The sequence below is a fragment of the Acinetobacter haemolyticus genome, assembly GCF_900406815.1.
In the GTDB taxonomy this organism is placed as follows: domain Bacteria; phylum Pseudomonadota; class Gammaproteobacteria; order Pseudomonadales; family Moraxellaceae; genus Acinetobacter; species Acinetobacter haemolyticus_A.
In genome coordinates this window covers 1-115343 of record NZ_OVCN01000002.1, presented here as the reverse complement: position 1 = coordinate 115343, position 115343 = coordinate 1, and the positions used below count along the sequence as shown (strand labels likewise).

Annotated in this window: 101 protein-coding genes, 6 tRNA genes and 2 pseudogenes; 62 read left to right on the top strand and 47 right to left on the bottom strand. The window is 40.0% G+C overall.

Annotated elements, in window-relative coordinates:
• The first annotated feature begins 143 nt into the window (after window positions 1-143).
• The 4 genes from trpA to DK207_RS01945 are packed head-to-tail and all read left to right on the top strand — an operon-like array spanning window position 144 to window position 4154.
• Window positions 144-947, top strand: a complete 804-nt coding sequence (gene trpA / locus DK207_RS01960; RefSeq protein WP_109439750.1) for a tryptophan synthase subunit alpha — start codon at window positions 144-146, stop codon at window positions 945-947.
• Window positions 944-1840, top strand: a complete 897-nt coding sequence (gene accD / locus DK207_RS01955) for an acetyl-CoA carboxylase, carboxyltransferase subunit beta (protein ID WP_109439749.1) — start codon at window positions 944-946, stop codon at window positions 1838-1840. The genes trpA and accD overlap by 4 nt, the downstream gene beginning before the upstream one ends.
• Window positions 1837-3123, top strand: coding sequence for a bifunctional tetrahydrofolate synthase/dihydrofolate synthase (folC, locus tag DK207_RS01950; protein WP_109439748.1), 1287 nt, complete (start codon window positions 1837-1839; stop codon window positions 3121-3123). Before accD ends, folC begins: the two co-directional genes overlap by 4 nt.
• On the top strand, window positions 3114-4154 hold the full coding sequence (locus DK207_RS01945) for an SPOR domain-containing protein (protein WP_109439747.1): 1041 nt from the start codon (window positions 3114-3116) through the stop codon (window positions 4152-4154). The genes folC and DK207_RS01945 overlap by 10 nt, the downstream gene beginning before the upstream one ends.
• Before the next feature lie 43 nt (window positions 4155-4197).
• Here the strand turns inward: DK207_RS01945 and DK207_RS01940 are convergent, their stop codons facing one another.
• Window positions 4198-4779, bottom strand: coding sequence for a dual specificity protein phosphatase family protein (locus DK207_RS01940; RefSeq protein WP_109439746.1), 582 nt, complete (start codon window positions 4777-4779; stop codon window positions 4198-4200).
• Window positions 4780-4989: 210 nt separating this feature from the next.
• On the bottom strand, window positions 4990-5625 hold the full coding sequence (locus tag DK207_RS01935) for a peroxiredoxin (RefSeq protein ID WP_109439745.1): 636 nt from the start codon (window positions 5623-5625) through the stop codon (window positions 4990-4992).
• 364 nt (window positions 5626-5989) lie between these two features.
• On the opposite strand from DK207_RS01935, the gene secA reads away from it, so the two are divergent.
• Together secA and DK207_RS01925 are read left to right on the top strand one after the other, a co-directional pair.
• Window positions 5990-8722, top strand: coding sequence for a preprotein translocase subunit SecA (gene secA / locus DK207_RS01930; RefSeq protein ID WP_109439744.1), 2733 nt, complete (start codon window positions 5990-5992; stop codon window positions 8720-8722).
• A 137-nt stretch (window positions 8723-8859) separates the two neighbouring features.
• Window positions 8860-9288 carry a hypothetical protein gene (locus DK207_RS01925; RefSeq protein WP_109439743.1) on the top strand — a complete coding sequence of 143 codons (429 nt, stop codon included), beginning with the start codon at window positions 8860-8862 and terminating at the stop codon, window positions 9286-9288.
• A 60-nt stretch (window positions 9289-9348) separates the two neighbouring features.
• Here the strand turns inward: DK207_RS01925 and lpxO are convergent, their stop codons facing one another.
• The 3 genes from lpxO to trhA all read right to left on the bottom strand — a co-directional run bounded on the left by lpxO (window position 9349) and on the right by trhA (window position 12482).
• Window positions 9349-10254 (bottom strand): lipid A hydroxylase LpxO, encoded by a 906-nt coding sequence (gene lpxO, locus DK207_RS01920; protein WP_109439742.1) that lies wholly within the window; start codon window positions 10252-10254, stop codon window positions 9349-9351.
• A 157-nt stretch (window positions 10255-10411) separates the two neighbouring features.
• On the bottom strand, window positions 10412-11722 hold the full coding sequence (locus tag DK207_RS01915; RefSeq protein WP_109439741.1) for an MFS transporter: 1311 nt from the start codon (window positions 11720-11722) through the stop codon (window positions 10412-10414).
• Window positions 11723-11840: 118 nt separating this feature from the next.
• Entirely contained in the window at window positions 11841-12482 is a 642-nt protein-coding gene (trhA, locus tag DK207_RS01910; RefSeq protein ID WP_109439821.1) for a PAQR family membrane homeostasis protein TrhA, read from the bottom strand.
• Between the two features lie 100 nt (window positions 12483-12582).
• Here trhA and DK207_RS01905 point away from each other — a divergent pair, with 100 nt between their 5' ends.
• Both DK207_RS01905 and DK207_RS01900 read left to right on the top strand, forming a co-directional pair.
• Complete coding sequence (locus DK207_RS01905) at window positions 12583-13800, top strand: class I SAM-dependent methyltransferase (RefSeq protein WP_109439740.1); 1218 nt, start codon at window positions 12583-12585, stop codon at window positions 13798-13800.
• A gap of 11 nt (window positions 13801-13811) precedes the next feature.
• On the top strand, window positions 13812-14258 hold the full coding sequence (locus DK207_RS01900; protein ID WP_109439820.1) for a GNAT family N-acetyltransferase: 447 nt from the start codon (window positions 13812-13814) through the stop codon (window positions 14256-14258).
• A 20-nt stretch (window positions 14259-14278) separates the two neighbouring features.
• Here the strand turns inward: DK207_RS01900 and DK207_RS01895 are convergent, their stop codons facing one another.
• The 5 genes from DK207_RS01895 to DK207_RS01875 all read right to left on the bottom strand — a co-directional run bounded on the left by DK207_RS01895 (window position 14279) and on the right by DK207_RS01875 (window position 19417).
• Complete coding sequence (locus DK207_RS01895) at window positions 14279-14521, bottom strand: hypothetical protein (RefSeq protein ID WP_008942340.1); 243 nt, start codon at window positions 14519-14521, stop codon at window positions 14279-14281.
• 195 nt (window positions 14522-14716) lie between these two features.
• Window positions 14717-15571: a patatin-like phospholipase family protein gene (locus DK207_RS01890; protein WP_109439739.1), complete on the bottom strand. Its 855-nt coding sequence runs from the start codon at window positions 15569-15571 to the stop codon at window positions 14717-14719.
• Window positions 15572-15637: 66 nt separating this feature from the next.
• Entirely contained in the window at window positions 15638-15901 is a 264-nt protein-coding gene (locus DK207_RS01885; RefSeq protein WP_109439738.1) for a hypothetical protein, read from the bottom strand.
• 164 nt (window positions 15902-16065) lie between these two features.
• Window positions 16066-18201, bottom strand: a complete 2136-nt coding sequence (locus tag DK207_RS01880; RefSeq protein WP_109439737.1) for a 3-hydroxyacyl-CoA dehydrogenase NAD-binding domain-containing protein — start codon at window positions 18199-18201, stop codon at window positions 16066-16068.
• Between the two features lie 10 nt (window positions 18202-18211).
• Window positions 18212-19417 (bottom strand): acetyl-CoA C-acetyltransferase, encoded by a 1206-nt coding sequence (locus DK207_RS01875; protein WP_109439736.1) that lies wholly within the window; start codon window positions 19415-19417, stop codon window positions 18212-18214.
• Window positions 19418-19595: 178 nt separating this feature from the next.
• Between DK207_RS01875 and DK207_RS01870 the strand changes: the two genes are divergently transcribed.
• A complete protein-coding gene (locus DK207_RS01870; protein WP_109439735.1) occupies window positions 19596-20147 on the top strand; it encodes an AAA family ATPase in 552 nt (183 codons plus the stop codon).
• A gap of 19 nt (window positions 20148-20166) precedes the next feature.
• Here the strand turns inward: DK207_RS01870 and DK207_RS01865 are convergent, their stop codons facing one another.
• Window positions 20167-21180, bottom strand: a complete 1014-nt coding sequence (locus tag DK207_RS01865; protein WP_109439734.1) for an AraC family transcriptional regulator — start codon at window positions 21178-21180, stop codon at window positions 20167-20169.
• Between the two features lie 214 nt (window positions 21181-21394).
• On the opposite strand from DK207_RS01865, the gene DK207_RS01860 reads away from it, so the two are divergent.
• From DK207_RS01860 to DK207_RS01820, 9 genes are all read left to right on the top strand, one after another.
• A complete protein-coding gene (locus DK207_RS01860) occupies window positions 21395-22513 on the top strand; it encodes a CaiB/BaiF CoA transferase family protein (protein ID WP_109439733.1) in 1119 nt (372 codons plus the stop codon).
• A 144-nt stretch (window positions 22514-22657) separates the two neighbouring features.
• Window positions 22658-23881 carry a carbohydrate porin gene (locus DK207_RS01855; RefSeq protein ID WP_171293615.1) on the top strand — a complete coding sequence of 408 codons (1224 nt, stop codon included), beginning with the start codon at window positions 22658-22660 and terminating at the stop codon, window positions 23879-23881.
• 142 nt (window positions 23882-24023) lie between these two features.
• Window positions 24024-26423 (top strand): glucose/quinate/shikimate family membrane-bound PQQ-dependent dehydrogenase, encoded by a 2400-nt coding sequence (locus tag DK207_RS01850; protein ID WP_109439731.1) that lies wholly within the window; start codon window positions 24024-24026, stop codon window positions 26421-26423.
• 149 nt (window positions 26424-26572) lie between these two features.
• Window positions 26573-29884, top strand: coding sequence for a type VI secretion system Vgr family protein (locus tag DK207_RS01845; protein WP_109439730.1), 3312 nt, complete (start codon window positions 26573-26575; stop codon window positions 29882-29884).
• A complete protein-coding gene (locus tag DK207_RS01840; protein ID WP_109439729.1) occupies window positions 29877-30461 on the top strand; it encodes a hypothetical protein in 585 nt (194 codons plus the stop codon). Before DK207_RS01845 ends, DK207_RS01840 begins: the two co-directional genes overlap by 8 nt.
• A gap of 1 nt (window position 30462) precedes the next feature.
• A complete protein-coding gene (locus DK207_RS01835; protein WP_109439728.1) occupies window positions 30463-32736 on the top strand; it encodes a M23 family metallopeptidase in 2274 nt (757 codons plus the stop codon).
• Window positions 32737-32744: 8 nt separating this feature from the next.
• Entirely contained in the window at window positions 32745-33221 is a 477-nt protein-coding gene (locus DK207_RS01830) for a hypothetical protein (RefSeq protein WP_109439727.1), read from the top strand.
• Between the two features lie 617 nt (window positions 33222-33838).
• Window positions 33839-35482, top strand: coding sequence for a nitrite/sulfite reductase (locus DK207_RS01825; protein WP_005089243.1), 1644 nt, complete (start codon window positions 33839-33841; stop codon window positions 35480-35482).
• The gene (locus tag DK207_RS01820; protein WP_109439726.1) at window positions 35475-35960 is read left to right on the top strand and encodes a DUF934 domain-containing protein; all 486 of its coding nucleotides are present in this window, start codon (window positions 35475-35477) and stop codon (window positions 35958-35960) included. The genes DK207_RS01825 and DK207_RS01820 overlap by 8 nt, the downstream gene beginning before the upstream one ends.
• Window positions 35961-36004: 44 nt before the next feature.
• Here the strand turns inward: DK207_RS01820 and DK207_RS01815 are convergent.
• From DK207_RS01815 to DK207_RS01805, 3 genes and pseudogenes are all read right to left on the bottom strand, one after another.
• Window positions 36005-36458, bottom strand: a pseudogene (locus DK207_RS01815) (VOC family protein).
• A gap of 127 nt (window positions 36459-36585) precedes the next feature.
• Window positions 36586-37761, bottom strand: a complete 1176-nt coding sequence (locus tag DK207_RS01810; protein WP_109439725.1) for a thiolase family protein — start codon at window positions 37759-37761, stop codon at window positions 36586-36588.
• A 113-nt stretch (window positions 37762-37874) separates the two neighbouring features.
• Window positions 37875-38387 (bottom strand): GspH/FimT family pseudopilin, encoded by a 513-nt coding sequence (locus DK207_RS01805; RefSeq protein ID WP_109439724.1) that lies wholly within the window; start codon window positions 38385-38387, stop codon window positions 37875-37877.
• A 390-nt stretch (window positions 38388-38777) separates the two neighbouring features.
• Between DK207_RS01805 and omp38 (DK207_RS01800) the strand changes: the two genes are divergently transcribed.
• Together omp38 (DK207_RS01800) and omp38 (DK207_RS01795) are read left to right on the top strand one after the other, a co-directional pair.
• Complete coding sequence (omp38, locus tag DK207_RS01800) at window positions 38778-39827, top strand: outer membrane protein Omp38 (RefSeq protein WP_109439723.1); 1050 nt, start codon at window positions 38778-38780, stop codon at window positions 39825-39827.
• Between the two features lie 432 nt (window positions 39828-40259).
• Complete coding sequence (gene omp38, locus DK207_RS01795) at window positions 40260-41288, top strand: outer membrane protein Omp38 (RefSeq protein ID WP_109439722.1); 1029 nt, start codon at window positions 40260-40262, stop codon at window positions 41286-41288.
• A 125-nt stretch (window positions 41289-41413) separates the two neighbouring features.
• Here omp38 (DK207_RS01795) and DK207_RS15800 read toward each other — a convergent pair whose 3' ends face one another.
• The 5 genes from DK207_RS15800 to DK207_RS01775 form a co-directional block, all read right to left on the bottom strand.
• Entirely contained in the window at window positions 41414-41572 is a 159-nt protein-coding gene (locus DK207_RS15800; protein WP_171293613.1) for a hypothetical protein, read from the bottom strand.
• Window positions 41573-41576: 4 nt separating this feature from the next.
• Window positions 41577-42782: an RtcB family protein gene (locus DK207_RS01790; protein WP_109439721.1), complete on the bottom strand. Its 1206-nt coding sequence runs from the start codon at window positions 42780-42782 to the stop codon at window positions 41577-41579.
• Between the two features lie 246 nt (window positions 42783-43028).
• Entirely contained in the window at window positions 43029-44486 is a 1458-nt protein-coding gene (locus DK207_RS01785; protein WP_109439720.1) for an amino acid permease, read from the bottom strand.
• Between the two features lie 68 nt (window positions 44487-44554).
• Window positions 44555-45580, bottom strand: coding sequence for a methyltransferase (locus DK207_RS01780; RefSeq protein WP_109439719.1), 1026 nt, complete (start codon window positions 45578-45580; stop codon window positions 44555-44557).
• Between the two features lie 61 nt (window positions 45581-45641).
• Window positions 45642-47000, bottom strand: coding sequence for a uracil-xanthine permease family protein (locus tag DK207_RS01775; protein WP_109439718.1), 1359 nt, complete (start codon window positions 46998-47000; stop codon window positions 45642-45644).
• A gap of 175 nt (window positions 47001-47175) precedes the next feature.
• On the opposite strand from DK207_RS01775, the gene typA reads away from it, so the two are divergent.
• The 3 genes from typA (at window position 47176) to DK207_RS01760 (ending at window position 50183) form a co-directional block, all read left to right on the top strand.
• A complete protein-coding gene (gene typA, locus DK207_RS01770; protein WP_109439717.1) occupies window positions 47176-49011 on the top strand; it encodes a translational GTPase TypA in 1836 nt (611 codons plus the stop codon).
• A gap of 246 nt (window positions 49012-49257) precedes the next feature.
• Window positions 49258-49692: a large conductance mechanosensitive channel protein MscL gene (gene mscL / locus DK207_RS01765; protein WP_109439716.1), complete on the top strand. Its 435-nt coding sequence runs from the start codon at window positions 49258-49260 to the stop codon at window positions 49690-49692.
• Between the two features lie 155 nt (window positions 49693-49847).
• Window positions 49848-50183 (top strand): gamma-glutamylcyclotransferase family protein, encoded by a 336-nt coding sequence (locus DK207_RS01760; protein WP_109439715.1) that lies wholly within the window; start codon window positions 49848-49850, stop codon window positions 50181-50183.
• A gap of 23 nt (window positions 50184-50206) precedes the next feature.
• On the opposite strand, the pseudogene DK207_RS15915 reads toward DK207_RS01760, so the two are convergent.
• Window positions 50207-50534: pseudogene (locus tag DK207_RS15915) on the bottom strand (peptidylprolyl isomerase).
• A 319-nt stretch (window positions 50535-50853) separates the two neighbouring features.
• On the opposite strand from DK207_RS15915, the gene DK207_RS01750 reads away from it, so the two are divergent.
• Together DK207_RS01750 and DK207_RS01745 are read left to right on the top strand one after the other, a co-directional pair.
• Window positions 50854-51165, top strand: coding sequence for a hypothetical protein (locus DK207_RS01750; protein ID WP_228247931.1), 312 nt, complete (start codon window positions 50854-50856; stop codon window positions 51163-51165).
• Between the two features lie 43 nt (window positions 51166-51208).
• Window positions 51209-52636, top strand: coding sequence for a S8 family peptidase (locus DK207_RS01745; protein WP_109439713.1), 1428 nt, complete (start codon window positions 51209-51211; stop codon window positions 52634-52636).
• 211 nt (window positions 52637-52847) lie between these two features.
• On the opposite strand, the gene DK207_RS01740 is transcribed toward DK207_RS01745, so the two are convergent.
• Together DK207_RS01740 and mutM are read right to left on the bottom strand one after the other, a co-directional pair.
• Window positions 52848-53126: a peptidylprolyl isomerase gene (locus DK207_RS01740; protein WP_004669452.1), complete on the bottom strand. Its 279-nt coding sequence runs from the start codon at window positions 53124-53126 to the stop codon at window positions 52848-52850.
• Between the two features lie 21 nt (window positions 53127-53147).
• Complete coding sequence (mutM, locus tag DK207_RS01735; protein WP_109439712.1) at window positions 53148-53969, bottom strand: bifunctional DNA-formamidopyrimidine glycosylase/DNA-(apurinic or apyrimidinic site) lyase; 822 nt, start codon at window positions 53967-53969, stop codon at window positions 53148-53150.
• Window positions 53970-54045: 76 nt separating this feature from the next.
• On the opposite strand from mutM, the gene DK207_RS01730 reads away from it, so the two are divergent.
• Together DK207_RS01730 and DK207_RS01725 are read left to right on the top strand one after the other, a co-directional pair.
• Window positions 54046-54612: a DNA-3-methyladenine glycosylase gene (locus DK207_RS01730; RefSeq protein ID WP_109439711.1), complete on the top strand. Its 567-nt coding sequence runs from the start codon at window positions 54046-54048 to the stop codon at window positions 54610-54612.
• A gap of 134 nt (window positions 54613-54746) precedes the next feature.
• On the top strand, window positions 54747-56954 hold the full coding sequence (locus DK207_RS01725) for a TonB-dependent receptor (protein ID WP_109439710.1): 2208 nt from the start codon (window positions 54747-54749) through the stop codon (window positions 56952-56954).
• Between the two features lie 60 nt (window positions 56955-57014).
• Here the strand turns inward: DK207_RS01725 and DK207_RS01720 are convergent, their stop codons facing one another.
• The 4 genes from DK207_RS01720 to DK207_RS01705 all read right to left on the bottom strand — a co-directional run bounded on the left by DK207_RS01720 (window position 57015) and on the right by DK207_RS01705 (window position 59442).
• A complete protein-coding gene (locus DK207_RS01720; protein ID WP_109439709.1) occupies window positions 57015-57821 on the bottom strand; it encodes a tetratricopeptide repeat protein in 807 nt (268 codons plus the stop codon).
• Between the two features lie 250 nt (window positions 57822-58071).
• The gene (locus DK207_RS01715) at window positions 58072-58392 is read right to left on the bottom strand and encodes a low molecular weight protein tyrosine phosphatase family protein (protein WP_109439819.1); all 321 of its coding nucleotides are present in this window, start codon (window positions 58390-58392) and stop codon (window positions 58072-58074) included.
• 2 nt (window positions 58393-58394) lie between these two features.
• Window positions 58395-58628 (bottom strand): hypothetical protein, encoded by a 234-nt coding sequence (locus DK207_RS15910; protein ID WP_075314906.1) that lies wholly within the window; start codon window positions 58626-58628, stop codon window positions 58395-58397.
• A gap of 91 nt (window positions 58629-58719) precedes the next feature.
• A complete protein-coding gene (locus tag DK207_RS01705; protein ID WP_109439708.1) occupies window positions 58720-59442 on the bottom strand; it encodes a YgfZ/GcvT domain-containing protein in 723 nt (240 codons plus the stop codon).
• 187 nt (window positions 59443-59629) lie between these two features.
• On the opposite strand from DK207_RS01705, the gene DK207_RS01700 reads away from it, so the two are divergent.
• From DK207_RS01700 to DK207_RS01690, 3 genes are all read left to right on the top strand, one after another.
• Window positions 59630-60076, top strand: a complete 447-nt coding sequence (locus DK207_RS01700) for an SRPBCC family protein (RefSeq protein ID WP_109439707.1) — start codon at window positions 59630-59632, stop codon at window positions 60074-60076.
• Between the two features lie 161 nt (window positions 60077-60237).
• A complete protein-coding gene (locus DK207_RS01695) occupies window positions 60238-60582 on the top strand; it encodes a zinc ribbon domain-containing protein YjdM (RefSeq protein ID WP_109439706.1) in 345 nt (114 codons plus the stop codon).
• 152 nt (window positions 60583-60734) lie between these two features.
• Window positions 60735-61070, top strand: a complete 336-nt coding sequence (locus DK207_RS01690) for a YegP family protein (protein WP_109439705.1) — start codon at window positions 60735-60737, stop codon at window positions 61068-61070.
• Window positions 61071-61125: 55 nt separating this feature from the next.
• On the opposite strand, the gene DK207_RS01685 is transcribed toward DK207_RS01690, so the two are convergent.
• Complete coding sequence (locus tag DK207_RS01685; RefSeq protein ID WP_109439704.1) at window positions 61126-62841, bottom strand: proline--tRNA ligase; 1716 nt, start codon at window positions 62839-62841, stop codon at window positions 61126-61128.
• A gap of 202 nt (window positions 62842-63043) precedes the next feature.
• Window positions 63044-63700: a hypothetical protein gene (locus DK207_RS01680; RefSeq protein WP_109439703.1), complete on the bottom strand. Its 657-nt coding sequence runs from the start codon at window positions 63698-63700 to the stop codon at window positions 63044-63046.
• Window positions 63701-63977: 277 nt separating this feature from the next.
• Here DK207_RS01680 and pilG point away from each other — a divergent pair, with 277 nt between their 5' ends.
• The 6 genes from pilG (at window position 63978) to DK207_RS01650 (ending at window position 73191) form a co-directional block, all read left to right on the top strand.
• Complete coding sequence (pilG, locus tag DK207_RS01675) at window positions 63978-64361, top strand: twitching motility response regulator PilG (RefSeq protein WP_004640629.1); 384 nt, start codon at window positions 63978-63980, stop codon at window positions 64359-64361.
• A gap of 22 nt (window positions 64362-64383) precedes the next feature.
• A complete protein-coding gene (locus DK207_RS01670) occupies window positions 64384-64746 on the top strand; it encodes a response regulator (RefSeq protein WP_004640626.1) in 363 nt (120 codons plus the stop codon).
• Between the two features lie 48 nt (window positions 64747-64794).
• Entirely contained in the window at window positions 64795-65331 is a 537-nt protein-coding gene (locus DK207_RS01665) for a chemotaxis protein CheW (protein ID WP_004640625.1), read from the top strand.
• A gap of 47 nt (window positions 65332-65378) precedes the next feature.
• Complete coding sequence (locus tag DK207_RS01660) at window positions 65379-67460, top strand: methyl-accepting chemotaxis protein (protein ID WP_109439702.1); 2082 nt, start codon at window positions 65379-65381, stop codon at window positions 67458-67460.
• 157 nt (window positions 67461-67617) lie between these two features.
• Window positions 67618-72720 (top strand): Hpt domain-containing protein, encoded by a 5103-nt coding sequence (locus tag DK207_RS01655; RefSeq protein WP_109439701.1) that lies wholly within the window; start codon window positions 67618-67620, stop codon window positions 72718-72720.
• Window positions 72721-72735: 15 nt separating this feature from the next.
• Window positions 72736-73191, top strand: coding sequence for a hypothetical protein (locus tag DK207_RS01650; protein WP_109439700.1), 456 nt, complete (start codon window positions 72736-72738; stop codon window positions 73189-73191).
• 52 nt (window positions 73192-73243) lie between these two features.
• Here DK207_RS01650 and dapE read toward each other — a convergent pair whose 3' ends face one another.
• From dapE to DK207_RS01635, 3 genes are all read right to left on the bottom strand, one after another.
• Entirely contained in the window at window positions 73244-74377 is a 1134-nt protein-coding gene (dapE, locus tag DK207_RS01645) for a succinyl-diaminopimelate desuccinylase (protein WP_109439699.1), read from the bottom strand.
• Window positions 74378-74502: 125 nt separating this feature from the next.
• Window positions 74503-74646 carry an entericidin A/B family lipoprotein gene (locus DK207_RS01640; protein ID WP_161401361.1) on the bottom strand — a complete coding sequence of 48 codons (144 nt, stop codon included), beginning with the start codon at window positions 74644-74646 and terminating at the stop codon, window positions 74503-74505.
• Window positions 74647-74755: 109 nt separating this feature from the next.
• A complete protein-coding gene (locus tag DK207_RS01635; RefSeq protein WP_100833960.1) occupies window positions 74756-75619 on the bottom strand; it encodes a DUF1853 family protein in 864 nt (287 codons plus the stop codon).
• 100 nt (window positions 75620-75719) lie between these two features.
• Here DK207_RS01635 and DK207_RS01630 point away from each other — a divergent pair, with 100 nt between their 5' ends.
• From DK207_RS01630 to DK207_RS01590, 9 genes are all read left to right on the top strand, one after another.
• Window positions 75720-76085 (top strand): YbaN family protein, encoded by a 366-nt coding sequence (locus DK207_RS01630; RefSeq protein ID WP_109439698.1) that lies wholly within the window; start codon window positions 75720-75722, stop codon window positions 76083-76085.
• 286 nt (window positions 76086-76371) lie between these two features.
• On the top strand, window positions 76372-76902 hold the full coding sequence (gene elsL, locus DK207_RS01625; protein ID WP_100833958.1) for a cell wall-recycling L,D-carboxypeptidase ElsL: 531 nt from the start codon (window positions 76372-76374) through the stop codon (window positions 76900-76902).
• A gap of 143 nt (window positions 76903-77045) precedes the next feature.
• Window positions 77046-77121 (top strand) — tRNA-Val (locus tag DK207_RS01620).
• Between the two features lie 23 nt (window positions 77122-77144).
• A tRNA-Asp gene (locus DK207_RS01615) sits at window positions 77145-77221 on the top strand.
• A 43-nt stretch (window positions 77222-77264) separates the two neighbouring features.
• Window positions 77265-77341: transfer RNA gene (locus tag DK207_RS01610), tRNA-Asp, on the top strand.
• Between the two features lie 100 nt (window positions 77342-77441).
• Window positions 77442-77517: transfer RNA gene (locus tag DK207_RS01605), tRNA-Val, on the top strand.
• 39 nt (window positions 77518-77556) lie between these two features.
• Window positions 77557-77633, top strand: a tRNA-Asp gene (locus tag DK207_RS01600).
• Between the two features lie 140 nt (window positions 77634-77773).
• Window positions 77774-77849, top strand: a tRNA-Val gene (locus DK207_RS01595).
• A 95-nt stretch (window positions 77850-77944) separates the two neighbouring features.
• Window positions 77945-78415, top strand: a complete 471-nt coding sequence (locus DK207_RS01590; RefSeq protein WP_109439697.1) for a DUF2750 domain-containing protein — start codon at window positions 77945-77947, stop codon at window positions 78413-78415.
• A 51-nt stretch (window positions 78416-78466) separates the two neighbouring features.
• Here the strand turns inward: DK207_RS01590 and DK207_RS01585 are convergent, their stop codons facing one another.
• From DK207_RS01585 to yccS, 4 genes are all read right to left on the bottom strand, one after another.
• Window positions 78467-79252 carry a YdcF family protein gene (locus DK207_RS01585; protein ID WP_109439696.1) on the bottom strand — a complete coding sequence of 262 codons (786 nt, stop codon included), beginning with the start codon at window positions 79250-79252 and terminating at the stop codon, window positions 78467-78469.
• 124 nt (window positions 79253-79376) lie between these two features.
• The gene (locus DK207_RS01580) at window positions 79377-81914 is read right to left on the bottom strand and encodes a PepSY domain-containing protein (RefSeq protein WP_109439695.1); all 2538 of its coding nucleotides are present in this window, start codon (window positions 81912-81914) and stop codon (window positions 79377-79379) included.
• A 171-nt stretch (window positions 81915-82085) separates the two neighbouring features.
• Window positions 82086-82670, bottom strand: coding sequence for a YcxB family protein (locus DK207_RS01575; protein WP_100833956.1), 585 nt, complete (start codon window positions 82668-82670; stop codon window positions 82086-82088).
• A 132-nt stretch (window positions 82671-82802) separates the two neighbouring features.
• Window positions 82803-84983 carry a YccS family putative transporter gene (yccS, locus tag DK207_RS01570; protein ID WP_109439694.1) on the bottom strand — a complete coding sequence of 727 codons (2181 nt, stop codon included), beginning with the start codon at window positions 84981-84983 and terminating at the stop codon, window positions 82803-82805.
• A 142-nt stretch (window positions 84984-85125) separates the two neighbouring features.
• On the opposite strand from yccS, the gene DK207_RS01565 reads away from it, so the two are divergent.
• Window positions 85126-86337, top strand: coding sequence for a multidrug effflux MFS transporter (locus tag DK207_RS01565; RefSeq protein WP_109439693.1), 1212 nt, complete (start codon window positions 85126-85128; stop codon window positions 86335-86337).
• Between the two features lie 49 nt (window positions 86338-86386).
• Here DK207_RS01565 and DK207_RS01560 read toward each other — a convergent pair whose 3' ends face one another.
• Complete coding sequence (locus tag DK207_RS01560; protein ID WP_109439692.1) at window positions 86387-87094, bottom strand: nitroreductase; 708 nt, start codon at window positions 87092-87094, stop codon at window positions 86387-86389.
• A gap of 423 nt (window positions 87095-87517) precedes the next feature.
• Between DK207_RS01560 and DK207_RS01555 the strand changes: the two genes are divergently transcribed.
• From DK207_RS01555 to sbmA, 5 genes are all read left to right on the top strand, one after another.
• Entirely contained in the window at window positions 87518-88858 is a 1341-nt protein-coding gene (locus DK207_RS01555; RefSeq protein ID WP_109439691.1) for a DcaP family trimeric outer membrane transporter, read from the top strand.
• 180 nt (window positions 88859-89038) lie between these two features.
• Window positions 89039-90274 carry a sodium/glutamate symporter gene (gene gltS / locus DK207_RS01550; RefSeq protein ID WP_005083164.1) on the top strand — a complete coding sequence of 412 codons (1236 nt, stop codon included), beginning with the start codon at window positions 89039-89041 and terminating at the stop codon, window positions 90272-90274.
• 95 nt (window positions 90275-90369) lie between these two features.
• Window positions 90370-91845: an alanine/glycine:cation symporter family protein gene (locus tag DK207_RS01545; RefSeq protein ID WP_109439690.1), complete on the top strand. Its 1476-nt coding sequence runs from the start codon at window positions 90370-90372 to the stop codon at window positions 91843-91845.
• 139 nt (window positions 91846-91984) lie between these two features.
• Entirely contained in the window at window positions 91985-92935 is a 951-nt protein-coding gene (locus DK207_RS01540) for a patatin-like phospholipase family protein (RefSeq protein WP_205680115.1), read from the top strand.
• A 202-nt stretch (window positions 92936-93137) separates the two neighbouring features.
• On the top strand, window positions 93138-94334 hold the full coding sequence (gene sbmA / locus DK207_RS01535; RefSeq protein ID WP_109439689.1) for a peptide antibiotic transporter SbmA: 1197 nt from the start codon (window positions 93138-93140) through the stop codon (window positions 94332-94334).
• Window positions 94335-94394: 60 nt separating this feature from the next.
• On the opposite strand, the gene DK207_RS01530 is transcribed toward sbmA, so the two are convergent.
• Together DK207_RS01530 and DK207_RS01525 are read right to left on the bottom strand one after the other, a co-directional pair.
• Window positions 94395-94910, bottom strand: a complete 516-nt coding sequence (locus DK207_RS01530) for a chromate transporter (RefSeq protein WP_100833952.1) — start codon at window positions 94908-94910, stop codon at window positions 94395-94397.
• Window positions 94907-95479 (bottom strand): chromate transporter, encoded by a 573-nt coding sequence (locus DK207_RS01525; RefSeq protein WP_109439688.1) that lies wholly within the window; start codon window positions 95477-95479, stop codon window positions 94907-94909. Before DK207_RS01525 ends, DK207_RS01530 begins: the two co-directional genes overlap by 4 nt.
• Window positions 95480-95578: 99 nt before the next feature.
• On the opposite strand from DK207_RS01525, the gene DK207_RS01520 reads away from it, so the two are divergent.
• From DK207_RS01520 to DK207_RS01510, 3 genes are all read left to right on the top strand, one after another.
• The gene (locus DK207_RS01520; RefSeq protein ID WP_075314937.1) at window positions 95579-96469 is read left to right on the top strand and encodes a LysR family transcriptional regulator; all 891 of its coding nucleotides are present in this window, start codon (window positions 95579-95581) and stop codon (window positions 96467-96469) included.
• Between the two features lie 93 nt (window positions 96470-96562).
• On the top strand, window positions 96563-97633 hold the full coding sequence (locus DK207_RS01515; RefSeq protein ID WP_109439687.1) for a DUF1176 domain-containing protein: 1071 nt from the start codon (window positions 96563-96565) through the stop codon (window positions 97631-97633).
• Window positions 97634-97714: 81 nt separating this feature from the next.
• The gene (locus DK207_RS01510; protein WP_109439686.1) at window positions 97715-98230 is read left to right on the top strand and encodes a hypothetical protein; all 516 of its coding nucleotides are present in this window, start codon (window positions 97715-97717) and stop codon (window positions 98228-98230) included.
• A gap of 53 nt (window positions 98231-98283) precedes the next feature.
• Here the strand turns inward: DK207_RS01510 and DK207_RS01505 are convergent, their stop codons facing one another.
• Together DK207_RS01505 and DK207_RS01495 are read right to left on the bottom strand one after the other, a co-directional pair.
• A complete protein-coding gene (locus DK207_RS01505; protein WP_109439685.1) occupies window positions 98284-98751 on the bottom strand; it encodes a hypothetical protein in 468 nt (155 codons plus the stop codon).
• A 231-nt stretch (window positions 98752-98982) separates the two neighbouring features.
• Window positions 98983-99849 (bottom strand): metal-dependent hydrolase, encoded by an 867-nt coding sequence (locus DK207_RS01495; RefSeq protein ID WP_109439684.1) that lies wholly within the window; start codon window positions 99847-99849, stop codon window positions 98983-98985.
• A gap of 112 nt (window positions 99850-99961) precedes the next feature.
• Between DK207_RS01495 and DK207_RS01490 the strand changes: the two genes are divergently transcribed.
• Entirely contained in the window at window positions 99962-100582 is a 621-nt protein-coding gene (locus DK207_RS01490) for a TetR/AcrR family transcriptional regulator (protein ID WP_005061682.1), read from the top strand.
• Between the two features lie 42 nt (window positions 100583-100624).
• On the opposite strand, the gene gatB is transcribed toward DK207_RS01490, so the two are convergent.
• Genes gatB through gatC form a run of 3 tightly spaced genes read right to left on the bottom strand, consistent with a single transcriptional unit; the run spans window position 100625 to window position 103943 of the window.
• A complete protein-coding gene (gene gatB / locus DK207_RS01485; RefSeq protein WP_109439683.1) occupies window positions 100625-102094 on the bottom strand; it encodes an Asp-tRNA(Asn)/Glu-tRNA(Gln) amidotransferase subunit GatB in 1470 nt (489 codons plus the stop codon).
• Complete coding sequence (gene gatA, locus DK207_RS01480; protein WP_008941641.1) at window positions 102094-103572, bottom strand: Asp-tRNA(Asn)/Glu-tRNA(Gln) amidotransferase subunit GatA; 1479 nt, start codon at window positions 103570-103572, stop codon at window positions 102094-102096. The genes gatB and gatA overlap by 1 nt, the downstream gene beginning before the upstream one ends.
• Window positions 103573-103625: 53 nt before the next feature.
• Window positions 103626-103943 carry an Asp-tRNA(Asn)/Glu-tRNA(Gln) amidotransferase subunit GatC gene (gene gatC, locus DK207_RS01475; RefSeq protein ID WP_005083137.1) on the bottom strand — a complete coding sequence of 106 codons (318 nt, stop codon included), beginning with the start codon at window positions 103941-103943 and terminating at the stop codon, window positions 103626-103628.
• 133 nt (window positions 103944-104076) lie between these two features.
• On the opposite strand from gatC, the gene DK207_RS01470 reads away from it, so the two are divergent.
• The 6 genes from DK207_RS01470 (at window position 104077) to DK207_RS01445 (ending at window position 108839) form a co-directional block, all read left to right on the top strand.
• Window positions 104077-105117 carry a rod shape-determining protein gene (locus tag DK207_RS01470; RefSeq protein WP_004640560.1) on the top strand — a complete coding sequence of 347 codons (1041 nt, stop codon included), beginning with the start codon at window positions 104077-104079 and terminating at the stop codon, window positions 105115-105117.
• 17 nt (window positions 105118-105134) lie between these two features.
• On the top strand, window positions 105135-105992 hold the full coding sequence (mreC, locus tag DK207_RS01465) for a rod shape-determining protein MreC (RefSeq protein WP_017396364.1): 858 nt from the start codon (window positions 105135-105137) through the stop codon (window positions 105990-105992).
• Window positions 105979-106473, top strand: a complete 495-nt coding sequence (gene mreD / locus DK207_RS01460) for a rod shape-determining protein MreD (protein ID WP_004640557.1) — start codon at window positions 105979-105981, stop codon at window positions 106471-106473. The genes mreC and mreD overlap by 14 nt, the downstream gene beginning before the upstream one ends.
• Window positions 106461-107021 carry a Maf-like protein gene (locus DK207_RS01455; RefSeq protein ID WP_109439682.1) on the top strand — a complete coding sequence of 187 codons (561 nt, stop codon included), beginning with the start codon at window positions 106461-106463 and terminating at the stop codon, window positions 107019-107021. Before mreD ends, DK207_RS01455 begins: the two co-directional genes overlap by 13 nt.
• 54 nt (window positions 107022-107075) lie before the next feature.
• Window positions 107076-108530 (top strand): ribonuclease G, encoded by a 1455-nt coding sequence (gene rng, locus DK207_RS01450; RefSeq protein WP_004640553.1) that lies wholly within the window; start codon window positions 107076-107078, stop codon window positions 108528-108530.
• Window positions 108531-108665: 135 nt separating this feature from the next.
• Window positions 108666-108839: a PA1571 family protein gene (locus tag DK207_RS01445; RefSeq protein ID WP_004640552.1), complete on the top strand. Its 174-nt coding sequence runs from the start codon at window positions 108666-108668 to the stop codon at window positions 108837-108839.
• 29 nt (window positions 108840-108868) lie between these two features.
• On the opposite strand, the gene DK207_RS01440 is transcribed toward DK207_RS01445, so the two are convergent.
• Both DK207_RS01440 and DK207_RS01435 read right to left on the bottom strand, forming a co-directional pair.
• Window positions 108869-110257, bottom strand: a complete 1389-nt coding sequence (locus DK207_RS01440; protein WP_109439681.1) for a WS/DGAT/MGAT family O-acyltransferase — start codon at window positions 110255-110257, stop codon at window positions 108869-108871.
• 450 nt (window positions 110258-110707) lie between these two features.
• A complete protein-coding gene (locus tag DK207_RS01435; RefSeq protein WP_109439680.1) occupies window positions 110708-111439 on the bottom strand; it encodes a phosphoadenylyl-sulfate reductase in 732 nt (243 codons plus the stop codon).
• 172 nt (window positions 111440-111611) lie between these two features.
• Here DK207_RS01435 and thrH point away from each other — a divergent pair, with 172 nt between their 5' ends.
• Window positions 111612-112229: a bifunctional phosphoserine phosphatase/homoserine phosphotransferase ThrH gene (thrH, locus tag DK207_RS01430; RefSeq protein ID WP_004640546.1), complete on the top strand. Its 618-nt coding sequence runs from the start codon at window positions 111612-111614 to the stop codon at window positions 112227-112229.
• Window positions 112230-112327: 98 nt separating this feature from the next.
• On the opposite strand, the gene DK207_RS01425 is transcribed toward thrH, so the two are convergent.
• Together DK207_RS01425 and DK207_RS01420 are read right to left on the bottom strand one after the other, a co-directional pair.
• Window positions 112328-113560 carry an OmpP1/FadL family transporter gene (locus DK207_RS01425; protein ID WP_109439679.1) on the bottom strand — a complete coding sequence of 411 codons (1233 nt, stop codon included), beginning with the start codon at window positions 113558-113560 and terminating at the stop codon, window positions 112328-112330.
• Between the two features lie 223 nt (window positions 113561-113783).
• A complete protein-coding gene (locus DK207_RS01420) occupies window positions 113784-115115 on the bottom strand; it encodes an outer membrane protein transport protein (protein WP_109439678.1) in 1332 nt (443 codons plus the stop codon).
• Between the last annotated feature and the right edge of the window lie 228 nt (window positions 115116-115343).

Here is a 115343-nt window from a genome sequence, read left to right as displayed (position 1 = left end):
AAACTCTGTTCAATGAGCAAAAAATAGCGTTACAATGCAGTGTTTTTGTCTAACTACAAACAACTCCTCAACTTAGGGGACTGCAATGTGCATCTGTAAAATGTCAAGCAGGCTCCAATATAAATCAAGGAAAGCATAATCCTATGTCACGTCTTGCCACTCGTTTTGAACAGCTTAAATCTCAGCAACGTAAAGCGCTTGTTTCTTATGTTATGGCAGGTGATCCGCATCCACAGGTAACTGTTCCATTGCTTCATCAAATGGTTGAAGCAGGCGTCGATGTGATTGAGCTTGGTTTACCATTCTCCGATCCTATGGCGGATGGTCCAGTGATTGCCTTGGCTGCTGAGCGCGCTTTGGCTGGTGGAACCAATACACTTGATGCATTGGATATGGTGAAAGCCTTTCGTGAGCAAGATCAAACAACGCCAGTGGTTTTGATGGGGTATTTAAATCCTGTTGAAGTCATTGGTTATGAAAAGTTTGTTGCCTATGCGAAAGCGTGCGGTGTAGATGGTGTTCTTTTGGTAGATTTACCGCCAGAAGCTTCAAAGCAGTTTAGTGAAGTCTTAAAACAAAATGAGATGGATCAAATCTTTTTACTTGCGCCAACTTCAACAGATCAGCGTATTCAACATGTGGTTGATCAAGCAAGCGGCTTTGTGTATTACGTGTCACTCAAGGGTGTGACGGGTGCAGCGACATTAGATACTTCTGAGGCAGCAGCACGTATTGCAAAAATTAAAACTAAAACCACTGTTCCAGTGGGAGTTGGTTTTGGTATTAGCGATGCAGCATCTGCAAAAGCCATGGGTCAAGTCGCTGATGCAGTGATTGTAGGAAGTGCTTTCGTTAAATCTTTTGCGACATTGCCAGCAGATGAGGCTGTGCAACAGACGGTGAATAAAGTGAAGGAGCTTCGAGCTGCGCTCGATGAGTTAGTATGAGTCAAGAATTAACAGCAGGGACGGTTCTGAACCCGTCAACGCCTTGGACTGAGCGTCAAGTCCCAGGTATTCAGGTTGCGAATGAACAGCAGATATTCAAGGCGACTTTTACTGAGCCAACGATTGAATGTCCAGAATGTCATGCTTTAGTGACACGTACAGCAATGTCATTCAATGCCTATGTCTGTCCGCAATGTGACGAGCATTTACGTATGCGTGCCCGTGATCGCTTGAATTGGTTTTTTGACCAAGTGGACGCAGAACTCGGTCAAGAATTCAGTGCTAAAGACCCGTTAAAATTTGTGGATAGTAAACCTTATCCTGAACGTATGCGTGAAGCACAAGATAAAACAGGTGAGACTGAAGCGCTTGTAGTGATGCAAGGTTCACTCAAAGGACTAGATTTAATAGCATGTGCTTTTGATTTCGACTTTATGGGCGGCTCAATGGGTACCGTGGTGGGCGATCGTTTTGTTCAGGCGGCTGAACGAGCAATTGAACTTCATCAACCGATGGTTTGTTTTGCAGCATCTGGCGGTGCGCGTATGCAAGAAGGCATGTTGTCTTTAATGCAAATGGCTCGTACTGCAGCTGCGATTCAAAAAATGAAAGATGCGCGCGTTCCTTATGTGGTTGTACTTACTCACCCTGTCTATGGCGGTGTAACGGCATCATTGGCCATGTTAGGTGATGTTCATATTGCTGAACCAAAAGCCATGATTGGCTTCGCGGGTAAGCGTGTTATTGAACAAACGGTGCGGGAAAAGTTAGAAGAACCGTTCCAGCGCGCTGAGTATTTGCTTGATCATGGTGTAGTCGATCAAATTGTTCATCGTCACGCATTACGTGATACTGTATATCGACTTGTTGCAAAGCTGATGAACCTACCTTGAAACCACACGCTCCACATTCAACAGATACATTAACAACATGGCTCGATTATTGGAGCCATGTTCACGTTACAGGCATTGATTTAGGATTAGAGCGCGTTATTCCTGTCGCTGAAAAGTTGGGAGTGATGCGACCTAAAGCAAAGGTCTTTACGGTTGCTGGTACGAATGGCAAAGGTTCAACGACGACCACGTTGGCGGCAATTTTAAATGCGCACGGTTATAAAGTGGGATTGTATCAATCCCCCCATATTTATCGTTTTAATGAGCGCGTGAAATTGGCCGGTATTGAGATCGATGATCAGAGTTTGATCGATGCTTTTGTGGCTGTAGACCAAGCACGCCGTGAGTGTGATCTCAGTCTATCTTTCTTTGAAGCCACGACATTAGCTGCTTTTGTCATTTTTAAGCAACAACAGTGTGATGTTTGGGTACTTGAGGTGGGGCTTGGTGGTCGTCTTGATGTTGTAAATGTCATTGATCCAGATATTGCGGTGATTACTAATATTGGTTTGGATCACACGGATTGGTTAGGCGATACGGTTGAAAAAATCGCTTTCGAGAAAGCAGGTATTATTCGTCCTGATATTCCTGTTATTTTTGCAGGACATCAACAGCTTCCACAAGCGATTCAAGATAAAGTTACTGAAGCACAAGCCCAGCTCTATGTGTTAAACCGAGATTATTTTTATCAGCCAAATGAGGATGGGGAGACTTGGTCATTTGCCTCTTCAGGAACAACATTAAAACTTCCGAAAGGTCAGTTGGCACTTGAAAATATCTCTACAGCTGTGGCAGCGATACTGGCAAGTGGGATTGCCATCTCTCAAGATTCAATTGCAATGGGTATTCAGCGAGCAGCGTTGCAAGGGCGGTTTGAGATTCGTCAGGTTCAAGGTCAAACGGTTATTTTTGATGCCGGACATAATGCACATGGCGTTGAATTTTTATTGAAGCAGTTGCGAAATTTTCTAAAATACAATAAACAGTACACAGAAGTTGTTGCAGTATTTTCAATGTTGGCAGATAAAGACGTTGCATCGGTCACGAATTTACTAAAAACAACAGTAAAAAATTGGTTTATTGCTACTTTAGATGTGCCTAGAGCTGCACCAATGCAACAGTTACAAGATGCATTGCAAGGTCAACAGGTATGTGAGTTTGGCAGTATCCAGCAAGCATTTGAAACTACGCTGAAGAAATGTAATAACAATCAGCTGATTTTAGTCTGTGGTTCGTTTCATACCTTGGAAGCGGTCTGGGAGTATTTAGAACAATGTCAATGAATAACAAACAACGCTGGATGGGTGGCGTTGTTCTACTTGGAGGTGGTGTTTTATTGGCAGCATTACTTCTTAAAGGTAATGAAGAAATAGAGCAAGACAAAGCTCAAGTGAGAACAGCACAACAAAGTGCTCAAACTGAGTCAAAGCCTAAGTTGGCACAACCAGCACAAGATAGCGAAATGGTGTCATTGCAACCTCTGGCAATTGATGTTGAAACAGAAAAGCGTCTACTTGAAGAGCAGCGACATGCACGTGAAAAGGCAGTTGCAGAACAGGAAGCTCGCGCTGCCGAATTTTTGAAAATGCAACAAGAAGCCGAGGCAGCAGCTGCGCGTAAAGCAGCAGAAGAATATGCGGCAATTAATGCAAGACGTATGGCAGCACAGCAAAGCTCTGACAATATACCGCCAGAATTAATTGAGGATGATGCGGCGAAAGCTCAACGATTAGCTGAAGAAAAACGCAAACTAGAAGAGAAGCGTAAGGCTGAAGCAGAGAAAAAAGCGGCTGAGGATAAGCGTAGGTTAGAGGCTGAGAAAGCCACGGCTGAAGAAAAACGTAAGGCTGAAGCGGAGAGAAAAGCTGCAGAAGACAAGCGTAAGGCTGAAGCAGAGAAAAAGGCTGCTGAGGAGAAGCGTAAAGCCGAGGCGGAGAAGAAAGCTGCAGAAGAGAAGCGTAAGGCTGAAGCAGAGAAAAAAGCAGCTGAGGACAAGCGTAAAGCTGAAGAAGAAGCAAAGAAAAAAGCTGAAGCAGAAAAAGCACGTGAACTTATGGAAAACGGTGATAAAAACTGGATGGTTCAAGTGGCCTTGGCTGCAAATCAGGCCAATGCAGATGCTGTGGTATCCAAACTAAGAGCTAAAGGTTATAAAGTCACAACCAGTCCAACCTCGAAAGGAATACGTATCATGGTTGGTCCATCTAAAGATAGAGAAACGGCTGACGCAGCCCGTAAAAAGATTGCAGCAGATGAAAGTTTGAATATGAAATCAGCATGGGTGATTGATTGGGTTCCACTTGATCAACGTTAAAATAAGACAGGGGCTTTTCGCCCCTGTTTTTTTCTAAGTTAAGTTATGATGGATTCAATAGTTGCTGTTGAATCCATTTTACATTGTCTGGGGTGAATAAATGTTCAATGTTTTTCCAGATAACATGATAGCCATATCCTCCTTGTTTCATTTCTTTGACCGCATCTTCGATTGACCAGTTTTCAAAAATGATTCGATACATCGCAATGGTTGCACCTGTACGATCAGAGCCGTGATAGCAATGGACTAAAACTTTTTGATGTTGTTGTTTTGCAGTTTGGATTGTTTGCATTGCAGTTAAGAGATCATCACGATTGATTGCCCAAGTGTGGATTGGGATATGTACCAGATTAAAATCTTGAGCTTTAAAAACATTCGCATCTTTATTACGAGCTCTGAGATTGATTACCGTATGGATTTGATGCTGTTTTAAGCTACCCATCAAATCCGCATCAGGTTGTTCGCTTCGATAAACGTCTTGGCTAACTTGATAGAAGTTATGGGTATTAGAAATCAATGTTCCCCAATTGCTTGGACGTTGTTCATCACTTAGGCTGGGGTATTTCATACAGCCACTCACGCTGAGTGTGCTAAGGAGAACAGTGCTGATCAATAATTTTTTCATTGTAAAGGTCGTGATTGGATCTAGAAAAGTTGTGCGCACAAATTAACTGAATGATAAATGGAAGTTAAGCGGGAAACTACAAAAAGCGAAGTATATGTAAAAAATGAATGCTTTAAATTTTTTCTTATCTTAAACCATCAGTAGATTAAAAAGCCCTTAAAACGCAATGCTTCAAGGGCTTAGATCCATCACAAATTTTCTCTGTTTTTGTTATTCTGGTTGGGCTGTGAATCTTAAATAAGGTTTCACTGCTTTATAACCTTTAGGAAAGCGTTGTTTGATTTCTTCCTCGTCTTGCAATGAAGGAACAATGACGACCTCTTCGCCTTGTTGCCAGTTCGCTGGCGTTGCTACCTTGTGTTGATCTGTCAATTGTAGTGAGTCTACAACACGTAATACTTCATTAAAGTTGCGACCTGTAGAAGCAGGGTAGGTAATGATTAGACGGACCTTTTTATTTGGGTCGATAATCACCAATGAACGTACAGTTAAGGTTTCGCTGGCATTGGGATGAATAAAACCGTATAGCTCAGATACTTTACGATCTTTATCTGCAATGATTGGAAAATTCACCGTAGTGTCTTGAGTCTCGTTGATGTCCTGAATCCAGCCTTTATGTGATTCAACATCGTCCACTGAGAGCGCAATTGCTTTAACACCACGCTTATCAAACTCATCTTTCAGCTTGGCAGTATAGCCAAGTTCCGTCGTGCAGACAGGGGTGTAGTCTGCAGGATGTGAAAATAAAATTCCCCAACCATCGCCTAAGAAGTCATAAAAATCGATTGTGCCTTCACTTGAAGCTTGTTGAAAGTTGGGTGCGATGTCACCTAAGCGTAATGTCATGCCGAATCCTCAAATCTATGTTTCTAATCATGCGATAACTCAATATGCGGTATTTTTTATATAAATAAAATTATTGTTTTTTGATTTTTTTATCATTTTAAAATATATAGAGGCAGGCTTATTGATATAAAAATCATCAGAAATTCACATTTAAATCGATGTAACGCAAAGGCAAATTTGCTACATTAACGATCTTTGGTTGCATGATGTCAGAATCATTTTGCAGGTTTTTTTAACTGTTTGGATGTAAAGCACTTGTAGTTCTTATTTCTGACTCCATAATAACAGCTAAGAAAAAATTAACCGACCTAAGGTTTGTTGATATTTCCAAACCTTATAACAAACAGGATTAGAGAGTTTATTCATGTTGGCAAGTCTGATCGGAGGTATCTTCGGTACTAAAAATGAGCGTGAGCTCAAACGCATGCGTAAAATTGTTGAGCAAATCAATGCGCTTGAACCGACGATATCTACTCTTAACGATGCAGACCTCTCTGCAAAAACTCCAGAATTCAAACAACGTTTCCAAAACGGTGAAAGTCTAGATAAATTATTGCCTGAAGCTTTTGCAGTCTGTCGAGAGGCTGCTAAACGTGTCATGGGCATGCGCCATTATGACGTACAGTTGATTGGTGGTATTACCTTACACGAAGGTAAAATTGCCGAGATGCGTACAGGTGAAGGTAAAACCTTGATGGGTACCTTGGCATGTTATCTCAATGCGTTAAGTGGGCAAGGCGTTCACGTGATTACTGTGAATGACTACTTGGCACAACGTGATGCCGAGTTAAACCGTCCATTATTCGAATTTTTAGGTTTGAGTATTGGTGTAATTTATTCAATGCAAATGCCTGATGAGAAAGCGCAAGCTTATCTTGCAGACATTACTTACGGTACCAATAACGAATTTGGTTTTGACTATCTTCGCGACAACATGGTGTTTTCTCTACAAGAGAAAAAGCAACGTGGTTTAAGTTATGCCATCATTGATGAGGTTGACTCCATCTTAATTGATGAAGCACGTACTCCATTAATTATTTCAGGGCAAAGTGAAGATTCTTCTCATTTATATCAGCTAATCAACAGTATTCCGCCAAAATTAAAACCTCAGAAAGAAGAAAAAGTTGCGGATGGTGGGCATTTCTGGGTAGACGAAAAGCAGCGTTCTGTTGAAATGACTGAAATCGGCTATGAGACTGTTGAACAAGAATTGATTCAAATGGGTTTGTTGGCAGAAGGTGAGAGCCTTTATTCAGCAACCAATCTAAATTTGGTTCATCATGTGACGGCAGCAATTCGTGCGCACTATTTATATCAAAAGAACGTGCACTATATCATCGGTATTAACCCACAAACACAAAAAGAAGAAGTGATCATTGTGGATGAAAGCACGGGTCGTACCATGCCGGGTCGCCGTTGGTCAGAAGGTCTGCATCAGGCGGTTGAAGCCAAGGAAAACATGGAAATTCAACCAGAAAACCAAACCCTTGCAACGACGACATTCCAGAACTATTTCCGTTTATACAAAAAGCTTTCAGGTATGACAGGTACTGCTGATACTGAAGCGGCGGAAATGAAAGAAATTTATGGCTTGGATGTGGTAATCATTCCAACGCATAGACCAATGGTTCGTATCGACCATAATGATTTAATCTATTTAAATCGCAATGGTAAATATAATGCCATTATTGAAGAAATTACCAATATTCGTCAAAAGGGTGTAGCACCTATTCTGATTGGTACTGCAACGATTGAAGCAAGTGAAATCCTGTCTTCAAAATTATTACAGGCAGGTATCCATCACGAAGTACTGAATGCGAAGCAGCATGAGCGTGAAGCAGATATCATTGCGCAAGCGGGTAGCCCGAATGCAGTAACTATTGCAACTAACATGGCAGGTCGTGGTACTGATATTTTGCTTGGCGGTAACTGGAAAGCTAAGCTTACGAAAATTGAAAATCCTACACCTGAAGATGAAGTACGTTTACAAGCGCAATGGGAAAAAGACCATGAAGATGTATTAGCATCAGGTGGTTTACATATCATTGGTTCTGAACGCCACGAATCACGCCGTATTGATAACCAGTTGCGTGGTCGTGCAGGTCGTCAGGGCGATCCAGGTGTATCTCGTTTCTATTTATCGCTTGAAGATGATTTGATGCGTATTTTCGCTGGTGATCGTGTCGTTTCCATGATGCGTGCGATGGGCTTACAAGAAAACGAAGCCATTGAGCATAAAATGGTAAGTCGTTCGATTGAAAATGCCCAACGTAAAGTTGAAGCGCGTAACTTTGATATTCGTAAGAACTTATTGAAGTATGATGATGTTAACAACGAACAGCGTAAGATTATTTATTCACAACGTGACGAAGTTCTTGCTGAAAGTACATTGCAAGACTACATCGAAGAAATGCATCGTGAAGTAATCAAAGGTGTGATCGCCAACTTTATTCCGCCAGAATCAGTTCATGACCAATGGGATATCGAAGGTTTAGAAAATGCTTTAAAAGTGGATTTAGGCATTGAATTACCTGTTCAGCAATGGTTAAACCAAGATCGTCGTTTAGACGAAGAAGGCCTAATTTCTCGTATTTCAGATGAGGTTGTGAACCGTTATCGTCAACGCCGTGAACAAATGGGCGCTGAATCAGCAGTGATGTTAGAACGCCACTTTATGCTAAATTCACTTGATCGCCATTGGAAAGATCATTTGGCGGCGATGGATTACTTGCGTCAAGGGATTCATTTGCGTGGTTATGCGCAGAAAAACCCTGAACAAGAGTATAAGAAAGAAGCCTTTAATTTGTTTGTGAATATGCTGGGTGTGATTAAATCAGATGTTGTAACTGATTTATCTCGTGTGCATGTTCCTACAGCTGAAGAGCTAGCAGAAATGGAAGCACAGCAACAACGTCAGGCTGAATCGATGCGACTTTCTTTTGAGCATGATGAAGTTGATGGTTTAACGGGTGAAGTGACTGCTTCTGAAGAAACAGAACAGACTAATAATGCAGCATTCCCAGTGCCAGAAAGTCGTAATGCGCCTTGCCCATGTGGTTCAGGTTTAAAGTATAAACAATGTCACGGCAAACTCTAATGTGAAATTGCTGTTATCAAAAAGCAGAGCATAGGCTCTGCTTTTTTACGATAAACTACTTGAGTCTAATCAAGCTTTGTAGTTTGATTATCGAACTTACAGTTCTTGACTGAATTGATATTAAAAGCGGGAAGACAATGAAAAAACCATTACAACTTTTAATTTTGGCAAGTGCAGCAGTATCAAGCTTTGCATTTGCAAAAGATGCAGCTCAAACCACTACAGTGGAAAAAGTGCAGGCTGCAAAAGGTGAGACTTCTGCTCAGGCTCAAGTAAAGCGTGATGTGACAACAGTGATTAGTCCACGCACCGGGATTCGCTATACCTTAGGTGATACAGGTAATCGTCCAATCGTGTTGCAAACTGCTGCCATTGCTCCTGCAAATTCAGCAAATATTGATCGTATTGTGGCATCAAATCCTGCGTTGTCTGAGAAAAGCCAAGAAAAAGCGAAGATCGCTTTAATTGGCGAAGCGGCGGTACAAGCTGCAAATGCTGCGGCTGCACAAACAGCTAATGCTCAAGTACCGCAAACAGCAAGTGCCCAAGCAGTAACAAGCAATTGATTGATTTTAAGTAATAAAAAAAAGAGATGCGTTCGCATCTCTTTTTTTTATTGCCTGTGCTTAAATAAGACTTGGTAATAGAATTAAAGCAATAATAATCGCAAACATTAACCATTTTAAAAAATAGTATAGTGGGCGATTGCGTTCTTTTAGACCACGACCATAGTGGTGAACAGCATAACCATATTTAAAGATCCGATTGATGAATCCAGTTTTATCTTGATCATCGTTGGGTGAGCTTGCTGCTGACATCACATTTCGACCAAACCAATGGTTGAATTTTTGCGCCCAGCCCCATTTCATTGGACGCTCAATATCACAGAATAGAATGATACGGGTTTGATCTGTTTGGTTATGTGCCCAGTGTACATACGTTTCATCGAAAACGGTTGCCTCACCATCTCTCCAACTATAACGCTCTTGATCAACTTCGATAAAACAATCATCACTATTGGGTGTCACTAAACCCAAGTGATAACGCACTGAACCTGCATACGGATCACGATGTTTGCCTAAATAACTTCCAGGTGGCAGTTCAGTAAACATCGCCGCTTTTACGGATGGAATACTTTCAAGCAATGCCACGGTCTTTGGACAAAGCTGTTGAGCAGATGGATGGCTATCTTGGTACCATTTTAAATAAAAACGTTTCCAGCCACGCTTAAAAAAGGTATTGAAACCTGCATCATTATTTTTTTCGGAAGCTTTAATTTGATTTTGTAGTTGAATGGCTTCTTCCCGAATCACTTGCCAATTATCTTGCAATGGCTTGAGTTCAGGAAATTGCGCCACATCAAAAAATGGCTGGTTCGGGAGTTTAGAAAAACCAGTCATAAACATGTTTACAGGCGCTAAAAATGTAGAATGGTCAAATAGTTGCCGAGACATTTTTAATCGTTCTTTACCTCTGAAATAGGTATATAAGAAACTCACTAAAAATACGGCAATGATAATCACTGCGTACATAAGCACAAAAGTCTAAAAATGGGAGGCGGTTAGTTTAGCACAAAATATATTTGGACGAATATGGTTATAAATACAAGTTGGAAAGGTCTTTGACTGTACGATAAACGGTCGTTCAGGTGAGCATAGCCTGGAGGCTCACCTGAAGCTTTAGAAGGGGTTAGATTTGATTATTTACATCGATATTTTTAGTTTCTCGTATCAATAAAAAGGCAATCAATGATAATAATGCTGCAGCACTGAGATAATAACCAACGGCTTGTAAACCAAAGTTTTCAGCGAGTTTAGTGGCAATATAGGGTGCAAATGAAGCACCAAAGATACCTGCTAGATTGAAGGTCAGTGCCGAACCCGTGTAACGTACAGACGTTGGGAACAACTCAGATAAGACCGTACCGATTGGACCGTAGGTCAGTCCCATGATGGATAAACCAATACATAAGAATAAGAACACCAACACTGGGCTACCAGAATCAAGCAAGCTTGCGAAGACTAAACCAAACAGTGCCGCTAAAATACATACCGCAATCGACGTCGTTCGACGACCGATTTTCTCCGCTAAAATCGCAGATAAAGGAATAAAGCCAGCAAAACATAAAGTTGCTATAAGCTGTAACTGCAAAAACTCAGTGCGCGTGTAACCAAGCTGAGTTGTTCCCCAAGTCAGTGCAAAAACGGTGGTGAGATAAAACACCACAAATGTACAAATTGCAGCGATCGTACCCAAAATCAGTTTAGGCAAGTGCTTAGTCATAACTTCTTTAAATGGAACGTTTACTTCTTTTTGCTTATCTAATACTTTTTGGAAGGCTGGTGTTTCATGCAATTTTAAACGGATGTATAAGCCGACTAAAACCAATACAGCACTTGCAATAAATGGAATACGCCATCCCCAAGTCATAAACGCTTGTTCACTCATGAATGCACCCAGTAACAAGAATGAACCTGTTGCAAGGATAAATCCAATAGGAGCCCCTAATTGAGGGAACATGCCATACCATGCGCGTTTACCTTCGGGCGCATTCTCAGTCGCGAGTAACACAGCACCACTCCATTCACCGCCTAAGCCCAGTCCTTGTCCTAAACGACATAAGGCTAATAAAAGGGGAGCAGCAATGCCGATTTGAGCATAGGTAGGCAACAAGCCAATACAGACGGTTGAAACTCCCATAGTCAAAAGTGCAGCAACTAAGGTGGCTTTACGTCCAATACGGTCGCCTAAATGTCCAAAAAGTGCAGCGCCGACTGGGCGGGCAATAAATGCGATTGCAAAGGTTGCTAATGACTGGAGTAATGCAGCGCTACCACTACTGGCTGGAAAGAACAGATGCGGAAAAATAATAACTGCGGCAGTGGCATAAATATAAAAGTCAAAAAACTCAATTGTGGTACCAACGAGACTCGCAAACAGTACACGGGTTTTTGAATTGCTTGCCACCTCACCAGTGGTAGCTATAGAGTTTGACGACATAGATGACCTTAATTTTAATAATCTAAGACGAAATAAAAAGTATAGGTCTTAGATGTTCCTTGATAAATGCGGGATTTACTTAAGAATTGATTGCGAGGAAGGCTTGTGACAAGCTTATTTACAACACATACCAATAGATCGCTAGAAAATGTAAACCTGCTCCTAGTAGCACAAAAATATGCCATATTGCGTGGGTATATCTTACCTTTTTTAAGGCATAAAACAATGTGCCTATGGTATAAGCCAATCCCCCAGCAATCAGCAGTTGCAGGGCATCTTTGGATAAATAAAGTCGCATGTCATCCATCAATAAAACAGCTAACCAACCCATCACCAGATATGCAATCAATGAAAGTTTTTGAAAGCGATGAATAAACACCAATTTAAATAGGGTGCCAATTAATGCAATGACCCAAAGAGCAACCAGAAGGTAGTGCGCTTTAGCAGTGGGGATGGCAATGCTGAGAAAGGGCGTATAGGTGCCTGCGATCAGATAGTAAATCGCAGTATGGTCAAGTTTTTTATACCAGTATCGCTTGGTTTCGTCTTGTGCAAAGTGATAAAGCATCGAACTGCTAAGTAAAAGTACTAAACTAAAACCATAGACCCATAAACTTGCCCATTGACCCAAGGGAAGATAGCTACCTTTAATAATCATGAATACTGATGCAACTAAGGCCAATATTGCACCAATGCCATGGCTATATGCATTCAGCCGTTCTTCTTTTGGATCATAATTCAACATTGAGTTCATGTTCATCGCAATAAGCTTTGCATAAAAATACAACTGTATCGTAATGCAATTTCCCTTTTAAAGTAAGACGCTTTAGAATTTAGTTTCTATTTGTCAGGTTTTCATTATGTTTGCGCCGAAATTTTCTTTTGAACAAGAACAGCAGTTTTTCTTGGATATCCAGCAATCGATTGAAAATAAAAGCTTTGATCGTCTGATTTTGAGTCAATATAAAGGCGAAATGACAGATTTAGAAAAAATGACATTTCGGATCATTGAGTTACAAGGGCAAGCCACTTTATCTTGCCTCTATCATCATAAAACTCAAGACATTACTAAAAACTATTCGATCACTGAAGGCTTTGAGAGAATTGCTGAACTATTAGCACACTCCAAACAAGCTAATTTATTTGCGCTTGATCAAGACGTACAACTCAAGAAAAATAAAAAGAAAGCAATGCTGAATGTACAGAAGAAACAACCTTTATCTATGAAATTAGAGCAACGTCAGCATAATCGAGAAAAGCATCGCTATGTAGAGCAGCAAAGTCCATTTTTAAAACATCTCGGTATTACAGATGAAAAAGGGCAAGTCATTCCGAGCATGGCGCGCAAATGGAAACAGATCAATAAATTCATTGAAATCTTTTCCAACGCTTATGCCCAAATTGATGCTTCTCAACAAGCACTGAACATTGTTGACTTTGGTTCTGGTAAGGGCTATTTAACCTTTGCTTTATATGATTATTTACAAGCCCAACACAAAACGCCCCTGATTACAGGAGTGGAATTGCGCTCAAATTTAGTTGAGTTTTGCCAGAAAGTTGCAGATGAAGTCGGGTTTAATCATCTTGATTTTTTCGAAGGGGATGTGCGCAGCTATCAACCGGAAAAATTAGATGTCATGATTGCCCTGCATGCCTGTGATATTGCAACCGATTTTGCGATTCATACTGGGATTCGTCTCAATGCCTCGATGATCATGTGCGCCCCATGCTGTCATAAAGAATTAAGACCGCAACTCAAGAGTCCAGAAGTGTTGCAACCAATGTTGCAGTTCGGAATTCATGCGGGTCAACAAGCTGAGATGCTCACTGACACACTACGCGCATTGTTGCTCAAAGCTTATGGCTATGAAACCAAAGTCTTCGAATTTGTCTCATTAGAGCATACCAGTAAGAACAAGATGATTTTGGCAACTAAACGCAAAGATATTCAGCAGCCTGATGCTAAAATTTTGCAGCAAATACAAGCGTTAAAAACGATGTATGGTATTCAAAAGCAAAGTTTAGAGTTGTTATTGCAGGATCAAATGCCTATCGAAAATGTAGGCTGTAAGTGTTAATGGGACAAGAGATGAATCGTTTTGTTGTGAAATATGGTCAATGGGATCAATTGCAACTACAGCGGGATGCCAAGCGCATTCGTGAGTTAGTGTTTATCAATGAGCAAAACATTCCTGAGCAAGATGAATGGGACGACCAAGACCAAGTCTCAGAACATTTTGTTGTCTATGAACAAGATCAAGCGATTGCTACCGCTCGATTGTTACCTGATCACCATTTAGGGCGTGTTGCGGTATTGCAGGAATATCGAGGGCAGGGAATTGGACAATTGATCATGTTGGAAATAATTGCTTATGCTAAATCCCAAAACCGTCCATTTTTACAACTTTCGGCACAAACACATGCCACCTCATTTTATGAAAAATTAGGCTTTGTGGCACAAGGCGATGAATATGATGAGTGCGGCATTCCACATATAGAAATGGTAATGCCTATTCTCAGAAAAGTTGAAGTTTAAATAGAGAAATAATCTTTATTTCAATGAGATGATTTAGGATTGTGTTGAGTTTTAACTTCTGATGTTGCAGTTGTATGATCTTGAGAGAGTGCTTCTTCTTGCTGAATTTTACGTTGCGCACCTGGCATATAATCAGGTTCTTGGGTCATGGCTAAGTAGAAGAAACTTAAAAAGATAGTGCTTAGTATTCCAACAATGATGACAAACTTCCATCCCAATACAGTTTCATTGGAGTCTTTTTGTGGGGATGGTTGATTGCTCATGAAAAAATCCAAAAAATAAATAAAATATAATTTTGCGCCTTTTTTGCTTAGCTTGCCAAGTATAAATATGGAATTCTTCGATGCGCTGCCCAATAGCACGAGTATGGGGAAAAGAGATTGTTGAGCAGTTATATTAGGCGAGCGGCTGAAAAACAGCATCGTCTCGCCATTGAATGAATTACATTGATTTTGAGGTTAAAGCTTGTGCCAATCTTCTATTGCCTTTAGACCTGTTTCTACACCGACATCATAGCTATAGCGAATTTTGGCTTTATTCTTGGTGAGTCGACCTGCCATATTTTTTAAATCTGGGGGACATACTTCCAAAATTTTCTGCCCAGATGGCGTGCGGACAAACTGGACAGAATCATTATAGCGTTGAGTTCTTGTTAAAAGACTATGAGCAAAACCATGTTGTCGTTTAAACAAATATTTCGCAAGAAATTGATCACCTCTGCTGTTGGCTTTGTAATAGTTTTGAGGGCGAGTACGTAATACCATGAGTTTAGAAACATGATTTTGTTGTGCAGCCCAATGGACTGGGAGAGCATCCGCAACACCACCATCAAAATAAGGTTCACCAAAAACCTCAACTGCTTGACGTGTCAGTACAGGGATCGAGCTGGATGCCCTTAAACCATCCAAAATATTATCTTTAGAGGCTTTGATATAGGTTGCTTCACCAGAAATGGCATGGGTAAGCACCATATAGAACTCAGGATGATTTGCAAAAAGATGGGCTTGATTCAGTGGATGTTCTTTTTCCACCACATCCCACATCCATTTTAAATCAAGTAAGTCGCCACCTTTGAAAAAACGACCATAATGGATGAATTCTGAACGGAGAGAGTGATCTAAATAAATTTGTAAGGTTCGGCCTTGTTGAGCAGCTAAGTAATTTGCAACATTGGTCGAGCCCGAGGAGACACCAACACAAAGATCAAAAGGATTAAATTGTTGCTGTAAAAATGCATCTAAGACACCGCTGGTAAATGCGCCGCGCATTCCACCACCTTCAACGACCAGTGCCTGACGATTTTGTTGAAGCATTGAAAATCTCGAATACCATGATAAATCCCTGTTTAACACGGATTTATCATGTTCGACAATAGCACTTTAGTGCTGATGAGAATCTGAATCAGTGGTCGTGGTTGCCGTAGCTGCATTCTTTTTAGCCGCTTCTAATGCTTCTGGTGACATAGTCGGAGCTGTTTTAAATGCATGTTGTTGGCCGCTGGTTTGCTGTTGGCTTGGCATGTAATCAGGTTCATTCGTGATAGCTAGGTAAAAAATAACCATAAAAACAAAACTTAGAATGATCGTGATAATCAGTGCTTTCCACCCCCAAGGTGAAGTTTCTGGGCATAATTTCTCAGACATAAGACAAATTTCCAAAGGACAAAAAAGAAAGCAGAATTACGGAGATTTATAGCACAATTTGTGATGAATTAGGCAGAAGTTTTGCTGTGATTTTGTCGAACAGTAAAAAGCCCATATCAGTCATCTATACCGATATGGGCAGTAAATTACAGCAAAGAAATAAATTATTTAAAGATTTCTTTCTTTTGCGCTTTTTCTTTGAGTAGTTGAGGTGGATTGAAACGCTCACCATATTTAGCTGCTAACTCTTCTGAACGTTGCAGGGATTTTTCAATTCCATTTTGGTTCAGGAATTGAATCGCGCCACCTGTCCACGGTGCAAAACCAATACCAAAAATCGAACCAACATTGGCATCAATCACTGATTCTAATACACCTTCTTCATAGCAGCGTAAAGTATCGAGGGCCTGAACAAACAAGAAGCGATCAATTATATCTTGTTCTGAAATATCATTCGCTTTCGTCCAACGGCTGAGTCCATCCCACAAATGCTTTTTACCATTTTCAGGATATTCATAGAAGCCTGCACCTGCCGCTTTACCTTTACGGTTTAGTTCATGAATCATGGTATGAACCACTTCATCTACAGGTGTTTTTGGCAAGTCTTTCCCTTCAGCTTGCAGCGCTTTACGCGTTTCGCTTGCAACATGCTCGGTCAGGGTTAAAGACACTTCATCCTGAATTGCAAGTGGTCCAACAGGCATACCTGCTTTGAGTGCTGCCATTTCAATTTTCGCTGGATGTACGCCCTCAGCAAGAAGACGCATACCTTCTTGAATAAAGGTTCCAAATACACGACTGGTGAAGAAGCCACGGCTGTCATTGACAACAATTGGTGTTTTCGCAATTTGTTGAACAAAGTCATAGGCTTTAGCCAGTGTTTCAGCTGAAGTTTCTTTGCCTTTGATGATTTCAACCAATTGCATTTTGTCTACAGGGCTAAAGAAATGCAGACCAATAAAGTTTTTGGCATCTTTGCTGGCTGTTGCTAAACCAGTGATTGGCAAAGTTGACGTATTCGATGCAAAGATTCCACCTTCAGCTAAATATTGTTCAGCTTCTTGAGTTACTTTGGCTTTGAGTTCTTGGTTCTCAAATACCGCTTCAATAATTAAGTCACAGCCTTGTAGATCAGCTGCATCAGCAGTTGCAGTAATAAGTGCCAACACTTGATCACGTTTTTCTGCGGTCATACGACCTTGTGAAACACGTTTATCAAGTAGCTTTTGCGAATAAGCTTTGCCTTTCTCCGCATTTTCTACAGAAACGTCTTTGAGCACAACTGGAATGCCTTTGATCGCGGTTGAGTAGGCAATACCAGCACCCATCATGCCTGCGCCTAATACACCAACCTTGGTTGCTTGCCATTTTGCAACCTCAGCAGGGCGGCTTGCACCTGATTTGATCGCATTCAGACCATGCCAGAACGTACCGATCATGTTCTTCGATACTTGCCCTACAGTTAGTTGTGTAAAGTAACGCGATTCAATACGAAGCGCGGTATCGACATCGACTTGCGCACCTTCAACTGCAGCCGCCATGATCGCTTCAGGAGCAGGATAGCAACCTTTTGTTTTGTCACGAAGCATTGCTGGAGCAATTGCAAGCACTTGTGCAACCGCAGGCGTTTTAGGATCACCACCTGGGATTTTGTAGCCTTTCACATCAAATGGTTGTTGTGATTTTGGATTGGCCTTGACCCATGCAATCGCTTTTTCTAACAGCTCTTGTTCATTCTCAGCTGTGTCATGTACGAGGCCTAATGATTTTGCTTTATCGACACCAAATTGCTTACCTTCCATCAAGAACGGGAACGCATTTTGTAAACCAAGTAGGCGCACCATACGGACGATACCACCACCACCTGGAAGTAAACCTAAAGTTACTTCAGGTAAACCGAATTTGGTTTTTGGATCATTGATAGCAATACGGTAGTGACAACCTAAAGCGATTTCCCAGCCACCGCCAAGAGCAGTACCGTTTAACGCAGCAACAACAGGCACACCTAAAGTTTCGATCGTGCGTAAGTCACCTTTGAGTTTTTCAATCATTTTGAAAAAATCAGTGGCATGCTCAGGTTGAACTTGAATGAGTTCATCTAAGTCCCCCCCTGCGAAGAAAGTTTTCTTAGCAGAACGGAAAATAACGCCTGCAAGATCCGTTTCAGCTTTGAGTTTTTGGCTTACTTCGTCCAAGGAATCACGGAATTCTGCATTCATGGTATTTGCAGATTGACCAGATGAATCAAGCGTAAGAATTACAATATTGTCAGCGTTTTTTTCGTATTTAATAGCGCTCATGTTGTTCCCCTTACACCAATTCGATAATGGTAGCGATACCCATACCACCACCGACACATAATGTTGCTAGACCACGTTTTTTACCTTGACGCTCTAATTCATCTAGCAAAGTTCCTAGAATCATGGCGCCTGTTGCACCCAATGGATGTCCCATCGCAATTGCACCACCATTGACGTTAACTTTCTCAGCTGGGACTTTGAGTTCTGTTATAAAACGCATCACAACAGCTGCAAAGGCTTCATTCACTTCAAATAAATCAATATCGTCAATGCTCAAGCCAGCTTTTTCTAATGCTTTACGTGCAGCAGGGGCAGGACCTGTCAACATGATGGTTGGATCTGTACCGACCAATGCAGTTGCAAGCACTTTTGCACGAGGTTTTAAACCCTGCTCTTTGACTGCTTTTTCAGAAGCAAGTAACACAACCGCAGCGCCGTCCACGATACCTGATGAGTTACCTGCATGATGGACGTGATTGATTTTTTGCGCTTCAGGATATTTCTGTAAAGCAACGGCATCAAAGCCCATTTGACCCATCATTTCAAAGCTGGCATTCAGTTTTGCCAAACCTTCAACCGTGGTATTTCCTTTGATAAATTCGTCTTTTTCTAAGATTGTTACACCTGCATGATCTTTCACAGGTACAACAGATTTATCGAAGTAGCCATTTGCTTGAGCTGCAGCAGCTTTTTGTTGTGAGCCAACAGAAAAAGCATCCACATCTGCGCGGCTATAGCCATCTAAAGTTGCAATCAAGTCTGCACCTACACCTTGTGGTACAAAAGATGATTTCAAATTTGTTTCAGGATCAAGTGCCCATGGACCACCATCTGAACCCATAGGGATACGTGACATGGATTCAACCCCACCAGCGACCACGACATCTTCCCAGCCTGAACGTACTTTTTGAGCTGCCAAGTTCACAGCTTCCAAGCCAGAAGCACAGAAACGATTGATTTGCACCCCTGCAACATCATCATTCCAGCCCGCTGCAATTGCGGCAGTTTTGGCAATATCTCCGCCTTGATCTGCGATTGGGGTCACGCAACCCAATACGATGTCATCGACTTTTGAAGTATCGAGTTGATGACGTTGTTGTAATTCATTGAGTAATGTTGTGAGTAAAGTAATTGGTTTTACTTCATGTAATGAGCCGTCTTTTTTTCCTTTTCCGCGTGGTGTGCGAATGGCATCAATAATATAGGCCTCGCTCATAGCTGTTCCTTGTATTGCCTTAAATTAAAATCATTGTGCTTCGAGTGTACTCAATTTAAGTGGCAGTGCAATGATGATAAACATTGGCAAGTTTGATGTTTTTCGCCAATTCAATCGACTGTCTAATAGGTGAGATATTCAGTAAAATATGTGGTCATAATTCAACAAAATTATCTTAATGAAATTTATTAATATCATTGGTACAACAGGCTCGGGTAAGTCTACACTTGCTCGCAAGTTGGCATACAAACGACAACTACAATATATAGAATTGGATGATTTGCTTTGGTTAGATGATTGGCAGGAATCTTCAAACGAGGCCTTATTTATGAAACTTAAAATAGCAATGGAGGAGGCTTCAACTGGTTGGGTGATTGATAACCTATATACGCGCAGTATCGAAATGATTTGGTCTGAGGTTGATACTGTTATTTGGCTCGATTATTCATTTTCTGTAAATTTATATCGTTTAACCAAACGAACTGTATGGCGTGCTCTCAGTCGGAAGCCACTATGGAAAAACTCGAATAATAGAGAAAGTTGGAGGATGATGTTCTCAAAAAAATCTATTTTTCTTTGGATGTTTCAGAAATATCCACAAAATAAACAAAGATATCTCGCCATGATGCAGGATCCCAAATACCAGCATATTCGATTTATTCATCTGACCTCTCCAAGAGAAGCAGCAGAATTTCTTAATTCAATGAATGGATCGCCTAAATATTCTTAAACGATCCATGTAGTGATTTTTATGAATGATGTCCATGTAACTGACGATATAAACCTGGTGTGACACCTGTCCATTTTTTGAAAGCACGGTGGAAAGTACTGGTTTCACTGAAGCCCACTTGCTGAGCCACATCTTCAAGTGTGAGATTCGGTGTTAACAATAAGTGAATCGCAGCATCACGACGCAAGGCATCTTTGACACCTTGATAGCTCTTACCTTCGGCAGCTAAACGACGACGTAAGGTTTGAGGGGATAAATACAACATCGACGCTACATCATTGAGTGTCGGCATTTCTTCACCGATTTGGCTCTTCAATACATCACGGATACGAGAAGTGAGCGAGTTGGTATTTTTGAATTTCACTAGAAGCTGCGCTGGCGCTGCTTTTAAGAACTCTTCTAAAGTGCTTTCATCTTGACGAATTGGCAAGTCCAGATAATCTGCGGCAAATGTGATCTCGGTACGAGGTGCATCGAACTGCATCACTGGTGCGAAGAATAATGCATCATACTCATCTGCATGGTTTGGACGTTCATAACCAAAATGTACACGTTCTAAGGGCAAACGACGTTCAATCAACCAAGATGCAAGACCATGCCAAATCATCAGCATACTTTCAGTAATGAAATGATCAGGATCAAGTGATTTTGGGATGTGGGGAACCAAGCGTGCTTCATGTTTGTCACGCTCTAAACTCACGGACCATTCATCACCAAACAGTTTGTAAAATTGTGATGAAAGCTCTAGTGCCTGACCGAGTGTTTTAGAATGAATAATCAATTGGCACATAATTGCAAATGTACCTAAACGACGGGGTTGGATATCAAAACCGACATGTTCGTCTTGGGTTACCATCCATAGCATTTTAACAAAGCGAGTATATTGCTCAGGGGAGATTCGAGCTTTAGGTTGCCGCAATAATTCTGCTTCTATACCGACATGTGAAAGTAATGTTTCAACGTCCATGCCTAGGCGTTTCACACCTGTTAAAGCCGCATTCACGAAGTGGATGCTGATCGTATCACGGCTCATATTGAATCCTTCAGTTTCTTTACTATTCACGATAATTGACCTAAATAACCGTCTAAAATATCAAATTGGGCAATTGACAATAAAAAATAATTGCTCAATGCGTACATGTTAAATTGCCGAAACTATCAAGGTAAATGGCTGAACATGACATTGTTTTTATGTTTATCCCTACCTAGTATAAAAGAAAATTTAAACAAAATGAGTAAAAATTATCATGCCATCTGCATTAAAAGGATTGAAAGTTCTGGATTTTTCTACTTTGTTACCTGGTCCATTCGCAAGTATGTATCTTGCAGACATGGGTGCAGAAGTTATCCATATTGAATCACCAACTCGTCCAGACTTAGTAAGGATTATGCCACCCTATGCGAACGGTCAGGCCACTGCACATAGTTATCTGAATCGAAATAAGCAGTCAATTGCGCTAGATCTTAAAGATCCAACGAGTATCGAGCTAATCAAAAATAAAATCTCAGATTTTGATATTGTGCTGGAGCAATTTCGCCCTGATGTGATGCGCCGTTTAGGTTTGGATTATGAAACGCTAGCAGAGATCAATCCACGCTTAATTTACTGCTCCATTACAGGTTATGGTCAAACAGGGTGCTATAAAGACCGTGCAGGACATGATATTAACTATTTAGCCCTAGCAGGTGTTTCAGGGCATAGTGGCCGTCAAGATAGTGGGCCACCGCCACTTGGGATTCAAATCGCAGATGTTGCTGGTGGCTCATTGCATGCAGTGATTGGTATTCTCGCGGCAGTGGTTGAGCGTCAACGCAGTGGTATCGGGCAATATATTGATATTTCTATGACTGATTGTGTAGCGAGTTTAAATAGTATGGCTGCTTCAGCTAGCTTAGCAGGACAAACTCCTCAGGGTCCTGAGCAAGGTATGCTGAATGGTGCAAGTTTTTATGACTATTATGAAACAAAAGATGGTCGCTATTTTTCAGTGGGAAGTTTAGAGCCACAATTTATGGCTGGATTAGCTGCTGCTTTGGAATTACCAATACTTATGGCAAAAGGTGCTTCTTTTGATCCAGACGATCGCCAAGCAGTCAAACAGGCTTTACAAGATAAATTTAAAACCCAAGACTTTGCCGAATGGCAACATGTATTCCAGAATTTAGATATTTGTGTGGAGCCAGTGCTCAGTTTAGACGAAGCTTTAGTATCACCGATGGCTGAACAACGAGGTTGGGTGGTGGATGTTCCTTTATCTGAAAACGCTGATCAAACTGAACCCCAGTTAGCTTGTCCGATTAAATTTTCTCGTTCTCAAATGGTATATACATTTATCGGGCAGGGATTAGGAGAGGGAAAGTGGTAGAAAATATGCGCATATGATCACTGAATGTTAAAATATTGTACAGATCGTTAACATTTTGAATAACTTGTAATTTAAAAATAAGAGTAACCTTTTATACACAATAACATAAAAGGTTACGTAAACATGACAATCTCTAAATCTATGATTGTTTCTTGTTTATCCGTTCTATCATTGAGTCTTTTTACACATCATACTCAAGCAGCTTCTCCCGCGTTTGATCCAAATGGTCAATGGTTGTTTGGTGATTGGAACGGTCAACGCACAGCGTTACAAGAACAGGGTTATAACTTTTCTGCGAATTACACAGGTGAATTTGCAGGGGTTATCGATTCTAAACAGTATTCGAGTCGTGGAAATGAATACACCGGTCAGTTGGCATTAGGTACACATTTTGATCTAAATAAAATTTTAGGTTGGGAAGATACAGAGGCGCAAATCACGTTAACTTATCGTGATGGTCAATCTCTTTCTCAAACTGCAGATGGTTTACAAGGACATTTAAGTTCGGTGCAAGAAGTTTGGGGACGCGGTCAAACATGGCGTTTAACTGAGCTTTGGGTCAAAAAGAAATTTTTAGATCAAGCATTGGATATTAAAGTGGGGCGATTTGGTGAAGGCGCTGACTTTAATAGTTTTGATTGTGATTTCCAAAATTTAGCATTATGCGGTTCACAAGTGGGTAACTGGGTCGGCGATCAATGGTACAACTGGCCTGTCAGTCAGTGGGCATTGCGTGTTAAGTACAATTTCCAACCAGACTTGTACGCGCAGATTGGGGCATATGAATATAACCCTGAGAATTTGCAACGCGGCAAAGGCTTTAATTTAAGTACTGATGGATCACATGGTGCCATTATTCCTACAGAACTGGTTTGGACACCGAAACTCGGTTCGCAATCCCTCTCTGGCGAGTATCGTTTTGGCTATTACTATAGCACTGCTGATGCTGTGGAAATTGCCAATCCATCGAAAACCTCACACAAACAAGGTGGTTGGTTTACTGCGAAGCAGCAACTGACGCGTCATGACGGTCAGTCTGATCGTGGTTTGACTGGCTTTGTGAATGTGACGATTCATGATTCAAAAACCAATGCAGTTAAAGATATGCAAAATATTGGTTTGATCTACAAAGGTTTATTGGATCAACGTCCACAAGATGAGTTGGCACTCGGTGTAGCACGTATTCATGCCAATGATAAAAATAACAGTTTATTGGATGAAGAATATAACACCGAGTTGTATTACGGCATTCATGCGACCAATTGGTTGACGATTCGTCCAAATATCCAATACGTACATCACGTAGGCGCAGTTAAAGATGGTGACAAAACTTGGGTTGGCGGAATTAAGTTCCAAACAGTTTTCTAATTTTTGATTTGAATAGTTTTGCAGATTTAGTTCACTCAAATGGATTACATCTGCAAAGTTTTCATTGTGATTTAAATTTGACGGTGAGGCGAAGTGATTTGCTTCATCGTATCCAAAATACTAAAGATGCAAGGGTGATCGTATGAATCAATCTGCTTCAAAATCTGGGCTTAGAACATTGACGGTAATTATCATTGCCCTCATTGCACTGTTCTTGCTCGTTGGCGGTATCTGGCTCGCAGCAATAGGCGGGTCTTTTTATTACATTATTGCGGGTGTGCTGTTACTGATTGTCGCAGTTCAACTTTATAAATGTGCTTCTGGTCCATTATGGATCTATACAGCTTTAATGCTGGGGAGTGTGATTTGGGGTGTTTGGGAGGTTGGTACAGACTTCTGGGCACTTGCACCACGCCTTGATGTTTTAGGGATCTTGGGTCTATGGTTATTGGTACCAGCGGTGACTCGCGGTATAGATAACTTAACATCAAGTAAAGTGGCGTTATCTTCTACTTTGGCCATTGCGATAGTCGTGATGGTGTACGCAATATTTAATGACCCTCAAGAAATTAATGGTGTCATTGAAACACCGCAACCTCAGCAAGCGAAAGCATTAGAGGGTATTGCACCTGAAGATTGGCCAGCATACGGTCGTAGTCAGGGCGGTGAGCGTTATTCTCCACTGACACAAATTAATGATAAAAACGTCAAAGATTTGAAAGTGGCTTGGACTTTCGAGACAGGTGACTTTAGAACTGAGCATGATTCAGGTGAAACAACGAATCAGGTTACTCCAATTAAAATTGGCAATAATCTGTTTATGTGTACTCCGCATCAGCATTTAATTGCAATTGATCCTGCAACAGGTGAGGAGAAGTGGCGTTTTGATCCAAAGCTGAAATCGGATAAAACCTTCCAGCATTTAACCTGTCGTGGTGTGATGTACTACGATGCAGATAATACGACCAAGTTTGCAACCAGTTTACAGGCTAAAAAGTCGAGTTCAACGGAGTGCCCGAGAAAAGTCTTTGTTCCTGTAAACGATGGTCGCTTAGTTGCCGTAAATGCAGATACAGGTAAGGCTTGTTCAGATTTTGGTGAAAATGGCGAAGTAAATTTACAAGCGTTCATGCCATATGCGTATCCAGGCGGTTACAATCCGACTTCTCCTGGTATTGTGACTGGTACGACGGTCGTAATCGCAGGTTCAGTAACGGATAACCATTCAAGCCAAGAACCATCTGGTGTGATTCGTGGCTATGATGTAAATACTGGTAAATTACTATGGGCCTTTGATACGGGTGCTGAAGATCCAAATGCTTTACCGGGTGAAGGTGGAACATTTGTTCATAACTCTCCGAACGCATGGGCACCTCTTGCTTATGATGCGAAACTCGATATTGTTTATGTGCCGACAGGTGTAGGTACTCCTGATATTTGGGGTGGTGATCGTACCGAGTTGAAAGAGCGTTATGCAAACTCAATGCTCGCCATCAATGCAACTACGGGCAAACTCATTTGGAATTTCCAAACCACACATCATGATTTGTGGGATATGGATGTACCATCACAGCCATCTTTAGCAGATATTCAAGATAAATCAGGTCAGACGGTGCCTGCGATTTATGTACTAACAAAAACAGGTAATGTATTTGTATTGGATCGCAGAACAGGTGAGAAGGTTGTACCGATTACGGAAAAGCCAGTACCGCAAACAGTAAAATGGGGACCACAGACCAAGGGTGAGTTTTATTCACCAACACAACCATTTTCTGATTTCAATTTAGCACCAAAAGATAAATTAACGGATAAAGACATGTGGGGCGCCACCATGTTGGATCAGTTAATGTGCCGAGTGAAATTCAAACGTCTCAATTACGATGGCATTTATACACCACCTTCAGAAAATGGAACTTTAGTTTTCCCAGGTAACTTGGGGGTGTTCGAATGGGGCGGGATGTCAGTGAATGCTGACCGTCAAGTTGCTGTGATGAATCCAATTGGATTACCTTTTGTAAGCCGTCTGATCCCAGCGGATCCAAATCGTCAAACTGTTGCACGCGGTGCGGGTACCGAGCATGGTATGCAACCGATGTATGGTACGCCATATGGGGTTGATATTAGTCCATTCTTGTCTCCATTTGGTTTGCCATGTAAACAACCTGCATGGGGCTTTGTTGCTGGTGTAGATTTAAAAACCCATGAAGTGGTTTGGAAAAAACGTATTGGTACGATTCGTGATAGTTTACCAACGCTGTTCCAATTACCTCCTGTGAAAATTGGTGTGCCTGGTTTAGGTGGACCGATTTCAACTGCTGGTAACGTGATGTTTGTTGGTGCTACACAAGACAATTATATTCGCGCATTTAATGTATCGAATGGTGATAAATTGTGGGAAGCACGTCTACCAGCAGGTGGGCAGGCAACACCAATGACCTATGAAATCAATGGCAAACAATATGTGGTCATTATGGCTGGAGGACATGGTTCTTTTGGCACCAAAATGGGTGATTATTTAGTTGCATATGCTTTACCTGATTAATTCCTTTTAGCATCCAAAATGCTCACTTCGGTGGGCATTTTTTTTGATTGATTTAGTGATCAAATACGTCACTTTTAAACAAAAAAATAGACAGATCGATCTGGCTTGTATAAAATTTCGACCTAATAAAAAAGGAATACCATAAGAAAATGCTTTTAAATATATTCCATGTACTTGAAAAACTGGGGTTAAATGCACAAAAACGTGCAATACAAGTTCAATTTTCGCATCCGATGCTCAATGCGCAAGTGTTTTTGCAGTCGATTGATGGAAATCATCAACTGAATCAGGGGTTAACGGCTGAGCTGATCTGTCTGTCAACAAATGCAGCCATTCCATTAAAAACATTTATAGGATGCCAAGTTGCGGTTGATCAGGTCACAGATACAGGACACTTGACGCGTACAACAGGAATCATTACGGCCGCAGCACAGGGACAAAGTGATGGTGCTTTAAGTTTGTATCGATTGACGCTACAAGATGCCACAGCGCTTTGGGCAAAGCGTCGTAATAGCCGCGTATTTATGAACCAATCCGTGGTTGAAATTGTCCAAACTTTATTTAAGGAATGGCAAACACGTAGCCCATTATTTGCCGCAAGTTTGACATTAGATCTAAGTGGGCTAAGTAAAGACTATGATGTACGTCCTTTTACGATGCAGCACAATGAGCTAGACGCTGATTTTATCCAGAGATTACTGGCTTCAGAATCTATAAATAGTTTGATCGATGAAGCACAGCATATTGTTCCTCACAATACTGCGCCAATCCAAGCGCAAAAATTACGTCTCATTGATGATAATCAACAATATCAAGCGCTCGAACGTCGAACCATTCGGTATCATCGGAGCAGTGCAGCAGAACAATATGACAGTATGACCAGTTTGGTTGCTCAACGGAGATTACAACCCACAACGGTACATATTCAAAGATGGCAAGCTGATGCATTGGATCAAGAAGATGGTGCGGGCAGCGTTCAAAGTACACATTCCCATAGTGAACATCATGACAATCTCAGTCTAGGATTGGAAGATGCTTGGCATTTCACACCTGCATGGATTCAGGATTTAAAAGGTGATGATGGTGTCACAGCATCAGGTAGTCAACAAATTGAACGTCTAAATGAGCATCGTAATCAGTACTATAATGTGGCCGCTAAACACTTTGTTGCGCATACCACGGTTCGTGATGCCTATGTCGGTTATTGGTTTGAACTCAGAGCACATCCTGAAATCGATTTACATACTTCCCAAGACAGAAATTTTTTGATTACAGCAAAGCATTTTTATCATCATAACAATCTGCCCAAAGAGCTAAATCATCAAGTTAGACAACTCTTGCAAAATAGCCATTGGCAAGTCAGAGATTTTAATAACAACAATGAACGCCAAGCGAACCAGCTCACTTTACAACGCCACTATGTTCCAATAGTGCCTGAATACGATCCGATCAAACATCGTCCGATTGCATACCCTCAGCGGGCAAAAGTGGTTGGACCTGAAGGTGAGAGTATTTATGTGGATGAATGGGGGCGTATAAAAGTCCGATTTTTGTTCACGAGGAGTGAAGACCATCAACATGATGGCGGTGCAGGCTCTAATAATAATGATACTGACTCTGCATGGGTTGACGTCCTGACACCTTGGGCGGGCGAGGGCTATGGTGCACGATTCCTACCTCGAATCGGTGAGATCGTGGTGATTGATTTCTTTGACGGTAATATTGATCGTCCGTTTGTGATGGGACGTATCCATGAAGCACAACGTTCACCGACCCGTTTTGATATCAAAGGACAATTACCTGATACCAGACGACTAAGTGGTATTCGTAGTCAAGAAATAGGTGGGCAGGGATTTAACCAACTACGTTTTGACGATACATCGGGACAAATCAGCACGCAACTACAAAGCAGTCATGCGGCAACACAATTAAATTTAGGTCATTTAAGCCATCCCAAAGTCCAAGAGCATAGTACTGGACGTGGAGAGGGTTTTGAGCTCCGAACGGATGCTTGGGGCGCTGTTAGAGCAGGCAAAGGCATGCTCATCAGTACCTATGCACAAGAGCAAGCGATTGCAGATCACTTAGAGGCAGCACAAGCCCAATCTTTACTCAATCAAGGCTATGAAAGCATGAAAATGCTCAGTCATATTGCTGAAAAACAGCAAGCGGATGCATTAAATGTTATCCAGAGATTGCCAAAATTTATTCAGTCATTAGAGCTTAATAGCAAAACTCAAGCGCTGAACAAGACTGTAAATCTATTTAAGAATGAATTAAAAGATGATCCATTACATGCCTTGAAAGACTGTGGAGGCTTTATCAAAGATATCGGTGGCTTTGGTGGAGATACAAAAACAATTATTGAAGAATTTAATCAATTCTTTGCAGATAGCAAAGATGCTATCAATAACTTAAAAGATTTCATTGAAAACGTTGAAGCACATGGCGCAGACGTTGTTAAAGAACAACTGGCAAGTTTAAAAAATAAAATTAAACAGAATCCATTTGAAAGCCTTAAAGAAGTTGGACAAGTACTGGCAAACGTTGAAATCAAAGATTTTGATTTGATGAGTACCTGTGGCACCTTCAAGAAAGGTAATCAACTCAATGTCAGTCCCTTACAAGCGCTGAATTCCTTACAAGGTTTCATGGAAGGATATACACAAAACTTAGAAAGTAGCAGTGATGCCAAACAACAAGAACAAGGAAAAATATTTCGACAAGCTTTAATGCTCCTAGCATCACCGAATGGGATTGCATTGACCACACCTGAAAACATTATTCTTCAAGCCTCACAAGATATTGCAGGAAGTGCTAGCGGTTCGATTAACTGGAGTGCTCAAAAAAATATTATTGGTCATGCACAACATAAAGTGAGTTTGTTTGCTGCTACGAAAGGACTTAAAGCCTTCGCTGCAAAAGGAAAAGTTGAATTACAAGCACAAGATGACATGATCGAAGCAATTGCCCGTCGTGTCGTAAAAATTATATCGACCGAAGAAAAAATAGAGCTCACTAGTCCTGTTGAGATTGACCTTAAAGCTGGTGGTTCACAACTCAAGATAAATAAAGAAGGTGTTTTTATAAACACGGGCGGGTATTTCAAAGTGAAGGCCGGGCAGCATGTATTTGAAAGTGGTACAACCGTCAATGCAGAGTTACCGAGCTTGCCGAAGAGGGGAATGTATAGTATGCGATTTGATTTAAGTCAGGTTTTTGATAATAGTATATTCAAAAATATGAAATATAAGCTAATGAACCATACTAAAAAGATTGAATCAGAATATGAATTTGAGAAAGAAAGTAGTGCAAGAATATATAGTGATTCAGCGGATCAGGTTGAATTAGCATTAGTACCAGGTGCATATTTAAAGCCATTAAATGAGGCTCAAAATAATAAGGTTGCTGAGTCTTTAGATGAGTTGGAGGAAGAAGATTGTGGAGAGGAATATGATTAAAAGCATACAAGTGAATCATCATAAGTTTATATTTATTAGCATATTTTTTCTAATTCTAGTATTTTCATCTGGTATTTATGCTAAAGATAGTTTGAATGTAATTTCAAAGTGTGATGATGAATATGAAATGAGTTGTGATATATACTCATCAGTTGGAAATAATGTAAAAAAAGTTTTAGAGAAAGTAAAATCTCCTGTAATAAATAAAGTAAATGATAATTTTTTTCATGTAAAAACATCATGTGGGTCACCATGTCAAATTCATTTTTTTATAAATGAATATGGGGAAGATATTACTGATGAATATATCGTATTAAATAAAAAAAATTACTGCTTAATTGAGAGTGATAGCGAGAAAAAAGTTATTTATGCTAGAATTTTATTTGGAGGCAAGAAAGAGGTTTTAATAAACTTGAGAGATAAAGAATATAATATTCTGCCATCAAAATTGAACTATTATAGTGATTTTAATGAAATGTCTTTTTTTGATGAAAATAATAATTTACATTTGATTGCTAATGATTATGGAAGAATATTAGTAAATAAAGTTTTAAAAAATCCATGTAAGAGTAAATAGAATGCCTTATTCAGAAGAATTTAAAAATTTTGTGGGGACTGTTGCAGGTGAAGCTGGGGGGTGTAGTCCAACCACATGGAAAGTAGTGGCTCATTGTATAGTAAATAGGGTTGGTTTTGCTGAATGGGTAAATGCCAGAAATGTAAGCGATATTTTAAAGAAGAATTTTGATGCAATAACAGATCAAAATGCGCCATTTTTAAAAGCTGTTTCAGAAATGAATAAAGGTATTCTATCTAAGAATACACAAGATATTATTGATGCTGTTTATCCAATTTATGAAAGAGTAGAAGACGACTTTACAAATGGTGTGGTTTTATATTTTAGTCCAAAAGCTCAGGCTGCTTTACATAGAAGAAATCCTAACAAGTATAAATCATTAGTACCTGATTTTGCTAAGAGTTCTCTTACAGAAGAGGTTAAAATAAAGGGTACAGAAAATGATGATATGAGATGGTATAGATATAAAGGTGCATCAAGATTCTACTGTAAGTTTATCGATACATCAGCCAAAGCATTGAGTGGTGCTGTGATAAATATAAGTTATAGAAATACAAAGAATGTTCCTTCACTAAGCAATTTAATAACCAATAATGATGGTGAAATTAGGTCGGTTTTAGTGGCTGATGGTTGGGGGGCAAGATTTTCAGTTGATGAGATATCTGTTAAGGACGATAAAGGCAAAGAACTTATGCTTATTGCAGATGGTAAGAATCATTCTGCAGTAATTGTCGTAAACAATGGAAAAGGTGGAATTAAATCAAGAACAGATGTCCATAATCAAGAACCTACTGCCCCACAACAAAAGCCTTTAGAAAACTCTTCTAATCAGGGTCAAAAGGATAATCCAAATAGCAGTTCAGAAAAGAGAGATATTATCTTTAATATAAAAATAGTAGACAGTGATAACAGGCCTATTCCTAATATGGCATATTTTTTGAGATATAAGGGCAATGATAAAAAACATGTTGTTGGTTCTGATGGTATTGAAAGAAATATTATTGCAGAAAGTGGGGAAATACTTGCGGTAGAGATTAGTGGTAAAGATACACGACAAGTCATCAAATCATTTACAGCATCTAGTGGTGTTTTAGAACAGACCGTAAAATTTGAATTACATTGCTTTGAAATAATGTTTCGTCACCAGAACTCTCGAAAACCAATAAGTAATTTAAACTTAATTCAAACTTATCGTGGAAGAACTTATGAAAAGAAGACGAATGATGAGGGTAAAATATTAGTCAAAGCTATGCCTGGTTTTGAATTAAATTACAAACTAAGAAATGGTCGAAATTTATTGACACTGAATGTCGATAAAAATAAGGATTTAAGAATTATCGATGTGGATTCTAACGCAATAGAGAAAGCAGCAGAAAGTTTAAAAAAGAGTGTTGATGCATCAAAACAACAGAATCAATCTACTAGTGCAGCAGTACCTGAATCTAAACAAGAAGTTAAAATCCAAGATCAGACATCTAAAAGAGATAAGATCACTGCAACGAGTACAGATGGGCATCCAAAAACTATTGTTAATGATCATGGTGATGTTGAGTTTGTAGTTCTAACCTATGATAAAGAAACTAATCAGTTATTTAACGGTGGAAGCTATATTATAGAATATAAAGGAAATAAACGTTTACATGTTAGCGGAACACATGGTTTAGGAAAAAAATCCCATAAAGGACAAATTGGCCAAACAATTAAAATTTTAGATTCAAGTGGTAACAACCATGTGTTATATAACGTCCTTCTTAGATCTCCTATGTCTTCAATTGAATTAAAAATTGATAAGCCAAAAGATGATGGTCGTTATTTATATCCATTAAAAACATCTCAAAAAACCAATTCATACAAAAGTGGAGCAGGACGATTTGGATCAAATAGAGGGGGGGGTAAACGAAAGCATGCGGGCTGTGATCTTTATGCTCCTACTGGAACTGAAGTAAGAGCCATGGCTGATGGGAAAGTACGTTTAGTTGCTGGATTCTACGCAGGCACTGATGTAATTGAGATTGTTCATGAAAAGCATATTATCCGCTATGGTGAAGTATTATCAGGAAAGTCTTTAGTGAAAGCTGGAGATAATGTACGTCGTGGACAACTTATTGGATACGTCGGACAGCTTTCCATAAAAGTTCCTAGTATGATGCTACATTTAGAAATGTATGCAAATCCTAGTGATACCAGTGCTTTAACAGTTCGGGGTGCAAATGCTTACCAGCGTCGGACTGATTTGATTGATCCGACATTAATTTTAGATAATTCAATATTATGAGATATACGATGAAGAGTGTTTTGATAGCAACCATTTTATTACTTTTAATCGCTTGTAGTGATGATCAGACAAAATCGACAGAATCTATTAAGCATCAAATAAAGGTGGAGCCAGTAATCGAGCAACATGATGATAGTATCTCTATTAAAGCCATAGATAATGAGAAGAAACCTTCTACTACCATTTTGGAAAATGAACAAAATCTTAACTCAAAGTCTGCAAATGATACTCAAGAAAAAATAACTTGTTTGGGACAGGCCTTAAATGATTGGTATACATTTGATGAAACATTAGAAAAACCGAGTTGTAAAAAAATGGATAATATCGGTAAAATAAAAAATTATCAGTGTTCAGTTGAAGAAAAAGTTTTTGGCTCAGATTTTGAGGCTATTAGAATAACAGTTCAAGATAATAGGATTTTTGCATTTCAAAATTTAGATCAATGTAATGAAGCACTTGAAATATGGGAAGCAAATGCTTATTAAAAATCAAATCTAATTATCATTAGTTGCTCTTGGGGAATATCGAGTTATAAGTTCTAAAAGTCCTCGCAGAGAATGGTTCGAGCGTATAACAAAATACCGTAATCCTTCCAACATCTAAAAAAAATGAACGGAAATTAATAAAATAATCGCCGTTCATTTTTATTTAAGTCTCAACAATTCCTTCTAAATCATCCAAGGTATAGTTATTTGGTACATTAATCAGATGTATTTGGACACCTTGTTCAACTTTATTATTAGTTCAGATTTAATATGATGTAGAGCTTGAGAAGAGGAGTTTCCTAATTTTGATTAAAGGTGTTACATCAATTTCTATGGGAACTTTAATGGATTGCATATAGGTTTCTTAAACGTCTATCTAGTGACTTCATATGAAGTTGTTAGATAAACGTATTATCCATACCTATTGTTTTTTCAGTTTAGGTGGAGAGGAGAACGATACAATTTTAAATTTCTCTATTTTATTGATGTTATCTATTACAGAGCGCCGTCAAGCTTATCAATAAAACCGTTATTAAATATGCAAAAAAAGCATTTTATTGATGATAAAAAGCTCGCTATGCTAACTGCCTTTATCATGAATTTACTAGCCGTACGCCATGTATTTATATACTGATTTCGATCAACAACTGATTAATCAACGTGTTGCTCAGTTCCGTGATCAAACAGAACGCTATTTAGCGGGAAAATTGACTGAAGACGAGTACCGTCCTTTACGTTTGCAAAATGGTTTATATGTGCAACGTTACGCACCTATGTTGCGTATTGCCGTGCCGTATGGCTTGATGAATACAAAACAACTTCGAAAAATTGCTGAGATTGCGACTGAGTATGATCGTGGATATGCACACGTATCGACTCGTCAAAACATCCAGTTAAATTGGCCTGCGTTGGAAGATGTGCCAGATATTCTTGAGGAATTGGCAACAGTACAAATGCACGCGGTTCAAACATCTGGTAACTGTATTCGTAATACGACAACAGATCAGTTTGCTGGCGTTGTTGCGGGTGAGATTGCTGATCCACGTCCAACATGCGAATTGATTCGTCAATGGAGTACATTCCATCCGGAATTTGCATTCTTACCTCGTAAATTCAAAATTGCAGTTTCTGCACTCGCTGAAACCGACCGTGCTGCTACAGCATTCCATGATATTGGCGTGTATATCGTGCGTAACGAGGCGGGTGAAATAGGCTATAAAATCATGGCTGGTGGGGGATTGGGTCGTACCCCAATCATTGGTAGTGTCATTCGTGAGTTTTTACCGCGTGAAGATTTAATTGCTTATCTTGAAGCGACATTGCGTGTTTATAATTTGCATGGTCGTCGTGATAACAAATATAAAGCACGTATTAAAATTCTGGTAAAAGCATTAACGCCTGAAGTGTTTGCTCAGAAAGTTGAAGCTGAATTTGAACACACACGTGAAGCTTTGAAGATTCAGCCTGAAATCTTGAAAAAGTTAGATGAAGAATTTACCCCATTTGATTATCAAGATTTAGAAGATCAAGATTTTACGGCATTATTTGCTGAATATCCTAAATTTAAGCAATGGTTCAATGTCAATACCAATGCGCATAAAGTCAAGGGCTATCGTATCGTGACGATTTCCTTGAAGCGTGCGGGTATTGCACCGGGCGATATGACGTCAGAGGAAATGAACTTAATTGCAGACTTAGCTGATAAATATACTTTTGGTGAATTCCGCACCACACACGAACAGAATATTTCGTTAGTGGATGTGCCTCAAAAAGATTTGTTTGAGTTGTGGCAAACACTTGAACAAAACGATATGGCTCGTGCACATATCGGTTTTATCACGGATATTATTTGCTGTCCTGGCGGAGATTTCTGTTCATTGGCAAATGCCAAATCTATTCCAATTTCAGAGGCGATTACACGTCGTTTTGAAGATTTGGATACCATCTATAATTTAGGTGAGCTAGATTTAAATATCTCGGGTTGCATGAATGCATGTGGTCATCACCATGTAGGAAATATTGGTATTCTCGGTGTAGATAAAAAAGGTGCTGAGTTCTATCAAATCACATTGGGCGGTAATGCAGATCATGACGCTTCAATCGGTGACATCTTAGGACCATCTTTTGCGGCGGACGCAGTGCCCGATGTTATTGAAGAAATTTTGAATACTTACCTCGATCTACGTACAGAGGGTGAGCGTTTCATTGACACATATCGCCGTGTTGGTATTCAACCATTTAAGGAGCGAGCTTATGCTTAATACTTCGCTACAAGTGCTTTTTAAAGACGGTACAATTGCTGATAATACCTATCAAGTCATTGCTGAAGATGGTGTGATTCCACAAGGTGATGTTGTTGTTACAACTGCTCAATTAGATCAATTAGCAAATATACAAGGTAAAAAAGCGCTGTATATCACTGTGAATGATTCGCCTGAAACTCATCAATTTCCATTAAATGAACTTGATGCGATTTTCATTGAATTTGCTGGATTTAATGATGGTCGTGGGTATTCATTTGCTGCGCTGTTACGTCGCCAAGGTTATCAAGGTGAATTACGTGCCGTCGGTGATATCTTCAAAGATGTTTTAAATTATTTAAAACGTTCTGGCTTTGATACTTTTGTGGTGAAAGAAGGGAAAGATATCCATGAAGCTGCGGCAGGGCTTCAAGATTTTACCAATCCTTATCAGGCTTCTACCGCTGTACCACAAGCAAGTTATCAGACAGGGGCTTAAGTCCTGTCTGAAAAAAAAGCTGAACATTTAAATGTTCAGCTTTTTTATGTTTCTGGTGCAAGTTGGCAGTTAATCATCCATTTAATACCAAATTGATCGGTAAATGCTCCGTACAGCGCACCCCAAAATGTTTGTTCTAATGGCATTTCTATTTGTCCATTGTGTGAAAGCGCATCAAATAAACGTTTGGCTTCATCTATTTCATTTGCATCTAAATTAATCGAAATATAATGATTGTTGCCTTGGGTAAACACACTATTTGGAGCGCAAAATTGATCATTCACATCCGATGCCATGAGTATTGTAGATTCATTAATTAATTGGCAAAGAAACGTGAAGTACATAATTTTTCTCCGCTTCTGTGAATGTTACGCCTTCTTCTGGAGGTAAGTCTCCATAACGACTTAACATTGAAAACTCACCACCAAATACAGATTTGTAAAAGTTGAATGCTTGTTCAGCTTGTCCTTGAAAATTTAAATAATGATTTAATTGCATGAGAAGGTCCTTGTTCTTTTTTTACACAATATAAATTATCGATATTTTTAACGAATGGTGCATTATTTTTTGTAATTCTAAAAAAGAATCCTGCAAAAAGCAGGATTCTTAGCTGTAGATTTGGGGCTTAAATCAATTCAACAGCAACGGCGGTTGCCTCACCACCACCAATACACAGCGCCGCAACGCCTTTTTTACCACCCGTACGTTTAAGCGCATGGATTAATGTAAGAATGATACGTGAACCTGTAGAGCCTACTGGGTGACCGAGGGCGCATGCTCCACCATTAATATTTACTTTTTCAGCATCAAGTTTGAAGTCGTCAATTGGACACATGGTTACCATTGCAAAAGCTTCGTTGATTTCCCATAAATCTACGTCTTGTGCATCCCAGCCCGATTTTTTCAACACTTTTTCAATTGCGCCCACTGGTGCAATGGTAAACTCTGAAGGGTGTTGAGAGTTAGATGCTGTTGCAACGATTTTTGCTAAAGGTTGTAAGCCTCGTTGAGCTGCAACATCACTTGAAGTGAGTACAAGTGCAGAAGCGCCATCTGAAATCGAACTGGCATTGGCAGCGGTAATTGTCCCATCTTTTGCAAAAGCTGGTTTTAGGCTTGGAATTTTATCAATTTTAGCATTCAAAGGTTGTTCATCTTGATCGACAACAACATCACCTTTACGAGTTGAAACAGTTACAGGAACAATTTCATCTTTAAAATAACCTTCAGTAATGGCTTTTTGGGCACGTTGTAATGAGCGGATCGCAAAATCATCCATTTGTTCACGGGTATAGCCACGCGTATTTGCCATATCTTGTGCAAATGAACCCATTAAACGACCAGTTTCTGCATCTTCTAAACCGTCAAAGAACATGTGATCTTTGATTTCGCCATGGCCCATCCGATAACCAGCACGTGCTTTGGGTAATATATATGGAGCGTTAGTCATTGATTCCATGCCACCTGCAACCACAATTTCTGCGCTGCCTGCTTTGATCATGTCAGTCGCTTGCATAACAGCTTTCATGCCTGAGCCGCATAGTTTATTGATGGTGACCGCACCCGTTGAGTCTGGTAAACCAGCTTTGCGCATTGCTTGACGCGCAGGGCCCTGTTTTAAGCCAGCAGGTAATACGCAACCCATGATGACTTCTTCGACATCAGTTGGTTGTAAGCCTGAGCGAGCAATTGCTTCTTTAATTGTGATTGCGCCTAGTTCAGGTGCAGTTGAGCTAGATAATGCGCCTTGAAAGCCGCCCATTGCTGTACGAGCGCCATTAACAATTACGATGTCAGTCATTCTGTGTCTCCAGACTTATATATTTGCAGAGAAATGTTCAAAACCTATGCAGTATAGTAAAAAAAAGCAGTGAAGAAAGTGTTTTACATCGCTTAAGCTAGACTGAACAGTTCTTAGCAACTTACCAGTGGTTCAGGGCTAAGGTGTCCCATTTGACTTAATTTAATTCGCAGATGGTGTTGAGGCGAAGTTGAGCAATAGAAAAAGCTACCATTCGATCCTCGCGGTAATCCAGTATTACCCTGAAATGTGACTGAGTTGATTCTCAACGTACCTCTCCATTCTAGCTGCCCATGTTTGTAGTTCAATGGAATGGCGTATAACAGGGTTTCTGAGGGATCCCGTTGACGATTATTATTGATATCTAAAAAGCTGATGATTCCTTGGTTCCAGTTATTTCCACATGTTTGTAAATCATGACTTGCGCACAAGGTCACATTTTTTTGATAAATTTGTGCGTCAGATTTGGATTTTTGTATGTGAATTGTGAGTGTTCTTTTTAATTGTTTCGCTTCATTCGAGATCATCAACTCTTTGAAATGAGGGATACCAAAAGTAACTAAAATTGCCAAAATCGCCACAGAAGTAATTAATTCACTGATTGTGAATCCTAAATCTTTAAACATTTTTTTACCTATATAATGTTTCTGTAATTTTTTTATTAACAAAGTGTTAAGTAAAGATCATATTTATTAAATTAAGTTTAATATCTAGACAAACTAAAGATTACTTCCTTCATTAAATGCTGCTAAAATTGAAGAAAGTGTACAATAAGCTATTCATTCTTTTACGCCGAATTAAAATTTACTGAACTACAACGGAAATTGTAAGAAAATTTGTCAATAATTTGCGAGGTTAAAGTTATCAAGCACTTGGAAATTTCATCAAGTGTTTGTATGATTCAAAGTGAAGTGAATAGCTTAAAAAAAATACTGTAGGGCAGACCCTGTTCGCAGTGGCCAAAAATCATAGGCGAAGCTTGAACAACAAACAATTGTTATCTCTGGAGGATATCCATGAAATTGAGTCGTATTGCACTTGCTATGCTTGTTGCTGCTCCTTTAGCTGCTGCTAACGCGGGCGTAACAATCACTCCATTATTGCTTGGTTACACATTCCAAGACACTAAACACAACAATGGTGATAAGCACTTAACTAACGGTGGCGAAATCCAAGACGATTTATTCGTTGGTGCTGCTATTGGTGTTGAATTAACTCCTTGGTTAGGTTTCGAAGTTGAATATAACCAAGTTAAAGGTGATGTTGACAGCCTTGCTGCTAACTCAGAATATAAGCAACAACAAATCAACGGTAACTTCTATGTTACTTCTGATTTGATCACTAAAAACTATGACAGCAAAATCAAGCCATACGTATTGTTAGGTGCTGGTCATTACAAATACTCTTTCACTGATGCTAACGAAGCAGAGTTAGGTCGTGTTGGTCGTGGTTTGAAAGAAGAAGGTACTTTAGGTAATGCGGGTGTTGGTGCTTTCTGGCGCTTAAACGATGCTTTATCTCTTCGTACTGAAGCTCGCGGTACTTATAATATCGATGAAGACTTCTGGAACTATACAGCTCTTGCTGGTTTAAACGTTGTTCTTGGCGGTCACTTGAAGCCTGCTGCTCCAGTAGTAGAAGTTGCTCCAGTTGAACCAACTCCAGTTGCTCCACAACCACAAGAGTTAACTGAAGACCTTAACATGGAACTTCGTGTATTCTTTGATACAAACAAATCAGACATTAAGCCACAATACAAGTCTGAAATTGCAAAAGTAGCAGAGAAATTAGCTGAGTACCCGAATGCGACTGCTCGTATTGAAGGTCACACAGATAACACTGGTCCACGTGCATTGAACGAACGTTTATCTTTAGCTCGTGCAAACTCTGTTAAATCAGCGCTTGTAAACGAATACAATGTTGATGCATCTCGTTTGTCTACTCAAGGTTTCGCTTGGGATCAACCGATTGCTGACAACAAAACTAAAGAAGGCCGTGCTATGAACCGTCGCGTATTTGCTGCGATTTCTGGTAGCCGTACTGTTTTAGTACAACCAGGTCAATAATTTCAAGTTATTGAAATGATCTGAAAAAAGCGACTCACATGAGTCGCTTTTTTTATAGGGGTAAGATTTTTTTATGGTGATCTAAATAAAACCAAACGAATGATTAGAATAATTATGTACCAATATTGAATAAACGGTGTGAATTATTTAGTTCTATCGCTGGTATTTCTAGATTTTGTTAAGTTTTTGATTAAAAAGTGATAAACTCTCGCAGCTTTAATAACGATTGCCAAATTAGAGTTTGGTAGATTTTGCAGCGAGAAATACGTCCTTTTCAGTAAGCTGTTGATTGAATACTTGTAAAATGAATCAGGTATTTTGTAAGATTCAACATAAAGTGGGTAGCTGAAAAAGATGCAATTAAAGCTATTTCTTTGTATTCAAAACTATTAAAGTTTACAGGGCAAACCTTTTGTTTTTAGGAAGATATTCATGAAATTGAGTCGTATTGTACTTGCTATGCTTGTTACTGCTCCTTTCGCTGCAGCGAATGCTGGTGTAACAGTAACCCCTTTAATGCTTGGTTATACAATGTTTGATACTGAACATAATAATCGTGGTGATAAAGGTCAATTGACGCCAAGCCCAGAGCTTAAAGATGATTTATTCGTTGGTGCTGCTATTGGTGTTGAAGTAACACCTTGGTTAGGTGCAGAAGTTGAATATAGTCAAATCAAAGGTGATACGAGTACAAGTAACGATTATAAAGGTCGTAATATTGCTGGTAATGCTTATGTAACTTCTGACCTCATCACTAAAAACTATGACAGCAAAATCAAGCCATATGTATTGGCTGGTGCTGGTCATTATAAATATGAAGGTGATGACATCTACGGTGGTAAGCAAGAAGGTACATTAGCCAATGCAGGCGGTGGTGTATTCTGGCGTTTAAACGATGCTTTATCTCTTCGTACTGAAGCTCGTGGTACATATCATTTTGATGAAAAATTCTGGAACTATACAGCGCTTGCGGGTTTAAACGTTGTTCTTGGTGGTCACTTGAAGCCTGCTACTCCAGTAGTAGAAGTTGCTCCAGTTGAACCAACTCCAGTTGCTCCACAACCACAAGAGTTGGTTGAAGACCTTAACATGGAACTTCGTGTATTCTTTGATACAAACAAATCAGACATTAAGCCACAATTTAAGTCTGAAATTGCAAAAGTAGCAGAGAAATTAGCTGAGTACCCGAATGCGACTGCTCGTATTGAAGGTCACACAGATAACACTGGTCCACGTGCATTGAACGAACGCTTATCTGTAGCTCGTGCAAACTCTGTTAAATCAGCGCTTGTAAACGAATACAATGTTGATGCATCTCGTTTGTCTACTCAAGGTTTCGCTTGGGATCAACCGATTGCTGACAATAACACTAAAGAAGGTCGTGCTATGAACCGTCGCGTATTTGCTGCGATTTCTGGTAGCCGTACTGTTTTAGTACAACCAGAACAACAAGCTCAATAATTGAGTTTTTGAGCTGAAAAAAAGCGACTCATATTGAGTCGCTTTTTTGATGGTTATTACGCTGTAAATATTCATTTTATCTCTCCTTATTCTAAAAGTTAAATCGAAGTCTAGGTTAGGTAGTCCTACCAAACACCTTTGTTGAGCTGCTGTTTGGCATGTTGGCGATCACGGCGATGCTGTGCACGTGGCTTCTCTGTCTCATGGATTCCACCCTTTTGGAGTAAAGGTGACAAAGCAACAGGATTGCGTACTTTGATTTGTGGCATTTTTTTAAGTTTCATTTGTTTATCCTTTAATGCATAAAATCTGCTTGAGGGTGTGGACAACCTCAATCAAATCAGATTGATTGGCCATGACTTCATCTATGTCTTTGTAGGCGCTAGGGATCTCATCGATGACACCTGCATCTTTTCGACATTCAATACCTTGAGTTTGTTGAATCAGATCATCTTGGCTAAACATTAACTTTGCTTTATTACGGCTCATTTTTCTTCCCGCGCCATGTGAACACGAACAGAAAGATTCAGGATTGGCTTTCCCCCTCACAATATAAGAGCGAGCACCCATTGAGCCTGGAATAATGCCGAGTTCATCTTGACCTGCTCGAATTGCACCTTTACGTGTAATGAATAGGTCTTCACCAAAATGATTTTCCTGACTGATATAATTATGATGACAATTGATCGCTTCTTTCGTCATCTGAAAGGCTGGTAGAAGAGGGCGGATCGCTTCTAATATCAGACGCATCATTTCACGACGATTTTCGAAAGCATAACTTTGTGCCCATTCCACAGCTTCAACATAATCATCAAAACTATTTGAGCCCTGAGCAAAATAACTCAAGTCCTTGTCAGGAACATGCCCAAAACGATGTTGCGCTTCTTTCTTTGCAAGCTCAATAAAATAGGTGCCAATCACATTGCCCAAACCGCGACTGCCAGAATGAAGCATGACCCAAACATCTTGATTTTCATCAAGGCAAAGTTCAATAAAGTGATTACCACCACCTAAAGTTCCCAATTGTTTTTGCCAAGTTGCGTCAAATTTTCTGAGCATTCGGACAAGACCAGGGTGTTTCTTAATGATAGGCTGCAAGCGTTTTTCCAATGGAATAATACTCGAGGCTTTCGCTTTAACCTGCTTGTGTAATTCAAAACCTACAGGAACCTTGCGTTCTATCGCATGGCGTATCGGTGCAAGGTTGTCAGGTAACTGATCAGCTTTTAGATTCAAGCGGATCGCATTCATACCACAACCAATATCTACACCAACTGCGGCAGGGATAATGGCATGTTTTGTAGGTATAACGCTGCCCACAGTCGCACCTTTGCCGACATGTACATCAGGCATCACTGCAATATGTGAATAAACAAATTGAAGTTGTGCCATTTTCTTAAGTTGTTCAATGCTTTCCTGATCAATATCGTGAGTGAATATTTTCACTGGCACGCCATATTGAGCATCTGCATTGAGGATTTTTTGTATGCCCATAAGATTCTCTCTTATTTTATAGTGGGTCCGAATAGGCATAAAAAAACCTAGCGAATGCTAGGTTTAAGTAGTCATTCGGACAAGTAGTTGATTTGCCACTTGTCCGTGAGTCGACAGCGCGCCAAATCTTAGTAAGTTGTTCCTTGTAATGTTGGCATGCGTGTCGTCCTCCTAAAATAAATGTTGCCGTTAAAATATGAGCAAAGATTCTACTCATATTTAAATTTTGGTCAAGTCTTATGTAGTTTATTCACCTGGTTTAACATTCATATCTTGATAAGCAATGAGCTTAGTTTTGTGTTTCCACTTATAACCTAGCCAAATTACCAAGAATAAAGGAATGCTGATATAGGTCGAGATAAGCCCGATCCAATCGATTTTTCCGCCAATTAAAGCTTGGTAGTTCTGACCAAGAATAATGATTGAACACAGAATAAATGCAAACCACGGTGCGAATGGAAAGAATTTAGCACGATAAGCGAGATCTTCAAGACGGTAACCTTGTGCTAGATAGCCTTTACGGAAACGATAATGTGAAATCGCAATTCCCAACCAAACAATAAAGCCACACATTCCTGACATGTTCAGTAACCAGTTGAAAACCTCTTGTTCACCAATAAACGTGGTTAAAAAACACAGTGCAGCGACGGCAGTGGTTGCATATAGGGCATTCATAGGTACGCCACGAGGGTCAAGTTTGGCAAACCATTTCGGTGCACGCCCTTGTTTAGCCATATCAAACAGCATGCGTGTCGATGAATACATGCCTGAGTTACCCGCAGATAATATCGCAGTTAAAATAACCGCATTCATGACACTCGCTGCAAAAGCAAAACCTGCTTTTTCATACAATAAAGTGAATGGTGATAGCGCAATGTCTTTACTTTCTGCTGCGTGTAATAGCAGTGGGTTGTCATAACTAATCAATGTACCAATAATGAAAATACATAAGATATAGAACAACAAGATACGCCAGAAAATTTGTTTAATTGCAATCGGAATGGTTTTCTTTGGATCTTTAGATTCGCCTGCTGCAACCCCAACCATTTCTGTGCCTTGGAATGAAAATCCTGCAATCATTGCCACGCCAATCATAGCTTGTAAGCCACCTACAAAAGGTGCATCCCCTTTAGTCCAATTGCTAAAAGCGGAAACATCTGGTGTGAGCATGATCTTAACAATCATGAAAATACCAATAATGATAAAGATCAAAATTGCAACAACTTTGGTCATTGAGAACCAAAATTCACTTTCACCAAAGCCTTTTACCGTGAGTGCGTTAATTCCAAAAATGACAGCCAGGAAAATGGCACTCCAGTAAAATCCTGGAAGATCAGGGAACCAAAACTTCATAATGAACTGTACGGCAACAAGCTCAAATGCAACTGTAATTGCCCAGTTGTACCAATAGTTCCAACCTAAAGCGAAGCCGAACCCACTTTCCACATAACGGCTACCATAAGTGAAAAATGCCCCAGAAGTGGGTGTATGCGTTGCGAGTTCGCCTAAACTGGTCATTAAAAAATAAATCATTAGACCGATTAAGGCATATGCCAATAATGCACCGCCTGGACCGGCACTAGCAATGGTTGAACCTGAAGCGAGAAATAAGCCTGTACCAATAGAGCCACCAATAGCGATCATATTGAGATGGCGGGCACCAAGCTTACGCAGAAGCTGTTGGGGAGCAGATGTATCGCTCATAAAAAATCCTTAAACACTATAAGGGTCGGTTGACACTTTATAAATGAATTGCGTTGTAGGCTGAAATATCAGCCGACCCTACTTGCACAGGCGAATAACACCTTGAAGCCTTGTTGATCTGCTTTCACCATACATTCTCCAAAGCTTTGTTCAATCAATGGAGGATAATTTAAGAAACGATTCGCCACGATCCATAACTCACCTGAACGTTTCAAGTGTGATTTTGCTCGTCGACATAATGTTTCACTGGCATCGTAATCCGTATGAATTCCTTGATGAAAAGGCGGATTACTTACGATTGCATCTAAGTCTTTTGGCGCGTCGGCAAAGCCTGTTACAGGCTGAAGATGTAAATGAGCCAAGTCCAGCCCATTACGTTGAAATGTCATCTCAGTCGACCGTAATGCAAATGCATCAACATCAAGCGCAAAAATATGTTGGTTTGGATGAAGCTTGGCTAAATACGCACTAATAATGCCTGCGCCACAACCAAAGTCGGCAATCTTACCCGATTTTACCTGTTGAAGGTAAGGGACTAACACTGCCGTTCCAGTATCTAAATGATCTTGACTAAAAACACCAGGTAAGGCACAGACCTCTAGGCGATCTTGCCCAACATCTACGGTGTAAGTTTTTAACCAATGGTCAAGTGGTTTTAATTGTTCAGTTTTTTCGATTTGCATTTGCCATAATTGACAATGTCTAGCACTGTCGAGTTTGAATGTTTTTCCATAGCTTTGTAATTGTTTAGCTGCACGTTCAACGCCACCTTTTTTTTCACCCACTAAAAAAATATGTTGCCCTTGTTTTAAATGACTCACCACAACATGCAAAAGATAGTTGAGAAGTTCTTTTGATTTCGGAACAAAAATGATGACTTGATCAACCGTAATCTGAGGAAACTCAATTGAGAAATATGAGTTAATTTGATGGCTAACAAAGCTTTGATGATCTGCATAATTCCAAGTCCATATCGAAGTTTGGACTTGACTCGGCATATTTTTATTCAGTTGATCATGTGGGGCATTAATCAATAACACATGCCCGTTTAAATAATCTTGTTGACGTAAGACAACTTCGCTACGTGGATCCATATTGATCTCTCATCAAAACAAAACCCAGTGGTCAAACTGGGTGTTTGCTATGGTTGGATGATTATTTGTGAGTTTCAGGTAAAACAAGATTTAAAACCAATGCAGCAATGCCGCCAGTCGCAACACCTGAGCTGAAAATATTCTTAAACAATTCAGGGAGGTGTTCTAGAATCTGCGGAACTTGAGCGACTCCCAAACCCAGTGCTAATGAAATTGCAATGATCAACAAAGCACGACGATCTAAGTGGATTCCCGACAAAATATTAATTCCAGAAGCCGCTACAGCGCCAAACATGACCATCACTGCACCGCCTAAAACGGCCTGAGGCACAGCTTGAATAACTGCCGCAACAGCAGGGAACAAGCCTAATAGAATCAGTAAGATTGCAATCCAGATGCCGACATAACGACTGGCCACACCAGTCAGTTGAATAACGCCATTATTTTGTGCAAAAACAGAACTTGGGAAAGTATTGAAAATACCAGCCAAGAATGAGTTGGCGCCATTGACCAATACACCGCCTTTAATTCGTTGCATCCACACAGGGCCATCAACAGGTTGATTGGAAATTTTACTAGTCGCTGTTACATCGCCAATTGCTTCAAGCGATGTCACTAAATAAATGAACGCCATTGGAATAAATAGGCTCCATGAGAAGCTCAAACCAAAATGCATCGGGGTAGGGATTTGAATCAGTGGGGTTTCACTCAGTGCTGAAAAATTTAAATGTCCCCTAAATCCAGCAAGAATATAACCAATAATTAAGGCAATTAAAATTGCTGAACTTTTCACCCAAATAATACGGATACGATTCAATAAAATAATGATGCCGAGTACGCTACAAGACATAATGAGATTATCTGCATTGGCAAAGGTGTTGTCTTGCATGGCAGTATAACCACCACCCATGCTAATCAAGCCTTCTTTAATCAGGGTGAGACCAATGAGCAAAACCACAATACCCGTCACCAAAGGGGTAATCAGCTTTTTCACCCAAGGTAGGATTCGTGAAACTCCCATTTCGATAAATGAACCTGCGATGACTACACCAAAAATTGCAGCCATTACTTGCTCAACTGGTGTGCCCGCCGCGACCATCGCGCTACCAATACCAATGATTGGACCAATAAAATTAAAGCTTGTGCCCTGAACGATCAAAAGTCCTGCACCAAATGGTCCCACTTTTTTACATTGTAAAAAAGTGGCAATCCCTGAGATAATCAAGGACATTGAAAGGATCATATTGGTATCTTCACGAGATACGCCTAAGGCTAAACAAATCAATAAGCCAGGGGTAACGATCGGGACTAAAATCGCTAAAAGATGTTGTAAAGCGGCTAAAAATGCAACAAAAGGTTTCGGACGATCATTCAGGCCATAGACCAGATCTAATTGTTGCTGGGGTTGGGGATTCGACATGGGAGTATATAAAACAGGTAAGCATTAGTGGAATATTCTAATAGACTTAGCCTACTTTACCAACGATTCTGTAACGTTTCGTCAGAAAAAAAATCACATGTCAATAAACTGTCACTACTAAAGCGTAGTATTTTTCTGTATAATTTGCCCTCAAATTTTAAGCGTTTCGAATTCTATGTCTGATATTAAGAATCTCCGCAATATCGCAATTATTGCGCACGTCGACCACGGTAAAACCACGCTTGTCGATAAATTACTTCAACAATCTGGTGCACTCGGCGAACGCGCGGGTGAGATTGAGCGTGTCATGGACTCGAATGCGCTTGAAAGTGAACGTGGTATTACCATTCTTGCTAAAAACACGGCGATCAAATGGTTAGATAAGCGTACGGATACTGAATACCGTATCAACATCGTAGATACCCCGGGACACGCAGACTTCGGTGGTGAAGTTGAACGTGTAATGTCGATGGTTGACTGTGTATTGCTTCTTGTTGACTCTCAAGAAGGTCCAATGCCACAAACTCGCTTCGTAACTCAAAAAGCATTTGCTCGTGGTTTGAAGCCAATCGTTATTATTAACAAAGTTGACAAGCCAAGTGCACGTTGTGACTGGGTTATTGATCAAGTATTTGACTTGTTTGATAACTTAGGTGCATCTGATGAGCAATTGGATTTCCCAGTTGTATATGCTTCTGGTCTTCGTGGTGTGGCGGGTCCATCACCAGAAGAATTAGCGGACGACATGACGCCGTTATTCCAAACTATCGTTGATATCGTAGAGCCACCAGCAGTAGACGTTGATGGTCCATTCCAAATGCAGATTTCTTCACTTGACTATAATAGCTTCGTCGGTGTTATCGGTGTTGGTCGTATTCAACGTGGTTCTGTTAAGTTAAATACTCCAGTAACCGTAATTGATAAAGAAGGTAAGACGCGTAACGGTCGTATCCTAAAAATCATGGGTTATCACGGTTTAGAGCGTGTTGATGTTGAATCTGCTTCTGCAGGTGATATCGTTTGTATCACAGGTATCGATGCATTAAATATTTCTGACACGATTTGTGATCCGAAAAATGTTGAAGCATTACCAGCATTGTCTGTAGATGAACCTACAGTTTCGATGACATTCCAGGTAAACAACTCACCGTTCGCTGGTAAAGAAGGTAAATTCGTAACTTCACGTAATATCCGCGAGCGTCTTGATCGCGAATTGATTCACAACGTCGCATTACGTGTTGAAGATACTGACAGTCCAGACCGTTTCAAAGTTTCTGGTCGTGGTGAACTTCACCTTTCAGTATTAATTGAAAACATGCGTCGCGAAGGTTTCGAGATGGGCGTATCACGTCCACAAGTAATCATCAAAGAAATTGATGGCGAAAGACAAGAGCCGTATGAAAATGTAACTTTTGACGTTGAAGAACAGCATCAAGGTGCTGTAATGGAACAAATGGGTCACCGTAAAGGTGAAATGACCAATATGGAAGTAGATGGCAAAGGCCGTATCCGTATTGAAGCAACAGTTCCTTCACGTGGCTTGATCGGTTTCCGTTCTGAATTCTTGACCATGACTTCTGGTACAGGGATCATGACATCAAGCTTCTCTCACTATGGCCCTGTGAAACAAGGTAGCGTAGCGAAGCGTCAAAATGGTGTATTAATTTCTATGGTTCAAGGGACTTGCTTGGGCTATGCATTATTTACACTTCAAGACCGTGGTCGTTTATTCGCTAAGCCACAGTTAGAAGTTTACGAAGGGATGATCGTGGGTATTAACTCTCGTTCAGACGATATGGTTGTAAACCCAACTAAAGCAAAACAGTTAACTAACGTTCGTGCGTCTGGTACTGATGATGCTTTAACTTTGACACCTGCAATTGAATACACGCTTGAACAAGCACTTGAATTCATTGAAGATGATGAATTAGTTGAAGTAACACCAAAATCGATTCGTATTCGTAAGCGTTATTTGACTGAAAACGAGCGTAAGCGTAACCGTGATAAATAATTTTTCATAACTGAAAAATGAAAAACCGCCAAATTGATTTGGCGGTTTTTTTTATTGCATCATGAAAAGAACGATTGCATGCTTAAGTTCATATTTTTATTAAAATAAAATATGTTGTTAAAGTGTGAAATAACTTTCTTTTTTTGATAAAAATATTAAATTATCAACATTATGCTAACCATATACACCTGTGTATTAAACAATCCCAAAACAGGTTGTATTCATTTCAGTTCTGGAGCGTTATAGATGAGTATTATTCAAGAATTTAAAGAGTTTGCGATCAAAGGCAATGTCATGGATCTCGCGATTGGTGTGATCATTGGTGGTGCTTTTGGCAAGATTATTGATTCTATGGTCAAAGATCTTCTTATGCCAATTATTTCATGGATCTTGGGTGGTGAAGTGGACTACACCAACTGGTTTGTTGTGTTAGGAGATAACCCTAACAATTTAAGTAATTTGGCAGCAGCTCAAGAAGCTGGGTTAAATGTGTTTGCATACGGTAATTTCATTACAGTATTAATTAATTTCTTATTATTGGCATGGGTAGTGTTCTTGCTAGTCAAAATGATGAATCGTTTACGCAAGCAAGAAGAAGCGGCACCAGTAGAGCCAGCACCAACACCAGAAGATGTGCAATTATTGCGTGAAATTCGTGATGAGTTGAAAAAACAGGGTTAATACTCTGGAATAAGAAAACGGCATGTATATGCCGTTTTTTATTGCCAATGAATTAGGCGTAATAGCGCACCCAAGTGTTGAAAGTGTTATATCAACATAGAAAAATCCTAAATTTCATTCTAAGATACGGCGAATATTTGAGGGGACGTGCAGAAATGAATCGACTTTTTGTCTATGGAACCTTGTGTCCAAATCGAGAAAATGCCCATATTTTAGGTGCGATTGAGGGGGATTGGCAGCAAGCAAGTGTGCATGGAACTGTTCATATTCTAGATTGGGGTCCTGATAAGGGATTGCCAGCTATCATCCTCAACTCACAAGATCCATTGGTTCAAGGGTATTTATTTCGTTCCGAAAAGTTAGAGGAGAATTGGCAAATGTTAGATGATTTTGAAGGATTTCAATATCAGCGGGTACAAACAGACGTTCTCCTTGCATCAGGCGAATGTATAGACGCGTGGACTTATGTGATGAAGCCGAAACAAGATTAAATCTTGGGCAACTGAATTGGCCCTTAGGCGATTTTAATGAACTTAAAATAAGATTTAAGCTCATTTGGGATTACCAGAAGCCATCCTCGAAACTTAATTGACAATAAATGGAAGCTGATTGGTTTTTTGATTGGAGCATGTAAAACGCGTTACGTAACACTCAAAACTAATCTATCAATGATAGCGACAAGCTGTCCCTTTTTTGAATTCGCTTACAACATCTTTGACAAAATTACAGGTTGAATATTGCCTCGCAATTTTTGAAAAATCCGCATCCAAATAAATCCATTTTCATGGTTGAACCATTTCTTTTTCTTTGATTAAGAAATATCGAATTCTGGTCGTTTGCATAGGGTTAAAATCGCCTTAATATATTTGAAAAATCATTTAATTGGGTGATTTGTCTGTCATGAAAAATTCTCTAGAAAAATGGATTGTTTATTTATAAATTTATTACATTTAAAATTTTAAAATAAATTTTTTGTAATTTTATTAATTTGAATCAAAGAAAAAAAATCTTTTGTGAGAGCATTCACATTAATAATTTGTGTCATATCTAGACAATAAATGGCAGTCACTGTTTAATTTTTAACTATAGATTGTGTGCGGATTGTAAACGCAATTTAATTCAAGCAAATAAATAGAAGTGAACAGAGCTATGAATAATAAGATGAAAGTTATCTTAAGTATCGTCATTGTGGTTGGTTTGGTGATTGCATTGGTTGTTTATTTTAAGCCTGCTAACGAAACGTCAGTTTCGGCCAATATGCATTCAACAGATACAACTTCACAAAGTGCACCAAACGATCAAAATGCCTTCACAACTGATGCAAGTCATCCAACTCAGTTAGCTTCTAATGTTGAACAGGCTGCCGCGAATACTTCGGGTGACAATGAATTGGTTGATACTAAAAGTGATATGAGTATTCAACCGATTGATCCAGAAACCGATGTAGGCAACCAAATTATTGAACCAAACTGATCAACATAGTTTGTTAAAACAAGCAAAAAAAAGGAAAATGTTTATGATTTACAAAAAAATGCTGTTAGCGCTATGCATGGGTTTATCCTTTGGGGCTAGCAATGTACAAGCGCAAATTTCACCGCAGGCTGCAAATGCGCAATTGAGTAATGCTGCTAAACAAAAAATTCAACAGGGTAAAATTGACATCAATGCATTATTACAAAATGCATCGAATGACCTGATTATTGAATATTATAACGATGCAGACCAAAATTTGACTGCGGCACAGTTAAGGAAGTATTTCCAACAACAAAAACAAATGATCACTAATCAATTTGCCCAACAAAACTCGGGTGTTCAATTGTTGCGTGATTACAATGCCTTACCGATTAGTTTTTATCGTATACAAAATCGTAATGCGTTAGTGAATTTATTAAATAATCCAAACGTCAAAGCGGTCTATCCGAACCGTGTATCCAAAGCCACTTTGTCTCAGAGTTTAAACCAAATTGGTCAACCTGTAGCAAAAACTCAAGGCTTTACAGGTGCGGGTACAACAGTTGCAGTTTTAGATACAGGTGCAAATTATAGACATTCTGATTTAGGGAGTTGTACTGCACCGGGCACGCCAGCAAGTTGTCGAGTCAGCTATGCGCTTGATTTTGCCCCAGAAGATAACTCATTAGATGACAATGGTCATGGCACCAATGTGTCTTCAATTGCTGCTGGTGTGGCACCTGAGGCTAAAATTGTTGCTCTTGATGTGTTTCGCGGTGTAAGTGCCTATGATAGCGATATTATTTCGGCTTTAAACTGGGTGACGAATCAAGCGGTAACTCTCAATATCAAGTCAGCTAATTTAAGTTTAGGTAATTCAACCAGTTATTCTTCAACGTGTACTTCTTCATCGTTGACTAATTCATTCCAAAAATTACGTAATGTGGGTGTAATCCCTGTGGTTGCTTCAGGTAATGATGCTTATACCAATGGTATCTCATATCCAGCATGTACAGCCGGTGCGGTCAGCGTTGGCGCTGTTTATGATGCGAATGTTGGAGGACGATACTATCAAAAATGTTCAGATCAGTCGTCTTATATGGATAAAGTGACTTGCTTTAGTAATAGTGCATCAAACCTAACTTTATTAGCGCCAGGAGCACCGATTACGGCAGGAGGTTATACTCAAAGTGGTACATCCATGGCAGCTCCACATGTTGCGGGTGCAGTCGCTGTGTTGCTTGCAAATAATGCCTTACCAAATGCGAGCTTGGATGACATTGTAAATCGTTTAAAGAATACTGGAACATTGGTGACAGATCACCGTACGAATCAACGTTTTCCTCGTCTGAACTTGAGTGCGGCAGTTGATGGTTTAACATCTTCAACACCAACACCAACACCAACACCAACACCAACACCAACACCAACACCAACACCAAAGCAGGTGTGCACTAACTTTTTCTTCTTTACAATCTGCCAATATGTATAGATTGAATGAAGTAAAATAGTGGAATGAATGGCAACTGATATTTTATAAGTTGCCATTTTTCTTATGGATTTGTTGCCAAACGTTACAAGTTCTTGAAACTCGCTTTGAATCTATTGCTTATGGCGATTCGACTACAATTGTTCTTTCGGCTCGGCGAGATTGCAGCATTTTAAGCGCTTGTGTGTTTTAAGGAGTGGTATTCGTCATTGACTCACATTCTAAATTTGATTTCGATCAAATGGAAACCAAACTGACTTTTAATCGGACCATGTAAGACGCGTTCAGCAGCACTGAAAACCAGTTTATCTATAACAGGAACAAGCTGTCCTTTTTTGACTTCGCCTAACTCGCCACCACGTTTGGCTGAATTACAGGTTGAATATTGCTTCGCAATTTTTGAAAAATCAGCACCAGAATGGATACGTTTTTTCAATTGTTCAGCCATGTCTTTATCTTTGACTAAGATATGTCGAACAATAGCAGTTTTCATGCGTTGTTCTCCTTTAAAAAACTATGCTTTTTTCAGTTTCAATGGTTGGCATTGTGGGCAAAACACACTTGCACGTTGTCCCAGTTTTAGGTTCTCCAAGGTAGTCTCACAGTTAACACACATCTCGCCAGCTCGACCATAGGCCAATAAGGTTTGTTGGAAATAACCGTTTTCACCCATTGCGTTGCTATAGTCACGCAAAGTTGAACCTCCTAAGTCGATGGCTTGTTTTAAGATGCGTTTCACTTCAATCACCAGCCTTTCCACTTGAGTCTTGGTTAATGTAGACGCGGGTTGTGCAGGATGCACGCCAATATTGAAAAGGCTTTCAGTTGCATAAATATTGCCAACGCCAACCACTATATGATTATCCATTAATGCAATTTTAATGCCGACATTTTTTTTACTTAGCTTTTCGCGCAGATAGGCTGCATTAAAATCCTCACTGAGCGGCTCGGGGCCAAGTGTATCAATCAGTTTGCTTTGATGAACCTGATCGAGCCAAAGGATACAGCCGAAGCGACGTGGATCATGGTAACGAAGTTGTTGATCCTCAAAATCTATGACCAGATGATCATGTTTTCTCAATTCATCATTTGGTTGGCACAGACGGAAACTACCTGACATACCTAAATGCCAAAGCATCTGATCTTGTTCAAATTCGGCCAAAATATACTTGGAACGACGTTTAAGTCCCACTAAACGTTGTCCAACCAATTTATCTAGATCATTCGGAATGGGCCAGCGTAAGCTCGGATTAAAGACTTTAATGGATTGAACGCGTTGCTCTAGTAGGGGAAATAAACTGGTTTTGGTTGTTTCGACTTCGGGTAACTCAGGCATCGCCAACTCGCAGAATGAACAGATATACTGGATGAATCGAGTATAAAGTGTAGTGTGTAATATTTCAGAGAATACTATGACAGATATTTTACCATTAAGCTGGTTTCAACGTGAAACCTCAGAAGTGGCTTATGACTTAATTGGCTGCATATTATGTAAGCGACAACCTGATGGCCAAGTCATCCGCTGTACGATAACTGAGACAGAAGCTTATTTGGGCGTTCGTGATAAGGCTTGTCATAGTTACAATGACAAACGCACAGCTCGAACTGAGGTGATGTATCGTTCTGGCGGTACAATTTACGTCTATTTAATTTATGGCATGTATGAAATGCTCAATCTCATTACTCAAACTGAGGGTATCCCTGAAGGAGTGATGATTCGATCTGCATTTTTAAATGGCGCTTCAACTAAAAAAGAATATAAGCTTTTAGCTGGACCAGGCAAGCTGACACGCCATTTAGGTATTGACCGGACTTTAAAAGGGCAAACCTTGGGAGAGGAATCTGGATTGTGGGTTGAAGCGGCATCAACGCAGCCCGAAGTGGTGTTGACGCCTCGTATTGGAATTGACTATGCCGAAGAAGCAAAAGACTGGCCTGAACGATATTGCTGGAAAGATCATCCTTCTTTGAGTCGTTAATTCTCATCTGGTAATCAATTTTTAGACATTAGTGAAGAGTATTACAGATTTGCTTAATGTTAAGTCGAATTCAATGTCCAAACCAAATACTGCTTTTTGTTATCATAACTACAATATGAATATAGGAAATAAGCATGTCCTTATTACGTTTAGACCGACTTCATTATCGTATTTTGATGAGTTTGGGCTGCATTTCTAGCCCACTTGTTTGGGCAGAAGACTTAGTTCAAGACGTTACTGTATTACCGACCATCCATGTCGAAGCAACCCGTATGAATACTGACTATTTACATACGCCTGCCTCAGTGTTTCGGATGGACATGCCTGAGCACCAACAATCTGCTCAAGTTAACTTAACCGAATTGGTAAAAGGTATACCAAGCCTACAATTAAATAATCGTGAAAATTATGCACAGGATTTACAGTTATCCATGCGTGGTTTTGGTGCGCGTTCTACTTTTGGAGTGCGAGGGATACGCCTTTATGTGGATGGTATTCCTGCGACGATGCCTGATGGGCAGGGACAGACCTCAAATATTGATTTAAGTAGCCTAAGTCATCTTGAAGTTTTAACAGGACCTTTTTCGTCACTATATGGAAATTCTTCTGGCGGGACTTTATTAACAACAACCAAAGAAGGTCAAGGCAAAGATTCAATTGAGATGAGCTATGCGGGTGGTAGCCACAATAAAAATCGTGCGGGTATCATTTTGCAAGGTGGTGCCAAAAATCAAAATGAACCAAGCTATATTATTAGTTCATCTTACTTTGATACAAACGGCTATCGACAACACAGTGATGCAGATAAAGTTCAAAATAATGCCAAGCTGACTTGGAGTTTGGAAGATGGTTCCAAAGTGAACTGGATTACCAATTATGTAAAGATCAATGCTAATGATCCACAAGGTTTAAGCCGAGAGCAGTGGCAGAAAAATCCTCGTCAAGTGAATGATGCGGAGAATAGATATAATGTTCGCAAAGATATTGAGCAGACTCAAACAGGAGTAACGTGGTCAAAACCAATTAATGATCAGCACGAGTTGTATGCGATGGCTTATTTTGGCAATCGTCAAGTCACCCAATATCAATCTATACCAAGATGTAGTTTTAAAAAAGACACTCAAGAATGTATCCCTAACAGTGCTCAACTAAATAAAAATCATGCGGGTGGTGTGATTGATTTTGAGCGTAATTATTATGGTGCTGATTTCCGCTGGACAAGTAAAGAACTTTTGCCAAACATAAGCTTCAGCGCAGGGCTTGCTGTTGATAGCATGGATGAAGATCGTAAAGGGTATGAGAACTTTAATCTCGTCAATGGCTCGCCATCTTATGGAGTAAAAGGCACTTTACGACGTGATGAAGACAATACTTTATGGAATATTGATCCCTATTTACAAGCCTCTTGGCAGTTTTTACCAACTTGGCGTTTAGATACGGGTGTACGTTATAGCAATGTGCATTATAAATCTAAAGATCACTATTTAAGCAACGGCAATGATAGTGATAAAATGGATTATAACAAGGTTTTACCATCGGCTGCTTTAAGCTGGCAAATTGCACCTGAGTTATTGGCTTATGTCAGCTATGCTAAAGGCTTTGAAACCCCTACTTTTACTGAAATGGCCTATCAAGCAGATAAAGACAAATCAGGATTTAATTTCGCGCTAAAACCATCGACCAGCGATAATTATGAATTCGGTTTAAAATCACAAAATCAGCTCGGTGATTTTACTTTAGCTGTTTTCCAGAGCAAAACTAAAGATGATATTGTTTCTGCGGGCACTTCTAATGGTCGTTCGACGTTTAGAAATGCAGACAAAACGCTTCGTGAAGGTGTTGAGTTTACATGGAATAAAAAGCTGTGGCGTGATTTAACTGCAACAGCCAGTTATGCTTATCTCGATGCAACATTCGATGCTGATGTTCCAGTCAATCTTGATAAAGATGGTGCTGTACTCGCTGCTGCTATTCCATCTGGCAATGCAATTCCTGGGATTGCTAAAAATCAGGCTTTTATTAATATCACTTGGCAGCCAGAGCAAGGTTTCTACGCAGGACTTGATACCCAGTTTATGGATAAGGTCTATGTCAATGATATCAATAGTGATGCTGCTGCAAGCTATACCGTGGCATCGATCTATACGGGTTATGCATGGAAATATGCTGATTGGGGCATTAATGGCTTTGCGCGTGTAGATAACCTGTTTGATAAAAACTATGCGGGTTCTGTCATTATAAATGATAGTAGCGGTAATCAAAATCCTAATAATGGTCGATATTATGAACCTGCTGATGGGCGTAACTGGAGTGCGGGTTTTTCAATAGCGAAACAGTTCTAAGCATAGCGATCACCAAATACCTTGCCGAAACAGAAGGTATTTGGTGATTTGAAGAAGAGGTTATGGTTTTGAAGTCGATGCTTTAGCTTGTTTCTTCTGAGCCTCGATCTGTTCTACCTTCGCTAAAGACTCTTTAGCTTGAGGTATACCTTGTCTCGCAAGTTCAGTAAAAATCTTTTTTGCCTCAGGTAGATTTTGCTGAATAATATCGCCATTTGCTAGCATATTACCTAATGCCATCAAAGAAGGAGCGTAACCTTTTTCAGCAAGAGATTGAATGCTCTTAATCGCTTGTTGACGCGTTACAGGATTCTTATTTTTAACCCCTTGTCCAAGGTCATAAATCGCTCGGATGTGCATCGCAGGATAGTAATTCTTCTGAATTAATGGTCTAAGTTGGCGAATTGCAATTTGATCTGTCTCAGGTTTACCTTGAGCAAATAATAAAGTTGCGATTTCCACAATTGCTTCTTCGGATCCCTGTTTGGATGCTTTATCGAGGTACTCTTTAAATTTCTGAGTGTCTTTGCTTAAACCTAAATTACCTTGACGATAGGCTTGGGCAATGACAAAACTCGCTTTCCCGAAACCTTTATTGGAAGCATCTTGGTAATATTGCAGTGCTTTCTTTTCGTCTTTATTGGTACCTTGACCATGCTGGGTCATGGAGCCAAGATTATAGATCGCTTGAGCATTTCCTGATTCTGCAAGACGCTGCATTTCTGCAAATGCTGCAGGATAATTTTTTGCTTCGTAGAGTTGGGTTGCTTTTGCAAAAACATCAGACTTGTTGGTTGTTTTGTTGTCTGCTGCCAATGTTGAATGGCTTGCAACGATCATTAAACTGGCAATGAGCAACTTTTTCATCATTTTTTTCCTTTCCTTCATTTCTGCTCCAATCCTTTGTAAACAGCAGAAAATAACTTAATCCCCACATCATAAAAGTTTCGTGGAGAATGTAAATAATGATTTTGTACGTATTGTGCCAGAAAAAGGTTTTTTAATTTCTATTATTGTGCCATTAAAATTCATAAAAACAATGATATATGGCTATTCTTTATGGAATTGCCATGAAGAATATATGGAGAGAAAATGAATGAGGCAATAAACGCTAACGTTATTCTATATAACGTTGCATCGTGAGTTGTAGTAATTCAATTAGATCAGAATCCATATATTGATAATTATCAGGGATATCTAAAACAAACACTTTCTTATTCATGAGCTGTTTAGAGAATTTCTCTTTAATTTGTTGCTTATGTCGTATTTCCATCACAAAGATTTGATCAGCCCAAAGTATATCTTTGATCGAAACTGTATGTTTAGCGTGGCGGCTGGTACCAGCTGATCGGGTATGGAGACCATACCCTTGTGCAAAGATGCGTTCAGCAGTTGGACTACGCCATTGATTACGACTACAGATGAATAAAAAGTTCAGGGTTATAGTGTCCAATAATTAAAACGGGATTCAATTAGATTCTTCATTTTAGAAACTCGAGGATATTCAATTCCTAATTTTTTTGAGCGAGCGAGTTTATCTTGACGGGTACACAAGTACTTCCATTTTTTCTGGGGTTTCCACAAAAGAGAAGTATGCCGACAGTCTCGACCTCTGAAATGGAACTTTTTCTTTCGTCTCCAAGCTCGCGTGCGTTGTTGCGGTAAATCATCCATTATTAAAAAACTCATGAATTAATCGGGTTCAGCAGCCGCGATAACACATGAGTTTTGAATTTTAGCTTACAGTCCTGTTTTTAACAATAGATTAACTTGGTCTCGCCACATCACCATTCAGTGGTTCAGGTAAGTCTAAAATATTGACATCTAGTTCTTGCAAAGCAGTTGGTTTGGCAATCACTAAAGCTAGATAGCCACCTTCGTAAGCTATACTATTGACCACTTCAACATCTTTACTCAGTTGTGTAGCAGGAGCGGGTGCTGCCTCTTTCCCCTGAATTAAATGTAACCAATGTTTTGGTTTAGCTTTAAACCAAAGACGAGCCACAATTTCTTGTCCGAGATAACAACCTTTATCAAAGTGTACCCCTTCACGCTGATGTAGACGTAATTCTTGGGGCTGAAATAGGTGTTCAGTCGTTTGAGTGATCCATGCTTGCCCAGATTGAATTGCTTGAACTTGCCATGTATTGATATCAGTTTCTGAATTAGAAAAATCAGTTTGAATACCATTGATCGTTGGATAAACAGCATTCATTTCCTCTAACTTCATTTTGGAAAATGCACCGAACTTACGAATATGTTTGGCAAATTCTTCTGCTTGATCCTGCGTGGTAACCAGCTCAAAACTTTCTGAATTTATTTTTTTGATCCATAGACCAAAGTGAATACGCCCCTTTAAATCACAAATTGCAGTATAACGGCTTTCATTCTCAACCAATCGTTCAACATGGACAGTGACTTGACCTTGTAAGAATTTTTGTGCATCTACACCATTTAAGCTAAAAGCAGTAAAAGCAAGTTGGTTCATAGATCAATCCTAAAGCTGCATTCTGATCATTAAAATAAGAATGGTTATTTTGCGCCATTTTTCACAAAAAAGCAGCTTATGAATGTTGATATTCATGCTGAAATGAATAATAGATCGCTTCATCTTTGTATAACGATTGTGATGAGCAGCCTAAAGAGCAAAATAATATTGATATTGGAGAATAAAAATGACAGGCACAGTGAAACTACATCAAGTGTTCAGAGCACCAGCAGAACGAGTCTTTAAAGCCTTCTTAGATCCGGATGCTTTAGTTAAATGGATGGCACCTCATGGGTTTACAGCCAAGGTTCACCATTTGGAACCGCAAAAAGACGGAACATATAAGATATCATTTACAAATTTCTCAACGGGTCAGGTACATTCATTCAGTGGTACTTATCTTGAGCTTGTTCCAAATGAATTACTCCGTTATATCGATAAATTTGATGATCCGAATTTGGCTGGAGATATTCAGGTTACGATTGAATTGAAACCAGTCATGGTTGGTACTGAAGTCAATATCACTCAAGAAGATATTCCAGATGTAATCCCTGTTGAAGCCTGCTATTTGGGTTGGCAAGAATCATTATATTTATTAAGTTTATTGGTCCAAGCTGATATACCTGACCAATAAGAGATTCAAATTACTTATCAGTTGAACAGTGTAATAGCTGAAAATGAAAAACTTGATCGAATTTTCAGAGTAAAAATATAAACTTAAATGTGGAAAAAGAATGAAGGGTAAATTTTGAAAAATAAAGGCTATGGATCATAATAGAGTTTTTGAGATTTTTTATGTCTTTTCCAAATTGCCCACAATGCCAATCAGAATATACTTATCAAGATGGTGACTTATTCATTTGTCCTGAGTGCTCACATGAGTGGAAAGAAGGGGAGAGTCAGACTGCTGAATTAGAAGAAATTATTAAGGACGCAAATGGCAATGTTCTAGCAGATGGGGATAGTGTGACTGTAATTAAAGATTTGAAAATCAAAGGTTCATCTTCAGTTGTTAAAGTTGGAACAAAAGTTAAAAGTATTCGTTTAGTACCTGACGCCAGTGATGGTCATAACATTGATTGTAAAATTGATGGGGTTGGTGCGATGAAACTTAAATCTGAATTTGTTAAAAAAGTTTAATCCGAACACTGAAAAAAGAGCATGTAAATGCTCTTTTTTTAGTTACATCACTTACCAAAATTGAACAAAATTTAATCTTCTTAAACAGCAAATGCTGATCTATATTGGATGAGTATAACAATCAAAACTAACTCCAATAAATAGAGGTCCTTATGGCAGGATGGTTCGAAGTAAGTCAGGCAAGTGATGGGCAATACCGTTTTACACTCAAGGCAGGCAATGGCGAGGTCATTTTAACGAGTGAGTTGTACAAGGCCAAAGCTTCAGCGATGAATGGTATTGCATCTGTGCAAAAGAATAGTTCAGATGATACACGTTATGAACGCTTAACTTCTAAAAATGATAAACCTTATTTTAATCTTAAAGCAGCGAATCATCAGATTATTGGTACCAGCCAATTGTATGCGAGTGAACAATCACGTGATAAAGGAGTTGAATCGGTAAAAAATAATGGTTCATCAGAAACGATCAAGGATACTACCGTCTAATCTCTCAATAAAAAGCCGTTTCATTGAAACGGCTTTTTTACATCTTAAATTTCGATTAGCGAGCGAGTTTTGCGAATAACGCTTCTTTATCGAGGTTACTTGCTTCAGCATCACGACGACCTTTGTACTCAAAAGTACCAGCATCTAGACCTTTCTCGCCGATTACAATACGATGAGGAATACCCATCAATTCAAGATCAGAGAATTTAACGCCTGGACGCTCATTGCGATCATCAAGTAACACATCATAACCTAGTGCTTGTAGTTCAGCATAAAGTGCTTCAGCTGCTTCTACCGTGCGTGGTGATTTATGCGCATTCATCGGAACTATGGCAACATCGAAGGGTGCAATTGTTTGTGGCCAAATAATACCTTTATCATCGAAGTTCTGTTCAATTGCTGCTGCAACCACACGAGTCACGCCAATACCATAACAGCCCATAGTCACGGTAAATGGTTTGCCATCTTCACCCAGTACTTTACAACCCAAAGCTTCAGAATATTTCGTACCCAGTTGGAAGATATGACCAACTTCGATACCACGCTTAATTTGCAAAGTGCCTTTACCATCAGGAGATGGATCACCCTCAACTACATTACGAAGGTCATAAACCTCTGTAAATGTTGCATCACGATCCCAGTTTATACCAGTTGCGTGTTTATCAACTTCATTTGCACCAGCAATAAAGTCAGATAATACAGATGCAGCCCGGTCTACAATCACGGTTAAGCCTTTTTCAACCAAACCTTGTGGACCACAGAAACCAGCAGTTAAGCCATATTTTTGCAATTGTGCTTCAGTTGCAAAAGTTAATGGTGCTGCAATCAAAGGATGTTTTTCAGCTTTGATTTCATTTAGCTCGTGATCGCCACGTAAGAATAATGCCACGATTGGTGTATTGCCTGCTTCATCAACAACACCCTGTACCAATAATGCTTTTACAGATTGTTTCGCATCGGCATTGAGGAATTGGCAAACATCAGCGATGGTTTTTTGATTTGGTGTGTCGACTAAAGCAAAATTTTGGGTCGCAGCAGCGCGTTCACCCACTAAAACTGCTTCAGCCATTTCGACGTTTGCGGCGTAGTCTGACTCAGTGGAAAAGGCGATATCATCTTCACCACTTGCAGCAAGGACATGAAACTCATGAGATGCTGATCCACCAATAGAGCCTGTATCCGCTTGCACAGGACGGAAGTCCAATCCGAGGCGGCTAAAGATACGACTATAAGTGTCATACATTACATCATATGTTTCTTGCAATGATTCTTGATTTGCGTGGAAAGAATAAGCGTCTTTCATAATGAATTCACGAGAACGCATTACACCAAATCGTGGTCGAATTTCATCACGGAATTTGGTCTGAATTTGATAAAAATTCAAAGGAAGTTGTTTATAGCTCTTTAATTCATTACGCGCTAAATCTGTGATGACTTCTTCATGGGTAGGGCCAAGCACAAAATCGTTATCGTGACGATCTTTGAAGCGTAGTAATTCAGGGCCATATTGTTCAAAACGACCAGACTCTTCCCATAATGCGGCAGGTTGGGTCACTGGCATAAAGACTTCTAATGCGCCAGAACGATTCATTTCCTCACGGACAATCGCATCTACTTTCTTTAAAACACGTGTTCCCATGGGCAACCAAGAGTATAAGCCAGAAGCGAGTTTACGGATCATCCCCGCACGTAACATGAGCTGATGAGAAATAACCTCAGCATCATTTGGGGTTTCTCTTAACGTTGCAAATAAAAAGCGGCTTGCGCGCATGGAAACTGTCCTAAAGTTAAGTGTAATTAAAAATGGTGAACATCAGTCAATACTGCTCACCTACATTTGAACTAGCAGGCATTATGACATGAATCAAGGGATTTGGCGCAGTAAAAACTCGTATCAGCTTTCTAAATCCATGGGGGGGCTAGCGAAATTCTTGTTATTTATAAGACAAAAATAGATTGGATTTATTGTGTGATTATTGATTTGATTCGAGTTTTTTGAGTCGATAAATGATATCTGTGTATTCGTAATCTGTTTTTTGATACGCATTTCGGAGACTTTCAACCGTTTTTTTGACACTTTCAATATTCTGCGTATTGTTTGCAAGATTACTCTTGAGCTGTGCTGGAACCGCTTGCCCTTTGCGGTGATATTCCATTTCCTGACGTTTAAATCGAATTTTATCACTTTGCAATTGCTGGAGTTGTTCTTGTTGATAATTCAATTGTTTTTTTAAATTTTCTAGAATCTGGTTTCTTTTTGCAGTGGCAATCTGAGAACTACCATAAGCTCGTTTTAACCGTAAATCCTGTTCTCTTTGGCGAGCTAAAGCTTCTCTTTGTACAGATTGTTGTGCATCCACAGCCGCATTATAAGGGCGGTTACGCCTAATCACTTGCATATTTCGATCAAGCGCTTCGTATCCATGACGAATATGATCGGGTGAAACAGATGTGCTGACATTGGCAACACCATTACTATCATAATAGCGATACCAAACTGCTTTGGCTGGATCGGTGGAAGCAAGGGTAGAAGTGCAAATGAGTACTAATAGGGAAAATGAGCAAATGTAAATGCAAGTCATCGTTTTAAGCTGGCTAACGCGGAAAGCGTACTTTAACGAACCAGTCATTACATCTCCCGTAAAAAAGTTAACTAAAACACTTATTTTTAAATAATAATCAATTGTATATTAGTGGTTATTTATACAATTAAAAATAGTTAGAATGCAAAAAAAATAGGAATTTAATTAAAAGTGTGAACTACTTACGATTGTTCTGGGAAACTGATAGGTTGGTTCAAAAAACTTCGTTGATAATGCAAGTAAAGATATGTTAAAAATATCAAACTGTATAAAACAAATTAAACCAACCACAATGTGTATTGAGTGAATGGGGCGGAACAATTAAATGGAAGATAAATTTCAGAATTTAAAGGTGATGGTGATTGACGATTCAAAAACGATTCGTCGTACAGCTGAGACCTTGTTACAACGTGAAGGTTGTGAAGTAATTACTGCAGTTGACGGTTTCGAAGCATTATCAAAAATTGCTGAAGCAAATCCCGATATCGTTTTTGTGGATATTATGATGCCGCGTTTAGACGGTTATCAAACCTGTGCATTGATCAAGAATTCATTAAATTATCAAAATATTCCTGTCATTATGCTTTCAAGCAAAGATGGTTTATTTGATCAAGCAAAAGGGCGAGTTGTGGGGTCAGATGAATATTTAACGAAGCCATTTAGTAAGGATGAGCTGTTGAGTGCTATCCGTAACCATGTTAGCGCATAAAATTTAAAAAATTGAGGAAAAAATGGCTCGTATTCTTATTGTAGATGATTCACCTACTGAAACATTTCGCTTTAGAGAAATTTTAACTAAACACGGTTATGAAGTTTTAGAAGCAACCAATGGTGCTGATGGGGTAACAATGGCACAAGCTGAATTGCCTGATTTAGTGCTTATGGATGTTGTCATGCCAGGAATGAATGGCTTCCAAGCAACACGTCAGATCAGTAAGGCGAAAGATACACAACATATTCCTGTTGTGATTGTAAGTACCAAAGACCAAGCGACGGATCGTGTATGGGGTAAGCGTCAAGGGGCAAGTGATTATTTGACCAAGCCAGTAGATGAGCAACAGCTTATTGATGTGATTAAACAGCTATTAAGTTAATTGGTTCGCTCACTATGAGCCTCTCATGACGTAATAACGGGATAGAGTATGGCAGCAAACGGATTTATCGAGTTGCTTCGTTTATCCAAGCGAGGTAACAAGCAATATACTGCAACTCAAAATGAAGTCAGCCGTTGGTCTGGTATTGCATTTGAGATGTTAGGGCAATATTTTGTTGCACCATTGGGGGAAATTTCAGAGGTGATTTATCCTCCAAAATATACACCTGTACCGAATACTCAGGCGTGGGTGCGTGGTTTGGCAAATATCCGCGGAAGATTACTTTCAGTGACTGATTTATCACATTTTATTTCAGATCAGCGAAGTCAATTTTCTCCGACACAAAAAGTAATTTGTATTAGCCATCAAGATCATTATGTGGGGTTGGTCGTTGATCAGGTCTTGGGAATTCAACACTTCAATAAAAAGAGTTTTTTTTCTCAAAGTAATGAGCTAGACAGTAAATTAAAAGACTATTGTCAGGGGTATTTCCACCAACATAATCAACAATGGCATGTGTTCTTATTGAGTCGATTGTTAAAAAATCCTCAGTACATGAACGCATCAATAAAGTTTATAAACTAATTTAATACGCGGCGGAAGATAAACGCGTATTCAGGGGAGAAGCTGGAATGGGCTTTAAACTTAAAAAGAAGAATGGTAGTGACGGTGCAGGATCGAAGAAGGGTGGGGTTTTTTTAGGAAAAATTCGTACACAGCTTGATCAATTTTCTCGTTTATTCGGTGAAACTGAAAAGTCTAAGCCGATTATCTATCGTGCCTTAATTGCTTTGGTCCTTGCAGTTATCCTCTTAATTTATTTGTTCGTGAGTTTGCCGCGTTCTAACCAATTAACGCGTAGCTTAGGTGAATTACGTTTGCTTTCGCAGATGATTTCACGTCAAGCGACTGAAGCAACGGCTTCAGGTACCTCTGAGACGATGAATAACCTAGTTGCTTCTGAAAAGCGCTTTGCAGAAAATCTGGAAGTGGTGGAAGATGTATATGGTAAAGGTTCTGATGAATATAAAAAGGTCAATGAGTTATGGACCAATGTATCGAAGAACATTGATTTAATTGCGTCTCAACAAGCAATCATTAATCAGCTGTATGACACTAACATTTCGATTAGTGAAACGATTCCTGAGATTCAGGCTGAATATAACTTGATGGTTGACCAGATGGTTCGTGAGAACATGCCAAGTAGTCAGGTAATCATCACCAAAAACCAAGTGTTCATTGCGGAGCGTATTTTACGTTCTATCAACTCGGTTTTGGTTGGAACGGATAACTCAAACGCTTCAGCAAATGACTTTGGCGCAGATATTGAAACCTTTGGTATTTACCTGAATGCTCAATTGAATGGTAGTTCTGAGCTGGGTGTTGATCGTATTCGTTCACCAGAGTTACGTGAATCGGTTGATAGTATTAAATCCGATTATGACGCTGTTTTAAAATTGGCGGCTGAAACGGTTCTAAAAAATGCCAACCAGATTGTCCATGTACGTCAAGCATCTTCTGAAATTTTTACTCAATCTGATGCCTTGTTGACTTCGTTAAATGCTTTGTCAGATAAGGCAGAAGGCGGTTGGGGGAATGTATTAGCGGGTATTGCATTAATTTTAGCTTTAGGTGTCTTGGTTTTCTCAGCACTTCAGTTACTTGCACTGCGTAGCAATACAGATAAAGAGCGTGTGACACGTTTACAAGATGAATATGATCGTAACCAAAACGCGATTTTACGTTTACTTGATGAGATTGCTGACTTAGCTGATGGTGATTTACGTTCATACGCGACCGTATCGGAAGACTTCACTGGTGCAATCGCTGACTCGATTAACTTTGCGATTGATCAATTACGCGATCTTGTTTCTCGAATCACCGATACATCACAAGAAGTTGCACGTTATACTCAAGATACGCAAAGCATTACCAATCAATTGGCAGAAGCTTCTGAGCATCAGGCTCAAGAGATTGCTGGTGCTTCAGCTGCAATGAATGAAATGGCATTGTCAATTGACCAAGTATCTGCGAATGCATCTGAATCAGCAGAAGTAGCAAAACGTTCGGTACAAATTGCAACCAATGGTGCGCAAGTAGTAAACCGTTCGATTGAAGGTATGGATCACATTCGTGAACAAATTCAAGAAACATCTAAACGTATTAAGCGTCTAGGTGAGTCATCTCAAGAGATTGGTAACATCGTCTCGTTGATTAACGATATTGCGGACCAAACCAACATCTTGGCATTGAATGCTGCCATTCAAGCATCGATGGCGGGTGAAGCTGGACGTGGTTTCGCTGTCGTAGCGGATGAGGTTCAACGTCTTGCGGAACGTTCTGCATCAGCAACCAAGCAGATTGAAAGCTTAGTAAAAACCATTCAAACAGATACCAATGAAGCCGTTATTTCAATGGAACAAACAACATCTGAAGTTGTACGTGGTGCTAACTTAGCAAAAGATGCTGGTATTGCCCTCGATGAAATTCAGACCGTATCTGGCGACTTGGCAAAACTGATTGCAAGCATTTCGGATGCAGCAAAACTTCAGTCTGCATCAGCAAGTCATATTGCGACTACGATGAACGTTGTACAGGAAATTACGTCGCAAACAACAACAGCGACGTTTGATACAGCACGTTCGGTTTCAGAGTTGGCGAATATGGCTGAATCATTACGTGAATCAGTAACTGACTTTAAGTTACCTGAATAAGCAGCAGGATTGGAAAGGCAGATGGGGGTGTCTGTCTTTCCATTTTTAGAGATGTAGGATATCTCTACAAGGTGATGGCGAAATGGAACGACATCTTGTGTGATTGTTACTCGTATTTTTTACCCACAATTGGTGGATAAAAACGAAAGAAGCCGCTATGAAAGAAATATTAAAAACGTTAGTTGAAACGATGACGCTTCCTGAAGATAGTTATCTTGAACAAGATGCAGAAATTCTTGAAATTTTTATTGAAGAATTAGATGAAATCTTTGTCGAGTTAGACCCATTATTAGTTCAATGGATTGAACAGCCGAATCTACAGAATGTGTTGACTGATATTCGTCGTCATTTCCATACGCTAAAAGGTTCTGGTCGCATGGTTGGTGCGAAATCTTCAGGAGAGTTAGGTTGGACGGTGGAAGATACGTTAAATCGAGTCTTAGCCGGAACAATTCCGCTTACGACAGAAATTCAACGTTATGTACAAGCGATTTTTAATATTTATCGCTTTAAGTTAATTCACGATTTTAAAGCGGTTCGAGCACATCTGATCGATTTACGACCATTGGTGCTATTAGGCCAACAATTACAACAACAGCAGAGTGTAGAACCAGCGCTTTCTGACTTATTAATGCTTGCTGATTATTTGGTAAGTGAAGATTTAAGTACGGGATTAGAATTAGTTGAAGAAACGACATTTGTTGATCCTGCGAATCAAAACGAACGAGATGAAGCAGAAACACAATCTGAACTAGAAAGTGCAGATGAAGTGTTAGCCGAAGATGAACTCCTTGCCAAAGAAACATTGGCGATCTTCTTGGAGGAAGCTGAGGAGCACTTGGCAACAATTGATCAATTCTTACAAAATGATCATCCGACCAGTGAGCATTACAATTATTTAATCAGAGCCTTGCATACGCTTCGTGGTAGTTCGGCAATGGCGCATATTGATCAAATTTTTGATGCTAGCTCAAAAGTTGAAAATTTATTTAAAACGCTATTGCATGATGAGTTAGATTCTAATTCGAATGAAACTGCTTTGCTGACTCACTATGCTCAATTTGTGCGTGATTATTTATACAGTTTAAGACAGGTAGAAACACAACAAAGAACAGACGAAATTCATGCGACGTTCAATACCGCTTGGGACAGTTATGATTTCCAACTAGAAGACGCTCAAGGTGAAAATTTAAGACCACAAGGGCTGGTTTCACAGCTACTGGAGCTTAATATTCAAGATTTACTAGATGTGGAATCTGATTTTGAGCAACGTGTAAGAACTGAATTTCCGCAATATATTCAGCAACTCAGCCAGCAAGCTGAGATTTTATTGCAACATACACACCATCATGCAACGATTGGAATCTATCAATACACCAGTCTATTAAGGTCGAGTTATCAGGACTTAATCTTTAAGCCAAGCTTACTGAATCTTGAGTATGGATTTAAGTTATATGATCAAGTCCATCAACAATTTATTCAATTATTTGATACATTGGCCGCAGGGCAGCGAGTTACCCTAACCAAAGAACATGAACGAATGCTCAATGAGTTGAGTACATTTACTCAACAGAATATCGAATTATTAGAAACAGATAAGATTGAGATAGATAATGATCAAGTGGTTCCGTTAAATGAACCAGAAGTTGTACGGGATTCAGTCGTAGAAACGAGCGATTTAGCCGCTCAGTTTGCTTTAGACAAACAACAGTTGCTGACAAGTGAATCGAATCGTGATTTTGACCCTGATCTATTAGATATTTTCCTTGAAGAAGCTGATGAGCTTTTAGTCGGTATTGATACCGATCTCAGTACTTGGGTTGCTGATCCACAAAATGTGAACGCACTTAAAAACTTGATGCGGTATTTACATACCTTAAAAGGTGGCTCAAATATGATTCAAGCGCGTCACATTGGTTTGATTGCGCATGAGTTAGAAACAATTTATGAAAAATTGATTAATCAACAGATTCAACCGACCTCATCACTTATTGCTGTGATTCGCTCAGTACAGGATGATATCGCAGATCGTATTCAAACGATCCGTGATCAGCAAGTCGATTATCCATCAACGCATGTCTTGGTAGTATTGACTAATTTGATGCAAACTCCTGCAACAGTGGGAATACAGTCTGATAACTCTACTGTATCGCAAGATACCGACAAAGTTTCCCATTTTGATACTCCTATCGAAATAGAAATGCCGGCTCATGCAGCGGTTTCTGAATCCTCGATTGATGTTACCAGTTTCGCCGCTCAATTGGTTTTGGACAAACAACAATTACAATCAGAGCAATCTAATCGAGACTTCGATCCTGATCTCTTAGATATCTTCCTTGAGGAAGCAGATGAGCTGATGGTGGGTATTGATGCTGATCTAAGTACTTGGACGGCTGATCATCAGAATGTAAATGCGTTAAAGAATTTAATGCGTTATTTGCACACCTTAAAAGGTGGTTCAAATATGATTCAAGCGCGTCACATTGGTCTGATTGCGCATGAATTAGAAACGATTTATGAAAAACTGATTAATCAGCAAATCCAAGTAACAGCTCAGTTGATTGCAATTATTCGTCTGGTTCAAGATGATATTGCAGACCGTATTCAAACCATCCGTGATCAACAAACTGACTATCCTTCAACGCATGTTATTCAATTGCTACAACATGCAGACCAAACGGTAGAAGGCGAGCTTTATGAGCCTGAAACTGAGATAGATGAAACCTCAACAGCACTTGAAACTGTTGATTTGGAGTTTGCAGGTTCATCATTTGAAAATGTTGAACAACAGGCTATAACCAATGAAACAGAGTTTAGTTTTGCTGCGGTAGAGCCATCGCTTCAAATAGCTGAAATAGATTCAGACACAGAGCGTGATGAGGTTGTATCGAGCCAGATGCAGGAAACTGCTGAGGAGACAACAGACGAAGAAGATGTTCGTTCTTTAGTAGAACAAACTTTCCTCGAAGAAGCCGAAGAATTGCTCGAACAAGCTCAACATTTATTAAAACAATGGTTTGAACAACGCGGTAATCGAAGTTTATTATTACAACTTCAGCGTAATGCACATAGTCTTAAAGGCGGTGCACGTATGGCTGAAATGGATGCAATCGCAATTATTGCATACCACTTAGAAAATGCATTCGAGCAGTTTGGTCTACATCATTTTAGCTCAAATGTTTACGATAATTTATTGAATACTGCATTAGCATGGCTCAATGATGCCATCTTTAAACGTCAATATGCCAATTTCGATGGTTTAAAACAAAGCCTTGAAAATATGGAATTTGTTGATGTAGCTGCACAACTTCCTCAAAAGCTTTCTGCAAGGGATATTTTCACTCCAGAATATACAATGGAGTTTGTGCAAGGTGATGGTTCGGAACCACCATCAATGTTCGGCGAGTGGGAAAGTACTGAACGTATTGAACAGAACAATGAAATGATTCGTGTTTCAGCTGAAGTCATTGAGAAGATGATTGATTTATCAGGTGAGAATGCGATCAACCGTTCACGTATTGAAATGGACTTAGGTCAACTCGGTGGTACGTTGACTGAAATGGAACTAGCGATCAAACGTTTGGCGGACCAGTTGCGCCGGATGGAAGGCGAGTTAGAAAGCCAAATTATCGCGCGACATGGCGGTGAAGATGCCCGTTACGCAGACTTTGACCCGCTCGAAATGGATCAATATTCTTCTTTAAATCAGTTGTCAAAATCTCTTGCAGAATCCGCATCGGATTTGGTCGACTTTAAGACGACACTTTCAGAGAAGATTCGTGATACAGAAGGTTTATTACTGCAACAATCTCGTATTCAGGCGGAAATCCAAGAAAGTCTAATGCGTACACGATTGGTACCATTCTCGCGTTTGTTACCTCGTTTACAGCGTATCGTCCGTCAAACAGCTTCGACGCTTAATCGTCCCACTGAGCTGGTGGTGAATAATACTGAAGGTGAGTTAGACCGTAGTATTTTGGAGCGTTTAGTTGCACCATTTGAACATATGTTACGTAATGCGATTGACCATGGTATTGAAGATCGTGAACAACGTTTACAAGCGAAAAAGCCAGAAACTGGACATATTGTTTTAAATATTGGTCGTCAAGGTACAGATGTCGTTGTTACTTTTAGTGATGATGGTAAAGGTATCGATGTCAATCGTATTAAAGAAAAAGCGATTCAAACTGGATTGATGACCAAAGATCAGAAACTTGATCAAGAAGAAATCCTTCAGTTTATCTTCCATCCAGGTTTTAGTACTGCGGCACAAGTCACACAGATTTCAGGACGTGGTGTCGGTCTAGATGTGGTGCAAAGTGATATTAAAGCTCTAGGTGGTCACGTGAGTGTGAGTTCCACTTTAGGTAAAGGGACTACATTTACAATTCGCGTACCGACTACCGTCGCAGTAAGCGATGCCTTGATGGTAAAAGCAGGCGATCAACAGTTTGCATTCCCATTGGCACAGATTGACCGTATTGTTCGTATCTCACCAATGGCTTTAGAACAGTACTTTGAAAGCCAAGATGATTATTTCAAAATTGACCAAGAAGATTATCGTTTACGCTATTTATCAGAGTTTGTCGCTGGACAGCCTATTCCTCGTTTGAGCGGTATTGTGCATTCTTTACCTGTGTTGCTGATCAAAGGTGCCCAAGGTCAGATGACTGCATTATTGGTTGATCAATTGATTGGTTCTCGTGGGCAAATTGTTGTTAAACCTGTTGGGCAACAATTCTCAAGCATTGGCGTCATCGCGGGGGCAACAATCTTAGGTGACGGTCAGGTGTGTTTGATTTTAGATGGTCGAAACTTGGCACGACAAGCACAGTCAACTGCCCGAAGTAAGCAAGCAGATGAAAGCTATACTAAACAGCGTTACGATGAGCGTCGTCTCATCATGATTGTCGATGACTCAGTGACAGTACGTAAAGTGACTTCACGCTTGTTAGAACGACAAGGTTATGATGTGGTGACTGCCAAGGATGGTGTTGATGCAATGGAGCAGCTTGAAACAGTGAAGCCTGATCTAATGCTACTGGATATCGAAATGCCACGAATGGATGGTTTCGAAGTGACCAATCTAGTACGCCATCATGAAATCCATCGTGATTTACCAATCATTATGATTACGTCGCGTACAGGGGAGAAGCATCGTGAACGTGCATTATCCTTAGGCGTTAGCCAATATATGGGTAAACCATTCCAAGAGGAAACGCTCTTAGAAAATATTGAAAGCTTACTTGCAGTGCGCTGATTAAGGTGAATAAGAATGGTAAAGAAAAGCGCTAACACCGCATTAGGACAGATTGATCAACAAGAGTTACAGCATCTTATTACAGTCTCGACTGGATTTATTGATGCCTATATTATTGAGTGTCATCAAAAAGTTCCGATGCTTCTACCGCAGAATATTGTTTTATCAGCAATGGATACGCCTACCAATGTAGAACATATCGAGTGGCATGATTTAAAACTACCTGTATTTGCTTTACATGATCCTTTGCAGAAACAAGGGGTTGCGTTGGTTGTGGAAGGAGAAGATGTTTCACAGCGTTTTGCACTTATTTGTAGTGAAATGCCCGAGTCGATCCGTTTACGTATTTCGGAGATCGTTGATGAGGAAGGTGAAATTGAGGATCAAAACGTTTTTAAATACGTAAAAATGGGTGAGAAAAGATTCTTTGTCCCGAATTTGCAAAATATAGAAGCCCAATTGGGGTTATAAAAAAATAAAAAGGAACTCATTTTAGAGTTCCTTTTATTTTTAAATCATTATCTTAAGCAAGCAGTTGGACAAGGATTTGTTCGTAAATTTCAGCTAACGGTTCTAGATCATCAACATTCACATGTTCATTAATTTGATGAATCGTCGCATTTAAAACCCCAAGTTCTAAAACTTGTGCGCCAGTCGGTGCGATAAAGCGGCCATCAGATGTCCCACCACTGGTTGAAAGTACTGTTTCTACACCAGTCACATCCTTAATTGCAGTTTTTGCAGCATTTACTAATTCACCGACGGGTGTTAGGAATGGTAAGCCTGAAAATGTCCAGCTAATATCGTAATTTAACTTATGTTTATCTAGTATTTCTAAGACACGCTGTTGAAGGATTTCTGCGGTAACTTCAGTCGAATAGCGAAAATTAAATGTCACTTTTAGGTGACCAGGAATGACATTGGTCGCACCCGTACCTGCTTGAATATTCGAGATCTGGAATGAGGTGGCTGGAAAATATTCATTACCATTGTCCCATACAGTTTCACATAACTCATTTAATGCTTTAGAAGCAAGATGAATCGGATTTTCTGCAAGATGAGGGTAAGCAACGTGACCTTGTTTTCCATTTACAGTCAATACCGCATTTAGAGAGCCTCGACGACCATTTTTTACGATATCGCCGAGTTGATTAGTGCTTGATGGTTCACCAACTAAGCACCAAGTCATTTTTTCATTACGTGCTTCTAAAGTTTCAACTACTTTGACCGTACCATTAATCGATGGGCCTTCTTCATCTGATGTAATTAAAAAAGCAATTGAGCCTTTGTGATCTGGATGTTTTGCGACGAAACGCTCTGAAGCAACAACCATTGCAGCTAAAGCGGTCTTCATATCCGCCGAGCCACGACCATATAATTTTCCATCACGAATGGTGGGTTGGAACGGATCTGAGTTCCATGCATCTAGGTGTCCAGTTGGAACCACATCAGTATGACCAGCAAAACAGAAAACTGGATTTTCTGTACCACGACGAGCCCATAAGTTATCGACATCCTCAAATCGGAGCTTTTCGATATTAAAACCAATTTTTGATAAACGATCAGCCATGATGTTTTGACAATCATGGTCTACTGGCGTTACAGAAGGTTGGCGGAGGAGTTGTAAACTAAGTTCAAGCGTATCGGAGTGGTTCATGCGAGATGGTGCTAAATCTGGTGAAATCTGAACCGATATAATAGGGGAATATTGCCAAGAAAGGTATGTCAAAATAAACCTTATCTACGTGTAGATAAGGTCTTGTGGGGGATTGTTCGGTAAAATTACATTTTATTTTGTGTCTTTTCAGCCGTTTGAGTAACCTTATCACCAGCTTTTGACACATCTTGGCCAAAACCTTTAAATGTATTACAGCCTGTTAAAACAAAAGCAGTCATGATTGATGCAAATAAAACTTTTTTCATCATATTCTCCGTTTCAATTTAATTTTGATGTATTTAAGAGGCTAAGAAAATTAGAAGAAAATGAACATAATGGTTTGATTATAGATGTGTTATGAAATGTTACTTGGGTAAGTTAAGTTTGATTAAATAATAATGCAGGTTGGCGGAACATATAAAATGCCGGATCAGATTCAGTTGTATGATATAAACCGTCGGTCCACCATATTGCATTGGATGAAGTGGCTATTTGATTCGGGCAAAGCCATTCATGGCGTTGAAGTCGATAGTATGTTTGCTGAGGGATACTCGTTCCCCATGTTCCTAATTGACGAGATGTATTTATCCACATCGGTAAGCATTGATTGTTTTTCTGTTGATGGGGAAGATAAAGTTGGCCTTTCATGACCGCAAATTTTCGTTGGATGTTATAGCCATTTGCTTCTGAAAATTGAAATTGGCGATCAGTAAAATGCTTTAGTTTACGATGTAATGTATCTTCTCGATTGAGTCCATACCAGTGCGCTAGATTTAAATGACCCTCGCCAAGATAATATTTTAAAGCAACCTCCCAATGCTCAACTTCTTGTGTCAGTTGATTAAGCACAAGAAAATCAATTTCGCCTAAAGTGATTGCACCAGCAATTTTTTGGATACTATGCCCTAACAGTTTATAAGGGTGGTATTCGTCATCGAGTAACCAAAACCAAAGTAAGTTCTCAAAACGTAAACCTAAGCGAGTACTTTTAAGTCGAGCTAAAAAGTCGTGTAAAGGTTGAGGTTGTTGCTCGAGTTGATATAAACGTTTTTCGTAGTTTTGATACAGTATTTGCCAAGTCGCGTTATCGTGTAAGTCAAACTTGTTTTTTATCATTAGCTCGCTAGGGACGGCTGATAAAATATTTGGACTAGCGATAGCGAAGGCCAGTTGACGTACAATTGGGTTCTTAAATTTTAACCATGGTTCAAAAAAGCAAGGACGGTCAGCGACGCTAAACATGAAGGAACTCGATCATGGAAATAATGGACTAAGTTTAAGAAACAAGAACAAAAACACTTTATACTAGCACGGTTGTTTTGACATGTTGGTGAATTGGTAAATGAAGATCCTATTCTGGCGCAGTTTAGTTATCCTTTTTGTGACATTAGGGATCATAGGGGCTATTTTGCCAGGCATGCCAACCACTGTTTTTCTCATTATCGCTGCTTGGGCGGCATCTAAAGGTTGGCCACAAATGGATGCGTGGTTACTCAATCATCCCAAATATGGTCCTACCTTGCGTAACTGGCGAGAAAATGGAACTGTGCCACGGAGAGCAAAGTGGCTTGCCAGCATTATGATGTTAATTAGCGGCATTTTGATGTTATTTACCAATGCACCTTTTTTGGTAAAGGTCTTTACCAATACAACCATGTTTATTGTTGCTGTTTGGCTGTGGTTCCGTCCAGAGCCTGAGCGAGGATAAACAAAGCAACGCTTTGTCCGAGTGCAAGACGAGCGGCTATGCCGCAAGTGGCGAGTTAAGAAAAGCAACGCTCTTGTGGAATATATTCCTCATGCGCAAGACGAGCAGCTATGCTGTGAGTGGCGAGTTAAGAAAAGCAACGCTTTGTCCTGAGATGGAATTAAAGCTTTGTAATAAGACGAGCATCTGAAAATCAATAATCATCCTGTCTTATATCAAAACTACAGAAAAGCAGTTCTATTTATGTTGAAATAACACCATCTGATTAAAAATATAGAGACTGAACATGCCCTATGCGCTCGAACAGGCCGATATCTTAATTGACTTAGCACAACAAACTTTGTACTTGCCAAAACATAATAAACTTTATGTTATTTCCTCAGGAAAAAATGGTATTGGTGAGCAAGAAAATACAGGGAAGACACCAAGAGGGTGGCATCGTATTGCTCAGAAAATTGGTGATGATGCGCCTAAAAATTCGGTTTTTATTGCCCGACAAGCGACTGGTGAAATATACGATCAAGATCTTGCGCAACAATTTCCTGAACGAGACTGGATTCTTTCTCGGATTTTGTGGTTGGATGGGTTACAAGCTGGATTCAATCAAGGTGATGGATGTGATACATTCAAGCGATATATCTATATTCATGGAACACCAGAGACAGAACCTATGGGCATCCCAATGTCGCATGGCTGTATTCGAATGAAGAATGATGAGGTTATTGAGCTTTTTGAGCTGATTTCAGAGCAGGCATTGGTTTATATTTCGGAACATGCGCTGGATGAGTCGATGATAAAATCAGAAAGAAGTGTTTAAATAAAATACGAAAACATTGGAATTATCAAAGAATTACTTATTTTTTAATCACTCAGGTGGTTTTTTCGGAAAAGTATATGAAAAGCGTTTGACAGTCTGTAAAGATTCTCTATAATGCACCTCACAAACGATGAAGACGTTAAGGGCGCTTAGCTCAGTTGGTAGAGCGTCTGCCTTACAAGCAGAATGTCGGCGGTTCGATCCCGTCAGCGCCCACCAAGCCTTTACGTTAAAACTCAAGTGCAGCGGTAGTTCAGTTGGTTAGAATATCGGCCTGTCACGCCGAGGGTCGCGGGTTCGAGCCCCGTCCGCTGCGCCACTTAAGTTTTAATAGTCGTTTGCCATAATTGCAAAATTATCGTGCAGCGGTAGTTCAGTTGGTTAGAATATCGGCCTGTCACGCCGAGGGTCGCGGGTTCGAGCCCCGTCCGCTGCGCCACTTTAAGATTGCAAGAATGGGTATACCTTAGGATACAAGACTACGCACTTTGTTTGTCTTGCGTCATAAAAATTGATAGTCAATCAATTTTTATTCCTCAGGGCGCTTAGCTCAGTTGGTAGAGCGTCTGCCTTACAAGCAGAATGTCGGCGGTTCGATCCCGTCAGCGCCCACCATAATTTGTGACATTTACTTCTTTACAGAAGTATCATAGTGCAGCGGTAGTTCAGTTGGTTAGAATATCGGCCTGTCACGCCGAGGGTCGCGGGTTCGAGCCCCGTCCGCTGCGCCATTCTCTTGATTCCCTGTTCAAGAGGATGATAGTTTTAACAAGTATCTTTATACTTGATCTCTGATTCGAGATGCCATTAGAAAAATCAAAGATTTTTCTCTTGCGCTCAGACAAAGCTTCGCTTTGTTTATCCTCGCTCAGGGCGCTTAGCTCAGTTGGTAGAGCGTCTGCCTTACAAGCAGAATGTCGGCGGTTCGATCCCGTCAGCGCCCACCATATCTCCTTTGATAGTCTCTGTTTCAAATCGTTGTAATCAATATTAAATTCTTTTATTATTAGCCTCAATAATGATTCTAATATTGAAGTAATATATGAGAAACCCTTATCAACGTAAGGCTGCGTCGAAATCTCAAGCAACGACATCAAACACCTCTTCTAAAGACAATTATCGCAAATTTATTGAAAATATTATTTTGCAACGCCAAGTGATTGCGCTATATCACGATGGCTGGGCATTATGTTCAACGCCTTCTGGACAGCATGCACTTTCAGTCTGGCAAAATAAAAGTTTGGCTAAATTATTAATCAAAGACAATTGGGCGAAATACGAGCTGCAAGAAGTTCCCTTGATGGATTTTGTGGGAAAAATGATCCCATTTCTAAAAGAAAATAATACAATTCTATCTTTAGATTTAACCCCTGAGGGCAATAATCTGCTGGTAACTCCAGATACTTTGTTATTGGATATCAAAAATTTCTTGTATCAAATCTATTTACAGCGCCCTGATATTTTTGCTGAATTAAAATTACCGTTACCTCGTGATATTCGGATACATCAATAAGTCTTTGAGATATTTTGATCTCATCTGGAAAATTGATTGGGTTTTGCCCAATCAATATTCATTAAGTACCCAACCGCTCGCGTAAGCAAAATATTCTCTTAACCACGCGTTATATCGTGTTTGTAACGGTGTTGTAGCACCGATTGTCACGATATTGCTATACCCTTGTTTTTTCGCAATTGCGGCTGCACGAAGTGTATGGAAGTCACTCGTGACAATCGCGATAGGTTGTTGAAGTGAAATCTTGTGAGCTTGTAATAGGGGTTGGCTATTTTTGAGATTTAATTCAGTACTGGTACTTTTATCTTCCAATATTATTTGTGTTGCTGGAATATGATGTTGTTGCTGTAAATAGCGTGACATCACAATGGCTTCACTTTCTGTTTCACCAAAATCAACACCACCTGTGAGCAATAGTTTAGCATTTGGTTGGGTGAGGGCAATTGGGGCGGCACGATCTAAGCGTTTTGCAAGCGTAGCAGATGGTTGACCATTTTCGATACCACTGCCTAGTACAATGATGGCAGCGACTGAAGTCGGTACTTCTACTTGGCTATTATTCTTATTTAAATAGTTAAAGAAATAGCCTAAGCTAATCAACCATACCCAAAAGCACAGCCAGCCAAACCTCCAAATTGAATGCAGACGAAAATGGTAGAAAAAAAAGCGTTCTAGGTGATAGTAAAAAAATGAATAGAGACAGAAAAAAAGCCCAAGTAATAAAGGTAATACGGTTCCGATATGAATTTTCTTAAGCGCAATGAGCACTGCGCCATCGATTAATAATATAAAACCGATAACCGCAAAAAAAATACGAAGCCAAGAACTTATTTGCATACTCTGAATCGATGTCGATTTAAACTTGCTAAGTGTATGGAAAAAAAGTCGAAAGGCAAATCTTTTCATTCATCAAGTAAAAAACGAGTGGTGAACCACTCGTTTTTTACTTTTAAAATATGGACTAATATACATCCCGTCGATAACGTTGGGTTTGTCTTAATTCATCAACAGCTTCTTCACCTAAAATATCGTTTAGGGCCTGATCTACACCAGTGGCCATGCCTTCAATGCTACCACAGACATAAATGACAGCCCCTTGCTCAATCCAGTTTTTCAACTCATCTGCATGTTCGCGTAATACGTCTTGAACATATCGACGTTGCTCCTGATCTCTAGAAAAAGCCAGATCGAGACGCTGTAAACTTCCCATGTTTAGCCATGCTTGAATGGTTTCTTCATAGAAGAAATCACATTGATGCTGACGCTCTCCAAAAATCAACCAGTTGGCGGTATAGTTTTGTCGATTGCGTTGCTGTAATAGACTCATCAAACCTGCAATGCCTGTACCGTTGCCAATACAAATAATTGGGCGGTTATCATCAATCAAATGAAATGATTCATTAGTGCGAATACGCAATGCAATGGTTTGTTTTAGTTGAGCAAACTCTGTAAGCCAGCCCGAACCTAATCCGAGTTCGCCATTTGCATCGTACTTTTGACGTACCACAAGTCGTAGTAATTGCTGTGAAGGAATACTGGCGATTGAATATTCACGGGTCGGTAAAGTCGGTAACTGTGCAACTAACGTTTCGAGATCGTCGATTTGATCAATCTCAATACGTAAATTCTTATTCCATAGTGCTTGTTCAATCGTAAGATTGAGTGATTTAATCTCTACCTGCGCTGGAATTTGATATTTAATCAAGAAGTTTTGAATCTCAATCAAACTATTTTCAGGTTGGATTTCTGCGATATCACCTGCATGCCATGTTATGTCATAAGGAGCTCTGAGCTCAATATTGTAAGCTGCATTTCCCAAACTGTTCGGGTTTAATAATTTACGTTCAGTTAAAGTCCATTGATCAAAGACTTTTTCAATATTCATTGCATGTAATTCATGCTGAGTCACAACCGACAAAGCCTGATTCCACCGTTGAATATCCTCGTTATTGGCATTATCAACTTCGACAAGATCAAACAAAGCTTGGGCTTTGCACTGTTTTAACCATGCATCAACAACATAACCAAAACGACAGTAACTGTCAGGGTATTCTTTTGAACCAAGCGCTAATACAGCATATTTTAGATGAGCAAGATCAAGCGATTGCTGCATGAGTTTTTTACTAAAACTGGTGGCAAGATCAGGGGCTTCACCTGTGCCATATGTGCTCACAACGAATAAAACCTGCTGTGCTTGTTGCAGATCCTGTTCAGTGAGTTGTTGGATTGGTTTAACCGTTGTTGGTTGTTGTGCCTCTTGTAAACTGGTAGCAGTACGCCAAGCCAGTTGTTCTGCCATGCCAGTTTGCGATGCATAGCTAATTAACCATGGGGTTGCATTTGGATCTATTTGTTGGTTGATTAACGTTTGGCGTGCTGATTGAGTGAGTTTTTTCTGCTTTCGTCTCTTAAGATAAAGCATCCAACCTGTCACAAAAAATAACGGCATTGTCAGTGAGGCAAGCATCGCAATAAATTGATAGGTTGATCCAAAGAAGCTTCCTCGGTGGACAGGAAGCATACTGCTCATGATTTTTTCATTAAGCTTTTTATCTTCATAGAGATCTAGTTTTTCAAATTGATGACTTTGATAATTATAGATTGCTTGATTGCGTGCACGCTCGTGCTGTGGAGTTGGATCAATAAAGGTTAACGCAATTTTTTGATCAGCGAGCTTAGGAATATTGAGGGTCAAACTCGAATATTCACGACCAATATTGGCATTCACTCCAGTCCAAGCTTGGGTCAAAATTGTATTCACTTGTTGATTTGATAAGTCGGGTTGTTCTTTTTTGTTTTGGTCATGATTTTGTTGATGACGTTGTGGTTGCTCTACACCCATGACTTTGAACATACCTGCACGCCACCAATCATATGACCAATATAGACCTGTACAGGCAAATAGAAGATAGAAAGCAACTACCCACGTACCAACGACTGCATGCAAGTCCCAAATAAAGTTACGACCTTTTAATTTGGGTTTAATGAAAAGCCATTGTTTCAAGCTATGTTTTTTGGGAAAGCGTAAGTAAAGTCCACTGAGTACAAAAAAAATCAGCATCAATGTTGATGCACCAGTGATCTGAGCTCCATATTCACCCGCAGTGAGATTTCGATGCAAGCGTTGAATGAATTGGAAAAATTCTCGCCCTTTTACTTCGGGTAATATTTCTGCGGTATATGGATTGACCATCATGTTATAGCCGCGACGTGCACCTTCTTTTTTAATATTAACAGTAGAGGATGCAGCAGGGTCGGCAGCGATGGTAATACTATTGATTTCGATTTCAGGTTGTTGCTGGTTAAAGTGCTGATAAAGTTGGGCTGGGGTAAGCTTAGGTGTATTGACGACTTCAACGACATAGCTTTCTTGGTTGATCCACTTCAGGATTTGTTGATCGTAGGAGTAAATTGCACCTGTGATTCCCATTAACGAAAGAATTAAGCCCGCAGTAATGCCTAAAAACCAATGGATTTGGAAGAAAACTTTTTTAAACATGGTTGAAAAATGAAAAGATAATGGAATTCATGTAAAAAATTATAACGCAAGAATACGTACATAATGTGGATTTTGTAGGTAATATTGATTTTGATTATCATTTGTTTTTTGTGGCTATAAAAAAGCCTCTCAATCTATTAATAATGAGAGGCTTTTAAATAAGAGGGGGATTTAGATAGACTTTGGCGCACCCACAGTTTCAGTTAAATGTCTGCGAATGGTTTTGAAAGAGAAGTTCTTTGAATCCATTCGTTTAGGTAAAATATAAGCACCTTGTTGCTCATCACCTTTTGGTGTTTTTACTTTGAAGTTAACCAAAATAAAGTCAGGTGAAGCATACCATTCATAGATATCTTTCCAGCCAATGGTTGCTGTACCATCTTGTAAACCTACTTTTTGACGCATTACAAGACCATGCGGTTGTACGCCTAAGCGAATCCCTTTAATTTCTTGTACTGGGAATTCTTTCATTTTACGTTTTACATACCATTCAAGACCAAACTTTTTGGTGAGGTAGTAAAAAGCAACCCCAATGATGACTACCCAGCAAATCACAGTCGAGTAAGTCGAGTAATATTTGATAAGTCCTGCTGCGACTAAAGAAAGCACAACAAGAGAGATCATAATGATCCAAGCTTTGCGGCTAAATTTGTTGCTGCTGCGCCAAATCATCAGTTGAGCTTGACGTTGTTCAACTTCAGAAACTTCATAAGGAACAGGTTGTAGCGTATAAGCGTAAGGGGTTTTGGCGGTCATAGTTTAAAAAATGAGTTTAGAACTGAGTTAAGTTTAGCATTAATAGAGGGTGTTGACACGTTATAAACCCTCATAATCAAAGATATTCTACCAATGTATCAAGTACTATGAAATCCAAAGGATAGTTCAAGGTTAAAGTGACGCAAACTCAGTGCCATCCTCACTTGGTTCATGTCCTAAGCTTTGTTTGAGCATACTCAAACGAGTCAAAATACTGAGCATAAGTGACAGCTGCTGTAAAATAATCAATGACTTTTGGTCGTTTTCATTACTTTCTTTTTGGGTTAAGCGCTGCCTGATGGTTTGTAGCATATTTTGTGCGGAAAGGTCCGGGACTTCATCTCTAAGTAATGCGCCTTGAATGTCATCCAAAGCTTGATCTAGTAGGTCAAGAACTTCTTGGTCCTGTATTTGTTCACGATGTGCACCGAGTGCTGCGATATAACTTAAAAAAGTATGGCTTAGACATAAGAATTCAAAAGCTTGGGCTTTTTGAGTGCTGTCAATATTAGGCTCCGTAGCCAACGTAGAAATTAAAGAAGCAACCTCAGCATCGGTATTATGTGCTGCGCGTCGAACTACACGATAATTGAGGGCATTGTTGTGCCCTTGATGATATTGAGTGACGACTTCAGCTAAGTATTGGCATTGGGCTTGTAGAGCACGTTGAATTGAACGTGGAAGTCTACGGAATTTCCAATCTGGCCAGATAAAGCTGACACCAAACCATGCCAATGCACAACCGATAATTGTGTCAATAAAACGAGGAAATCCTGCGGCAAACGCGGAACCATCCAAGTTGAAATTAATTAAAGCAAGGATGGTAATAAATGCAGTGGCTTGAGCATATTGTTTACTTCGTAATTCAAAGAACAAAATGCCGCTTAACACTAGCATCACCAGTTGACCTTCGAGTGAAGGAATAAAATAGATAATGGCAAGACCGACGATGATCCCAACCAAAGTACCAATAATCCGTAAATATAACCGACGTTTAGTCGCGTTAAAGTTGGGTTGGCAAACAAACAGTGCTGTCAATAAAATCCAATAGCCATAAGCAATATTGGTCATTTGGATAAAGAGATAGCCAATAAAAAGCACAATTGATAAGCGGACAGCATGGCGAAATAAAACAGACTCAGGCGTAAGATTCTGTTTGATTCGAACAACGATATCCTTCATGCCTTTGAGATCATCATCTTTGAGTTGATGCTCAGGCTGTTGAGCATTATCTAAAACGAGATTTCGTTCGGTTTCTAAGTTTTGTAATTGTGCATCAATCGATTTAAGATTTTGATACAGTGCGAACAGTGCATTGACCCGCACTTGATCATATAGCCCATCTTCACGAAGTTTTTCCAAAGACAATCTTAGATTTTCAAAGCTATGTTTAAAGCGTTTATTGTGGGTATAGCGGGTACGACTTAAGATAGATTGAGCTAAATCCTGACAAGCCTTTCCTTGAATAGATAGAATTCGTTGAAAACGAAATAGAATGTCACTGTGTTGAAAAACTTTGGTTAGTTTTTGATAGTCAATATGTGCTGAATCTGCACGCTCATGAATGTCTTGTGCAACAAAATAGTATTGGAGACTTCTACGTGTATCTTTTTGTCCTCTATCACCTTTGAGTCGGGTTAATAACGCAACGCGTAAGTTGTTGAAAAGTCCAATAAGTTTGCTGTTCTCCATGGACAAATCAATCATGCTTTGTTGATAACTGGATGGCGTCATATCTACATCAAATAAGTTTGACTTAGCATATAGAAAACCGCCTAAAGCATTATAGGACGCAGCAAGTTGATCTTGTAGTTGGCGAACAGGGAACAATAAAAAGCTAATGGTGGAGAGCAAACCATACCAGGCAGCACCAACGACTAAAAGTGCAGGTTGCAGATACCATTCTTCAAATAGATGTACACCCAACATGGTATAGACAGAGATCACCAGACAGCCATAGGCAATCGTTGCATAGCGACGCCCAAGTGAACCTAATAGAATCCATCCGATGCACGAAGCAATTAAGCCAACTGCAAACGCAATTGGATAAGGGAAGAGTAGCTGAACTGACGCCGCGGTAATAAAGAAACCAATATATGTATAGATCAGGTTCATTAGACGAACTGAAAAGCGATCGTCAATGTCACTGATTGCTGCTGCTACGACACCCAGCGTAAGTGGAATGGTTGCAAGTTGGTGGTCGAGCAAATAAGGAACGAAAGCCGTTCCTGTAAAAGCAATTAACATCCGTACGTTATACATAAACGTGGTGTTATAGGTCGCTTGTTTTAAGCGTTTTAACCCAGAATTCAAGGTTTATCCTTCTTGTATTTTGCAATCAAATTATTCTGCGTGCGCTGAATGTTTATCAATGATTAACAGACAGTATTATTATGCACAAATTCACGTGAGAGTGTTAAGCTTGCACATGAATAAACTTGAATAGTAGAGCATTATGCAGGTAGAGCCAACCAATCAACGTCAATATTCAACAACATGGATTATGTTGCTTGCTTTGTTAACGGCCTTGGGACCTTTATCTATTGATATGTATCTGCCTGCCTTACCTCAGATGGCTGATGAATTTGGGGTAAGTACCCAAATGGTGGCCAATACTCTACCAGCTTACTTTTTAGGGCTTGCCATCGGGCAGCTTTTTTATGGACCGGTCAGTGATCGGATAGGTCGAAAAACACCCTTATATTTTGGGTTGACGCTCTATGTGATTGCCAGTTTAGCCTGTGTTTTAGTTACGAATGAATGGGCGCTGATCATTGCTCGTATCTTTCAGGCGTTGGGGGGCTGTGTTGGCGTCGTGATTGCTAGGGCTGCGATTCGAGATCGATTAGATGTACAAGGTTCAGCACAAGCTTTTTCGAGCATGATGATTGTGATGGGATTGGCACCGATTTTGGCACCGATTTTTGGGGCATGGATTTTAATTTTCTTTCCTTGGCAGTCTATTTTTGTTTGTTTAGCAATGATTGGGGTGATTTGTGGCTTATGTGTACACTTTTTCTTTAAAGAATCACTGCCTGTAGAACGCCGTTTAAAATTATCGACTTATCAAGTAACCACTCTATACGCTGCCATTTTTAAGGATCAAAGCTTTAGACTTCCGATGCTGGCTGGGTGTCTGACTGGCGCAGCACTATTTTGTTATATCAGTTCTGCTTCCGCAGTTTTCATGGGGCAGTATGGTTTGTCACAGCAACATTTTTCTTATGCTTTTGCCTTTAATGCTGCGGGCATTATGTTGATGTCTTCATTAAATAAGCATTTGAATACGCGAATGGGGGTATTTCCTCGTTTAGTCCTTGGCGGTTCAATCCAGTGCTTTGGAGCAGTTTGCGTGGTGAGCGCTGGATTGATGGTCAATGCGCCCTTGTGGTTTTTAATGTCAGGCTTATTTTTGGTTGTTTCTGGTATTGGTTTGACAGGTCCGAATGCAATGGCATTGGCAATGTCTGAACAAGGTGCTCGTGCAGGTACAGCGAGTGCGATTATGGGGAGTATGCAGTTTTCCTGTGGTTTATTGGGTGGGGTGATACTGAACTTTTTAGTTTGGAAGGCATCACTGAATATGGGGCTGATGATGCTGATGTTTACCAGCCTTGGATTATTGATGATCTTTAAAGTTGGGCGACAACAGCGAGCTTCAGTTTAGAAGGCTATAGATTTCTATAGCCTCTAACTGGGATTGTCCTAAACTTTAATCATTCATCAAGAAACACAGTGAAATTTTCAACTGGCTCACGAGGCGTAATGAAGGTATTCACAATATGTTCGGGGTCGGCATAACCGAGTGCGATCGCACAAACCAGCTCTTCATCGTCTGGGGCACCCAAAACATCTAAAACGATTGGATGAAAATGGTTCCATGCGGCTTGTGGGCAAGTATCCAAGCCACGAGCTTTAGCGGCGATCATGACATTTTGAATCATCATGGAGATATCCATTTTGGCACCAATGCCCATGACTTTATTCACAGTAAAATAAAGACCAACAGGTGCATCGAACAATTGAAAGTTACGCAACTGCTGTGCCGCCATCTTTTCTTTCTCACCTTTTTGGATACCTAATAAACCATAGAGTCCCCAACCATTTTCTCGGCGGCGATCAATAAAAGGTGAAATCCATGTTTCAGGATAATAGGCAAAGGTTTCTTTGTATTGTGATGCAAGCGCAGGATTTTGGAATGATTCAACTTGGGCAGTACAAACACGGTCAATCATTTCCGTACGTTTTTTTCCTGTGATGACATAAACCTTCCAAGGTTGAGTATTTGTACCTGAAGGGGCACGACAGGCAACATCTAGAATATCTTTGATGATTTGTTGCTCAATAGGGCGGTCTAAAAATGCACGTACAGAATGACGAGATCGGATTGCCTCATCCACGTAACGGACTTGTTCCATGTTCATAAAAAATGCCTCTTTATTTTCGAATCTTTCTCATGTGAGGTGACTATAAAGCAATACATGAGATTTGCGGATGATTTTTTGAACATGGTTTATATGTTGGGTGAAAAATAGTCATTACTGCAAATGACTTGATTATTCTAGTGCGTTTTTTGAACTATGCTATATTTGCATGAAAAATAATTTTATTTATAACACGATGAAAAAATAAAATATTTTATAGGTATTCTAAAAAGTGCCGTGGCTCTTCGAATAAAAAAGTACACACAATATCCTAAATTTATGCATAATACGCCCTTTTTTAAAAAACCGATTAGACTTTCCTTACTGATTAGGGTGGGGGGATTTTCTGTACAAAGCATTTTAATTTTCGAGTTTTATGCTTTGGGAAAACGTGGAAATATACACTGGATAAAGGAGCTTCTTATGAGTTTAACTCTCATCCGCAAGCCGTTCGTAATGCAAAGTTTAGCAATTATTGTTGCTACTCTTATGATGAACACTGCTCACGCGACGAGTGAGCAAGAGCAAATTCAACAACTTCGTGCAGAAGTGAGTGAATTAAGGGCTTTACTAGAACAATATGTTTCACAACCAAAACAAGAAAATGTTGCCTCTCAAGTTGTTGCACAACCTGCATCTGTTACAACACATAATCAAAATATTAAAGTTGTAAATACAGAGCCTGCAAAAAAATCTCCACTCGCGATACAAACTGCTTCCGGTGCGCAAGTTAAACTCTATGGTTTTTTGCGTGGTGACGCATCTTATCAAGCAAAGGGTGGTGATGGGATTTTTAACCGCATCAATAAAGTAGATTTGGAAGGCGCTGAAAAAAATAGTGATCGTTTCTATAGCACAGCGACTGTAACGCGACTGGGCCTCGATTTTAAATCGCCAGTTGAAGGCACAGAAGTGGGTGGAAAGTTAGAAGTTGATTTCCGTGGTGGTAGCAATAATGACACGATCCGTATTCGTCATGCTTACTTAACCATGAATGATTGGTTGTTTGGTCAAACCACATCGACATTTTTGGCAACTGATTTACAGCCAGAAATGCTTGATTTTAACTCGCCATTAGGAATTGGTACTTATCGTACGCCAATGGTGCGTTACAGTAATAAATTAAATCCAGATATAAGTTATGCCATTGCTTTGGAAAAAGGCAATGATGATAATCGAGTACCAGCGCTAAGCTCTAAACTGAAATATGATTTTGCAGAAGGGAAAGGCACGACGTCTGTACGTGCTTTATTGACAGAAGCACGTAGTAAAGTTGCTTTTAACAAAGACAACATGCAAATCAGTCGCAATGATTCAGATTTAGGTTGGGGTGTTGCAGTCGGTGCAAAATATAAACTCACAGATGCATTGCAAGCGATGGTTGACTATTCGCATGTCAAAGGTGACAGTAAATTTTTACTCTATACCAACAATGCTTTTAATGTGAATCCAAATAATATGGGTTTAAATCTGAATGAGTTTGATGCATTGACTGTCGGTACAAGCTATCAAATTACGCCTAAATTGCGTAGTACTTTAGCGTATGGCGCAATGTTTGCAGATGATAGCAATGACTTTGCTCAACAGGCTGTAACAGATGAAACCCAAAATAAGACTTTGCAACAAGGCTGGTGGAACGTCATGTATTCACCTGTCACACCTATTACGTTTGGTCTGGAGTATATCTATGGTGAACGTAAAACCTTTGATGGACAAAAAGGTAAGGATAGCCGTGTAGGAGCAATGGCACGCTATAACTTCTAGCCTATCCTGTAGGTGTAATCATCCGTGAAAATGAATCAACTTGATCGAAGCTACATTCTTACAAAGAACTGTATTGTTTTATTAAGTGGATTGAGTTTTCACTCATTTTGAGAGTTACTATTTCATTGTTTATAAGATGGAAAAAACGTCTAAGAACAAATGAAATAAACGGAAGAAGATATGGAATTTACTTTTAATGGTTTTTATACCTTAATCTCAGCGGTTATCGTTTTGTTATTAGGACGTTTGCTCGTCAACAAAATTGATTTCTTAAAGCGTTATAATATTCCTGAGCCAGTCGCTGGTGGTTTGGTTGCTGCAATACTGTCATTACTGGTCCATTCATTCTTGGGATACAGTATTACCTTTAGTAGTCAGTTACAGACAAGCTTTATGTTGATCTTCTTTGCTTCGATTGGTTTGAGTGCCAATTTTATGAAGCTAAAGGAAGGTGGTATAGGCTTAGTACTCTTCCTTGGCTGTGTCGCAGCTTATATTGTTGTACAAAATGCGGTAGGCATGAGTTTGGCAACCTTATTGGGGGTTGATCCTCTGATTGGTCTAATCGCAGGCTCTGTAACCTTAACAGGTGGTCATGGTACGGCGGGTGCGTGGGGTGAGATTTTTGAAACCCAATACGGTATCCAAGGTGCATTGGCATTGGGTATGGCGAGTGCAACTTTTGGTTTGATTATCGGTGGTATTATCGGTGGTCCTTTGGCGAAGTTGCTAATTAACCGTCATAGTTTAGCGCGCGCAAAAACGCCTGCACAGATCGAAGATCGTGATACTCATCCAGATCCACATCCAGAAGATTTAGCACCTTTTGAAAATCCACATCAAGTCCGTTTGATTACTGCTGACAATGCGATTACCACGTTAGGTATGTTTGCTGCTTGTCTTGCATTTGCAGAGTTTATGACGGGATACAGCAAAGGCACATGGTTTGAATTACCAACCTTCGTTTGGGCCTTAGGCGGCGGTGTTATCCTACGTAATATTTTAGAAAGTGTGTTGAAGGTCGATATTTTTGATCGCGCAATTGATGTATTTGGTAATGCATCACTTTCTTTATACTTAGCAATGGCATTGTTATCTCTCAAGTTGTGGCAATTGGCTGACTTGGCTGGCCCATTGGTGATCATTCTAACGGCGCAAACTTTAGTGATGGCATTGTATGCAGCATTTATTACCTTCCGGATCATGGGTAAAAACTATGATGCTGCGGTATTGGCTGCGGGTCATTGTGGTTTTGGTATGGGGGCAACACCAACTGCGGTTGCAAACATGCAAGCCATTACCAATATGTATGGACCATCACATAAAGCATTCTTAATTGTTCCATTATGTGGTGCTTTCTTTGTCGATTTAATTAACGCAACTGTAATTCAAGTGATCTTGAAATTCTTTGCCTAAGTCGGATCAAAAGCCCCAAATGGGGCTTTTTTGATTCATCCATTGTTAATCGTCTATGTTGATATTTACATAGCACATGCAAAAGCGAATAAGTGATGAATGAACAATTAAATGCCACACTCATGTCGTGGGTACAATACTTGAATGATCCGCTGTGGAATTTCTTGGTTATTTTACTCGTTGCAGTCGGTTTGTTTTATACCTTGATTACGGGTGCAGTACAGTTACGCCTCTTTTTACACAGTATTCGTGTGATGAAAGGTAGCCGTAAAGAAGGGCAAGACGATCATGGTATTACCCCTTTTCAGGCCTTTGTGACAGGTTTGGCCAGTCGTGTTGGGGTCGGAAATGTTGCAGGGGTTGCGATTGCAATTGCGATTGGTGGACCTGGGGCTGTGTTCTGGATGTGGTTGACTGCTTTTTTAGGGATGAGTTCGGCATTTGTTGAGTCTTCATTAGCCCAGTTATTTAAAGTCCGCGATCATCAGAATAAACAATTTCGTGGTGGACCTGCTTACTACATTACTCAAGGTTTAAAACAAAAATGGCTTGGTGTCGTGTTCGCGCTTTCACTCATTCTTGCTTATGGTTTTGTTTTCAATGCGGTGCAAGCGAATGCAATTATCGGTGCAACTTCACACGCTTGGGGTTGGGATAAAGCCAATCTTACTCTAGGTTTAGGTGGGCTTGATTTAGAAGTTTCATGGCTTGGAATCGTACTGGTTATTATGACCGCGTTGGTGATCTTTGGTGGTATCAAGCGTATCGCTAAAGTTGCAGAAAAAATCGTTCCTTTTATGGCGCTGCTTTATATTTTGGTGGCGTTATATATTGCGATGATTAACTTCCCAATCTTGCCTGAAATTTTCAAATTGATTTTCACCAAAGCATTTGAATTTGAAGCGGCAGCAGGCGGTTTCTTTGGTGCAATGATTTCTATGGCAATGATGATGGGAATCAAACGTGGTTTATTCTCAAATGAAGCAGGTATGGGTTCTGCGCCGAATGCCGCAGCAGCATCAGATGTTAAACATCCTGTAAATCAAGGCTTGGTACAAATGCTGGGGGTATTTGTTGATACGTTCGTGGTTTGTTCGTGTACAGCTATTATTATCATGGTTTCAGGTTTGTATCATGAGGCAGGGTTTGAAGGTGTGACCTTAACTCAAAAAGCCTTAGAGAGTCAGATCGGAAGTTGGGGCGGTGGTTTCCTAGCGGTGCTGTTGTTCTTATTTGCGTTTAGTTCGATTATTGGTAACTATGCTTACGCAGAAAGTAACGTACAATTTATCAATAACAATCCAACAATCATGTTCATTTTCCGAGTATTGGTGTTGGTCATGGTGTACTTTGGTGCAATCACCAGCGTTCCATTAGTTTGGTCAATGGCCGATTTATCTATGGGATTAATGGCAACCATTAACTTGATTGCAATTTTATTGCTCACGCCAATCTTATTGATTTTATTAAGAGATTACCTCTCTCAGCTTAAAAAGGGTGTTAAAGAACCTGAGTTTAAGTTGGATCAATATCCAGAATTGAAGAAAAAAGTTGATTCGGATATTTGGTAATGTTCTAAGTCGTAAAGCTCCTTTCGAGGAGCTTTTTTACGCCGTTTTGCTGTCAAAATACAAAAAATTGCTACAGTATTTTCACAATTGAGTCGTTAAAATTTGCTCGAAAATTGCGTGGAAATGGCCCAGATTGCGTATGAAACAGCTTGGATTATGGATGTTAGTTATACCGATGATGACCTTGGTTGGTTGTCAAACAACTGCACATATATCTCCAGTTGTGGAAGACGCTCAAACACGTGTTGTAGAAAAACCCTTCGCTAAAATTAAACAACAAAAACGCCCTGTCGTCGCATTGGTTTTAGGCAGTGGTGGTGCACGAGGTTATGCACATATTGGTGTGATTGAGGTGTTAGAGCAACATGGCATTCGTCCTGATTTAATCGTAGGAACCAGTGCCGGAAGTATTGTAGGTTCAATCTATGCCAGTGGAAAAAGTGCAGCTGAGTTACGTGAGATTGCACTCAAGTTAAAAGCCAATGATGTACGTGATGTGAGTGTTAGTTTAAAAGGTTTCTTCGATGGGAAAAAAGTTGAGGATTATGTCAATGAGCAAGTCCAAAATACACCATTACAGCGCCTTAAGATCCCGATGTATGTAGTCGCAACTGAACTGAAAGAAGGAACTAAAACTGTCTTTAATTATGGCAACACTGGGCAGGCAGTACGTGCTTCGGCTTCGATTCCAAGTATGTTTGTTCCGATCAAAATTGGTCACAACGAATATGTTGATGGCGGTTTGGTAAGTCCTGTACCGGTTCAAGTTGCACGAGATTTGGGAGCGGATATTGTCATTGCGGTGGATATTCTGGCGCAACCCGTCCATACAGAAACGACCAATGTTTGGGGGCTGTTTAACCAAAATATCAATATCATGCAGGGGCGATTAGCAGAAGAAGAACTTAAATACGCGGATATTGTGATTCAACCAGACCTACGTGAGAAAGTTCATATTTTTGATGTGAAAGGACGTGAAATCACCATGCAAGCTGGCGTTGATGCTGCGCAAAGTAAACTTGCAGATATTCAGCTGGCAATTCAAACCAAGCGTTATTCAAAAGAACGCGTGAATGCGCTATTGCCTTAATCAAGGATGATGGGGGTTAAAACAAGATCGAAAGATTTTCCGAAAATGATCAAAACAATAAAAAAATGCCTGATAAAACGCTATGAAAATAATGAAAAAACAGGTAAATAACTACATTAGCAATCCATCAGACTGATTTAAGTTTGAGGTTATAGCATACAACCATCCGTCTATTGCAGCACCACAAGGATAGTTCAGTACGATGTTTAAATCTTTTTTCCCAAATCCACGTTATTTTTTTGCTTCATTGTTACTGTGGGTCATCATTAACATGTTGTTATGGTATTCAGGTGGAAAAGAATGGGGGACATATCTTGGCTTTTCAGCGGGATATCATGAGACAGCTTTACCCATTGATGTGAGCCGTTTTTGGTCTCCAACATTTCTATGGTTCTACCTTTGGTTTTTTGCGGCAACAGCATTATTTGCGATTTTTTGGCGATTTTTCTCCGACAATAAATGGCAGCGTTGGTCAGTCTGGGGGTCGGCATTTATTTTGTTTAATATCTGGTTTGGGGTACAAGTCAGTGTCGTGATTAATGCGTGGTATAACCCATTTTATAATCTCATCCAAACCATGTTATCTAGTGGTGGTGGCAATGTACAAGAACTCTATTCAGGTGTCATGACCTTCCTATATATAGCGATGGTCTATGTGACTTTTGCTGTGTTTAACTTGTTCTTTGTGAGCCATTATGTTTTTCGTTGGCGTACAGCGATGAATGATTTTTATACCTCACATTGGGAGCGATTAAGACATATTGAGGGGGCTTCACAGCGTATTCAAGAGGATACGATGCGTTTTGCGAAGACGACGGAAACACTTGGGGTTAATCTCGTCGAAGCACTTTTAACCTTGATTGCTTTTTTACCGATCTTGGTACAATTATCTGTACATGTAAAAGAGTTACCTATTGTTGGGGAAATTCCACATGCACTTATGATTGCTGCAATTGGTTGGGCAGTGTTGGGTACAGTTGTATTGATGGTTGTTGGTTATAAGTTGCCGGGTTTAGAGTTTAATAATCAAAAAGTAGAGGCGGCCTTCCGTAAAGAATTAGTTTATGGGGAAGATCAGCATGATCGGGCACAACCACAAACACTTAAACAGCTTTTTTCCAAAGTACGTCAAAATTATTTTCGTCTATATTTTCATTATGCCTACTTTAATTTAGTGCGTATTTGGTATATGCAGTTAGATAATATTTATGGACTCTTTATTTTGTTTCCATCGATTGCTGCGGGTGCAATTACCTTAGGATTGATGATGCAAATCTTAAATGTCTTTAATCAGGTACGTAGTTCATTCCAATATTTGATTAGTTCATGGCCAACGATTATTGAGTTAATGTCGATTCATAAACGTCTCAAGGCTTTTGAGTCTACATTAGAGAAATAAAGAGTAAATCTGATAGTAAAGACCTGTATTGATGAAATACAGGTCTTTTTTTATGAGGATTTAGAGGAAGCAAACACCTAATCCTGCACCCAATACCATGACCCATAAAGGATGTATCTTCTTAAATAGCCCTAAAGCTGCGGTCAAAATCACAATCAAAACGAGCAAGAAATTTTGTACAGATGCATCAGCAATCAGCCATGCGCTGACCAACACCAAACCGACTGTAATTGGTCTTAGTGCTTGTTCAAAGCGTGCTCTCAAAGGATGATCTTTAAAATGTTGCCAAAACTTCAGTGCATAGATGGTTAAGACAGAAGATGGACCAAACTTGGCAATCGAGGTCGCAAGTAGTCCTGCTGGTCCTGCAACATGCCAACCCACCAAAGGGACAATCATCATATTGGGACCGGGGGCTGCCTGCGCCATCGCAAATAAGGAGCTAAATTGTTCGGCTGTCATCCATTGATGTACAGTGACAACTTGATGCTGCATTTCTGGCAAGATCGCATTTCCTCCACCAAACGCGACGATAGAAAGCTGAGTAAATACCATTGCAAGCGTAAGCAATATCATGATTTTTTCACTCCTAAGATCAACATATTCATTACCACTAAAAGGATCAGGGTGAGGATTAATGGCAGTTTGATCCAAAGCATAAAAACTGCGGTCAGCGCAATCGTGATCAGGGTGAGATAACTTTTTAAAATGGGCTGCAGCATGCGTAAACCTGTTGCAAAAAGCAAACCTGCAGCGGCAGCGGCTAAACCTTGGATTAAATGCTTGACGCTCGATAAATGCTGGAAATGCACGTAAGTTTGATAAATCAGCAAGACAATCGCTGTTGGAGCAGAAATCAGACCTAATAATGCACTGATCGCCCCTTTAACGCCTTGAAACTCCATTCCAATCGCAACGGCCATGTTAATGATATTGCCGCCGGGTAATATCTGACAGATCCCAAGTAGGTCGGTAAATTTGTTCAGGTCAATCCATTTTTGCTCTTCGACGATCACTCTTTGCGCCAGTGGTAAGACTCCACCAAATCCCATTAAGCCCAGTCTCATAAATCCCATAAATAGCGCTTTACAATCTGGGGTACTTGATTGTGTTAGGTCCGCTACGGAGATGACTTGAGCTTTCATTGGGGATTATCCTCATCAATCTGACTCATGATAGGATGGTGGAATAGTGGTATATTTACAAATGCTTTATTTTTCCTTATCTATACTCTCAAGGTATGTATGATTGATATTCATAAACTCAAGGCATTTATTGCTGTGGTGGAGGAAAGTAATATTTCCAAGGCTGCTGTGCGCTTGCATATACAGCAACCGCCATTGACGCGACTTATCAAAAGCTTAGAGAAAGATTTAGATACGGTATTGCTTAAACGTCTACCTCGCGGTGTGGAGGTGACTGAAGCGGGTAAAGCCTTATACCAAGAAGCCATTACGATTTTGGATCATGCCGATTCCATTCCCCAAAGAGTACGTAATATTGCTCAAGGAAAGGAAGGGCAGATCAATATTGGATTTACTCACTCTGTGGGGTTACATCCTTTTTTGCCTGCTTTATTGCGCCAGTATCGAGAGCATTTTTCTGCTGTGGCGATTCATTTAGAAGAAGACAGCAGTAGCTCTTTGGTAGATGCTGTGATCAACGAAAAATTAGATATCGCCTTTTTACGTAAACCTGCCCCTATTCATGCTGATTTGCATAGTTTTTATGTGCTCGATGAACCACTCATCGTGGCTTTGCCGAGCAACCACCCTTTGGCAGAGGAACAGGGGACAATTCGGTTGTCTGATTTAGAGGCTTATGAATTTGTGCTATATCGCCGTTTAGGTGGACAAGACTTGTTTGATAATATTTTGGCAAATTGTTATCAAGCTGGTTTTAGTCCCAATATCGTGCAGGAAGCACCACGTTTAACGTCAAGTCTGAATTTGATTGCAGCAGGGATTGGGCTTTCGATTGTTCCAGCATCGATTCAAGGTTTTTGGAATAAGCAGATTGTGTATCGTCCGCTTGCTGCGGATCAACCCAGTATTGCCCCCATATATGCGATATACCGAGCTAAGCAAAAGAGTGTACGCATAGAGCATTTTGTTGATCTACTTAAAATGAGGTAGTTGGTTAATGAAAAAAATATGACGCAATATGCCAAGAGATTTAAACTATAGTTAATTTTTAAAAATAACCTTACACCTTAGAGAAATACCATAATGAAAAATATATTTTCCGTATGTTGTATGTTCGCAATCAGTTCTTTTGCAGTTGCGCAGGAGATGAAAGGGGTTTCATTCTCACATCAAGATTGGGAAATCTATTGTAGTAATACTGGGGCATGTCGCGCGGCAGGTTATCAAGCTTTAGATGGAAGTGAAAACCCTGCATCGATTTTATTAACGCGCCATGCAGGGGCGAAGCAAGTTGTAAATGCCGAATATGCATTGTCGCTTTATGATGAAAGTCCTATTGCAGCCAATCGACTCCGAAATATTCATTTTTATGTCAATGGAAAAGACTTAGGGCCAGTCGGTGTTAATGCGAAGGAAGCACCTTTGATGGGGAAATTATCTACCCAACAAGTGAATGCCTTATTACAACAGTCTAAACAGAAAAATGAGATTGTATTTAAAAACTCAGCTTTCCAATGGCGAATTTCTGATGCAGGAATGACGGCTACATTATTAAAAATGGATGACTTTCAGAAACGTGTTGGCACAGTCGGCGCACTGGTTAAAAAGGGCAAAGCGGATGAGTCAAAGGTGTTGGCAGCTCGTCCTAAAATCGCAGTGAAACATGTTAAAACCGCAGCAAAGCCTTATCTGGTTCTGCAACCCCAAAATAAGCAATTTCAATCACTCTACTCACAATTAATGACCGCATCATTTTCGGCGAGAGATGAGCACTTTTGTGACGGTGTATATGACTATACCAGTGGTGGTGCAAAACCTCAGCCGATCGCACTTTATAAATTGAGTAATAAAAAAGTATTGGCAATGAGTCTGTGTTGGCGTGCAGCCTATAACGAGGGTTATGGTGTATGGGTATTGGATGAATCCTTAAAGGGTAAAGCGACATTTGTGACTGAAGCTGCATCATATTTTAATGAAGGTGTAATTAGCAGTGCACAAAAAGGTCGAGGGATTGGGGATTGCTGGTCGAGTTCGGAATGGGTGTGGGATGGTCAGAAGTTTGTCCAAACCAAAGATATGTGGACAGGTATGTGTAAGGGGTTAGCCGCTGGTGGGGTATGGGAGTTAGATTTAATCGAAGCTGTTGTGAAATGATACCTACCGTTACACAGTCGCACTGATGAGCAGACTATGGCTATGGTACAAAGAAGCTGATTGCTTTTGGGAATTGTGCTTATGTCTCGTGTTTATATTTTTCCTCGTGGTAAATTTTCTCGTTTAAGTCGTTCTGTGTTGATGGCTGTAGCTGTTTTGGGTACAACGCAAGTGGCAATAGCAGGGCCAACAGTCGATCAACTCAGTGATTGTTTAGTGAAAGCAACTACCGCTGCGGATAAAACCACGGTGTTGCAATGGACATTTACAGCTTTAGCTGCACATCCTGATTTAAAGGGATTTAGTAGCGTTACACCTGAGCAAAAAAATCAGTTAGATCAGAAGTTAGCGCAGGTTTTACAGCGTGTGATTGTAGAGCAGTGTTCGACACAGACTAAGGCTGTGATTCAGGCTGAGGGGATTCAAGCAGTTGGTGAGGCTTTTCAGCAGTTAGGTCAGAGTGCGGGTGAGGATATTGTCAAAGACCCAGCGGTTCGACAGCAGTTGCAAGGCACCTTGCGTTATATCGATTTAAATAAATTGGTTACGACTTTTTTAACACCTGATATTTGGAATAAATTGGGTGTGGTGCGTTAAGTAATTACTTAAAATCCCTCGTTCATGAGGGATTTATTTTATTACATCTTCATTTATCTTAACTCACAAGCCTTACCTTGATATTCAAAGCGATGAATTTTATACGCTTGACCATCCCAACGATAAACAGCAAAGCAGAAACCAGGACCACCATTTTCAATATCTGGCCACCCATCTTTTCCTTTGGTCTTCAAAAAGGTAGGGATGCCCGGATTACTAAATAACTGCTTCCACTTACCATTTTGTTGTTGTGAAACAATATAGTAACCAATACCAGTTCTGCCATAACACATACTGCTATTATCTTGAATAACGGCATCTTTACGGCCGTCACCATTTAAATCTTTATAAATGATAATTTCACCAGTATCACAATTACCTTCCCAGCCATATTTTGTTTTTTTGAAATCTGCAGCTTTAAAAATAGCTTGAGCATCTGCTTTAGGTACTTTAGGCTGTTGTGCAAAATTAGGTGTGCTAATTAGAAGTAAAGAAGCAGTAAGTAATAATTTATTTTTCATAAGTTTTATGATCATGTTGGTTGAATTTAAAATTTATTGTTTGGATGTTTTATCGTATTAAAGTTATAAAACCCCAAATTAAGTGGGGTTTTATATCATGAATCTAATTGACTAGCCAATAAATCAATCAATTTCTTTATTAATTCACTTGTGCAGGGCTGGCTTTACCTTTAGCAGCTTTCATGACTTGACCAAGGAGACTATCCTAGTTTTTTTGCATTTTAAATTCACTTAGCTTTTAAGCGCACTATTCAAAATACCATTTTCACCAAATAGCTTTTCACGGTATTCAGCTTCGAGTTGTTCTGTCTGCATATCTAATGGATCGAAATGTTGATCTCTAACATCAAGCATTTCGATAAACGTGCGAGAAAAGATACCCAAACGATTTACACCACCAAATGCCAAATAAAATGCATCTTTCAGTTCTTTACCTGAAAACTTAATATCCTTACGTTTTAAAATCTGTATCCAATAATCAAAGGTTATCGGGGCAATAAAGCGAGCTACTCGAATCAAAGCAATTCTTCGATTTTTAACCGTATTACCTCCAATCGCTTTCAGCGCATCAAAAGCAACAGATTTATGCTCCAGTTCTTCCAGTGCATGCCATTCCCAAAGATTTCGACTTTCTTGAGTGGTTTTCTGTTTGATTAATGGATCAGTTAACAGTAGGCGAGCAAGTGTAGCAGTGAAATGCTCCATAACTACGGTCGCCGCTAGTTGCTCAACTTTGGGAAGTTTACGAAATTTATCCAATCTTGCTTTGGTTAAGGCTTCTATTTCGACCACTTCTGGATAATTCGACTGGATCAGATGCTCATTCAGAGATTTATGTTCTCGACTATGAAAAGCTTCTTGTGCAATAAAATTACGAATATCTTCGAGTAATTTTTCATCCTTAATTTGATCACGAACATTGCGTACGCTTTCGATGAAGAACATTTCACCTGGTGGAAACATCGCAGATAAAACAACAAAAAGAGAGGTCACAACAGCATTATCTTCATAGTAAAAAGTAAATTTTTTGTCTTTGTCTAAAGGAATAACCACATTACGGCGAACGATTCGTTGTAGAGACTGCACTGCTATATTCATCTTTTTTCCCTATTTTCTGTAGAAGATAATTTGAACAAAATTTAGTATGTATATAGAATCTATCAGTGAATTTATACGGAAAAAAGACGGATTTAAATATGAGGTATTTATAATGGTAACTATAAGAAAACCAAAACAAAGTAGGTCTAAAAATACTTATAAGTCTATAGTCGATGCAGGATTTATATCAGTAAAAAATAATGGATTAGATCACACTACCGTGTTGAAAGTTTGTGAGATTGCGGGTGTTGGTTCTGGAAGCTTTTATGAATATTTTAAAAATAAAGAAGCCTTGTTTGTAGAGATGCAACAACACTTTATTGCTGAGCTTGCCAAAGTCATTTACGAGGTCATTCCAACCATTCAGGAAATGGAAATTCCCGAAGCAATTCGATCCATTTTTTTACATATTGGTGAGTTTTTAGCAGCCGATGAGAATAAATATTTTTATTGGCTGAGTGTATCGAGTAAATACAGTACCGAAGCCAGTCACGTAAAAGCCGTCAAGGCGATCAATACTTTAGCGATTGAATACGCAGTAAAACATCCTGAGGTATTGAGAATAAAAAATCTAAAAATGATGGTTTATATTTTAATTAACTCTAGTGTCGCACTGACGATGAATTTCTTTTCATCTCAAAATATGGGTTTCACTTTTGAAGAATTAATTGATTGTCTGATTGATATTACGATGTCCTATATTGATGATGATCGTAATAAATTAAAAATATAAAAAAACCCGCTCTAAAGCGGGTTTTTTATAAAATAGATCAGTTTAACCAATCAATTTTTTCATTAATTCATTTACTTGCGCTGGGTTGGCTTTGCCTTTTGCAGCTTTCATGACTTGACCAACAAGACCGTTAAAGGCTTTTTCCTTACCAGACTTGTACTCTTCGACCATTTTTTCATTGGCTGCAAGTACTTCTTTGATAATCGCTTCAATTGCACCGGTATCAGTTTCTTGCTTCAAGCCTTTCTCAGCGATAATGTCATCAGCAGATTTTCCTTCTGCTTCCCACATAAAGCCAAACACTTGCTTCGCGATTTTGCCGTTAATGGTGTTATCGACAATACGTGCGATCATTCCGCCCAATTGCTCAGCAGAAACTGGAGAGTCTGCTAAATCTAGGCCTGCTTTGTTTAAAGCACCTGAGAATTCACCCATCACCCAGTTTGCTGAAACTTTACCTTGCTTCGCACCGCCAGCAGCAGCTACAACAGCCTCGTAGAAGTCTGCCATTTCGCGTGACAGCGTTAATACATGTGCATCGTATTCAGTCACGCCGAAGTCAGCAATAAAGCGCTCACGACGTGCAGCAGGCAATTCTGGCAGGGCAGCGCGTGCCGCTTCGATTTGCTCATTTGAAATGATCACTGGTAACAAGTCAGGGTCAGGGAAGTAGCGATAGTCGTTCGCTTCTTCTTTTGAACGCATTGAGCGAGTTTCCATCTTATTTGGATCGAACAAACGAGTCTCTTGATCAATCTCACCGCCGTATTCCAAGATTTCCATTTGACGTTCAATTTCAACATTGATCGCTTGTTCAATGAAACGGAATGAGTTGAGGTTTTTCAACTCGCAGCGTGTGCCGAAAGGTTGACCTGGACGACGTAAAGACACGTTACAGTCAGCACGGAAAGAGCCTTCAGCCATGTTCCCGTCAGAGATACCTAACCAACGCACTAGGGTGTGAATGGCTTTGATATAAGCAACTGCTTCTTCAACCGAACGCATGTCAGGTTCAGACACGATTTCAAGTAATGGTGTACCTGCACGGTTTAAGTCAATCCCTGACATCCCTTCGAATTGGTCATGAATTGATTTACCTGCATCTTCTTCAAGATGGGCACGCGTTACGCCAATACGCTTCACTGTGCCATCTTCGAGTTGGATGTCGATATGACCCAAGCCCACAATCGGATTGTCCATCTGGCTGATCTGATAGCCTTTTGGCGAATCTGGGTAGAAGTAGTTTTTACGTGCAAATACGGATGCTTGATCGATATACGCATCGATACCCAAGCCAAAGCGAATTGCAAGATCAACGACCTCGGCATTCAATACAGGCAATACACCCGGCATCGCCAAATCAACAAGGCTAGCTTGTGTATTTGGGTCTTGGCCAAATTCAGTTGATGAACCCGAGAAAATTTTAGATTTGGTTGCAAGCTTAGTGTGGATTTCAATCCCGATAACGACTTCCCAACCGTCAATTAACTTTAACTTTTGAGCTTCAGCCATTATGCATTCTCCTCAGCAATTGCCGCACGTTTGGTATGCCAGTCTGTGTTTTGTTGATATTGATGCACAATCGAAAGCAATTGTGATTCTGACCAGTAGTTACCAATCAACTGTAAACCAACAGGTAGGCTGTCTTTATCAAAACCGACAGGTGCATTGATGGCTGGTAGACCCGCCAAGTTCACAGCAAGGGTATAGATATCGCCTAAGTACATTTCAGTTGGACTGAGGTTCGCACCGATTTTGTACGCAGTCGTTGGTGCAGATGGCGCTGCAATCACATCGACATTTTCAAATGCTTTGAGGAAGTCTTGTTGGATTAAACGACGTACTTTTTGTGCTTTCACATAGTAAGCATCGTAGTAACCTGCAGACAGCGCATAAGTACCAATCAAAATACGGCGTTGTACTTCAGCACCAAAACCTTCTGAACGTGAACGTTTGTAGAGGTCTAAAATGTCTTTTGGATTTTCACAACGGTAGCCATAACGAACACCATCGTAACGTGACAAGTTTGATGACGCTTCCGCAGGTGCGATCAAATAGTAAGTTGGAACGTAGGCTTCAGTCATGTTGAGATCAATCTCAACCAAAGTCGCGCCCATTTCTTCAAGCTTTTTCAATGATTCTTCAACGCGCGCTTTTACGTCTGCATCTAAACCAGCGACATTGAAGTATTGTTTTGGAATACCAATACGTAAACCTTTCACCGCTGTGCCGTTTAGGTTAGCCACGTAATCATCCACTTCTTTGTCTACAGAGGTTGAGTCTTTAGCATCATGACCAGCAATCACATTCATGAGGTAGGCACAGTCTTCTGCTGAACGTGCCATTGGACCGCCTTGATCCAATGATGAGGCATAGGCAATCATACCGAAGCGAGAAACACGACCATAAGTCGGTTTTAAGCCCGTTAAGCCACAAAATGAAGCTGGTTGGCGAATTGAACCACCTGTGTCTGTACCTGTTGCGATCGGCGCAAGATCAGCCGCTACAGCTGCTGCAGAACCACCTGATGAACCACCCGGGACATGATCTAAGGCCCACGGGTTGCCGGTTGCACCAAAGTAAGAGCTTTCAGAGGTTGAACCCATAGCGAATTCATCCATATTCACTTTACCTAAAGTCACAAGACCTGCGGCTTTAGCCTTGGCAACCACGGTTGCATCATAAGGTGAAATGAAATTGTCCAACATTTTTGAACCCGCAGTGGTTTTAATACCTTGGGTACAAAAAATATCTTTATGTGCAAGTGGAATACCTGCCAACGCATGCGCATTGCCTGATTTGATTGCTGCATCAGCCGCATCAGCTTCTACTAAGGCTTGCTCTGCGGTCACCGTCACATAACTTTTTACTTTTGCGTCAATTTTGGCGATACGTTTTAAATAATGTTCAGTCAATTCACGTGATGAAAATTGGGCTTGTTTTAAACCTTCAGAAAGTTCACGAATTGATAAGCGATGTAAATCTGTCATATGAAAAATTTCTTTACATTCTAAATATAAAATAAAAGTTAACTGAATAAAAATTATTCAATTACACGAGGTACAAGGTATAAACCAGCTTCGGTTGCAGGTGCGATCGCTTGATATTCATCACGGTGATTGCTTTCAGTAACTGCATCTGTGCGTAATGGTTGTGGGTTATCAAATGGGCTTTTCAAAGGCTCAACATCATCGGTATTAATGCCTTTCAAGCTTTCCATCATGCCCAGAATTTTATTTAAACTTTGAGCATATTCAGCAGATTGCGTGTCGTTTAGCGATAAGCGTGCCAAATTTGCAATTTGCGATACAGTTTGCGCATTTAGATCCGCCGTCTGTGGAGCATCGGATGATGTAGACATAACTTTACCTAATTCAGTATCAAAAAATTTCAAAATATCGTGCGTTATAATAAGCGATTGACTTGTTCAAATCATCACATTTAGTTAAAGTTGCCACCTTGTATTCACACAAAGTTTAATTGAGAACGCCCCCGTGATTCTAAAACGACTAATTGGCTTGTTTTCGCCGGATTTAGCCATTGATTTAGGTACTGCTAATACGCTTATTTATGCACCAGGCCGTGGCATTATTTTAAATGAACCAACTGTTGTGGCAATTCGCCATAGTGGTTCACAAAAAATTGTTGCCAATGTTGGACTTGATGCTAAACAGATGTTAGGTCGTACCCCAGCGAATATTTCAGCGATTCGTCCGATGAAAGACGGTGTGATTGCTGATTTTGAAGTAACTGAAACCATGTTGCATCAGTTTATTGGCAAAGTACATGAAAAGCGTTTATTTCCACCTGCACCACGTGTTGTCGTTTGTGTACCGTGTAAATCTACTTTGGTAGAACGCCGTGCAATTCGTGAAGCTGTATTCAACGCAGGTGCTCGTGATGTCCGCTTGATTGAAGAGCCGATGGCGGCAGCAATCGGTGCGGGTATGCCTGTAGAGCAAGCATGTGGTTCGATGGTGGTCGATGTGGGTGGTGGTACCACTGAAATCGCAATCATTTCATTACAAGGTTGTGTTTACGCTGATTCATTACGTATCGGTGGTGATGTTTTTGATGAGCAAATCATCAACTATGTACGTAAAGCGCATGGTTGTGTGATTGGTGAAACCACGGCTGAAGTGATTAAAAAAGAAGTTGGAATGGCGGTTGCTGATGGTAAAACATTAGAAATCGAAGTTCGTGGTCGTAATTTAGCTGAGGGTGTTCCTCGTGCGATTACGGTAACTTCTGATGAAATCACGCAAGCGATTGCTGATCCATTACAAAGTATTGTCAGTGCGGTGAAATCTGCACTTGAACAAACGCCGCCAGAATTGTCTTCTGATATCGCTGAGCGTGGTATTGTGTTGACGGGTGGTGGGGCATTATTGCGTAACTTAGATAAGATGCTTGCGCAAGAGACTGGGTTACCAGTTGTGGTTGCTGAAGATCCGTTGACTTGTGTCACTCGTGGCGCTGGAAAAGTATTAGAGTTCTTTGACAATCCAAATCACGACATGCTTTTTGTTGGCTAAACCATAAGGACTAGGCGGTGCAACCGAATCTTTTTTCAAGACAACCGCCATCTTTTCGCTCATTTGTTATTGCAGTGATCACATGTTTGGTAGTGCTATTTTTTGATTGGCGCATGCCACATGTGATTAAACCAGCAAGGGATGTCTTGTACGCCGCGTATAACCCAATTTATGCATTGGCGAGTTATCCAGTACTGTCGCGAGAATGGCTGAATCAACAAACCAAATCTGAAGCTCAATTGCGTCGTGAAAATACTGCGATGCAAGCAGAGCTATTGCAAGCACGTGTTCGACTCCAAAAATTATCTGAACTTTCTGCTGAAAATAACCGTCTAAGAGGCCTATTAGATACGCCATTGATCATTGATGGACGTATGCAGATTGCTGAAGTGATTGGAACGGATGCGGATCCATTACGTCATATCATTATTATCAACCGTGGTTCTTCCGATCAGCTTAAAATTGGACAAACAGTTTTGGATGATCAGGGCATCATGGGACAGATCATCAATGTCTATCCACATAGTGCGCGTGTGATGTTGTTATCTGACAAAGAGCATTCTCTATCTGTACGCTTAGAGCGGACGGGTATGCGTGCGATTGTGTCGGGTACTGGTGATTTAGGTCAGTTAAAAATGGACTACGTGGCGACCAGTGCAAACATCAAAGTTGGGGATAAGGTGTTCAGTTCTGGTTTAGGTGAGCATTTCCCTGCAGGTTACTTAGTCGGGACAGTATCGAAAGTCAGTCGTCATAATTCTGGTGAATTTGCTGAAATTGATGTAGTGCCAGCGGCTCAACTGGCAAGTGGTCATCATGTCGTGGTTCTGTTCTCAGAGTCATTGGCAAAGGAGCAGCCTTATGCCAATCGCTAAGTTAAGTTATAGTAAATCCAATAAAGATCCTTTGTTGATGATCATCATCTCGATTGTGATTGCATCGGTGTTGATGGTCTATCCGTTGGCGTATGAGTTGTCAGGATGGCGACCTGCGGTGATGCTGATGGTGATGCTGTTCTGGATTCTTTATCAACCTGTTTGGTGTGGGATCTGGTTTGCCTTCGGTATGGGGATTTTTGCTGATTTACTTTTAGATGCGCCACTTGGGTTAAACGCATTAAGTTTTGTGCTAATTTGTTTTGCGACACGCTATTTCATACGTGAACGACGAATTTTAACTTTTGGTAATTCGTGGGTGATTGCAAGTATTGCCATAGTGATGCATATCACTTTTTTATGGATGTGTCAGACCATAACAGGTATGCATTTTTCTCTAGCTCGACATTGGCAACCGTTGATTACGGGTGTTTTAGCTTGGCCGATCCTTTATTATTGTTTACATAAATGGCGCATATAATTCTCGCATCCAGCTCGCCGCGTAGGCAGGAGCTTTTATCGCAACTGGGTTTGGACTTTGAAGTTTTTAGTCCAGACATTGATGAGACAGTAAGGGATGCTGAAACGGTTGTGCAGTATGTTGAGCGGTTGGCGAGAGAAAAAGCCAATGCAGTTCTAGCTCAATTTCCTGATGCAATTGTAATTGCAGCAGATACCAGTTTAAGTTTTGCTGGAAAGATTTTAGGTAAGCCTGAATCAAAGCAACATGCTTTTGAAATGTGGTCGCAACTTTCAGGGCAGTGGCATGATGTATTTTCGGGTGTGTGCGTTGCGAGCCGTGTTCAAACATGCAGTACAGTAGTGAGGACACAAGTTGAGTTGCAAACACTCAACCACGCGGAAATGGAAAAATATTGGGCAACAGGTGAGCCGATTGGCAAAGCAGGTGGATATGCCATTCAAGGAATTGCCGCACAATATATTCCCCAAATACGGGGCAGTTATAGTAATGTGGTGGGGCTGCCTTTGCATGAAACAGTACAGTTATTAGAAAGCGTTAGAGCATAAATTCTGCATTAACGCTGTCGGCATAAGAATTTTTATAAAAGTTTTGAGTTGGTTATGGCAGAAGAGTTGCTGATTAACGTGACACCGATGGAGTGTCGGGTTGCGTTGATTGAAAATGGTACGGTCAATGAATTGTTTGTTGAGCGTACGGCAAAACGTGGTTTAGTGGGTAATATTTATAAAGGCAAGGTTGTCCGTGTACTGCCGGGCATGCAAGCTGCTTTTGTTGATATTGGATTATCTCGAACAGCATTCTTGCATATCAATGATATGGTCTGGCCTCGTTCACAACCGACGCCTAATGTTTTTGAGTTGTTACACCCAGGACAAATGCTGACCGTGCAGGTCATGAAAGACATGCTCGGAACCAAAGGGGCCCGACTCAGTACAGATCTTTCAATTCCATCACGTTATCTTGTGCTGATGCCTTATGGAAATCACATCGGGGTATCTCAGCGTATTGAGGCTGAAGAAGAGCGTGATCGTTTACGTGGGATTATTGAGCATATTCAAGCTGAACATAACCTACCGGGAAGTGTGATTGTACGCACGGCTGCAGAAGGGGTGGATGAAGCGGCGATTGCACAAGACATGAATTACTTGAGCAAACTTTGGGAATTCATTCAACGCAAGCAAAAAGAAGTTTCTACGCCTGAGCTGATCTTCGAAGAATTGCCTTTACCACAACGTATTGTGCGGGATTTAGCCAGTGATGAAACTGCTAAAATCTATGTGGATTCACGCGAAATCCATGGCAAGTTGAATGACTTCGTCAAAGAGTTTGTGCCAACCATTCAAAATCGTTTGCTGCATTATCCAGGTGAAAAACCACTTTTTGATTTATACAATGTCGAAGAAGATATTCAGAAAGCCTTACAAACGCGTGTAGCACTTAAATCGGGTGGCTATCTGATGCTTGATCAGACAGAAGCGATGACCACCATTGATGTCAATACAGGTTCCTATGTCGGTGGGCGAAGCCTAGAAGACACAGTTTTTAAAACCAATATGGAAGCGACCCAAGTTATTAGCAGACAACTCCGTTTGCGAAACTTGGGCGGTATCATCATCATTGATTTTATTGATATGCAAGAAGCTGGGCATCGGGAAGAAGTGATGCGTCAGTTTGAAAAAATGCTTGAACGCGATCATGCCAAAACCAAAATTACTCAAGTTTCAGAACTGGGTTTGGTTGAAATGACCCGTAAGCGTACCCGCGAATCTTTAGAACATTTGCTTTGTGAATCATGCCCAACTTGTCAAGGACGTGGTTATGTGAAGACAGCAGAGACAGTGTGTTACGAGATATTTCGTGAAATCATGCGATATGCACGTGCATTTGATTCCAAGGGTGGCTTTACTGTCGTTGCTCATCCAGCAGTGATTGATCGGCTTTTAACAGCAGAAGCCCCAGCCGTCGCGGATTTGGAGCATTTTGTGAACCGTGTCATAAAATTCCAAGTGGAAAATTTATATACGCAAGAGCAATACGATATCATTTTAAGCTAAAGTTGTAACAAGATTTCGCTTAATCCTTGTTACAACTGAAATTTTACTTTCATTCATGAATTTTAAATACTAGAACCATAAGATTAGCCATAGGCATTTTTCAATGTCTTAGCAAATATAATGAGGTATATAATGATGAATGTAAGTAAAAGATTAGTGAGTCACGGTTTTAAGCATGTTTTAGACAGCAATCCTGTGAACACCTGTTATATGGTAGATAGCCAAGGTAAAGAAGTTCCAATTACTACGGCAATGATTCGTTCAGCCTGCCATCAACTACTACAACGTTGTCGCGCAATTAAAAAGTAAGGGGCCATCGAAAGCCCCTTAATTTTTTCTTATAGATTTACAATCTTTTCTTGCGGTAACTCTTGGATTTTCTGTTCAAAGCGTTGAATTTCTTCCTCCAAATGCGTCAGTAAGTTTTGCATTTTTGGTAATGCATTACGACACGCGATCAAACCTACTTCTAATTTATCCAAATAACTGGTTAAAGTAATATTGAGTGCCTGACCATCCATCACGATTGATGCTGGATATAATGCATCGAGTTTTGCTCCATTCCAGTACAAAGGCTCACGAGGCCCAGGTACGTTAGAAATCACAAGGTTAAAGGCTTGACGCTTAGGTAACATACCTGAAGCGATGTTTAACCCTGCTGGGCCATATACAACAGCACTATAATTTAAAATCTCATTGGCGGTCATACGACTAAAGCGTTGTTTGGAGTTTTGCACACTGCGACGAATAATCTCCAAACGTTCGATTGGATCTTCGATATGAGTGGCAAGATTGGCCAAAATCATCGTAATACGGTTACTTACATCTGAGTCATCGGTACGTAGTGATGCTGGCACCATAGCGATTAAAGGCTTTTTCGGTAAGCTATTATGACTGATCAAATATTCGCGTAAAGCACCAGCACATACAGCCAAAACGACGTCGTTTAAGGTCACGCCAAGTGTTTTGGCAATGGTGCGGAAACGATCTAATTCAAATGACTGTGCTGCAAAACGACGGGCAGAGCTAACACGTTGGTTTAAGATCGACGGCGGTGCTTGAAAGGTCGAAACGTAGTCTGGGTTTTTCCCCATCTCTTTAAAAATAGTTTGAGAGAGTTCTTGCATCACTTTAGGAGCAACTTCGCACTGGGATTTAATCGTATCCCACACACCTTTGATTTTGCTGACACTTGGCGGTTTCGGGGCTTTTAAACGTTTAGCGCGCTTGCCTTCTACACACCAGAGCGGAACGACATGTTTTTCATTTGGATCTTTTGAAAGTGATTTTTCGATTAGGCGCATACCTGCGACGCCATCTACCATCGCATGATGGATTTTGAAATACATGGCAAAACGGTTGCCTTCAATTCCTTCGATAATGTCACAGGTCCATAATGGTTTAGCACGGTCAATAAGAGAACTATGTTGCTGTGAAATATACACTAGTAATTCACGAATACGTCCAGGATTGGGTAACGCAATATGACGGAAATGATGGTCTAAATCGAATTCATTGTCTTCACCCCAAAACAAACCATTTAACTGATTGTTGAAGGGTGGTACTGGAATGCTTTTTGATTGACGAATTTCTTCAACCAGATCATGAACAAAGGTTGGAGACGCATTTTCAGGTAGTTCAAATAAAAACAGCCCACCTACATGCATGGGTTGCTGTCTTTTTTCTAATGAAAGAAAAATGAAGTCGATCGGGTGTAATGGGCGCATAGCAGATATAGCCTCTCATCGCATTTTTTATAAGATACTCTTGGAGCTCTTATTAGTATTATTGAACCGTAGAGATCAGTATATACGCTTTCGTCTGGTTAAAATATGACTTTGTACAGGGGAGTCAGAAAAAATAAAACCACTGACAAATCAGTGGAATGAGGGTCTATGGGTATTTCATCGATACCTTGCGTTATTGGCTAAAACGACATAAACAAGGCATGAAGCGTGTAATGGTGGTCTCCCTTGCCAAGCTTTATAACGCAGTTTAGGGAAGTTTTAGCCATAACCCTGCGGGACAGGAGTATTTTTTGCCGTTCCTTCGTTATGTCTTGTTTATTTAGAATGACTAAATTTCACAAGACATGCCTTGCAACGTCTAAAAAATATTCTCTGTCGCAAGCATCTATGAAAAACGCATAGACCCTTCTATACCAAAATTGTTACAGCTTATTTATTTAGATTTCCAGCATGCAAACCACACTCTTTATGAGTTGCTTCTTCCCACCACCAGCGTCCTTCACGTTCATGTTGGTTTGGTAGAACAGGACGTGTACAAGGTTCACAGCCAATTGAAACGAAGCCACGCTCGTGTAATGGATTATATGGGATTTCCATCATACGGATATAGCTCCACACATCGGCACTCGACCAGTTAGCAAGCGGATTATATTTGATTAATTGCTTGCCTTCACCAGAGAAACCGACATCAGCTTGAACTACAGGTACTTCGCTTCGCGTTGGACTTTGATCCTTGCGTTGACCAGTAATCCAACCATCCAATGTCGCCAGTTTTTTACGTAGAGGTTGAACCTTACGCACGCCACAACACTCTTGATGCCCGTCTTCATAAAAGCTAAACAGGCCTTTTTGATTGACCATTTGTTGAACAGCGGCAGACTCTGGAAAACAAATTTCGATATTGATGTTGTAATGCTTGCGCACCGTTTCAATGAATTGATAGGTTTCTGGATGTAAACGTCCAGTATCTAGACTAAAAACACGAAATGGCTTACCCAGACGAGAAGCAATATCAATTAAAACAACGTCTTCTGCGCCTGAAAATGAGATAGCAATTTCACCTTCTTGGCTTAAGGCAAGTTCTAGAATTTCTCGTGGCGATTTATCTGCATATTCAGCAGCGAGCGCATCTACAAGGTCAATAGTCGGGATAACAGTCATGGATGTTCCTGGCGATAGGCTTGGGCACAATTGTAAATCATTCTAAGCAAAGCAGTTTACTTGCTCTCAACTTTAATCTTGCAGAATAAAGCTGATTTATTCAACAACAGCGCAAAAATTGAAAATGTTAATGGTATGATACAGCAATTTTTAACCAACATTGGAAGCATTCATGGAAATCGTATGCCTGGATCTTGAAGGGGTTTTAGTTCCAGAAATCTGGATTAATTTTGCAAAAAAAACAGGAATTAAAGAACTCGAGGCAACAACTCGTGATATTCCAGATTACGATGTGCTGATGACACAACGTTTGAATATCTTAAAACAACATGGTTTGGGATTAAATGATATTCAAGCGGTGATTGCAGATATGGGACCTTTTGAAGGTGCAAAAGAATTTGTTGATTGGGTACGTACGCATTTCCAACTAATTATTCTTTCAGATACGTTTTATGAATTTGCACATCCTTTAATGCAGCAACTGGGTCAACCGACAATTTTCTGTCATAAATTAGAGACAGATGAAAATGGTATGATTACAGCGTATAAACTACGTCAACCTGATCAAAAGCGTCAGGCAGTTAAAGCATTGCATGGATTAAACTTCCGCGTGATTGCGGCAGGTGACTCTTATAATGATACGACGATGTTGGGCGAAGCGGATCATGGATTCTTGTTTGATGCACCAGATAATGTAATCGCTGAGTTTCCTCAATTTCCACCATTACATGGCTATGAGGCATTGAAGCAAGCAATTCGCTCAGTATCTCAACGTAATATTCCAGAATAATGAATCTACGCTGAGAAATTACTTTTTGAGATCGCTTAAAGCGTGGAGCTAAAAGTAACAAAAGGCGCATTATGCGCCTTTTGATTGATTAAATAAGATTAAAACTTATAACCAATCTTTAAACCGTAAGCGATAGCATCATTATTTTTAAACTCTGCAATATAAGCAGGCGTTTCAAATTGTGATCCTGATTGTGCTTTGGCATCACCCAACCAGAAATATTTCACTCCACCAGCGATGAAGTAATTTGGAGCAGGGCTGTATTGAACACCTAAACCTACATTCCAATAGCCTTCTGTTGGCCCTAATGTTGTTACAGGATTACCCGCACCTGAGTCCCAACCTACTGAAAGATTACCTGCCCACAGATCATTGAATTTACGACCTACACCCGCAGTTACCGAATATTGATCATCGGTATAAGCAACAAGATCAAAACCTTCTTTTTTGCCAGTGTTATTTATAATAGGAGTAAGTACAGAAGCTTCACCAAATTTATATGGGCGAATAGCAAAGTCTTTCCAGTTGACCCAACGTAAGTTCGCAAAGGCAACGGTATTTTCCATGATCCCTGTTTGTAAATCGAGATTGATTGATTGTGGGGTGGTAATTTCTGTCGTACCTTGAGCATTATTGATTTGAATCAGACTTGCATTTAGATCAGGAGGTGATGGGATCATACCTGCAGCATTATGTTTTTCATAAGCATTCATTTCATGCTTGATTTTGGCCCGATAGGTGAGAGATGCTTTCAGTGCAATTTCTGGAATTTGATAAGCGACACCCGCTAACCAACCCACTGCTTCATCACGACCTGTTTTAAAGTCATAACCATTATAGGCACTGTAACTGGTACCACGTAATAATACGTTAGCATCTAGTGTTTGATAAACTGCCCCTGCATACAGATTCCAGTTCTGGTTGGGTTGGTAGCCGAACAGTAAATTTAAATTTTCAGTACGAACCGTGACTGAGGTATTCCCTTGGAATGGAACAGGACGATTTTCTACAAAACTATTTTGACCATGATATTCGGCGTCAGCGCCATATGGATGGTCATACAGCAAACCAATGGAAAATTGCTCAGTTGCTTGGATTTTTAAGGCCGCACTTGGTGAGTAATAATGATTTGCCATGTCACCCGTATTATTTTGAGACATATCTTTTCCTGATACATCAGCACTTAGAAAAGTAATACCCGCTTCAAAATAATTGTTTGGTTGTAAAAAGGCTGAAATTGACTGACCAGAGCGATCTAAGGCTGCTGCAAAAGCAGACGTTGTTGGTAATAAACTGAGTAAAAGTGCTGTTTGAATTGCATGCAGCTTCATTGATATTTTCTCTCATATCAGGTGTAACTAGAATGCCGCGAAAAGTAACATAATTTTTGAGTGCGAAAATATTTTTACAAATGTCCATAAATGAACTGATAAAGTCATGAAAAGTTGTTGAGTGATAAGATGTTATAGATTAATCACTCTAAAAAATTGACTCGTTGTTAAATTTTTATGCAAAAAAAGACCGTCATGAGACGGTCTTTTTTGTTGATAATTATTAGAAACGGTAACCGATTTTTAAACCATAAGCGAGAGCTTTGTTGTCTTCGAACTTCGCGACATAATCATCGCTACCAGCTTGTGCACCAGTTTGCGCTTTAGCATCGCCTAACCAGAAGTACTTCACCCCACCAGCGATAAATGTCGCAGGAGTAGGGCTAAATTGAACACCTACACCGACATTCCAATAGCCTTCAGTTGGACCTAAGGTCGTGATTGGATTGCCTGCGCCAGAATCCCAACCTACAGAAACATTACCAGCCCATTGCTCGCTGAGTTTACGACCAACACCTGCGTTAACTGACCATTGATCATCTGCATATTCAACAAGAGAAAAACCATTTGGACGATTGACTAAAGGACCAACTGCTTCTGCTGCTTTACCAAATTTGTAAGGAGTAATTGAGAAGTCTTTCCAGTTTACCCAGCGCACATTCGCAAATGCCACAGTATTTGCCATGATTCCTGTTTGGAAGTCTAAATTCACAGATTGTGGAGTTGTAATTTTAGTTTGACCTTCAGTTGAATTTGCTGCTGCGAAACCACCAATTGCTTGTGAAATAGCGGGTAATAATGCTGGTGGAACAATACCACCTAAGCTTGGTGCTGCATTTGCTAACGGTGTAGCTAAACTCAGATTTTCATTGGCAACAAACTTGTGATCAATTTCAGAACGGTATGTGATAGACGCTTTGAGTGCGATTTCAGGAATTTGAAATGCTGCACCTGCTAACCAGCCAGCTGCACCATCTTCTTTAATATTGGCATCATATCCATTAAAGACACTATAAGCTGAACCACGTAGATGAACATTCCCTTTAATGGTTTGGTATACACCACCACCATAGATATTAAAGTTCTCAGTTGGTTGGAAACCAAAAATCATAGAAATATTTTGTGAATCAACTTCAACAGAAGTACTACCTGTTGTGGTTCCACCAATAGCAGATGTTGTAATAGGTAATGAGCTTAATACGCGATCATTTGGTGATGCAACAAAAGCGTTATCTCCAGTGTATCTCGCATCTGCACCAAAAGGTTGATCGTAGAGTAAACCGAATGAGAATTTATCAGTGAGTTGAAGTTTTAATGCTGCGCTTGGAAAAAAATAATCCCCTGCCATATCATCAATTTTACGATTTGTCGCAGTTGTACCAGCTTCTTGCCCTTTAACTGTCGGATCTAAAATCGAGATACCAGCTTCAAAATAGTTACCTGGTTGTAAGAACGCAGACATAGACTGACCAGAACGGTCTAACGCTGCTGCAAAAACTCCAGTTGCAGGTAACGTAGCTAAGATCATTGCAGTGCTAAGGTGTTTTAATTTCATTTTAAATCTTTCCTTGAACTTTTAAGATTCTTAAGTTTAGAAGCTATGAAATGACGTCAAAAAATCATTCATATTTGATTGGCTATAACTTCATGTAACAAAAATACCATAATTAAAATAAGAGTAAATGTTCTAAATGAACTTGTTAGTACGATTGATTAAGTGAAATTGAACAAAAAAAATGCTATAAATATTTATATACATATGTGTTTTTATTGATAAAATAAT

Bases quoted from the DNA above. Each gene is read 5' to 3' on its own strand.
- DK207_RS01575 (WP_100833956.1), bottom strand. From the start codon at position 82,670: ATGACCGCCAAAACCCCTTACGCTTATACGCTACAACCTGTTCCTTAT.
- DK207_RS01875 (WP_109439736.1), bottom strand. From the start codon at position 19,417: ATGAGCGAGGCCTATATTATTGATGCCATTCGCACACCACGCGGAAAA.
- DK207_RS01850 (WP_109439731.1), top strand. From the start codon at position 24,024: ATGAATCAATCTGCTTCAAAATCTGGGCTTAGAACATTGACGGTAATT.
- DK207_RS01785 (WP_109439720.1), bottom strand. From the start codon at position 44,486: ATGAGCGATACATCTGCTCCCCAACAGCTTCTGCGTAAGCTTGGTGCC.
- DK207_RS01790 (WP_109439721.1), bottom strand. From the start codon at position 42,782: ATGGGCATACAAAAAATCCTCAATGCAGATGCTCAATATGGCGTGCCA.
- DK207_RS01760 (WP_109439715.1), top strand. From the start codon at position 49,848: ATGAATCGACTTTTTGTCTATGGAACCTTGTGTCCAAATCGAGAAAAT.
- DK207_RS01810 (WP_109439725.1), bottom strand. From the start codon at position 37,761: ATGACTGACATCGTAATTGTTAATGGCGCTCGTACAGCAATGGGCGGC.
- DK207_RS01685 (WP_109439704.1), bottom strand. From the start codon at position 62,841: ATGCGCGCAAGCCGCTTTTTATTTGCAACGTTAAGAGAAACCCCAAAT.
- DK207_RS01695 (WP_109439706.1), top strand. From the start codon at position 60,238: ATGTCTTTTCCAAATTGCCCACAATGCCAATCAGAATATACTTATCAA.
- gltS (WP_005083164.1), top strand. From the start codon at position 89,039: ATGGAATTTACTTTTAATGGTTTTTATACCTTAATCTCAGCGGTTATC.
- DK207_RS01835 (WP_109439728.1), top strand. From the start codon at position 30,463: ATGCCTTATTCAGAAGAATTTAAAAATTTTGTGGGGACTGTTGCAGGT.
- DK207_RS01665 (WP_004640625.1), top strand. From the start codon at position 64,795: ATGGCAGCAAACGGATTTATCGAGTTGCTTCGTTTATCCAAGCGAGGT.
- gatB (WP_109439683.1), bottom strand. From the start codon at position 102,094: ATGGCTGAAGCTCAAAAGTTAAAGTTAATTGACGGTTGGGAAGTCGTT.
- DK207_RS01745 (WP_109439713.1), top strand. From the start codon at position 51,209: ATGATTTACAAAAAAATGCTGTTAGCGCTATGCATGGGTTTATCCTTT.
- elsL (WP_100833958.1), top strand. From the start codon at position 76,372: ATGCCCTATGCGCTCGAACAGGCCGATATCTTAATTGACTTAGCACAA.
- mreD (WP_004640557.1), top strand. From the start codon at position 105,979: ATGCCAATCGCTAAGTTAAGTTATAGTAAATCCAATAAAGATCCTTTG.
- DK207_RS01935 (WP_109439745.1), bottom strand. From the start codon at position 5,625: ATGACATTACGCTTAGGTGACATCGCACCCAACTTTCAACAAGCTTCA.
- DK207_RS01495 (WP_109439684.1), bottom strand. From the start codon at position 99,849: ATGAATATAGCAGTGCAGTCTCTACAACGAATCGTTCGCCGTAATGTG.
- lpxO (WP_109439742.1), bottom strand. From the start codon at position 10,254: ATGTACGCAGTGATTATCATTGCCGTATTTTTAGTGAGTTTCTTATAT.
- DK207_RS01750 (WP_228247931.1), top strand. From the start codon at position 50,854: ATGAAAGTTATCTTAAGTATCGTCATTGTGGTTGGTTTGGTGATTGCA.
- DK207_RS01905 (WP_109439740.1), top strand. From the start codon at position 12,583: ATGTTTGCGCCGAAATTTTCTTTTGAACAAGAACAGCAGTTTTTCTTG.
- DK207_RS01655 (WP_109439701.1), top strand. From the start codon at position 67,618: ATGAAAGAAATATTAAAAACGTTAGTTGAAACGATGACGCTTCCTGAA.
- omp38 (WP_109439723.1), top strand. From the start codon at position 38,778: ATGAAATTGAGTCGTATTGCACTTGCTATGCTTGTTGCTGCTCCTTTA.
- DK207_RS01680 (WP_109439703.1), bottom strand. From the start codon at position 63,700: ATGACTGGTTCGTTAAAGTACGCTTTCCGCGTTAGCCAGCTTAAAACG.
- DK207_RS01545 (WP_109439690.1), top strand. From the start codon at position 90,370: ATGAATGAACAATTAAATGCCACACTCATGTCGTGGGTACAATACTTG.
- DK207_RS01880 (WP_109439737.1), bottom strand. From the start codon at position 18,201: ATGAGCGCTATTAAATACGAAAAAAACGCTGACAATATTGTAATTCTT.
- DK207_RS01420 (WP_109439678.1), bottom strand. From the start codon at position 115,115: ATGAAATTAAAACACCTTAGCACTGCAATGATCTTAGCTACGTTACCT.
- accD (WP_109439749.1), top strand. From the start codon at position 944: ATGAGTCAAGAATTAACAGCAGGGACGGTTCTGAACCCGTCAACGCCT.
- DK207_RS01885 (WP_109439738.1), bottom strand. From the start codon at position 15,901: ATGTCTGAGAAATTATGCCCAGAAACTTCACCTTGGGGGTGGAAAGCA.
- DK207_RS01915 (WP_109439741.1), bottom strand. From the start codon at position 11,722: ATGTCGTCAAACTCTATAGCTACCACTGGTGAGGTGGCAAGCAATTCA.
- DK207_RS15800 (WP_171293613.1), bottom strand. From the start codon at position 41,572: ATGAAACTTAAAAAAATGCCACAAATCAAAGTACGCAATCCTGTTGCT.
- DK207_RS01455 (WP_109439682.1), top strand. From the start codon at position 106,461: ATGGCGCATATAATTCTCGCATCCAGCTCGCCGCGTAGGCAGGAGCTT.
- typA (WP_109439717.1), top strand. From the start codon at position 47,176: ATGTCTGATATTAAGAATCTCCGCAATATCGCAATTATTGCGCACGTC.
- mutM (WP_109439712.1), bottom strand. From the start codon at position 53,969: ATGCCTGAGTTACCCGAAGTCGAAACAACCAAAACCAGTTTATTTCCC.
- DK207_RS01900 (WP_109439820.1), top strand. From the start codon at position 13,812: ATGAATCGTTTTGTTGTGAAATATGGTCAATGGGATCAATTGCAACTA.
- DK207_RS01690 (WP_109439705.1), top strand. From the start codon at position 60,735: ATGGCAGGATGGTTCGAAGTAAGTCAGGCAAGTGATGGGCAATACCGT.
- DK207_RS01650 (WP_109439700.1), top strand. From the start codon at position 72,736: ATGGTAAAGAAAAGCGCTAACACCGCATTAGGACAGATTGATCAACAA.
- DK207_RS01640 (WP_161401361.1), bottom strand. From the start codon at position 74,646: ATGATGAAAAAAGTTTTATTTGCATCAATCATGACTGCTTTTGTTTTA.
- DK207_RS01845 (WP_109439730.1), top strand. From the start codon at position 26,573: ATGCTTTTAAATATATTCCATGTACTTGAAAAACTGGGGTTAAATGCA.
- DK207_RS01530 (WP_100833952.1), bottom strand. From the start codon at position 94,910: ATGATATTGCTTACGCTTGCAATGGTATTTACTCAGCTTTCTATCGTC.
- DK207_RS01925 (WP_109439743.1), top strand. From the start codon at position 8,860: ATGAAAAAACCATTACAACTTTTAATTTTGGCAAGTGCAGCAGTATCA.
- DK207_RS01860 (WP_109439733.1), top strand. From the start codon at position 21,395: ATGCCATCTGCATTAAAAGGATTGAAAGTTCTGGATTTTTCTACTTTG.
- dapE (WP_109439699.1), bottom strand. From the start codon at position 74,377: ATGAACCACTCCGATACGCTTGAACTTAGTTTACAACTCCTCCGCCAA.
- DK207_RS01865 (WP_109439734.1), bottom strand. From the start codon at position 21,180: ATGAGCCGTGATACGATCAGCATCCACTTCGTGAATGCGGCTTTAACA.
- DK207_RS01945 (WP_109439747.1), top strand. From the start codon at position 3,114: ATGTCAATGAATAACAAACAACGCTGGATGGGTGGCGTTGTTCTACTT.
- DK207_RS01780 (WP_109439719.1), bottom strand. From the start codon at position 45,580: ATGGATCCACGTAGCGAAGTTGTCTTACGTCAACAAGATTATTTAAAC.
- DK207_RS01440 (WP_109439681.1), bottom strand. From the start codon at position 110,257: ATGCGCCCATTACACCCGATCGACTTCATTTTTCTTTCATTAGAAAAA.
- gatC (WP_005083137.1), bottom strand. From the start codon at position 103,943: ATGTCTACATCATCCGATGCTCCACAGACGGCGGATCTAAATGCGCAA.
- mscL (WP_109439716.1), top strand. From the start codon at position 49,258: ATGAGTATTATTCAAGAATTTAAAGAGTTTGCGATCAAAGGCAATGTC.
- sbmA (WP_109439689.1), top strand. From the start codon at position 93,138: ATGTTTAAATCTTTTTTCCCAAATCCACGTTATTTTTTTGCTTCATTG.
- DK207_RS01505 (WP_109439685.1), bottom strand. From the start codon at position 98,751: ATGAAAAATAAATTATTACTTACTGCTTCTTTACTTCTAATTAGCACA.
- DK207_RS01540 (WP_205680115.1), top strand. From the start codon at position 91,985: ATGAAACAGCTTGGATTATGGATGTTAGTTATACCGATGATGACCTTG.
- DK207_RS01445 (WP_004640552.1), top strand. From the start codon at position 108,666: ATGAATGTAAGTAAAAGATTAGTGAGTCACGGTTTTAAGCATGTTTTA.
- DK207_RS01895 (WP_008942340.1), bottom strand. From the start codon at position 14,521: ATGAGCAATCAACCATCCCCACAAAAAGACTCCAATGAAACTGTATTG.
- DK207_RS01630 (WP_109439698.1), top strand. From the start codon at position 75,720: ATGAAGATCCTATTCTGGCGCAGTTTAGTTATCCTTTTTGTGACATTA.
- DK207_RS01700 (WP_109439707.1), top strand. From the start codon at position 59,630: ATGACAGGCACAGTGAAACTACATCAAGTGTTCAGAGCACCAGCAGAA.
- DK207_RS01555 (WP_109439691.1), top strand. From the start codon at position 87,518: ATGAGTTTAACTCTCATCCGCAAGCCGTTCGTAATGCAAAGTTTAGCA.
- DK207_RS01720 (WP_109439709.1), bottom strand. From the start codon at position 57,821: ATGAAAAAGTTGCTCATTGCCAGTTTAATGATCGTTGCAAGCCATTCA.
- trpA (WP_109439750.1), top strand. From the start codon at position 144: ATGTCACGTCTTGCCACTCGTTTTGAACAGCTTAAATCTCAGCAACGT.
- DK207_RS01660 (WP_109439702.1), top strand. From the start codon at position 65,379: ATGGGCTTTAAACTTAAAAAGAAGAATGGTAGTGACGGTGCAGGATCG.
- trhA (WP_109439821.1), bottom strand. From the start codon at position 12,482: ATGAACATGAACTCAATGTTGAATTATGATCCAAAAGAAGAACGGCTG.
- secA (WP_109439744.1), top strand. From the start codon at position 5,990: ATGTTGGCAAGTCTGATCGGAGGTATCTTCGGTACTAAAAATGAGCGT.
- DK207_RS01820 (WP_109439726.1), top strand. From the start codon at position 35,475: ATGCTTAATACTTCGCTACAAGTGCTTTTTAAAGACGGTACAATTGCT.
- DK207_RS01725 (WP_109439710.1), top strand. From the start codon at position 54,747: ATGTCCTTATTACGTTTAGACCGACTTCATTATCGTATTTTGATGAGT.
- DK207_RS01670 (WP_004640626.1), top strand. From the start codon at position 64,384: ATGGCTCGTATTCTTATTGTAGATGATTCACCTACTGAAACATTTCGC.
- DK207_RS01890 (WP_109439739.1), bottom strand. From the start codon at position 15,571: ATGCTTCAACAAAATCGTCAGGCACTGGTCGTTGAAGGTGGTGGAATG.
- DK207_RS01565 (WP_109439693.1), top strand. From the start codon at position 85,126: ATGCAGGTAGAGCCAACCAATCAACGTCAATATTCAACAACATGGATT.
- DK207_RS01730 (WP_109439711.1), top strand. From the start codon at position 54,046: ATGACAGATATTTTACCATTAAGCTGGTTTCAACGTGAAACCTCAGAA.
- DK207_RS01435 (WP_109439680.1), bottom strand. From the start codon at position 111,439: ATGACTGTTATCCCGACTATTGACCTTGTAGATGCGCTCGCTGCTGAA.
- rng (WP_004640553.1), top strand. From the start codon at position 107,076: ATGGCAGAAGAGTTGCTGATTAACGTGACACCGATGGAGTGTCGGGTT.
- DK207_RS01740 (WP_004669452.1), bottom strand. From the start codon at position 53,126: ATGAAAACTGCTATTGTTCGACATATCTTAGTCAAAGATAAAGACATG.
- DK207_RS01490 (WP_005061682.1), top strand. From the start codon at position 99,962: ATGGTAACTATAAGAAAACCAAAACAAAGTAGGTCTAAAAATACTTAT.
- DK207_RS01525 (WP_109439688.1), bottom strand. From the start codon at position 95,479: ATGAAAGCTCAAGTCATCTCCGTAGCGGACCTAACACAATCAAGTACC.
- DK207_RS01805 (WP_109439724.1), bottom strand. From the start codon at position 38,387: ATGTTTAAAGATTTAGGATTCACAATCAGTGAATTAATTACTTCTGTG.
- DK207_RS01830 (WP_109439727.1), top strand. From the start codon at position 32,745: ATGAAGAGTGTTTTGATAGCAACCATTTTATTACTTTTAATCGCTTGT.
- pilG (WP_004640629.1), top strand. From the start codon at position 63,978: ATGGAAGATAAATTTCAGAATTTAAAGGTGATGGTGATTGACGATTCA.
- DK207_RS01585 (WP_109439696.1), bottom strand. From the start codon at position 79,252: ATGCAAATAAGTTCTTGGCTTCGTATTTTTTTTGCGGTTATCGGTTTT.
- DK207_RS01590 (WP_109439697.1), top strand. From the start codon at position 77,945: ATGAGAAACCCTTATCAACGTAAGGCTGCGTCGAAATCTCAAGCAACG.
- DK207_RS01425 (WP_109439679.1), bottom strand. From the start codon at position 113,560: ATGAAGCTGCATGCAATTCAAACAGCACTTTTACTCAGTTTATTACCA.
- DK207_RS01560 (WP_109439692.1), bottom strand. From the start codon at position 87,094: ATGAACATGGAACAAGTCCGTTACGTGGATGAGGCAATCCGATCTCGT.
- DK207_RS01825 (WP_005089243.1), top strand. From the start codon at position 33,839: ATGTATTTATATACTGATTTCGATCAACAACTGATTAATCAACGTGTT.
- DK207_RS01775 (WP_109439718.1), bottom strand. From the start codon at position 47,000: ATGTCGAATCCCCAACCCCAGCAACAATTAGATCTGGTCTATGGCCTG.
- DK207_RS01510 (WP_109439686.1), top strand. From the start codon at position 97,715: ATGTCTCGTGTTTATATTTTTCCTCGTGGTAAATTTTCTCGTTTAAGT.
- DK207_RS01520 (WP_075314937.1), top strand. From the start codon at position 95,579: ATGATTGATATTCATAAACTCAAGGCATTTATTGCTGTGGTGGAGGAA.
- DK207_RS15910 (WP_075314906.1), bottom strand. From the start codon at position 58,628: ATGGATGATTTACCGCAACAACGCACGCGAGCTTGGAGACGAAAGAAA.
- DK207_RS01515 (WP_109439687.1), top strand. From the start codon at position 96,563: ATGAAAAATATATTTTCCGTATGTTGTATGTTCGCAATCAGTTCTTTT.
- DK207_RS01940 (WP_109439746.1), bottom strand. From the start codon at position 4,779: ATGAAAAAATTATTGATCAGCACTGTTCTCCTTAGCACACTCAGCGTG.
- DK207_RS01705 (WP_109439708.1), bottom strand. From the start codon at position 59,442: ATGAACCAACTTGCTTTTACTGCTTTTAGCTTAAATGGTGTAGATGCA.
- DK207_RS01840 (WP_109439729.1), top strand. From the start codon at position 29,877: ATGATTAAAAGCATACAAGTGAATCATCATAAGTTTATATTTATTAGC.
- thrH (WP_004640546.1), top strand. From the start codon at position 111,612: ATGGAAATCGTATGCCTGGATCTTGAAGGGGTTTTAGTTCCAGAAATC.
- DK207_RS01635 (WP_100833960.1), bottom strand. From the start codon at position 75,619: ATGTTTAGCGTCGCTGACCGTCCTTGCTTTTTTGAACCATGGTTAAAA.
- omp38 (WP_109439722.1), top strand. From the start codon at position 40,260: ATGAAATTGAGTCGTATTGTACTTGCTATGCTTGTTACTGCTCCTTTC.
- gatA (WP_008941641.1), bottom strand. From the start codon at position 103,572: ATGACAGATTTACATCGCTTATCAATTCGTGAACTTTCTGAAGGTTTA.
- DK207_RS01580 (WP_109439695.1), bottom strand. From the start codon at position 81,914: ATGTTTAAAAAAGTTTTCTTCCAAATCCATTGGTTTTTAGGCATTACT.
- DK207_RS01870 (WP_109439735.1), top strand. From the start codon at position 19,596: ATGAAATTTATTAATATCATTGGTACAACAGGCTCGGGTAAGTCTACA.